This is a genomic window from Streptomyces sp. AC512_CC834 (assembly GCF_019049325.1).
GTDB lineage: Bacteria > Actinomycetota > Actinomycetes > Streptomycetales > Streptomycetaceae > Streptomyces.
Genome location: NZ_JAGMUO010000032.1, coordinates 1 through 96,777, shown reverse-complemented (window position 1 = coordinate 96,777; position 96,777 = coordinate 1). Strand labels below are relative to the sequence as shown.

The 96,777-nt window shown below is 71.6% G+C and carries 92 protein-coding genes and 2 pseudogenes; 33 read left to right on the top strand and 61 right to left on the bottom strand.

The annotated features are described in order from the left end of the window. Positions 1-130 precede the first annotated feature (130 nt). Positions 131-559: an IS200/IS605 family transposase gene (gene tnpA / locus KUM40_RS13080; protein WP_217165997.1), complete on the top strand. Its 429-nt coding sequence runs from the start codon at positions 131-133 to the stop codon at positions 557-559. A gap of 208 nt (positions 560-767) precedes the next feature. Here tnpA and KUM40_RS13075 read toward each other — a convergent pair whose 3' ends face one another. Next, a complete protein-coding gene (locus KUM40_RS13075) occupies positions 768-1,037 on the bottom strand; it encodes a DUF397 domain-containing protein (RefSeq protein ID WP_217165996.1) in 270 nt (89 codons plus the stop codon). Next, positions 997-1,845 carry a helix-turn-helix transcriptional regulator gene (locus tag KUM40_RS13070; RefSeq protein WP_217165995.1) on the bottom strand — a complete coding sequence of 283 codons (849 nt, stop codon included), beginning with the start codon at positions 1,843-1,845 and terminating at the stop codon, positions 997-999. The genes KUM40_RS13075 and KUM40_RS13070 overlap by 41 nt, the downstream gene beginning before the upstream one ends. A gap of 158 nt (positions 1,846-2,003) precedes the next feature. On the opposite strand from KUM40_RS13070, the pseudogene KUM40_RS13065 reads away from it, so the two are divergent. Further along, a pseudogene (locus KUM40_RS13065) lies at positions 2,004-2,348 on the top strand (ATP-binding protein); the annotation flags it as partial. A 41-nt stretch (positions 2,349-2,389) separates the two neighbouring features. Here the strand turns inward: KUM40_RS13065 and KUM40_RS13060 are convergent. Beyond that, on the bottom strand, positions 2,390-2,857 hold the full coding sequence (locus KUM40_RS13060) for a hypothetical protein (protein WP_217165994.1): 468 nt from the start codon (positions 2,855-2,857) through the stop codon (positions 2,390-2,392). A gap of 165 nt (positions 2,858-3,022) precedes the next feature. On the opposite strand from KUM40_RS13060, the gene KUM40_RS13055 reads away from it, so the two are divergent. Further along, positions 3,023-3,808 (top strand): methyltransferase domain-containing protein, encoded by a 786-nt coding sequence (locus tag KUM40_RS13055; RefSeq protein ID WP_217165993.1) that lies wholly within the window; start codon positions 3,023-3,025, stop codon positions 3,806-3,808. Between the two features lie 108 nt (positions 3,809-3,916). Here the strand turns inward: KUM40_RS13055 and KUM40_RS13050 are convergent, their stop codons facing one another. Further along, positions 3,917-5,527: an MDR family MFS transporter gene (locus KUM40_RS13050; RefSeq protein WP_217165992.1), complete on the bottom strand. Its 1,611-nt coding sequence runs from the start codon at positions 5,525-5,527 to the stop codon at positions 3,917-3,919. Between the two features lie 169 nt (positions 5,528-5,696). Between KUM40_RS13050 and KUM40_RS13045 the strand changes: the two genes are divergently transcribed. Continuing rightward, the gene (locus KUM40_RS13045) at positions 5,697-6,284 is read left to right on the top strand and encodes a TetR/AcrR family transcriptional regulator (RefSeq protein WP_374227377.1); all 588 of its coding nucleotides are present in this window, start codon (positions 5,697-5,699) and stop codon (positions 6,282-6,284) included. Between the two features lie 31 nt (positions 6,285-6,315). Here the strand turns inward: KUM40_RS13045 and KUM40_RS13040 are convergent, their stop codons facing one another. Further along, positions 6,316-7,002 carry a M23 family metallopeptidase gene (locus KUM40_RS13040; RefSeq protein WP_217165990.1) on the bottom strand — a complete coding sequence of 229 codons (687 nt, stop codon included), beginning with the start codon at positions 7,000-7,002 and terminating at the stop codon, positions 6,316-6,318. Positions 7,003-7,414: 412 nt separating this feature from the next. Between KUM40_RS13040 and KUM40_RS13035 the strand changes: the two genes are divergently transcribed. The 3 genes from KUM40_RS13035 to KUM40_RS13025 all read left to right on the top strand — a co-directional run bounded on the left by KUM40_RS13035 (position 7,415) and on the right by KUM40_RS13025 (position 13,460). After that, on the top strand, positions 7,415-10,030 hold the full coding sequence (locus KUM40_RS13035) for an NACHT domain-containing NTPase (protein ID WP_217165989.1): 2,616 nt from the start codon (positions 7,415-7,417) through the stop codon (positions 10,028-10,030). A 9-nt stretch (positions 10,031-10,039) separates the two neighbouring features. Continuing rightward, the gene (locus KUM40_RS13030; RefSeq protein ID WP_217165988.1) at positions 10,040-12,643 is read left to right on the top strand and encodes an NACHT domain-containing NTPase; all 2,604 of its coding nucleotides are present in this window, start codon (positions 10,040-10,042) and stop codon (positions 12,641-12,643) included. 136 nt (positions 12,644-12,779) lie between these two features. Continuing rightward, positions 12,780-13,460: an HAD family acid phosphatase gene (locus KUM40_RS13025; protein ID WP_217165987.1), complete on the top strand. Its 681-nt coding sequence runs from the start codon at positions 12,780-12,782 to the stop codon at positions 13,458-13,460. Positions 13,461-13,660: 200 nt separating this feature from the next. Here KUM40_RS13025 and KUM40_RS13020 read toward each other — a convergent pair whose 3' ends face one another. Further along, positions 13,661-16,186 (bottom strand): ATP-dependent Clp protease ATP-binding subunit, encoded by a 2,526-nt coding sequence (locus tag KUM40_RS13020; RefSeq protein WP_217165986.1) that lies wholly within the window; start codon positions 16,184-16,186, stop codon positions 13,661-13,663. A 431-nt stretch (positions 16,187-16,617) separates the two neighbouring features. Between KUM40_RS13020 and KUM40_RS13015 the strand changes: the two genes are divergently transcribed. Next, complete coding sequence (locus tag KUM40_RS13015) at positions 16,618-17,403, top strand: SCO3374 family protein (protein WP_217165985.1); 786 nt, start codon at positions 16,618-16,620, stop codon at positions 17,401-17,403. On the opposite strand, the gene KUM40_RS13010 is transcribed toward KUM40_RS13015, so the two are convergent. From KUM40_RS13010 to KUM40_RS12965, 10 genes and pseudogenes are all read right to left on the bottom strand, one after another. Further along, complete coding sequence (locus KUM40_RS13010; RefSeq protein WP_217165984.1) at positions 17,404-17,739, bottom strand: Lsr2 family protein; 336 nt, start codon at positions 17,737-17,739, stop codon at positions 17,404-17,406. A gap of 276 nt (positions 17,740-18,015) precedes the next feature. After that, positions 18,016-18,525, bottom strand: a complete 510-nt coding sequence (locus KUM40_RS13005; RefSeq protein WP_217165983.1) for an amino-acid N-acetyltransferase — start codon at positions 18,523-18,525, stop codon at positions 18,016-18,018. Positions 18,526-18,534: 9 nt separating this feature from the next. Continuing rightward, positions 18,535-18,933: a BlaI/MecI/CopY family transcriptional regulator gene (locus tag KUM40_RS13000; protein ID WP_217166005.1), complete on the bottom strand. Its 399-nt coding sequence runs from the start codon at positions 18,931-18,933 to the stop codon at positions 18,535-18,537. Positions 18,934-19,119: 186 nt separating this feature from the next. Continuing rightward, entirely contained in the window at positions 19,120-19,299 is a 180-nt protein-coding gene (locus KUM40_RS12995) for a hypothetical protein (RefSeq protein ID WP_217165982.1), read from the bottom strand. A gap of 23 nt (positions 19,300-19,322) precedes the next feature. Beyond that, a complete protein-coding gene (locus KUM40_RS12990) occupies positions 19,323-19,949 on the bottom strand; it encodes a hypothetical protein (protein WP_217165981.1) in 627 nt (208 codons plus the stop codon). Positions 19,950-20,130: 181 nt separating this feature from the next. Further along, a complete protein-coding gene (locus KUM40_RS12985; RefSeq protein ID WP_217165980.1) occupies positions 20,131-20,928 on the bottom strand; it encodes a type III pantothenate kinase in 798 nt (265 codons plus the stop codon). Positions 20,929-20,933: 5 nt separating this feature from the next. Then, positions 20,934-21,953, bottom strand: a complete 1,020-nt coding sequence (gene nadC / locus KUM40_RS12980; protein WP_217166004.1) for a carboxylating nicotinate-nucleotide diphosphorylase — start codon at positions 21,951-21,953, stop codon at positions 20,934-20,936. Positions 21,954-21,958: 5 nt separating this feature from the next. Continuing rightward, positions 21,959-23,713: an L-aspartate oxidase gene (locus KUM40_RS12975; RefSeq protein WP_217165979.1), complete on the bottom strand. Its 1,755-nt coding sequence runs from the start codon at positions 23,711-23,713 to the stop codon at positions 21,959-21,961. Next, positions 23,710-24,729 carry a pantoate--beta-alanine ligase gene (panC, locus tag KUM40_RS12970; RefSeq protein ID WP_217165978.1) on the bottom strand — a complete coding sequence of 340 codons (1,020 nt, stop codon included), beginning with the start codon at positions 24,727-24,729 and terminating at the stop codon, positions 23,710-23,712. Before panC ends, KUM40_RS12975 begins: the two co-directional genes overlap by 4 nt. A gap of 635 nt (positions 24,730-25,364) precedes the next feature. After that, positions 25,365-26,309 (bottom strand): annotated as a pseudogene (locus KUM40_RS12965) (Rossmann-like and DUF2520 domain-containing protein); the annotation flags it as partial. A 179-nt stretch (positions 26,310-26,488) separates the two neighbouring features. Here KUM40_RS12965 and KUM40_RS12960 point away from each other — a divergent pair. Next, positions 26,489-27,670: a low specificity L-threonine aldolase gene (locus KUM40_RS12960; RefSeq protein WP_217165977.1), complete on the top strand. Its 1,182-nt coding sequence runs from the start codon at positions 26,489-26,491 to the stop codon at positions 27,668-27,670. 25 nt (positions 27,671-27,695) lie between these two features. Here KUM40_RS12960 and KUM40_RS12955 read toward each other — a convergent pair whose 3' ends face one another. Continuing rightward, positions 27,696-27,911 carry a hypothetical protein gene (locus tag KUM40_RS12955; RefSeq protein ID WP_217165976.1) on the bottom strand — a complete coding sequence of 72 codons (216 nt, stop codon included), beginning with the start codon at positions 27,909-27,911 and terminating at the stop codon, positions 27,696-27,698. A 164-nt stretch (positions 27,912-28,075) separates the two neighbouring features. Between KUM40_RS12955 and KUM40_RS12950 the strand changes: the two genes are divergently transcribed. Then, complete coding sequence (locus tag KUM40_RS12950) at positions 28,076-29,182, top strand: DUF5937 family protein (protein WP_217165975.1); 1,107 nt, start codon at positions 28,076-28,078, stop codon at positions 29,180-29,182. A 64-nt stretch (positions 29,183-29,246) separates the two neighbouring features. Here the strand turns inward: KUM40_RS12950 and KUM40_RS12945 are convergent, their stop codons facing one another. Further along, entirely contained in the window at positions 29,247-29,921 is a 675-nt protein-coding gene (locus tag KUM40_RS12945; RefSeq protein WP_217165974.1) for a response regulator transcription factor, read from the bottom strand. 61 nt (positions 29,922-29,982) lie between these two features. Next, positions 29,983-31,188 (bottom strand): sensor histidine kinase, encoded by a 1,206-nt coding sequence (locus KUM40_RS12940; protein WP_217165973.1) that lies wholly within the window; start codon positions 31,186-31,188, stop codon positions 29,983-29,985. Between the two features lie 141 nt (positions 31,189-31,329). Between KUM40_RS12940 and KUM40_RS12935 the strand changes: the two genes are divergently transcribed. Continuing rightward, positions 31,330-32,463 (top strand): SAM-dependent methyltransferase, encoded by a 1,134-nt coding sequence (locus tag KUM40_RS12935; RefSeq protein ID WP_217165972.1) that lies wholly within the window; start codon positions 31,330-31,332, stop codon positions 32,461-32,463. Here KUM40_RS12935 and KUM40_RS12930 read toward each other — a convergent pair. Next, positions 32,428-33,579 (bottom strand): NADH-quinone oxidoreductase subunit D, encoded by a 1,152-nt coding sequence (locus KUM40_RS12930; RefSeq protein WP_217165971.1) that lies wholly within the window; start codon positions 33,577-33,579, stop codon positions 32,428-32,430. The genes KUM40_RS12935 and KUM40_RS12930 overlap by 36 nt on opposite strands. A 31-nt stretch (positions 33,580-33,610) precedes the next feature. Here KUM40_RS12930 and KUM40_RS12925 point away from each other — a divergent pair, with 31 nt between their 5' ends. Both KUM40_RS12925 and KUM40_RS12920 read left to right on the top strand, forming a co-directional pair. Continuing rightward, a complete protein-coding gene (locus KUM40_RS12925) occupies positions 33,611-34,132 on the top strand; it encodes a PH domain-containing protein (protein ID WP_217165970.1) in 522 nt (173 codons plus the stop codon). Positions 34,133-34,284: 152 nt separating this feature from the next. Then, the gene (locus KUM40_RS12920; RefSeq protein ID WP_217166003.1) at positions 34,285-35,559 is read left to right on the top strand and encodes a PH domain-containing protein; all 1,275 of its coding nucleotides are present in this window, start codon (positions 34,285-34,287) and stop codon (positions 35,557-35,559) included. 206 nt (positions 35,560-35,765) lie between these two features. On the opposite strand, the gene KUM40_RS12915 is transcribed toward KUM40_RS12920, so the two are convergent. Then, a complete protein-coding gene (locus tag KUM40_RS12915) occupies positions 35,766-37,055 on the bottom strand; it encodes a hypothetical protein (RefSeq protein WP_217165969.1) in 1,290 nt (429 codons plus the stop codon). 439 nt (positions 37,056-37,494) lie between these two features. Between KUM40_RS12915 and KUM40_RS12910 the strand changes: the two genes are divergently transcribed. The 6 genes from KUM40_RS12910 to KUM40_RS12885 all read left to right on the top strand — a co-directional run bounded on the left by KUM40_RS12910 (position 37,495) and on the right by KUM40_RS12885 (position 42,550). Further along, entirely contained in the window at positions 37,495-39,384 is a 1,890-nt protein-coding gene (locus KUM40_RS12910) for a phosphatidylglycerol lysyltransferase domain-containing protein (RefSeq protein ID WP_217165968.1), read from the top strand. Beyond that, positions 39,381-40,244 (top strand): dihydropteroate synthase, encoded by an 864-nt coding sequence (gene folP / locus KUM40_RS12905; protein ID WP_217165967.1) that lies wholly within the window; start codon positions 39,381-39,383, stop codon positions 40,242-40,244. The genes KUM40_RS12910 and folP overlap by 4 nt, the downstream gene beginning before the upstream one ends. Beyond that, a complete protein-coding gene (locus KUM40_RS12900) occupies positions 40,241-40,753 on the top strand; it encodes a nuclear transport factor 2 family protein (RefSeq protein WP_217165966.1) in 513 nt (170 codons plus the stop codon). Before folP ends, KUM40_RS12900 begins: the two co-directional genes overlap by 4 nt. A gap of 279 nt (positions 40,754-41,032) precedes the next feature. Then, a complete protein-coding gene (gene folB, locus KUM40_RS12895) occupies positions 41,033-41,392 on the top strand; it encodes a dihydroneopterin aldolase (RefSeq protein ID WP_217165965.1) in 360 nt (119 codons plus the stop codon). Next, on the top strand, positions 41,389-42,000 hold the full coding sequence (gene folK, locus KUM40_RS12890) for a 2-amino-4-hydroxy-6-hydroxymethyldihydropteridine diphosphokinase (protein ID WP_217165964.1): 612 nt from the start codon (positions 41,389-41,391) through the stop codon (positions 41,998-42,000). Before folB ends, folK begins: the two co-directional genes overlap by 4 nt. Before the next feature lie 61 nt (positions 42,001-42,061). After that, positions 42,062-42,550 carry a DUF3180 domain-containing protein gene (locus KUM40_RS12885; protein ID WP_217165963.1) on the top strand — a complete coding sequence of 163 codons (489 nt, stop codon included), beginning with the start codon at positions 42,062-42,064 and terminating at the stop codon, positions 42,548-42,550. Between the two features lie 10 nt (positions 42,551-42,560). On the opposite strand, the gene KUM40_RS41260 is transcribed toward KUM40_RS12885, so the two are convergent. The 7 genes from KUM40_RS41260 to dacB all read right to left on the bottom strand — a co-directional run bounded on the left by KUM40_RS41260 (position 42,561) and on the right by dacB (position 51,061). Next, positions 42,561-43,025 carry a hypothetical protein gene (locus tag KUM40_RS41260; protein WP_254395023.1) on the bottom strand — a complete coding sequence of 155 codons (465 nt, stop codon included), beginning with the start codon at positions 43,023-43,025 and terminating at the stop codon, positions 42,561-42,563. A gap of 595 nt (positions 43,026-43,620) precedes the next feature. Next, the gene (folE, locus tag KUM40_RS12875) at positions 43,621-44,226 is read right to left on the bottom strand and encodes a GTP cyclohydrolase I FolE (protein WP_217165962.1); all 606 of its coding nucleotides are present in this window, start codon (positions 44,224-44,226) and stop codon (positions 43,621-43,623) included. 72 nt (positions 44,227-44,298) lie between these two features. Continuing rightward, positions 44,299-46,338 (bottom strand): ATP-dependent zinc metalloprotease FtsH, encoded by a 2,040-nt coding sequence (ftsH, locus tag KUM40_RS12870; protein WP_217165961.1) that lies wholly within the window; start codon positions 46,336-46,338, stop codon positions 44,299-44,301. A 195-nt stretch (positions 46,339-46,533) separates the two neighbouring features. Then, the gene (hpt, locus tag KUM40_RS12865) at positions 46,534-47,073 is read right to left on the bottom strand and encodes a hypoxanthine phosphoribosyltransferase (RefSeq protein WP_254395035.1); all 540 of its coding nucleotides are present in this window, start codon (positions 47,071-47,073) and stop codon (positions 46,534-46,536) included. Between the two features lie 48 nt (positions 47,074-47,121). Further along, positions 47,122-48,228 (bottom strand): tRNA lysidine(34) synthetase TilS, encoded by a 1,107-nt coding sequence (tilS, locus tag KUM40_RS12860; RefSeq protein ID WP_217165960.1) that lies wholly within the window; start codon positions 48,226-48,228, stop codon positions 47,122-47,124. Between the two features lie 191 nt (positions 48,229-48,419). Further along, positions 48,420-49,547, bottom strand: coding sequence for a zinc-dependent metalloprotease (locus tag KUM40_RS12855; RefSeq protein WP_217165959.1), 1,128 nt, complete (start codon positions 49,545-49,547; stop codon positions 48,420-48,422). Between the two features lie 155 nt (positions 49,548-49,702). Further along, a complete protein-coding gene (dacB, locus tag KUM40_RS12850; protein ID WP_308401131.1) occupies positions 49,703-51,061 on the bottom strand; it encodes a D-alanyl-D-alanine carboxypeptidase/D-alanyl-D-alanine-endopeptidase in 1,359 nt (452 codons plus the stop codon). Positions 51,062-51,386: 325 nt separating this feature from the next. Between dacB and KUM40_RS12845 the strand changes: the two genes are divergently transcribed. Together KUM40_RS12845 and KUM40_RS12840 are read left to right on the top strand one after the other, a co-directional pair. Beyond that, positions 51,387-51,878, top strand: coding sequence for an inorganic diphosphatase (locus KUM40_RS12845; protein WP_007452023.1), 492 nt, complete (start codon positions 51,387-51,389; stop codon positions 51,876-51,878). A gap of 120 nt (positions 51,879-51,998) precedes the next feature. Beyond that, on the top strand, positions 51,999-53,708 hold the full coding sequence (locus tag KUM40_RS12840; protein WP_217165957.1) for a threonine/serine exporter ThrE family protein: 1,710 nt from the start codon (positions 51,999-52,001) through the stop codon (positions 53,706-53,708). A gap of 41 nt (positions 53,709-53,749) precedes the next feature. On the opposite strand, the gene KUM40_RS12835 is transcribed toward KUM40_RS12840, so the two are convergent. Further along, positions 53,750-54,643, bottom strand: coding sequence for a DedA family protein (locus tag KUM40_RS12835; protein ID WP_217165956.1), 894 nt, complete (start codon positions 54,641-54,643; stop codon positions 53,750-53,752). Between the two features lie 134 nt (positions 54,644-54,777). Between KUM40_RS12835 and KUM40_RS12830 the strand changes: the two genes are divergently transcribed. After that, on the top strand, positions 54,778-55,143 hold the full coding sequence (locus KUM40_RS12830) for a YbjQ family protein (protein WP_217165955.1): 366 nt from the start codon (positions 54,778-54,780) through the stop codon (positions 55,141-55,143). 46 nt (positions 55,144-55,189) lie between these two features. Here KUM40_RS12830 and KUM40_RS12825 read toward each other — a convergent pair whose 3' ends face one another. Next, on the bottom strand, positions 55,190-55,951 hold the full coding sequence (locus tag KUM40_RS12825; RefSeq protein ID WP_217165954.1) for a MerR family transcriptional regulator: 762 nt from the start codon (positions 55,949-55,951) through the stop codon (positions 55,190-55,192). A gap of 107 nt (positions 55,952-56,058) precedes the next feature. Further along, on the bottom strand, positions 56,059-56,505 hold the full coding sequence (locus tag KUM40_RS12820; RefSeq protein ID WP_217165953.1) for a MarR family winged helix-turn-helix transcriptional regulator: 447 nt from the start codon (positions 56,503-56,505) through the stop codon (positions 56,059-56,061). Positions 56,506-56,612: 107 nt separating this feature from the next. Here KUM40_RS12820 and KUM40_RS12815 point away from each other — a divergent pair, with 107 nt between their 5' ends. Both KUM40_RS12815 and KUM40_RS12810 read left to right on the top strand, forming a co-directional pair. Then, entirely contained in the window at positions 56,613-57,542 is a 930-nt protein-coding gene (locus tag KUM40_RS12815) for an alpha/beta hydrolase (protein ID WP_217165952.1), read from the top strand. A gap of 103 nt (positions 57,543-57,645) precedes the next feature. Then, the gene (locus tag KUM40_RS12810) at positions 57,646-59,073 is read left to right on the top strand and encodes a glutamate decarboxylase (protein ID WP_217165951.1); all 1,428 of its coding nucleotides are present in this window, start codon (positions 57,646-57,648) and stop codon (positions 59,071-59,073) included. Between the two features lie 16 nt (positions 59,074-59,089). On the opposite strand, the gene KUM40_RS12805 is transcribed toward KUM40_RS12810, so the two are convergent. Together KUM40_RS12805 and KUM40_RS12800 are read right to left on the bottom strand one after the other, a co-directional pair. Further along, positions 59,090-59,311, bottom strand: a complete 222-nt coding sequence (locus KUM40_RS12805; RefSeq protein ID WP_217165950.1) for a DUF397 domain-containing protein — start codon at positions 59,309-59,311, stop codon at positions 59,090-59,092. Beyond that, entirely contained in the window at positions 59,304-60,098 is a 795-nt protein-coding gene (locus KUM40_RS12800) for a helix-turn-helix transcriptional regulator (RefSeq protein WP_217165949.1), read from the bottom strand. Before KUM40_RS12800 ends, KUM40_RS12805 begins: the two co-directional genes overlap by 8 nt. Before the next feature lie 121 nt (positions 60,099-60,219). Between KUM40_RS12800 and KUM40_RS12795 the strand changes: the two genes are divergently transcribed. Together KUM40_RS12795 and KUM40_RS12790 are read left to right on the top strand one after the other, a co-directional pair. Then, the gene (locus KUM40_RS12795; RefSeq protein ID WP_217165948.1) at positions 60,220-60,537 is read left to right on the top strand and encodes a hypothetical protein; all 318 of its coding nucleotides are present in this window, start codon (positions 60,220-60,222) and stop codon (positions 60,535-60,537) included. Then, entirely contained in the window at positions 60,534-60,860 is a 327-nt protein-coding gene (locus KUM40_RS12790; RefSeq protein ID WP_217165947.1) for a hypothetical protein, read from the top strand. Before KUM40_RS12795 ends, KUM40_RS12790 begins: the two co-directional genes overlap by 4 nt. A gap of 4 nt (positions 60,861-60,864) precedes the next feature. Here the strand turns inward: KUM40_RS12790 and KUM40_RS12785 are convergent, their stop codons facing one another. After that, entirely contained in the window at positions 60,865-61,752 is an 888-nt protein-coding gene (locus KUM40_RS12785) for an alpha/beta fold hydrolase (protein ID WP_217165946.1), read from the bottom strand. Between the two features lie 81 nt (positions 61,753-61,833). Here KUM40_RS12785 and KUM40_RS12780 point away from each other — a divergent pair, with 81 nt between their 5' ends. After that, the gene (locus KUM40_RS12780; protein WP_217165945.1) at positions 61,834-62,307 is read left to right on the top strand and encodes a MarR family winged helix-turn-helix transcriptional regulator; all 474 of its coding nucleotides are present in this window, start codon (positions 61,834-61,836) and stop codon (positions 62,305-62,307) included. Between the two features lie 26 nt (positions 62,308-62,333). Here the strand turns inward: KUM40_RS12780 and KUM40_RS12775 are convergent, their stop codons facing one another. From KUM40_RS12775 to KUM40_RS12740, 8 genes are all read right to left on the bottom strand, one after another. After that, a complete protein-coding gene (locus KUM40_RS12775) occupies positions 62,334-63,302 on the bottom strand; it encodes a zinc-binding alcohol dehydrogenase family protein (protein ID WP_217165944.1) in 969 nt (322 codons plus the stop codon). 177 nt (positions 63,303-63,479) lie between these two features. Next, positions 63,480-63,938, bottom strand: coding sequence for a MarR family winged helix-turn-helix transcriptional regulator (locus KUM40_RS12770; protein ID WP_217165943.1), 459 nt, complete (start codon positions 63,936-63,938; stop codon positions 63,480-63,482). Positions 63,939-64,014: 76 nt separating this feature from the next. Next, on the bottom strand, positions 64,015-64,743 hold the full coding sequence (locus KUM40_RS12765) for an ABC transporter permease (RefSeq protein ID WP_217166001.1): 729 nt from the start codon (positions 64,741-64,743) through the stop codon (positions 64,015-64,017). Positions 64,744-64,817: 74 nt separating this feature from the next. Beyond that, on the bottom strand, positions 64,818-65,759 hold the full coding sequence (locus KUM40_RS12760; RefSeq protein WP_308401130.1) for an ATP-binding cassette domain-containing protein: 942 nt from the start codon (positions 65,757-65,759) through the stop codon (positions 64,818-64,820). Positions 65,760-65,852: 93 nt separating this feature from the next. After that, positions 65,853-66,494, bottom strand: a complete 642-nt coding sequence (locus KUM40_RS12755) for a PadR family transcriptional regulator (RefSeq protein ID WP_217165941.1) — start codon at positions 66,492-66,494, stop codon at positions 65,853-65,855. Between the two features lie 204 nt (positions 66,495-66,698). After that, positions 66,699-66,971 carry a type II toxin-antitoxin system prevent-host-death family antitoxin gene (locus tag KUM40_RS12750; RefSeq protein WP_217165940.1) on the bottom strand — a complete coding sequence of 91 codons (273 nt, stop codon included), beginning with the start codon at positions 66,969-66,971 and terminating at the stop codon, positions 66,699-66,701. Positions 66,972-67,016: 45 nt separating this feature from the next. Next, positions 67,017-68,477: an aldehyde dehydrogenase family protein gene (locus KUM40_RS12745; protein WP_217165939.1), complete on the bottom strand. Its 1,461-nt coding sequence runs from the start codon at positions 68,475-68,477 to the stop codon at positions 67,017-67,019. Between the two features lie 84 nt (positions 68,478-68,561). Then, positions 68,562-69,386: a helix-turn-helix transcriptional regulator gene (locus KUM40_RS12740; protein WP_217166000.1), complete on the bottom strand. Its 825-nt coding sequence runs from the start codon at positions 69,384-69,386 to the stop codon at positions 68,562-68,564. A gap of 357 nt (positions 69,387-69,743) precedes the next feature. Between KUM40_RS12740 and KUM40_RS12735 the strand changes: the two genes are divergently transcribed. Then, positions 69,744-70,244: an ATP-binding protein gene (locus KUM40_RS12735; RefSeq protein WP_217165938.1), complete on the top strand. Its 501-nt coding sequence runs from the start codon at positions 69,744-69,746 to the stop codon at positions 70,242-70,244. Positions 70,245-70,251: 7 nt separating this feature from the next. Here KUM40_RS12735 and KUM40_RS12730 read toward each other — a convergent pair whose 3' ends face one another. The 4 genes from KUM40_RS12730 to rpmG all read right to left on the bottom strand — a co-directional run bounded on the left by KUM40_RS12730 (position 70,252) and on the right by rpmG (position 72,485). Continuing rightward, a complete protein-coding gene (locus KUM40_RS12730) occupies positions 70,252-70,530 on the bottom strand; it encodes a DUF397 domain-containing protein (protein ID WP_374227376.1) in 279 nt (92 codons plus the stop codon). A 291-nt stretch (positions 70,531-70,821) separates the two neighbouring features. After that, complete coding sequence (locus KUM40_RS12725; RefSeq protein ID WP_217165937.1) at positions 70,822-72,063, bottom strand: GTP-binding protein; 1,242 nt, start codon at positions 72,061-72,063, stop codon at positions 70,822-70,824. Next, the gene (locus tag KUM40_RS12720; protein ID WP_217165936.1) at positions 72,060-72,314 is read right to left on the bottom strand and encodes a type B 50S ribosomal protein L31; all 255 of its coding nucleotides are present in this window, start codon (positions 72,312-72,314) and stop codon (positions 72,060-72,062) included. Before KUM40_RS12720 ends, KUM40_RS12725 begins: the two co-directional genes overlap by 4 nt. Positions 72,315-72,320: 6 nt before the next feature. Continuing rightward, on the bottom strand, positions 72,321-72,485 hold the full coding sequence (rpmG, locus tag KUM40_RS12715; RefSeq protein WP_217165935.1) for a 50S ribosomal protein L33: 165 nt from the start codon (positions 72,483-72,485) through the stop codon (positions 72,321-72,323). A 71-nt stretch (positions 72,486-72,556) separates the two neighbouring features. Between rpmG and rpmB the strand changes: the two genes are divergently transcribed. From rpmB to KUM40_RS12700, 3 genes are read left to right on the top strand one after another with little or no spacing between them, the layout of a single operon-like run. After that, positions 72,557-72,793: a 50S ribosomal protein L28 gene (gene rpmB / locus KUM40_RS12710; protein WP_217165934.1), complete on the top strand. Its 237-nt coding sequence runs from the start codon at positions 72,557-72,559 to the stop codon at positions 72,791-72,793. After that, positions 72,793-73,098 (top strand): 30S ribosomal protein S14, encoded by a 306-nt coding sequence (gene rpsN / locus KUM40_RS12705; protein ID WP_217165933.1) that lies wholly within the window; start codon positions 72,793-72,795, stop codon positions 73,096-73,098. The genes rpmB and rpsN overlap by 1 nt, the downstream gene beginning before the upstream one ends. Positions 73,099-73,151: 53 nt before the next feature. After that, positions 73,152-73,748 (top strand): hypothetical protein, encoded by a 597-nt coding sequence (locus KUM40_RS12700; protein WP_308401129.1) that lies wholly within the window; start codon positions 73,152-73,154, stop codon positions 73,746-73,748. Positions 73,749-73,897: 149 nt separating this feature from the next. Here KUM40_RS12700 and KUM40_RS12695 read toward each other — a convergent pair whose 3' ends face one another. Further along, on the bottom strand, positions 73,898-75,061 hold the full coding sequence (locus KUM40_RS12695; protein ID WP_308401128.1) for a DUF2786 domain-containing protein: 1,164 nt from the start codon (positions 75,059-75,061) through the stop codon (positions 73,898-73,900). Between the two features lie 99 nt (positions 75,062-75,160). Here KUM40_RS12695 and KUM40_RS12690 point away from each other — a divergent pair, with 99 nt between their 5' ends. Both KUM40_RS12690 and KUM40_RS12685 read left to right on the top strand, forming a co-directional pair. Continuing rightward, a complete protein-coding gene (locus KUM40_RS12690) occupies positions 75,161-75,958 on the top strand; it encodes a Clp protease N-terminal domain-containing protein (protein ID WP_217165931.1) in 798 nt (265 codons plus the stop codon). A 51-nt stretch (positions 75,959-76,009) separates the two neighbouring features. Beyond that, on the top strand, positions 76,010-77,719 hold the full coding sequence (locus tag KUM40_RS12685; protein WP_217165930.1) for a bifunctional 3'-5' exonuclease/DNA polymerase: 1,710 nt from the start codon (positions 76,010-76,012) through the stop codon (positions 77,717-77,719). A gap of 129 nt (positions 77,720-77,848) precedes the next feature. Here KUM40_RS12685 and KUM40_RS12680 read toward each other — a convergent pair whose 3' ends face one another. The 14 genes from KUM40_RS12680 to KUM40_RS12615 all read right to left on the bottom strand — a co-directional run. Beyond that, complete coding sequence (locus KUM40_RS12680) at positions 77,849-78,493, bottom strand: response regulator transcription factor (RefSeq protein ID WP_217165929.1); 645 nt, start codon at positions 78,491-78,493, stop codon at positions 77,849-77,851. After that, positions 78,457-79,776 (bottom strand): histidine kinase, encoded by a 1,320-nt coding sequence (locus KUM40_RS12675; RefSeq protein ID WP_217165928.1) that lies wholly within the window; start codon positions 79,774-79,776, stop codon positions 78,457-78,459. Before KUM40_RS12675 ends, KUM40_RS12680 begins: the two co-directional genes overlap by 37 nt. A 126-nt stretch (positions 79,777-79,902) precedes the next feature. After that, positions 79,903-80,382 (bottom strand): MaoC family dehydratase, encoded by a 480-nt coding sequence (locus KUM40_RS12670; RefSeq protein WP_217165927.1) that lies wholly within the window; start codon positions 80,380-80,382, stop codon positions 79,903-79,905. Between the two features lie 99 nt (positions 80,383-80,481). Continuing rightward, positions 80,482-81,513 (bottom strand): 2,3-diaminopropionate biosynthesis protein SbnB, encoded by a 1,032-nt coding sequence (gene sbnB, locus KUM40_RS12665; protein ID WP_217165926.1) that lies wholly within the window; start codon positions 81,511-81,513, stop codon positions 80,482-80,484. Between the two features lie 54 nt (positions 81,514-81,567). Continuing rightward, positions 81,568-83,295 carry an NAD(P)/FAD-dependent oxidoreductase gene (locus KUM40_RS12660; protein WP_217165925.1) on the bottom strand — a complete coding sequence of 576 codons (1,728 nt, stop codon included), beginning with the start codon at positions 83,293-83,295 and terminating at the stop codon, positions 81,568-81,570. Next, on the bottom strand, positions 83,295-84,023 hold the full coding sequence (gene fabG, locus KUM40_RS12655; RefSeq protein WP_217165924.1) for a 3-oxoacyl-ACP reductase FabG: 729 nt from the start codon (positions 84,021-84,023) through the stop codon (positions 83,295-83,297). Before fabG ends, KUM40_RS12660 begins: the two co-directional genes overlap by 1 nt. Next, on the bottom strand, positions 84,020-85,144 hold the full coding sequence (locus tag KUM40_RS12650) for a beta-ketoacyl synthase N-terminal-like domain-containing protein (RefSeq protein ID WP_217165923.1): 1,125 nt from the start codon (positions 85,142-85,144) through the stop codon (positions 84,020-84,022). The genes fabG and KUM40_RS12650 overlap by 4 nt, the downstream gene beginning before the upstream one ends. Positions 85,145-85,153: 9 nt before the next feature. Then, positions 85,154-86,383, bottom strand: coding sequence for a beta-ketoacyl synthase (locus tag KUM40_RS12645; protein ID WP_217165922.1), 1,230 nt, complete (start codon positions 86,381-86,383; stop codon positions 85,154-85,156). A 9-nt stretch (positions 86,384-86,392) separates the two neighbouring features. After that, a complete protein-coding gene (locus KUM40_RS12640; RefSeq protein WP_217165921.1) occupies positions 86,393-86,644 on the bottom strand; it encodes an acyl carrier protein in 252 nt (83 codons plus the stop codon). Between the two features lie 99 nt (positions 86,645-86,743). Beyond that, positions 86,744-87,583, bottom strand: coding sequence for an ABC transporter permease (locus KUM40_RS12635; RefSeq protein ID WP_217165920.1), 840 nt, complete (start codon positions 87,581-87,583; stop codon positions 86,744-86,746). Next, positions 87,583-88,548, bottom strand: a complete 966-nt coding sequence (locus KUM40_RS12630; protein WP_217165919.1) for an ATP-binding cassette domain-containing protein — start codon at positions 88,546-88,548, stop codon at positions 87,583-87,585. Before KUM40_RS12630 ends, KUM40_RS12635 begins: the two co-directional genes overlap by 1 nt. A 2-nt stretch (positions 88,549-88,550) precedes the next feature. Beyond that, on the bottom strand, positions 88,551-88,757 hold the full coding sequence (locus KUM40_RS12625; protein WP_217165918.1) for an MbtH family protein: 207 nt from the start codon (positions 88,755-88,757) through the stop codon (positions 88,551-88,553). A 65-nt stretch (positions 88,758-88,822) separates the two neighbouring features. Continuing rightward, entirely contained in the window at positions 88,823-96,103 is a 7,281-nt protein-coding gene (locus tag KUM40_RS12620) for a non-ribosomal peptide synthetase (RefSeq protein WP_217165917.1), read from the bottom strand. Next, the coding region (locus KUM40_RS12615) for a phosphopantetheine-binding protein (protein WP_254395019.1) at positions 96,100-96,777 on the bottom strand (678 nt) is incomplete at its 5' end. The genes KUM40_RS12615 and KUM40_RS12620, both read right to left, overlap by 4 nt.

Below are 96,777 nucleotides of genomic sequence, written 5' to 3'. Positions count from 1 at the left end.
CAGTGATCGGCCAGCATCGCGGCGAGCGCAGCGGCCTGGCCCACGGTGGGCCGCATGAGGAACTTGTACGCACGGATCATCCAGCCCACCCCCTTCCGATCGGGTCCGTCGATCATACTACGCTTGGTCTATGTCACCACGCTGGGAACCAAATACCAGTATCCGCCGGGGACGTCACGTCATCCACAACCTTCATGTCCACTTGGTTTTCGTGACCAAGTACCGGCGTGAGGTCTTCAACGACGAGATGCTGACGCGCTGCGAGGAGATCATGCGGAACGTGTGCACGGACTTCGGCGCGGACCTGACCGAGTTCAACGGGGAGGGCGACCATGTCCACCTGCTGGTGCACTACCCGCCCAAGGTCGCCCTCTCGAACCTGGTCAACTCGCTCAAGGGCGTGTCCTCGCGCTACCTCCGCCAGGAGTTCACCGGCCGCGTCAACCGCTTCATCATCCACGGCCGGTTCTGGTCCGGCTCCTACTTCGCCGGATCATGCGGCGGAGCTCCACTGTCGATCGTCCGTCAGTACATCGAGCAGCAAAAACATCCGTCGTAACCTGCGGGTCAGAACAGCCCTGAGATCGGATTCCCTCCCCGCCCAAAGGCGGGGATTCCCTCCGAAGAGAAGGATGGACCCGAAGCAGAAGGCGGCGTTCGAGGAGTTCCTCGCCCGGCAGGCAGACCGGGGTGGGCGGTAAGAAGCGTGAGCATGTTGGGGGTGGCTGTCATCGGGCTGCTCGCATGAGCGGCCCGATGACAGTTGGCTAGCGCATGTCCTCGATAAAGGACTGCCAGGCGGGGGCGCCGATGGTCACGACCGGACCGGCCGGGTTCTTGCTGTCCCGGACAGGAACGGAGCCGACGGGGCAGTTGTCGGCGACCTCGACGCAGTCGCCGCCGGTGTTTCCGCTGTACGAGGAGGTTCGCCAGGCGGCGCCGCCGGTGACGGTGCACTCCACACATTCGCCGCCGGTGTTTCCGCTGTAACTGGACTTACGCCACTGGCTGTTCCTCTGGCTGGGAGCCGTGTCCATAGCGTTCCTCCATCACCCGGATGATCAGTTCCGCCGAATCCTCCACGGAGAGGGCGGCGGCCTGCAAGCGAGCGTAACGGAGCGCGGCTTCCCTGATGGTCTCGGGATTGGCCGTCATGTGGCCGGAGATGATGTCCTCCGTGTAGACGATGTCCGGGTTGTCGTCGAAGCGGAGGAAGTTGAACGAACCAGCGAGGCTGGCGTGCGCCCCCACCTTGTTCGGCAGTACCTGCACATGCATCCAGCGGTGACCCGAGAACTCCAACAGCCGGGCCAGTTGCCGCCGCATGACCTCGGGGCCGCCGATCGGTCGGTGCAGTACGGCCTCGTCCAGTACCACCCAGGCCAGCGGCGGCTGCTCGTGCTCCAGAACGCGCTGGCGTTCCACCCTGGCGGCCACCAGTCCTTCCAGGTCGTCCGGCATGCCGGTGGCGAGCACCGCGCGTGCGTACTCCTCCGTCTGCAGCAGGCCGTACACCAACTGCGCCTGGTACGTGGAGATGTACGCCGCCTTCGCCTCCATCTCCGCGTACGGCTGGAACCACGTGGGGAGTTGGCTGCGCAGGACCAGGCCGATCAGGCGGGAGAACAGGCCGTCCGTGCCCAGCGCGGCGTCCACGCGCTCGGAGAAGTCCCGCGTGGGGACCTTCTTCGTGGTCTCGATCTGGCCGACCAGTGAGCCGGTGCAGAAGATGATGTCGCCGAGCTGGCCCTGCCTGAGGCCGTGCGCCTCGCGCTGGCGGCGCAGTTCCCAGCCGTAGTAGTCGAGGGGGGAAGCGGTCGGGTCGAGGGACTGGATGTTGGCCACTGCGGCACCTCACTCCGGGACTGCGGACGGCAACGCCTGACGGTGTTCACTTCTCTGCGTAGTCGAGCGTACGCAGTGCGTCGCAGTCTTGTGGCGTGAATCACGTAACCGGTCCGCAGGCGGCGGACGTCGAGAGCCAGTACCACGCCGAGTTCGCCATGGGCGCGCACTCGGCCCGCCATCTGCGCCGCGTTCTGCGGCTGTATCTCGTCCGCTCGGGGATGCCCGACGTGGCCGACGCCGCCGAGCTGGCGCTCACGGAGCTGGTCGCCAACGTCGTACGGCACGTGCCCGGCCGTCGCTGCCGCGTGTGCTTCCTGCTCCAGCCCGGCGGGGTGCGGGTGGAGGTCGCCGACGGCTGCCCGGAGTTGCCGGTTCCGGCGACGGTTGACGCGCTGGGCGAGGGCGGACGCGGGCTTGTGATCGTCGCGGCGGTGACAGACCGGTGGGGCGTCACGCCGTACGCGGACGGGCGGGGCAAGGTGGTTTGGTTCGAGTGCGTCGGCAAAACGGATCCGTCGTCGCCGCGTCCGCGATCGGCACCTCAGCCGGCCGCGTGCCGTGTGGCGGCGGCGCGTATCTCCTGGGCGGCGCCCGGTGGTTCCAGCAGCATGTTCCCGGCCTCGCGGCCTTCGTGGTGGACGCGTAGGCGCGGGCCGTCGACCAGAACGCGCAGCTCCGGCCATGGGTGACGCCACAGGAGTGCGGAGCGCTCCCACAGTTGCAGGCCGCGGCTGGTCACCACTAGCTGGTACTGCGGGCCCTCGTGCGCCGCGGGCGGCGTGTGTTCGCGGTACGGAGGCCGGACGGTGTAGGTGCCGAGGACCTTCTCCCCCGGCTCCAGGGCCTCGGCGCGCACGGAACGTCGTCGGCCGATCCGTACTCCCGCCCAACCGGCGAGGCCGGCGGTCAGCACGGCCGAACCGGCCACCGCCCACCAGGGCAACGAGGCTCTCACGCCCGCCAGGACGACCGCGGCGACCGGAAGGACCGCGGTCCCGGCGGCGCCCATCAGCTCCGCCCGTCGGAGAGGTCTTTCGCTGTCTCTTCCGCTGTTGCCATCCATGCCGCACCCCAGTTCCCGCCCGCCGCCCCGGCGATTCCGCATCCACCCTAGCCACCCGGGTCGGCGAAACCCGGTTGTGCCCGGCAGGGCGATCGGCTTGGGTTCGTGGGCGTGACCGACTTGAGTGATCTCGTACGTCCCGACCGCTATCCGCGCTCCTCCCGCTACGACCCCGCCTGGCTGCTCGACCTCGACATGGGGCCGAACCCGCTGTGGTTGCTGGAGGATCTCGCCCGGGACCTGGAGCTGCGGCCGGGGATGCGGATTCTCGACCTCGGCTCCGGGAAGGGCGCGACGTCGGTGTTCCTGGCCCGTGAGTACGGCGCCGAGGTCGTCGCGGCCGACTGGTGGATCGCGCCCGAGGAGGCGGCGGCCGTGTTCGCCGGGGCGGGGGTCGGTGACCGGGTGGCGGCCGTACGGGCCGAGGCGCACGCCCTGCCGTTCGAGGAGGCGAGCTTCGACGCCGTCGTCAGCGTCGACGCGTTCGAGTACTTCGGGACGGCGGACGGCTATCTGCCGTATCTCGTCCGGTTCCTGCGGCCCGGTGGGCAGTTGGGCGTGGCGACTCCCGCCATGACGCGGGAGGTGCGTGAGCTGGGGGCGATCCCGCCGCACATCAAGGACGTGGTCGGCTGGGAGGCGTTGGCCTGGCACACCGCCGAGTGGTGGCGCTTCCAGTGGGGGATCACCGAGCTGGTGGACGTCACCTCCGCGCGCCTGCAACCGGACGCCTGGCGGGACTGGCTGCTGTGGACCCGGGCGGGGGCCGCGTACCGGGCCGACGCCCGGAGCACGGACGGCACGAGCGCGGACGGCGATCAGGCCGTGATCGACATGCTCAACGCCGACCGCGGCGAGTACCTCTCCTTCGCCCTGCTCACCGCGCGCAGGCGGTGACACGGACCACGGCCACGGCCACGGCCACGGCCAACACGAAGACCTCCAGGTGGCCGAAGCCACCCGGAGGTCCGGTGAAGGGGAGCAGGCGGCGGGGCCGCCGCGAGGTCACGCCGGTTCTGTCACCGGTGCCTTCGCCGTAGCCGTGGCGTCGTCGCCGTCGACCGGGGTGTCGGCCGCCTTCGGGCCCGCGCCCTTCAGCGGGATCTCCTTGACGAAGACCGCCGCGACCAGTGCGAGGACGGCCACCGCGGAGCCGAGCAGGAACGCGCCGTGGGTGCCGGAGGAGACCGCGTGCTGGTAGGCCTCGCGGGTCATCGCCGGCAGCTTTTCCAGCGCCTCCTTGGTCAGCGTCGCCGTCTGCTCGGTCGCCTGGGAGCCCGACGCTCCACCCCGCTCGGACATGACGTCCTGGACCCGGTGGTTGAAGATCGCGCCCATGATCGCGACGCCGAAGGAGGAGCCCAGGGTGCGGAAGAGGGTGGTGGAGGAGGACGCGACGCCCATGTCCTTCATCTCCACGCTGTTCTGCGCCACCAGCATGGTGATCTGCATCAGGCAGCCCATGCCGAGACCGACCACGGCCATGTACAGGCCGGACGTGAAGCGGCTGGTGTCGGTGTCCATGGTGGACAGCAGGAACAGGCCGACCGCCATCAGCGCACCGCCCGCCACCGGGAAGATCTTGTAGCGTCCGGTGCTGGTGGTGACCCGCCCGGCCACCATCGACGTGACGAGCATCGCGCCCAGCATCGGCAGGAGCAGCAGCCCGGAGTTGGTGGCGGACGCGCCCTGCACGGCCTGCTGGTACAGCGGCAGGAAGAGGGTCGCGCCGAACATCACGAAGCCGACGATGAAGCCGATGATGGACATCAGCGTGAAGTTGCGGCTGCGGAAGACGTGCAGCGGCAGGATCGGCTCGGCGGCCCTGGTCTGCCAGAACACGAACCCGACCAGCGCGGCGACGCCGATGCCGATCAGCTCCATGATGCGCGCGGAGGTCCAGGCGTACTCGGTGCCGCCCCAGGTGGTGACGAGCACGATGGCGGTGATGCCGACGGTCAGCAGTGCGGCGCCCGGATAGTCGATCCGCGCCTTGCTGCGCTTCTTCGGCAGGTGCAGTACGGCGCTGATGGCGATCAGCGCGATCGCGCCGAGCGGGATGTTGATGTAGAAGGACCAGCGCCAGCCCCAGTTGTCGGTGATGGTGCCGCCGACCAGCGGTCCGCCGATCATCGCGAGCGCCATGACACCGGCGATCATGCCCTGGTACTTGCCGCGCTCCCTGGGCGGTATCAGGTCGCCGATGATCGCCATGACGCCGACCATCAGTCCGCCGGCGCCCAGGCCCTGGACGGCGCGGAAGCCGATGAGCTGGCCCATGTCCTGGGCCATGCCGCTGAGCGCCGAGCCGATCAGGAAGATCACGATGGACGTCATGAAGACGCCCTTGCGCCCGTACATGTCGCCGAGCTTGCCCCACAGCGGGGTGGAGGCCGCGGTGGCGAGGGTGTAGGCGGTGACGACCCAGGAGAGGTGCTCCAGGCCGCCCAATTCGCCCACGATCGTCGGCATCGCGGTACCGATGATCATGTTGTCGAGCATCGCGAGCATCATCGCGATCATGAGGGCGAGCAGGACGACCCGCACGCTCCTCGGCTGTTTACCGGCGCCGGCTTCGCCGGTCGCCGCCTCCGCCTTCTCCGTCGTCTCCGCCATTTCTCCTACTCCCCCAGCTACCGCTGTGCGACTTGCCACTCACTTGCGCTTACTTGCCGCCCGGCAAGTTGTCTACACTGGGGAAGGTAGTCGCGTAACTAGCCGGTCGTCAAGTAAGTTTTTCGGAAAGTGCGCGGGGCAGGAGGTGCGTAGGAGGATGGGCGGCACAATGAACGGCACCAAGCAGCAGCGACGCCGCGGGGACACCCGCCAGCGCATCCAGGACGTGGCCCTCGGGCTCTTCGCCGAGCAGGGGTACGAGAAGACCTCGCTGCGCGAGATCGCCGAGCGTCTGGACGTGACCAAGGCCGCGCTGTACTACCACTTCAAGACCAAGGAAGAGATCCTCGTAAGCATCTTCGAGGATCTGTCGCGACCGCTGGAGGACCTGATCGACTGGGGGCGGGAGCAGCCGCACACCCTGGAGACGAAGCAGGAGATCATCCGCCGCTACAGCGAGGCGCTGGCCGGTGCGAAGCCGCTGTTCCGCTTCATGCAGGAGAACCAGGCGACGGTGCGGGACCTGCGCATCGGCGAGTTGTTCAAGCACCGCATGTTCGGCCTGCGCGACATCCTCATGGACCCCGAAGCGGACCTGGTCGACCAGGTCCGCTGCATCAGCGCGCTGTTCACGCTGCACGCCGGGATGTTCGTGCTGCGGGACCTCGAAGGCGACCCCGAGGAACAGCGCGCTGCCGTTCTCGAGGTCGCCACCGATCTTGTGACCCAGGCCCACCGGGGAGCGGCGGGCTCGTAGTCCCGTCCGTTGGACGGTCCCAGGGCGGTCCTTAGACGGTCACGCCCTTGGACTTCAGGAAGGAGACCGGGTCGACGGCCGAGCCGTAGTTCGGGGTCGTGCGGATCTCGAAGTGCAGGTGCGGACCGCTGGAGTTGCCGGTGTTGCCGGACTTGGCGATCGACTGGCCGGTCTTCACGACCTGGCCGATCTTCACGTTGATCTTGGACAGGTGCGCGTACTGGGAGTACGTGCCGTTGCCGTGCTTGACGACGATCGCGTTGCCGTAGGCGGGGCCGTCACCGGCGCCGTTGCCGCCGGCCTTGACGACGGTGCCGCCGTGGGCGGCGACGACGTTGGTGCCGACCGGCACGGCGAAGTCCTGGCCGCTGTGCTTGTGCGCCCACATGCCGCCGCTCTGGGCGTAGCCGGCGCTCAGCTCGTACTTCTTGACCGGGTCCACCCAGGAGGCGGCCTTCTTCTTGGTGGCCGTCTTCTTGGCGGTGGTGCTCTTCTTGGCGCTCGCGGCGGCCTTCTCGGCCTTGGCCGCCTTGGCCTGGGCCGCGGCCTGGGCCTCTACGGCGCTCGCGGCGGCGTTGGTGCTGGAGGCCGCCGTGGTGCCGGTGGCGGCCGCGACCCCGGCTCCCAGTGCGACCGAGGCTCCGAGGCCTGCGGCCATCACCGCGGCGCGAGTGCGAAGGGTCGTACGGGAAGAACGGGACGTGACACGCGGGAACATTCGAACCTCATGGGGACGGGTGCAGAGGAATGCCCCTCCGGCGGGACGCACAAGACGTTCGTCCAAGGCGTTCGTCGGGCGGGCTCCACCTTGGTAACCCGGCGGGCCCGAACCGCACAAAGGTGTGACCTACGACCGTATTTAGTACTTCAGCGCGAAACTTCACGACTCTTGACAGAGCCGCCATTTAGGACAAAACCAGCTCAGAGCCCCGGAAGCCGACCTCCCCGACGTTCCGGTATGTCCGATTTGATGGTTCTTGCCGTTCCCACTATTCCCCGTAGTACAGGGCAAACGGCCTGTGCGGCACATCACCGGCGACCATGATCGAAGGGCGGGTGAATGTGACGGGGGCTACTCCCGTCCCGGCTAACCCGCCCCCCGCGCAAGGGGGTTCACCTAGGCTCGGAACATGGTCGACGTCACAGCACTGGGGGCACGTGTCGCGTCCAGCGCGGTCACGCCCCTCGTCCGCAGACTCTTCGTCCGGGACGGGCCGGGAGCGGGTCTCGTGGACCGGCCGGTGCGGATATCGGCACTGGTGTCGTTCCGGGGCGAGAAGCGGACCGTCACACCCAAGGACGTGGACAAGATCGCCGGGGAGCTGGTCCGCAGGGCGCTGGCGGCGGCCGGGCCCGGGGAGGAGCCCGTCGACGCCGCCGAGGCGACGGCCGTCAAGGACGCCCTGGCCCGCACCCTCGCCCGGCTCGGCGAGATCACCGCCGAGGACTACGAGGCCGTCGGTCTCGGCCCCGAGCGCTTCGCCCGCGAGCTGAGCGCGGGCGTGCCGCTGGCCCCGTACGGGCTCGGCGAGGGCGGCACGCTGCTGTACGAGCGGCTGCTGCACACCGCCTCGCTGCACATCCTGAACTTCCTCACCCAGCGCTCCACCTATGTGGCACGGCAGCAGACCGTGCAGACCCAGCAGCTCGCACGGCTCGTCCAGGCCGTCGACGTACTGCTGGAGCGGCTGCCGTCCCAGTCGGCCGAGGACGCCGGGTTCGAGGAGCGTTACGCGGACCACATCACCGCCCGGTACGGCACGCTCACCATCTACGGGCTGGACGCCGGGACGCGCGAGTGGCCGCTGGACACGGCGTATCTGAGCCTGGAGGCGACCCGGCCGCAGGCGGGGCGGGACGGCCGCCGGGAGGCGGAGTACCCGAGTGTGGCCGCCGAGCAGGTCCTCGCCGGGCACGACCAGGTGTTCCTGCGCGGCGCCGCCGGTTCCGGCAAGACGACCCTCGTGCAGTGGCTCGCGGTCACCGCGGCGAGCCGGGTGTACGACCACGGGCTGCCCCACCTCATCGGGCGGGTGCCGTTCGTGCTGCCGATGCGCCGGATCGTCCGGCCCGGGGCCGAGCTGCCCTTCCCCGGCGACTTCCTGCGCGCGGTCGGCTGTCCCGTCGCCGGGGAGCAGCCGCCGGGGTGGGTGGAGCGCGTCCTGCGCGCCCGGCGCGGGGTGCTGCTGGTCGACGGCATCGACGAGATCGCCGGGGACCGCCGCGGGGCCGCCCGGCGCTGGCTGCGGGAGCTGGTGCGGGCCTTCCCCGGGAACCTGTGGCTGGTCACCTCGCGCCCCTCGGCCGTACCGGAGGACTGGCTGGCCGCCGAGGGCTTCAGCGAACTCGTCCTCGCGCCGATGGGCCGCGACGGCGTCGCCACCTTCGTACGGCGCTGGCACCGCGCGGCCGGCGCGCCAAAGTCCGTCGGCGAGTCGCTGCTGGGGTCGGTGCGGACCACGTCCGAGCTCAACCGGCTGGCCACCAATCCGCTCATGTGCGGCATGCTCTGCGCCCTGCACCGCGACCGGCGCGGCTTCCTGCCGCAGGACCGCAGGTCCCTGTACGAGGCCGCGCTGACCATGCTCCTGGAGCGCCGGGACCGGGAGCGGGAGCTGCACGACGCCGACGGGACGCGGCTGCCGTACACGGTCCAGGTGCAACTGCTGCAGAAGCTGGCGTGGTGGCTGATCCGCAACGGCCGCCAGGAGATGGACCGGGCCGAGGCCCTGCAGATCATCGGCCGTGCGCTGCCCGCGCTGAACCTCGCGGCCGACGGCGAGGAGGACACCTACCGCGCCCTGCTGCTGCGCTCCGGACTGCTGCGCGAGCCCGCCGAGGAGCGGGTGGACTTCCTGCACCGCACCTTCCAGGACTATCTCGGTGCCCGGCTGGCCGTCCAGGAGATGGACTTCGACCTGCTGGTCGACCACGCGGAGAGGGACGACTGGGAGGACGTCATCCTGCTGGCCCTCGCGCACGCCCGGCCCAAGGAGGCGGAGTACATACTGCGTCGGCTGGCGGACTTCGACGACCCGCGCGGCACGCTGCTGGCGGCGGCCGGACTGCGGTACGCGGCGGAAGTCGCGCCCGAGGTGCGCAAGCGGGTGGAGGACGGGCTGGCGGCACACGTGCCGCCGGTGGACTTCGAGGCGGCACGGGAGGTGGCGCGCGCCGGGGGTGATCTGGTGCTGGGCCTGCTGCCGGGCCCTGACGAGGTCGATCACCGCACGGCGGCCCGGGTGGTGTCCACGGCGATCAGTGTGGGCAGCGAGGCGGCGCTGCAGTTCCTGCGCCGGTTCCGCGACCACCCCGGCTCCGGCGTGCAGCAGTCCCTCGCCGCCGCCTGGCACACCTTCGACCGGGACCAGTACGCCCGTGACGTCCTCGCCCACCTGCGCCGGCAGTGGGCCGTCGACGTGTCCACCGTCGACGACCTGCACACGCTGCGCTCACTCGGCGGCTGGGAGCACGTCCGCGTCCGGGGCGCGTACCGGATCGACGACCTGACCGGACTGCTCGTCGCGGAGCGCCTCGCCCATCTGACCCTGGAGGCCCCTCACCCGGTGGAGGGGCTGGCCTGGCTCTCGGCCTTCCCCGGCCTGCGGACCGTCACCGTGCTGACACAGACGGACGGGGCCGTGGCCCGGCAGGTGCCGGACGGAGTGCGGCTCAAGCTCCCCGACGGAGCGCGGCTCGAGCTCCACGACGCCGTTCCCGCTTCGCCCTCCCGACCCCAGGGGTAACCCACCTTCATGGATGCCGTCGTCCGCACGCCCTCCCGTCTCGCCGCCCCTCTCGTCCGCAGGCTCTTCCGCGATCCCGCCCGGCCACCCGTGTTCTCCGAGCCGGTGCCCGGCCTCGTCACCTGGCGGGGCATCAAGGCCACGGCCACCCCGGACGAGGTCCACCGCACCGCCGCCGACCTGGTGCACCTCGCCGCCGAGCGGCATGCCGCGCCCAACGCCGAACTGGCCCCGGTCGTCGACGTACTGGCCCGCACCCTGCTCGCGATCGCCGAGGTCGACGTCACCGACGCCGACGCCGTACGGCTCGGGCCGCAGGACTACGCGCGTCGGCTGCGGGGCGCGGTGCAGGGCGCGGACCGCGAACTGTCCCCGGACGCGGCCTGGTTCCACGACGCGCTGCTGGTCTCCGTGTGCCTGCACGTCGTACACCATCTGGTGCGGCGCTCCCCCTACCTCCAGCGGCAACTGCCGGGACGGGCCAGCCGGATCGCGCAGCTCGTCGACCTGGGCGACGCGGAGGTGGCGGCCCGGCAGTCCGAACGGTCCGAGGAGGACGTGGCGTTCGAGGCGGAGTACGCCCAGTGGGTGGCCCGGCGGCACGGCTGGCTGACCATCGTCGGCGTCGACTTCCCCAACGCGCCCGACCGTTGGCCGCTGGAGGAGACCTACCTGAGCCTGGAGGCGGAGGAGCGCAGCGGCGGCGTGGGCGGCGCGGACGACGAGCAGCGCACCGTGCTGCTCGCGGACCGTGCCCTGGAGGACCACGAACGGGTGCTGCTGCGCGGCGGCGCCGGCTCGGGCAAGACGACCCTCGTGCAGTGGCTGGCCGTGGCCGCCGCCCGCGAGGGATCCCGGGTCCCCTTCGTGCTGCCGGTACGCCGGTTCGCCCGCGAGGGCTTTCCGGCCCCGGACGACTTCCTGCACGCGGTCCGGCACCCGCTCGCCGACCGGGCGCCGGAGGGGTGGGTGGTGCGCACCCTGCTCGCGGGCCGGGCGCTGCTGCTGGTCGACGGCATCGACGAGGCGCCGGAGAAGACGCGCGGCGAGCTGCGCGACCGGCTGCGGCGCCTGCTCCGCGTCTTCTCCGGCAACGGCTGCCTGGTCACCTCCCGGCCCTCCGCCGTGTCGGACGGCTGGCTGTCCGGCGGTGGGCTGGCCGAGGAGGACTTCGTCGAGCTGTCCCTCGCGCCCATGTCACGCGACCAGGTGACGCGGTTCATCCGGGACTGGCACTCGGCGGCCCGCCTCGACGAGCAGAGCCGCTCCCCCGGGCCGCGTGACCGGGAGCGTGAGCGGGACCGGGAGCGGGAGCGCAGCACGCTCGACGCGTACGAGCAGCGGCTGCTGCACTCCGTACGGATCTACCGCGAGCTGCGCCAGCTCGCCACCAACCCCCTGATGTGCGGCCTGATATGCGCACTCAACCGGGACCGCGCCGGTACCCTCCCCAGCGGCCGCAAGGAGCTGTACGACGCCGCCCTGGAGATGCTGCTCCAGCGCCGCGACCCCGAACGGGACGTGCTGTACGCCGACGACGTGCGGCTCCAGCAGAGCACCCGGGAGCGGCTGTTGCAGAAGCTGGCCCACGCGATGCTGGAGGAGGACGCCTCCGAGCTGACCCGGGAACGGGCGGTCGGCATCCTCGACGCCGCGCTGCCCGCGATGCCCGCCGCCCGCGCGCAGGGGGACGGCGCGAAGATCTTCCGGCATCTGCTGCACCGCACCGGGCTGCTGCGCGAACGGTCGGGCGAGTCCGTCGACTTCGTCCACCGCACCTTCCAGGACTACCTGGCCGCGAAGGAGATCGTGGCGCGCGGCCGGTTCCCCACGCTGGTGGACCACGCCCACCAGTCCGAGTGGGAGGAGGTCATCCGCATGGCCGCCGCCCATGCCCGGCCCGAGGAGTGCGGCCAGTTCCTGGAACGGCTGCTCGCACCCGCCCCCGGACTGCGCCGCTCGCAGATCAACCACCGCCGGCTGATGGCCGCGGCCTGCCTGGACCACGTCACCGAGCTGGACCCGGCCGTCCAGCGTCTCGTCCACGACCGGACGAAGAACCTGGTGCGCCCGACGACGGAGCTGGCCGCCCGGGGGCTCGGCTGGGTCGGCCCCATCGTCCTGGAGCTGCTGCCCGACCCGGGCCAGGTCCCCGACGACCGGCAGGCGCTGCTGCTCGCGTACACCGCGACCCGCGTCCAGGACGACGCGGCCGTCGACTACCTGGTCCGGCTGCGGTCCCGCACCGCGCTGCCGGTGCGGGCCGAACTCGCGCGTGGCTGGCGGCACTTCGACACCGAGCGGTACGCCCTGGAGATCATCGCCCACCTGGACCCGGACGGCCTCTACTTCCCGGTCGCCGACACCGCCGAGCTGGCCGCGCTGCGCGAACTCGGCGGGCGCCCGCGCATCCAGGTGGCCGGTGTGATGCGGGCCGAGGAGCTGCTGGCGGGACTGCTCCCCGATCAGCTCACCCACCTCTGGCTCAACGCGGAGCTGCCCGACACGGACGTCTCCTGGCTGTCCGGTTTCCCCCGGCTGCGGGTGCTGCGGGTCAACCCGCGACTGCCTCGGGTGCGGAACGTACCGGACGGGGTGGAGATCACGGCGTAGCGCAGCCGCAGGTCAGACGGCTGACTACTACTCAGTAACCCAATCGTTGCCGTCCGGCCACTTGCTGGGGGAAGCATGCACGCGACAACTTTGTGCCGTCAGGCATCCGCGCAGGCATGAGAGGACCCCACCCCCCATGACCGACCAGAACGGACAGACCAGACAGGCCGGACGGACCCGGCGCCGCACGTGGACGCGTGTCGCCGCGGCGTCCGCCGTGACCGTGGCGGCGCTCACCGCGACGGTCACGCCGTCCGCCGCCGCCCCGGCGCAGCCGCAGCCCACGCCGGTGACGGCGGTGGCGTCGGTCGCCGCCGACGACGACGTCGACTACGACACCTGGCAGCGGGACTGCCGGGCCGTGATGGACCGGGCGCTGCCGTACCTGAAGGAGCGGATCGCCGGCTCCGCACCCGGCGAGAGGCAGGCGATCGTCCTCGACATCGACAACACCTCCCTGGAGACCGACTTCGGCTTCAGCTACCCGCAGCCCGCCAACCGGCCGGTCCTGGAGGCCGCCCAGTACGCCCAGGAGCACGGCGTCGCCCTGTTCTTCGTGACCGCCCGCCCCGGCATCATCGAGGCGCCCACCGAGTGGAACCTCGCCCACGCCGGCTACGAGTCCTCCGGGCTGTACGTGCGCGGGTTCCTCGACCTGTTCAAGGACGTCGCCGAGTACAAGACCGAGCAGCGCGCCGAGATCGAGTCGGACGGCTACACGATCATCGCGAACATCGGCAACAGCGCCACCGACCTGTCGGGCGGCCACGCCGAGCGGACCTTCAAGCTCCCGGACTACGACGGGCAGTTGTCCTGACGCGGGTGTCCTGACGCACGTGTCCTGACCCTCGACAGGCTCCTCCCCTCGTCGAACGACCACGGGGTGGCGCATGGAACCGGCGGTACTCGGCGACCAAGTGGGCCTGCCCGCACATCCTGACGCTGACGCGACACGGGTAAGGGGCTGCCCGGGACCGAAGTCCCGGACAGCCCCTTTATCGGCGCGCCCCCGGAGGGCTACGCCTCCTTGCTCAGGTTCGGACCCGCGCCGCCCGCCGCCTGCTCGATCGGCGGGACGTCGGGGAGGGCCGACTTCTCCTCACCCCGGAAGGTGAAGGTCTTGGCGTCGCCCTCGCCCTCGGTGTCCACGACCACGATGTGACCGGGGCGCAGCTCGCCGAAGAGGATCTTCTCCGACAGCGAGTCCTCGACCTCGCGCTGGATCGTGCGACGCAGCGGACGCGCGCCCAGAACCGGGTCGTAGCCCTTCTTGGACAGCAGCTCCTTGGCGGACTGGGAGAGCTCGATGCCCATGTCCCGGTCCTTGAGGCGCTCGTCGACCTTGTCGATCATCAGGTCGACGATCCGCAGGATGTCGTCCTGGCTGAGCTGCGGGAAGACGACCACGTCGTCGACGCGGTTGAGGAACTCGGGCCGGAAGTGCTGCTTCAGCTCGTCCTGGACCTTGTTCTTCATGCGCTCGTAGTTGGACTTCTTGTCGCCCGCGGCGGCGAAGCCGAGGTTGAAGCCCTTGGAGATGTCCCGGGTGCCGAGGTTGGTCGTCATGATGATGACCGTGTTCTTGAAGTCCACGACCCGGCCCTGGGAGTCGGTCAGGCGACCGTCCTCCAGGATCTGGAGAAGGCTGTTGAAGATGTCCGGGTGGGCCTTCTCGACCTCGTCGAAGAGGACGACCGAGAACGGCTTGCGGCGGACCTTCTCCGTGAGCTGACCGCCCTCCTCGTAGCCCACGTAGCCGGGGGGCGAACCGAAGAGACGGGAGACCGTGTGCTTCTCGCTGAACTCCGACATGTCGAGGGAGATCAGCGCGTCCTCGTCACCGAAGAGGAACTCCGCGAGCGCCTTGGACAGCTCGGTCTTACCGACACCGGACGGACCGGCGAAGATGAACGAGCCACCGGGACGCTTCGGGTCCTTCAGGCCGGCACGGGTACGGCGGATCGCCTTGGACAGCGCCTTGACGGCGTCGATCTGGCCGATGACCCGCTTGTGGAGCTCGTCCTCCATGCGCAGCAGGCGGGACGACTCCTCCTCCGTGAGCTTGAAGACCGGGATGCCGGTGGCCGTGGCGAGGACCTCGGCGATCAGCTCGCCGTCGACCTCGGCGACGACGTCCATGTCGCCGGCCTTCCACTCCTTCTCCCGCTTGGCCTTCGCGGCGAGGAGCTGCTTCTCCTTGTCGCGCAGGGAGGCGGCCTTCTCGAAGTCCTGCGAGTCGATCGCGGACTCCTTGTCGCGGCGGACGCCGGCGATCTTCTCGTCGAACTCGCGCAGGTCCGGCGGCGCGGTCATCCGGCGGATGCGCATCCTCGAGCCGGCCTCGTCGATCAGGTCGATCGCCTTGTCCGGCAGGAAGCGGTCCGAGATGTAGCGGTCGGCGAGCGTCGCCGCCTGGACCAGGGCCTCGTCCGTGATGGAGACGCGGTGGTGCGCCTCGTAGCGGTCGCGCAGGCCCTTGAGGATCTCGATCGTGTGCGGCAGCGACGGCTCCGCGACCTGGATCGGCTGGAAGCGGCGCTCGAGGGCCGCGTCCTTCTCCAGGTGCTTGCGGTACTCGTCCAGCGTGGTCGCACCGATGGTCTGCAGCTCACCGCGGGCCAGCATCGGCTTCAGGATCGACGCGGCGTCGATGGCGCCCTCGGCGGCACCCGCACCGACCAGCGTGTGCAGCTCGTCGATGAACAGGATGATGTCGCCGCGGGTGCGGATCTCCTTGAGCACCTTCTTCAGGCGCTCCTCGAAGTCACCGCGGTAGCGGGAGCCTGCGACCAGCGCGCCGAGGTCCAGGGTGTAGAGGTGCTTGTCCTTGAGGGTCTCGGGCACCTCGCCCTTGACGATGGCCTGCGCGAGGCCCTCGACGACGGCGGTCTTGCCGACGCCGGGCTCACCGATCAGCACCGGGTTGTTCTTGGTACGGCGGGACAGCACCTGCATGACCCGCTCGATCTCCTTCTCGCGCCCGATGACCGGGTCGAGCTTGGACTCACGAGCGGCCTGGGTGAGGTTCCGGCCGAACTGGTCGAGGACCAGGGACGTGGAGGGCGTGCCCTCCGCAGGACCGCCGGCGGTGGCGGTCTCCTTGCCCTGGTAGCCGGAGAGCAACTGGATGACCTGCTGCCGCACCCGGTTGAGATCGGCGCCCAGCTTGACCAGGACCTGGGCGGCGACGCCCTCGCCCTCACGGATCAGGCCGAGCAGGATGTGCTCCGTGCCGATGTAGTTGTGACCCAACTGGAGGGCCTCGCGGAGCGACAGCTCCAGGACCTTCTTGGCACGGGGGGTGAAGGGAATGTGACCCGACGGGGCCTGCTGGCCCTGCCCGATGATCTCCTCCACCTGCTGGCGGACCGCCTCGAGCGAAATCCCGAGGCTCTCAAGGGCCTTGGCGGCGACACCCTCACCCTCGTGGATCAGGCCCAGGAGGATGTGCTCGGTGCCGATGTAGTTGTGGTTGAGCATCCGGGCTTCTTCCTGAGCCAGGACGACAACCCGCCGCGCGCGGTCGGTGAACCTCTCGAACATCGTTAATCGCTCCTCAGAGCGGTCAGGCAGTAAGGGGAACTTCCCCTCCCTGTCCTTCCGCAGCTTAGTCCCGCAAGCGGGGACCGCTCATTCCAACTGCCGACACCGTCGATGGCCTCCTGACCCCTGACGCCGACATCTGCCACAACCCGATGGTGCGAGACGATGTTCCCGCAGGCCAGGCACTTACCCCACTCGCCAGTACGCCGATGGCGAACGCGAGACGGCCCGATCTGCGTGTCGCCCCCTCTCACTAGGGATGTCTTACCCGCGGACCCTGACACTCCATGCCGCGCGTATCGGTTCCCTCCGCTACGGGCGAACAACCTTGCGCCTCCCCGCACCCCCGCACGCCCCCTTTTTCCAGCACTCTGCGCATTCGTAACACCACCCAGCGTAACCCGAGGCCTCTTCGGGCTGTTGCACTTGGCATGGTTGGCGCCCTGCCCCCGGTCCCCGCCGCTCCCGCGGCTCCCGTCGCCGATGCGGTCCCCGCGGTCCCCGTCGTGCCGTCGCCCCGTCGGCCCGCTGAACTCGGCGGTCCGGTGTGGGGGCGGGTGCGGTGGTGGTACGAGAGCGTGCTCGGGTGGCCGACGATGCCCGGGGATGCGGTGGTTCCAGTGGATGCGGTGGCTCCGGTGGATGCGGTACGGCTGCGTACCGGGGTCCGCTTCGACGTCCTGGACGTCCCGGCCGAGGCCGGGCACGCGGCACTGGAGCGGCTCCGGCGGCCCGTGCCGTGGACCGGGCGGTGCGGAGCGGTCCCACCACCCCGGCCGGAGTTTCCGGTGGCCGTGCGCGGCGAGCGGATGCTGCTGCTCGTGGCGGCGGGCGGCGCGGAGGAGCTGCCCGGGCTGCTGGAGTGGCTGGAGTGGGGCTCGCTGGCGCTCGACCTGACGGCCGTCGGCGCGGGCGGCCTCATGGACGCGCCCCTCGCCCCGGGGCCCGGCCTTGGCCCGGCCGGCCTGCCGTCGCGTCCCCCGGACCGCGACGGCCTGCGGGGGGCCGCCGTCTGGCTGCGGCCCCCGGAGCCGGGAGGCGAGGTCGAGTCCTCGCTGCCGGCGCTGTCGGCCCTTGGGGGTGCCGGGACCGTTCTCGATCTCGCACGGCTGGTCCACACCCTGGCCACGCAGTGCCACCGGGTCCGGCTCACCACGACCGGCCCACCGCGGACTCGGCCCATGGCGCGGACTCGGCCCGTGGCGCGGGTCGGGTGATCAGCCGTTGGCCCGCTCGTACGCCTCGCGCACCTTCGCGGGAACACGGCCGCGGTCGTTGACCTCGTGGCCGTTCTCCTTCGCCCAGGCGCGGATCGCCGCGGTGTCCTGGCTGCCGCCGGAGGCGGCGCGTGCCTTGCCGCGCCCACCCGAGGCACGGCCCCCGGTACGACGGCCACCCTTCAGATACGGATCGAGAAGACCACGGAGCTTGTCCGCGTTGGCGGTGGTGAGGTCGATCTCGTAGGTCTTGCCGTCCAGTGCGAACGTCACGGTCTCGTCTGCCTCGCCACCGTCGAGGTCATCGACAAGAAGGACCTGAACCTTCTGTGCCACCGGATTTCCTTTCATCGATAACTTGAGGGCCGGAGGTCCGCCGGCATCCGCCGTATCGCCGTCCCTTGTTATATGCAGTACTGCACTACGCCGGAAAGCAAACCGCTTTTGCCGGAAAAACACAAACCCTCGGCGGAGACCGGTAGTCGGTCTCCGGTCCGTCTCCGGGCCGGAAACATGCGCGTTTCGGACATAGGGAACCCGCGCAGGGTCTGTCGGTGGAATAAACCTGGCGAAGGAGTGCGAGGTCCCGCGGATGCCACCGCTGGCGGCCGATCACAGGTGCAGAAGCATCCGACTGTTGCCCAAGGTGTTCGGTTTCACTCGTTCGAGACCCAGGAACTCCGCAACGCCCTCGTCATAGGAACGCAGCAGCTCCGCGTACACATCGGTGTCGACCGGCGTCTCCCCGATCTCCACGAAGCCGTGCTTGCTGAAGAAGTCCACTTCGAAGGTCAGACAGAAAACGCGGCGAACACCGAGCCAGCGGGCCGTGTCCAGCAACTTCTCCAGCAACTGATGTCCGACGCCCGCGCCCTTCAGGCCGGGCTTCACCCCGAGAGTCCGCACTTCCGCGAGGTCTTCCCACATCACGTGCAGGGCGCCGCAGCCGACCACCTCGGCGTTGTCGTCCCGTTCCGCGACCCAGAACTCCTGGATGCTCTCGTAAAGCGTCACCATCGCTTTGTCGAGCAGGATGCGGTCTCGGACGTACGTGTCGAGGAGCCGGCGCACGTCCGGGACATCCCTGGTGCGGGCCCGCCGGACGCTGATGGCATTTGACATGTGGGGACGCTATCGCTCGCCGCCGTCCGGTACGGCGTCGGGGCCCGGCGCGGGGGTTTCCGGCCCCTGCACGATGCGGATGGCGTCTCTGAGCGCCTGACGCTGTTCCTCGCTCATCATGCCGAAGAAGGCGATGAGGGCGGCGGCGGGGTTGTCGCTCTGGGACCAGGCGTCGTTCATGAGGGCGGCGGCGTAGGCGGCGCGAGTGGAGACCGCCTCATATCGATAGGCCCGGCCTTCCGACTCGCGGCGCACCCAGCCCTTCTGATGGAGATTGTCCAAAACGGTCATCACGGTGGTGTACGCGATGGACCGTTCCTGTTGCAGGTCTTCCAGGACTTCTCGAACGGTCACGGGGCGGTTCCACTTCCACACCCTCGTCATGACCGAGTCTTCGAGTTCTCCCAATGGGCGAGGCACGCTTCGAACGATAGTGGGAGATGGGGTCGATCGCGTGCCGGACGTGCGCTTTTGCTGGCAAACGGGCACAAAAGGGGCGCACGACTCCGCGCGGGATACGGATACGGGATGCGGGAGTCGTACGCGGGGTGTGCGCCGGGACGGACCCGGTCGGGCCGCCAGGCCGCCGGGCCGTCAGGCCTCGGGGCGCGCGGACGCCTGCCGGGCGCCCTCCGCCCGCGCGAGGGCGGCGTCGACGACCGCGTCCTCCTTGGCCTTGTTGGCGCCGCCCTGGGTCTTCACGATCACCCTGATCAGGCCGATGAAGAACACGGCCATGACGGCCGGGGGCACGAGCGCGGAGACGTAGTCCATGGAACCAGGGTAGCCAGGCGTCGTCAGCCGGCGGCGAGGTGGTGCCGGGAGCCGGGGGCGGGCGGGGCGGGCGGAGCGGGCGGGGCCGCCGGCTTGCGGCGCGGGAAGACCTCGCCCGGGGTGGGGACGGGGCGCTTGGGGGAGGCCGGTGCGGGGTGCGGGGCCGGCTTCTGGGCGGGTTTCTGCGCGGGATCCTTGTCGGACCGCCGGCCACCGGGGAGGGCGTGGAGGCGGGTGCGTGCGGCGGGGACGGTGACGGTGGCCGTGGTGGACGTCGTGGACGTTCCGGGGGCGCAGCGGGCCAGGAGGGCGGCTGCGGCGGGGTTGCCGCGCAGGGCGCCCAGGGCGGCGAGGTCGTCCGCGCCGGGGCGGTGGCCGGCGCCCAGTGCCTCTTCCAGGAGCGCGAGGTAGCCGGTGACGGTGCCGGGGAGGGCGGCGCGGTACCGGGCGAGGTCGGCAACCAGGAAGGCGCGCAGCCGGGCACTCTCCCGCATCGCCTCGTCGAGCGACTCTGCGAGGCGAAGGCAGTCCTGGGCCTCCTGGGCCGAGACGGGGCTGGGGTTCAGGGCGAGGGCGAGGGCTCGCCGGAGCACGCGCAGCTCCTGAGCACCGAACGCCATGCCGCCGCGGGGTCCGTAGGGCGTGGGCATGCGGCGACGATACGCGCTAATCAGACAAACTCGGCATAGGGGACGGGTGTGGCGTGGGGACTTTGCCGCTGGGGCGGCACGCGTCCCGAAGAGAGCGGCACCCCGTCACGCCGGGCCGCGTCTCCCACCTGCCCGCCCCCACGCCGGGCCACCCGGGAAACGCCGGTCCGGGGCGACCTCGCTACATGCGGGACACGTTGCGTTCGTAGACCAGGCGGAGTCCGATCAGCGTCAGCCACGGCTCGTGTTCGTCGATGACCGAGGACTCGCCCAGCACCATCGGCGCGAGCCCGCCCGTCGCGATGACCGTGACGTCGTCGGGGTCGGTGGCCAGTTCGCGGGCCATGCGGTTGACGACCCCGTCGACCTGGCCGGCGAAGCCGTACACGATGCCGGACTGCATCGCCTCGACCGTGTTCTTGCCGATCACGCTGCGCGGCCTGGCCACCTCGATCTTGCGGAGCTGGGCGCCCTTGACGCCGAGCGCCTCGACCGAGATCTCGATGCCGGGGGCGATGACGCCGCCGATGTACTCCCCGCGCGCGCTGACCGCGTCGAACGTCGTCGCCGTGCCGAAGTCCACGACGATCGCCGGACCGCCGTACAGCTCCACCGCGGCGACCGCGTTGATGATGCGGTCGGCGCCGACCTCCTTGGGGTGGTCGGTGAGGATCGGGACGCCCGTCTTGACGCCCGGTTCGACCAGGACCGCGGGGACGTCGCCGTAGTAGCGGCGGGTCACCTCGCGCAGCTCGTGCAGCACCGAGGGGACCGTCGCGCAGATGGCGATGCCGTCGATGCCGTCGCCCAGCTCGTCGCCGAGGAGCGGGTGCATGCCCATCAGGCCCTGGAGGAGGACCGCCAGCTCGTCGGCCGTACGGCGCGAGTCCGTGGAGATGCGCCAGTGCTCGACGATGTCCTCGCCGTCGAAGAGGCCCAGGACGGTGTGCGTGTTGCCTACGTCGATCGTCAGCAGCATGGGTTCTACTCCGCCGCTCGCAGGTCGAGCCCGATGTCCAGGATGGGGGAGCTGTGGGTGAGGGCCCCCACGGCCAGGTAGTCGACGCCCGTGTCGGCGTACGCCTTGGCGCTGACGAGGGTGAGGCGGCCCGAGGCCTCCAGCGCGGCGCGGCCCGCGACGAGGGCCACCGCCTCCTCGCACTCCTGGGGCGTGAAGTTGTCCACCAGGATCAGGTCGGCGCCCGCGTCCACCACCTCGCGAAGCTGGTGCAGGGTGTCGACCTCGACCTCGATGGGCACGTCGGGGAAGTGTTCGCGCACGGCCTGGAAGGCCGCTGCCACGCCGCCGGCGGCCACCACGTGGTTGTCCTTCACCAGCGCCGCGTCCGAGAGGGACATGCGGTGGTTGACGCCGCCGCCGCAGCGGACCGCGAACTTCTCCAGGCTGCGCAGGCCGGGCGTCGTCTTGCGGGTGTCGCGGACCTTGGCCTTCGTGCCGTCCAGGACGTCCGCCCACGCGCGCGTGGCCGTCGCGATGCCCGACATGCGGCACAGGAGGTTCAGCGCGCTGCGTTCGGCGGTGAGGATGTCGCGGGTGCGGGTGGTCACGGAGAGGAGCTTCTGGCCGGCCTCCACGCGGTCGCCGTCCTCGACGTGGCGCTCCACCTCGAACTCGTCCGTGCAGACGATCGACAGCACCGCCTCGGCGACCCTGAGACCGGCCACCGTGCCCGCCTCGCGTGCGGTGAAGTCGGCCGTGGCCACCGCGTCCTCGGGGATGGTCGCGACCGTCGTCACGTCCACGCCGCCCGCCAGGTCCTCCTGGATGGCGACGTTCGCGATGTCCTCGACCTCCACCGGGTCGAGCCCGGTGTCCAGGAGGAGTGCCGCGAGCGCGGGGTCGAGGCCGCACTCCATGTAGGTGTCTTCTTCGGTTTCCGCTTCGGTTTCCGCGCCGCAGGCGCAGCCGTCGCCGCAGCCTCCGCCGGAGGCGAGGGGAAGTTCGGAGCGGTCGGAGGGGTCCGAGGGGCCGGAGGGGTTCACTGCTGTCACTGCTCCTGGGGACGGTGCGTCGGCTGGGCGCCGTGGACGGTCGGGGGGAATTCTGGCGTGTCCGTGGTGTGCACGGCGAGGGTCCGGTCCGGGTTCAGCCGTACGACGATGTGGCGGCGCCACGTCGTGTCGTCGCGGTCCGCGCGGTCCTCGCGCCAGTGGCAGCCGCGGGTCTCCTCGCGCCGTGCCGCCGCGGCCACCAGGACGCGGGCCACGCACAGGAGGTTGGTGGCCTCCCAGGTGTCGACGCCCGGCTCGGACGTCTTGCCGTGCTCGTGCAGGGCCTCGCGGGCCTCGGTGTGCAGGCGGTGCAGTCGGTCGGCCGCCCGGGTGAGGGACTCGGCGGAGCGCAGGACGCCCGCGCCCTCGGTCATGATCCGCTGAATCGTTAGGCGGGCCTCGGGCGGGAGGAGCGGGTGCGCCGGATGGGCCGGGCGCGGGAGGGGGGCGGGCACGCGCGCGTGGAGGGTGTGGAGGGTGTCGTCCGCGTGGCCCGGCGCGACATCTGCGGCGACGTCTGCCGCGATGCGTTCGGCGTAGACCAGGCCCTCGAGGAGGGAGTTGGAGGCCAGGCGGTTGGCGCCGTGCACGCCCGTGCAGGCGACCTCGCCGCACGCGTACAGGCCGGGGACCGTCGTACGGCCGTGGGGGTCGGTGCGGACGCCCCCGGAGGCGTAGTGGGCGGCCGGGGCGACGGGGACCGGCTCGGTGACCGGGTCGATGCCGTGCGTGCGGCAGGCGGCGAGGATCGTGGGGAAGCGCCGCTCCCACATCGCCGCGCCGAAGTGGCGGGCGTCCAGGTACATGTGCTGGGCGCCCTTTTCCTGCATGCGGCGCGTGATGCCCTTGGCGACGATGTCGCGGGGGGCCAGTTCGGCCAGTTCGTGCTGTCCCAGCATGAAGCGCACGCCGTCCGCGTCCACCAGGTGGGCGCCCTCGCCGCGTACCGCCTCGGAGACCAGCGGCTGCTGGCCCTCGGCGTCCGGACCCAGGAACAGGACCGTGGGGTGGAACTGCACGAACTCGAGGTCGCTCACCTCGGCGCCCGCGCGCAGGGCGAGTGCGACGCCGTCGCCGGTCGAGACGGAGGGGTTCGTCGTCGCCGAGAAGACCTGGCCCATGCCGCCGGTCGCCAGGACCACCGCGGGGGCGTGTACGGCCCCTACGCCGTCGTGCTGGCCCTCGCCCATGACGTGCAGGGTGACGCCGGCGGTGCGGCCCTCGGCGTCCGTGAGGAGGTCGAGGACCAGGGCGTTCTCGACGGTGCGGACGCCACGCGCGCGTACCGCCTCCACCAGGGCGCGGGAGATCTCCGCGCCCGTGGCGTCGCCGCCCGCGTGGGCGATGCGGCGGCGGTGGTGGCCGCCCTCGCGGGTGAGGGCCAGGCCGCCCTCGGTGGACTCGTCGAAGTGCGCGCCGGTCGCGATGAGGCGGCGTACGGCGTCGGGGCCCTCGGTGACCAGGATGCGGACCGCTTCCTCGTCGCACAGGCCCGCGCCGGCGACCAGGGTGTCGTCCAGGTGCTGCTCGGGGGTGTCGCCCTCGCCGAGTGCCGCGGCGATGCCGCCCTGCGCCCAGCGGGTGGAGCCGTCGTCGAGGCGGGCCTTGGTGACGACGACCGTCCGCAGGCCCGCGGCCTCGCAGCGCAGGGCCGCGGTGAGGCCCGCGACGCCGGAGCCGACGACGACCACGTCCGCGGCGAGGGCCCAGCCGGGCGCGGGGGCGTGCAGTCGTATGCCTGTGCTGGTCACGAGGCGGCTCCGAGGGTTCCGAGGGTTCCGAAGGTCAGGGGGACGTTGTCGATCAGCCGGGTGGCGCCGACCCGGGCGGCGACGGCGAGGACGGCATCGCCGGTGTGGTCGTCGCCGATCTCGGTGAAGTCGGACGGGTCGACCAGGGCGAGGTAGTCCAGCTCCAGCGGCGGATCGGCGCGGGTGGCGTCGTCCAGCACCAGGCGGGCGGCGGCCCGGACGGCCGTGGCACTGCCCGGGACGGACGTGGCGACGGCGTGGGCGTCGGCCGCCGCGCGGGACTCGCCCAGGGCGCTGAGGGCCTCGGCGCGTGCCTGGGTGGCCGGCACTTCGCGGGCCCGCGCGCACAGCGCCTCCTGCGCCGCGTGCCGGTCCAGGCCGGCGAAGAGCGCCTGCGAGAGCGCGAGGGCGGTACGGCGTTCCCGCGTCGAGAGGTAGCGGTTGCGGCTGGACAGGGCCAGGCCGTCCTCCTCGCGCATGGTGGGGACGCCGATGATCTCCACGCCGAAGTTCAGGTCGCGGACCATGCGGCGGACCAGCGCGAGCTGCTGCGCGTCCTTCTGGCCGAAGAGGGCGAGGTCCGGGCGGGTGAGGTGGAGCATCTTGGCGACGACGACGAGCATGCCGTCGAAGTGGCCGGGGCGGGAGGCGCCCTCCAGGCGTGCGCCCATGGGGCCGGCCGTGATGCGCACCTGGGGCTCGCCGCCCGGGTAGACCTCGTCGGCGGAGGGCGCGAAGACGGCGTCGGCGCCCGCCTCGCCGGCGATCCCCAGGTCGGCGTCCAGGGTGCGCGGGTAGCGGTCGAGATCCTCGCCGGCGCCGAACTGCAGCGGGTTGACGAAGACGGTGACGACGACCTCGCCGCCCGGGCCCGCCAGAGCGCGCGCCGTGCGGATCAGGGTGGCGTGGCCCTCGTGCAGGGCGCCCATGGTCATCACGACGGCCCGACGACCGCGACGCACGCGCGCGTGCAGCTCGTCGGCGGTACGCAGGAGGACAGGCGTGGAGGTGGTCATCGAGCATCTCCCTCGGCTCCGTCGGTGCCCGGGTCCTCTTCGGTGCCGGCGTTGCCGGGGGTCCCCGTGCCGCCGGGGGTGCCGGTGCCGCCAGGGCTGTCCGCGCTGCCGGGGGTGCCGGTGCCGCCAGGGGGCCCCGCGCTGCCAGGCGTGCCTGTGTTGCCAGGCGTGCCCGTGCCGCCAGAGGTCCCCGCACTGCCGGGGGTCCCGGTGCTGCCGGGCGTGCCCGCGCCGCCAGGCGTGCCTGTGTTGCCGGGCGTGCCCGTGTTGCCGGGCGTGCCCGTGCCGCCAGAGGTCGCACTGCCGGGGGTCCCGGTGCTGCCGGGAGTCCCCGCGCCGCCAGGGCTGCCCGCGCCGCCGGAGCTGCCAGGGCTGCCAGGGGCCCCCGTGCCGCCAGGGGTACCAGTGCCGCCAGGGGTGCCCGGGCTGCCGGGGGTCCCCGCGCCGCCAGGGCTGCCCGCGCTGCCCGCGCTGCCGGTGCTGTCGGTGTTGCCGGTGTTGCCGGTGTTGCCGGGGGCCCCCGTGCCGCCAGAGGCGTCCGCGCCGCCAGGGGCCCCCGTGCCGCCAGGGCTGCCCGCGCCGCCGGGGTCCCCCGTGCCGTCGGGAGCGCCCGCGCTGCCAGAGCTCTCCGCACTGCCAGGGGTCCCCGTGCCGCCGGTCGTGTCGGGCGTGATCGCGGTTCCGTTGGCGAGTACCCCGAGCAGGTCCTCGGCGAGTTCGGCCTTCAGGAGCCCGTGGTCCAGTGCCCGGTCGGCGGTCGCGCGGGCCATCGCCAGGTAGCCGGCGACGGCCTGCGGGGCGTGTGCGCGCAGCTCCACGATGTGCGCGGCGACCGTGCCCGCGTCCCCGCGCGCGACGGGGCCGGTGAGGGCCGCGTCACCAGAGCGCAGGGCGTTGTCGAGGGAGGCGCCCAGCAGCGGGCCGAGCATCCGGTCGGGGGCCTCCACGCCGGCCGTGCGCAGCAGCTCCATGGACTGGGCGACCAGGGTGATCAGGTGGTTGGCCCCCAGGGCGAGCGCGGCGTGGTACAGCGGGCGCTTGTCCTCGGCGATCCACTCCGGCTCGCCGCCCATCTCGATGACCAGGGCCTCCGCCGCCATCCGCAGCTCTTCGGGCGCGGTGACGCCGAAGGAGCAGCCGGCCAGGCGCTGGACGTCCACCGGGGTGCCTGTGAAGGTCATCGCCGGGTGCAGGGCCAGCGGCAGGGCGCCGGCGCGCAGCGCGGGGTCCAGGACCCTCGCGCCGTACCGCCCGGAGGTGTGCGCCAGCAACTGGCCCGGACGCACCGCCCCGGTCTCGGCGAGCCCGGTCACCAGGCCGGGCAGGGCGTCGTCGGGAACGGTCAGCAGGACCAGCTCGGCATGGCGCAGGACCTCGGCGGGCGGCATGAGCGGCACGCCGGGGAGCAGGGCCGCGGCGCGGCGCCTGGAGGCGTCGGAGACCCCGGAGACGGCCACCGGGCGGTGCCCGGCGAGTTGCAGGGACGCGGCCAGCGCGGGGCCCACGCGCCCGGCGCCGACAACGCCTACGGTGAGCCGCGCGGGGCGGTCCTTGGGATCTGGCTGTGGGGTTGTGTTCACGCGACGGCGGCCTTCCCGTTCCAGTCCGCTCGGGGTACCGGACGATTTCTCGTCATGTTAACGCGATTGGTTCGGACGGCGTCCGGCTGTCCACAGGCTGTGGGTTTCCGTGCGACGGAGGTGCACACCAGTGGGAAACCCGGGTGCCCGGCGGGCGGTCCGCGCGGCATGATCCCGGCATGAGCGATACGGCGGCACAGGCGGAACAGCAGGCGGAGCAGCAGGTGGAGCAGCGGCACAAGCGGCAGCGTGAGCGACGCGTGGCCGTCCACCGCGACGCGCGGCGCGTGCTCGCCCGTCCGGGCTTCATCACGACCCTGCGGGAGCGCATCGCCCTGCTGGAGGGGGCCGACGAGCTGTACGACCTCGACGCGCCGTCCGACATGTACGGCAACGGCATCGTGGAGGCCCTGGAGGAGAGGACCGCCGCCCTGCTCGGCACTGAGGCCGCCGCCTTCTTCCCGACCGGCACCATGGCCCAGCAGGTGGCCCTGCGCTGCTGGGCGGGCCGCACCGGCAGCCCGGTCGTCGCACTGCACGGGCTCAGTCATCCCGAGATGCACGAGCGCGACGCCTTCAGCCTGGTCAGTGGGTTGCGCCCGGTACGGGTGACCAGTGAGCCCCGGTTGCCGACCGCCGACGAGGTGCGCGACTTCGAAGAGCCGTTCGGGGCGCTGATGCTGGAGCTGCCACTCAGGGAGGCCGGTTATCTGCTGCCCACCTGGGAGGAACTCACCGAGGTCGTCGAGGCCGCCCGGGAGCGCGACGCGGTGGTGCACTTGGACGGTGCCCGGCTGTGGGAGTGCACCGTCCACTTCGACCGCCCCCTGCCCGAGATCGCCGGCCTGGCGGACAGCGTGTACGTCTCGTTCTACAAGTCCCTCAAGGGCTACGGCGGCGCTGCCCTGGCGGGTCCCCGGACGCTGGTCGAGGAGGCGAAGGCCTGGCGGCACCGGTACGGCGGCCAGCTTTTCCAGCAGTTCCCCACGGTGCTGTCCGCGCTGGCCGGTCTGGAACGCGAACTGCCCCGGCTCCCGGAGTACGTGGCCCACGCGCGCGTGGTCGCCGCCGCGCTGCGCGAGGGCTTCGCGGAGGCCGGGCTGCCGTGGGCTCGGGTGCACCCGGAGGTGCCGCACACGCACGAGTTCCAGGTCTGGCTGCCCTGCGACCCCGACGCGGCGGGCGAGGCCGCGCTCCGGCAGGGCGAGGAGACCGGGACGTTGCTCTTCTCCCGCCCCTGGGACGAGGGCGGCCCGGGGATCGCCCTCACCGAGGTCGGTGTGGAGGCGGCGGGCCTGGAGTGGACGGCCGACGACGTGAGGGCGGCGGCCGTCGACTTCGCGGCCCGGCTGAAGGCCTGACCCGGACGCGCGCGGGGCGTCCGGGTCAGCCCAGGGCGCGCGGCCACCGGGACCACCACCGGCGCAGGGCCCGCCGCACGCGGCCGTGCGCGGGGCGGCCTGCGAGCACCGCCCGGAACCGGCGGCGGTCCTGCCACTCGCGCACGACCCGCCGGTCGTGGGTGCCGGGCGCCGGAGGCAGGGGCTCGCCGAGCTGCCGGGCACGGTAGGTGTCGAAGAGGTACTGCTGCGTGATGCTCATGGCGGATCGCCTCTCGTGGAGACAGGAAGGTCTGTGGCTGAGATCGGGCTCCGCGGCTGCCCGATGACCCCAGACTGCTCCGGTCCGCGCCGCGCGGTCGCGCCGATTGACGGCGGCGGTCAATCGGCGGCGGCGTTGTCGGTGGCGGCGTGCACCATGGGGACATGAGCGTGCGCATCGACATCGCGGGGCTGCGGCCGGAGAGGATCGCGGTCGTGCCCTCACCCCTGGCCGAGCTGGGCATGGCGCTGCACGCGCTGTCCGAGCCGGGGCACCACCCGGGCCTCCAGGGCTGGGCGACGGGCGTGACCGCCCGGCTCGACTCGCATCTGGCCGACCGGATGTGCGAGGCCGACTTCCTGTGGCGGACGACCTTCTCGGACCTGTTCATGCCGTTCGCCGGCGTGCCCGGCCGCAGCACCCTGCCCGGCGCCACCCTCGCCGACGACCTGGACCTGCTCGACAAGCTGTCCGACGAGCAGTTCGTCGACGCGGCCCTGGAGTTCACCTGCGCGCTGCCCTACAGCACCGGTGGGGTCTCGGCGCTCGACGACCCCGAGGTGCGCCGGCGCGCGCTGGACCTGGCCGCCGCGCGGGGGCCACAGCAACTGCGGTTCAGCGAGCGGCTGCTGGCCGACCCGCCGCGGATCCGGGACTGGCTGCGGCAGTTCGCGCGGGACTGCGACGAGGCGTTCTTCGCGGAGACCTGGTCCCGGCTGCGCCACCAGCTCGCGGCGGACGCCCGCCACAAGACGGACCTGCTGCGCCACAAGGGCCTCGCGGAGGCGCTGGCCGCCGTGTCCCCGGCGGTGACGCTGGACGAGGGCGCCGCGCGGCTCACGGTCGACAAGCTGGGCGCCGGCCGTTCGGCGACGGCGGACGGCGGCCTCCTGCTCGTCCCGACCAGCCTGGGCTGGCCGCACCTGATGGTCCTGCACCGGCACGGCTGGCAGCCGGTGCTGCACTACCCGGTCGGCTCCCCCGAGCTGGTGTCACCGCCCTCGGTCGAGCAGCTCACGATGCGGATGACCGCGCTGTCCCACCCGGTCCGGATGCGGATCTGCCGGTATCTGGCCCGCAGCGCGTACACCACGGGCGAGCTGGCGCAGGTGCACGGCATGACGGCCCCCGAGATATCCCGGCACCTGGGCGTACTGAAGAAGGCCGGGCTGATCACCACCCGCCGCCGCGGGCGGTACGTCCTGCACCAGTTGGACGTCACGGTGGTGGCCCGGCTGGGCAGCGACTTCCTGGAGGGGATCCTGCGCTAGCGGTATTGCCCTGCGCCACGGAGCCCCGTCAGCCCCATGCGTCCCGTCAGCCCCGTGCGTCTCGTCAGCCGGGTCCGCCGCCGGCCCGCACCAGCCCGGTCTCGTAGGCCAGGACCACCACCTGCACGCGGTCGCGCAGGCCCAGCTTGGTCAGGATGCGGCCCACGTGCGTCTTCACGGTCGCCTCGGACAGCACGAGCCGCGCCGCGATCTCCTTGTTGGACATGCCCTGCGCCACCAGCACCATCACCTCGCGCTCCCGCTCGGTGAGCCGCTGGAGCTCCTTGTGCCGGGGCTCCTGGCCGGTGGCCGGCAGCATCGGCGCGAAGCGGTCCAGGAGCCGGCGCGTGGTCGAGGGGGCGACCACCGCGTCGCCGCTGTGCACGGAGCGGATCGCGGCGAGCAGCTCGCCGGGCGGCACGTCCTTGAGCATGAAGCCGGAGGCGCCCGCCTTGAGTCCCGAGAAGGCGTACTCGTCGAGGTCGAAGGTGGTCAGGATCAGCACCTTCGGCGCGTTCGGGTCGACGCAGATCCGGCTGGTGGTCTCGACGCCGTCGAGCTTGGGCATGCGGACGTCCATGAGGACGACGTCCACGGTGGTCGAGCGCAGCACCTGGAGGGCCTCGACGCCGTCCCCCGCCTCCGCGACGACCTCCATGTCCGGCTGGGCCGCCAGCACCATCCGGAACCCGGTGCGCAGCAGCACCTGGTCGTCGACGAGCATCACGCGGATCGCCATCGGGCCTCTTCTTCCGTTGCCTTACAGGTGTCAATGCGGTACATGCGTACGGGCGCGGTGATCAGTGTGCGGGCTTCAGCGGCAGCAGCGCACTGATGCGGAATCCTCCGCCCGGACGCGGGCCCGCGTCCAGGGTTCCGCCGACCATGCCGATCCGCTCGCGCATGCCGATCAGGCCGTGACCCTGGCCGTCGAAGCCGCCCTCCTCGTACAGCTCGTGCGGGGCGCCCTTGCCGTCGTCCTCGATGAGCAGCCCGAGACCGTCGTCGAAGTAGACCAGGCGCACGCTCGCGCCCGCGTTCTCGCCGCCGTGCTTGCGGGTGTTGGTCAGCGCCTCCTGCACGATGCGGTACGCGGTCAGCTCCACGCCGCTGGGCAGTTGCCGTGGGGTGCCCTCGACCTTGAAGTCGACGGGCAGCCCGGAGGTGCGGCACTGCTCGACGAGGTCCTCGATCTGCTCGACGTCGGGCTGCGGGACGTACTCCCCGGCCTCCTTGTGCTCGCCGGTGCGCAGCACGCCGAGCAGGCGGCGCATCTCCGCGAGGGCCTGGCGGCCGGTGGAGGAGATGGTCTCCAGGGCCTTCTTCGCCTGGTCGGGGGCCGCGTCCAGGACATAGGCGGCGCCGTCGGCCTGCACCACCATGACGGAGACGTTGTGCGCGACGACGTCGTGCAGTTCGCGCGCGATCCGGGCGCGCTCGGCGGCGACCGCGACCTTGGCCTGCGCCTCGCGCTCCTTCTCCAGCCGGGCGGCCCGCTCCTCCAGTTGCGCGAAGTAGGCGCGGCGGGTGCGGATGGAGTCGCCGAGCACCCAGGCGAGGGCGAACGGCACGGTTTGGAAGACCGTCACGGCGACGGTGGTCCCTATGCCCAGCTCGCTGTCGGACCAGCGCAACGAGGCGAGGGGTGCCGCGCACAGGCCGGTGGCCAGCGCGGTCCGGGACGCCCAGCGGGCGCCGGTCGCGGCGACGGTGTAGATGATCACCAGGAAGGCGAAGTCGGCGGGCATCGTCGAGACGTCGAGCGCCAGTTGCCCCACGCCGAGCGCGACGGCGAGCAGCAGCATCCGCTCCGGCGTCCGCTGGCGCAGCGCGATCACGACACTGAGCAGCACCACGAAGGGCAGGATCAGCGCCAGGCTGTCCGTCCCGTCCGCTCGCGTCCCCGGGGTCGCGGCAGAGACCAGGGAAATTCCGAGCACGACGAGGGCCCAGAAGGAGTCGACCCCGGTCGGGTGTCTGCGGAGGAAATCGTAGAGGCGCTGCACGTAACCCAGCGTAGGGAAGCGGAATAGGTGCAGGGGTCAACCGGAGGGCCGATCCGTATCGCCCGCGCATACTCCGCAAGGTGGAGGCTCCGATCTTCTGTGCACATCCGTGCCCCCTGGGACCTGTCCTAGCCTGGGCCTGTGACACCAGGGACGGCAGGGCTCAGAGGGACTCCTGAGACGCATGGGGAATGGCGGGGCTGGCGGGAGGCCACGCGGGAGGCTCTCTACGGACCGGAGGGTTTCTACCGCGTGGGCTCCGCGGGGCCGGCCGGGCATTTCCGCACGTCCGTGCACGCCTCGCCGCTGTTCGCCGGGGCCGTGGCGCGGCTGCTGTGCCGGGTCGACCGGGCGCTGGGGCGGCCAGCGTCGCTGGACTTCGTGGACATGGCGGCCGGGCGGGGCGAGCTGGTCACCGGGGTGCTGGCCGCCCTGCCCGCCGACGTGGCCGCCCGCACGCGCGCATACGCCGTCGAGGTCGCCCGTCGCCCGGAGGGGCTGGACGGACGGATCCAGTGGCTCCGCGAGCCGCCGGACGGCGTCACCGGGCTGCTGTTCGCCAACGAGTGGCTGGACAACGTACCGGTGGAGGTGGCGGAGGTGGACTCCGCGGGCGTGGCACGGCGGGTGCTCGTCCGGGGCGACGGGGCCGAGCGGCTCGGGGAGCCGGTGGCCGGGGCGGAGGCCGGGTGGCTGGCCCGGTGGTGGCCGCTGCCCGGGGAGGAGGGGCTGCGGGCGGAGATCGGGCTGCCCCGCGACGAGGCCTGGGCGTCCGCCGTGGCGGCCCTGGACGGCGGTCTCGCGGTGGCGGCCGACTACGCGCACACCGTGGCCGCCCGCCCCCCGTTCGGGACGCTCACCGGCTTCCGGGAGGGGCGGGAGACCCCGCCGGTGCCGGACGGGTCGTGCGACCTCACCGCCCACGTCGCGCTGGACGCGTGCGCGGCGGCCCACGCATCGAGGTGCGCTCCGGAGTGCACGCCCCCCGATGCGCTCATGCGCTCCCAGCGCGAGGCCCTGCACGCCCTCGGCGTCACGGGCACACGCCCCCCGCTCGCGCTGGCCTCCAGCGACCCAGCGGCGTACGTGCGCGCCCTCGCGAGCGCCTCCGAGGCCGCCGAATTGACCGGCACCGGCGGTCTGGGCCGGCTCGGCGGTCTGGGAGGTCCAGGAGGTCTGGGCGGGCTGGGGGACTTCGTGTGGCTGCTCCAGCCGGTGGGGCCCCTCGACGCCGCCGCGCTACTTGTCGATGTCCCCGACCACGAAGAACAGTGACCCCAGGATCGCCACCATGTCCGCGACCAGCGTCCCGGGCAGCAGTACCGCCAGCGCCTGGATGTTGTTGTACGAGGCCGAGCGCAGCTTCAGCCGGTAGGGGGTCTTCTCGCCCTTGCTGACCAGGTAGTAGCCGTTGATGCCGAGCGGGTTCTCGGTCCAGGCGTACGTGTGGCCCTCGGGCGCCTTCAGCACCTTCGGGAGCCGCTGGTTGACCGGTCCGGTCTCCAGCCCGGCCAGGCGGTCCAGGCAGGCGTCGGCGAGGTCGAGGGCGTTGTGGGTCTGCTCCAGGAGAACCTCGAAGCGGGCCAGGCAGTCGCCCTCGGTCCGGGTGACGACCTTCAGGGTGTCCTGGAGTTCGCCGTAGGCGAGGTACGGCTCGTCGCGGCGCAGGTCGAAGTCGACGCCGGAGGCACGCGCGATCGGACCGCTGACGCCGTAGGCGTGCACGGCCTCCGGGGACAGGGCGCCCACGCCGCGCGTACGGCCCCGGAAGATCTCGTTGCCGAGCACCAGGTCGTCGAAGACGTCCATGCGCGGGCGCACGGCGGCGACGGCGGCACGCGCGCGGGTGGTCCAGCCCGCGGGCAGGTCCTCCTTGAGGCCGCCGACGCGGTTGAACATGTAGTGCATGCGCCCGCCGGAGACCTCCTCCATGACGTTCTGGAGGACCTCCCGCTCCCTGAAGGCGTAGAAGACCGGGGTGATGCCGCCCAGCTCCAGCGGGTACGAGCCCAGGAACATCAGGTGGTTGAGGACACGGTTCAGCTCCGCGAGGAGCGTGCGCGTCCACACCGCGCGCGTGGGCACCTCCATGCCGAGCATCCGCTCTACGGCGAGGACCACGCCCAGCTCGTTGGAGAACGCCGACAGCCAGTCGTGGCGGTTGGCGAGCACGATGATCTGACGGTAGTCACGGACCTCGAACAGCTTCTCCGCGCCGCGGTGCATGTAGCCGATCACGGGCTCCGCACTCGTGATGCGCTCGCCGTCCAGGACCAGCTTGAGGCGCAGCACGCCGTGTGTGGACGGGTGCTGGGGTCCGATGTTGAGCACCATGTCGGTGCTCTCCGCGGCACCGCCGATACCGACCGTGGTCTCCGTCGTGGGAGTCATGGACACAGTCTCCCCTACGTACGCTGGGCTCATGGAGACGGGGAGCCCGGACGACCCGGGCACGGCGGGGGCGACGAGGGCGGCACCGGACGAGCCGGTGTGGACCGGCCTGCCGCCGGGGCTGCTCCACCTGCGGCGACTGTTGCTGGTGGTGTGGCTGGGGCTGCTGACGCTCGCCGCGGGCCTGCTGCCCGGACTGTTCCTGGGCCCGTTCTGGGCCGCCCTGGCGGCGCTGCCGCTGGCCCTGACGGCCTGGGGCTGGGTGATGCTGGAGCGCAACTGGCGCTCCTGGCGGTACGCCGAGCGCGCCGACGACCTGCTGATCAGCCGGGGTGTGCTGTGGCGGGAGGAGACCGTCGTCCCGTACGGGCGCATGCAGTTGGTCGAGGTGACCTCCGGACCGGTCGAGCGGCACTTCGGCCTGGCCAGCGTGCAACTGCACACGGCCGCCGCCGCGACCGACGCGACCATCCCCGGCCTCGACCCGGCCGAGGCGGAACGCCTCCGCGACCGGCTCACCGAGCTGGGCGAGGCCCGATCGGCGGGGCTGTGACCGGGCCCGGGGCCGGGGCCGAGGCCGGGGCCGGAGCCGAGGCCGAGGGCGGGGCCGGAGCCGAGGCCGAGGCCGAGGGCGGGGCCGGGGGCGGTACGAGGGCGGCGAAGAACCGCACGCCCCCGCTCCCGGACGGTGTCGTCGAACGGCGGCTGCATCCCGTCACGCCGTTGCGGCGGGCGTGGGCGCCGGTCGCCGTCCTCGTCGGGTGGGCCGTGCACGATCCGGACCAGGCGCAGCGCCAGCTCACCCGGCTGACCACGACCCACCTGCTGATCGGCCTCGCCGTGCTGATCCCGGCCGCCGCCCTGTACGGCTTCTTGACCTGGTGGTTCACCCACTTCGCGGTGACCGACACCGAGCTGCGCATCCGTACCGGACTGCTCTTCCGGCGCACCGCGCACATCCGCCTCGAACGCATCCAGGCCATCGACGTCACCCAGCCCCTGCTGGCCCGCGTCGCGGGGGTCGCCAAACTCAAACTCGACGTCATAGGCACCGGCAAGAAGGACGAACTTGCCTTCCTGGGCGCCGACGAGGCGCGTGCGCTGCGGGCCGAGCTGCTCGCGCGGGCAGCCGGTTTCGCGCCCGAGACCGCGCAGGAGGTCGGCGAGGCCCCCGCCCGGCAGTTGCTGCGGGTGCCGCCCGGCGTCCTCGCCGTCTCGCTGGTGCTGACCGGCGCGACCTGGGGCACGCTGCTGGCCGCCGTCGTCGTACCGACGCTGCTGTGGCTGGCCACCCACAACCTGTGGACGGTGCTGGCGACCGCCGTACCGCTGGTGGGCGCGGCGGGGGCGAGCAGCGCGGGCCGGTTCGTCGGGGAGTACGACTGGACGGTCGCCGAGTCCCAGGACGGGCTCCGCATCGACCACGGGCTGCTGGACCGCACCCACGAGACGGTGCCGCCCGGCCGGGTGCAGACCGTGCGCATCGTGGAACCGCTGCTGTGGCGGCGCCGCGGCTGGGTGCGGGTGGAGCTGGACGTGGCCGGGTCGTCGAACTCCGTACTGCTGCCGGTCGCCCCGCGCGAGATCGCCGAGTCGGTCGTCGCGCGCGTGCTGCCCGGGGTGAGCGTGCCCGCGGGGCCCGTGCTGTCGCGCCCGCCCCGGCGGGCGGCGCGGTGCAGGCCGCTGTGGTGGCACGGCTACGGGCTCGCCGTCACCGACACGGTCTTCGCCGCCCGGTACGGACTGCTGCGCCGCAGCCTGGCACTCGTGCCGCACGCCAAGGTCCAGAGCGTCCGCCTGACCCAGGGCCCCTGGCAGCGGGCCCTGCGGCTGGCCGACGTACGGGTGGACACGGGGGCGAACAAGACGGTGACCGCGCGGCTGCGGGACGCCGACGAGGCGGCGAAGCTGCTGCGCGCCCAGGCGGAACGGTCCCGAACCGGCCGCCGGGACGCACTGCCGGACCGATGGATGTCCTGAGCCCAGCCCCCCGCCACCCGCACCGACCTTGCCGACCGCACCGACCGCGCTGGCTCTGCCGACCGCACCGGCCGCACCGACCTGCCACCCTCGCCAACCGCGCCGGCCACACCGACCCTACCGACCCTGCCGACCTGCCGACCTGCCGATCCTGTGCCACCCCGCCGACCGCGCCGCCCAGAGCGCCCCGACCGTGCCGACCGTGGTCAGGACACCGCGCTGCGGAGCCCCTGTACGTCGATCTGCTCGGTCTCGTCGTGGGCCGTCAGGTCGATCACCTGGCCCACACCCCGGGACTCCTCGCCGGCCGGCTTGAAGGAGGCCTCAGCCTCCGCCTTGTGCAGGGCGAGCGCCTCCTGGCCGACCACGTCGGCGAGGTCCTCGTTCTGGACGGTCTCCAGGGCGTCGGACGCGACCGCCCCGTCCGCCCCGGCCGTCGCGTCTCCGGGGACCTTCGTGCCGAAGAAGTCGAAGCCGCCCTCGGCCGGCGGACGCCGTGCCGGAGCCGCCGGTACGACGGCCACCGCGGTCGGCACCGTGAAGTGGCCGTCGGCCCGCCGGGTCGGCTGGTGGGTCTGGGTGGGCTGCGCGGGCCGCTCGCCGGACTGCGTCGTCGGGGAGGCGGCGGCGGTGCGCTCGTGTCCGTCGGCCGCCTCGGGCTTCCCCTGTGCCTCGTCCTCCTGCGCCGCCTCGGCCTCGGCCGCGCTCTCACCGCCGCCGCCCCTGCCGCCGCCGTCCCCGTCGTCGTCACCGTCGTCGTCGGAGGCGCCGCGGACGTCGTCCCGGTCGTCACCGTCCGGACGGGCCGGCGCGTCCTCGTCGAAGCGCCCCAGTGCCGCCTTCGCGCGCAGGAACAGCCGGGACCCCTCGGGCGAGAAGACCGCGGGAGCCTCTTCGGCGTCCCCGCTCTCCTCGCCCGTCACCTCGCTCGTCTCGTCGCTGGTGTCGTCGTTGGTGTCCTCGGCGGCCGGGATGCCATCCTCGGCCTCCGACTCCCGCGCCGGGGCCGGTCGTGCCGCCGGCAGCGCGGGCGCCTGCGGCGCGGCCTCTATCTCGAGCAGGCGGCGGCCCTCCAGCGCACTGGCGCGCTCGGTCTCCGCCGTGGCGTAGCGCCGCAGCAGCGAGGCGTGCTCGTTGCGCAGCCCCGCCAGCTCGGTGCGCTTGGCCCGCAGCCGGTGCTCCAGCTTCTGCCGCAGCTCGCGCGACTCCTCCAGGTCGGACTCCAGTTCGGCGACCCGTTCCTCGAAACGCCACTCGTCACTGGCCCGCACGCGCGTGAGGTCGGCGACGCGCCTGCCCGCCTGCGCGTCCCAGTGCCGCATGACGACCGCGCCGACGACGGCCGTCACCGCGGCGGCCGAGGCCAGCACGCGAAGGATCGTGGTCTCGCTGAACACCCAGGGGCCGAGGGCGCAGACGACGGAGACGCCTGCGATCGCCGACGGAGGAAGCAGCCTGTGCAGAGGCGGGGAATGGCGGTGACGTCCACGTGGCATGGCCAGAAACTTACCGCGCGTAGGCGAATCTTGGCGCCCCGCCCCGTAAAAACACCGCCATATCCGATGCGTTCACACGGGACCAGGAATCCACATGGCCGACGCCGGGTGAATTAATCCATGATCGTTTCTGTCACCCGCCCACCTCGGCGCCGTGGGAACCCATCGCCTGCCGGCTATTGAGGTGGTGCCCGCCGCTTTCCAGAATGATCGACGCGATCCGTGTCGGCTTCTTGTCCGCCACCAGCTCAATGAAGTCTCAACGCTCGGCTTCCGAACTTTTGGATCAAGGGGAGTGAACCTGTCCCCCCAAGACACCGTCCTAGAGGGCGCAATGTCGGCGGATGCCCGAAACGGGCCCGGATCCACGATCTCCCGCAGAACCACTCGCTGAACCAGCAGGACTACAGGTGCGATGTCTGTCAGGACAGATGATGAAATGTCGGGTGCGGTTCCGGCGAGGCACACCCGCGTGCGTCGCGTACTGCGCGGCCCCCGCCCGGCGAACGTGCCGCTCCTCGTCGGCCGCGCCTGCGCGCTCGTCGGCCTGCTGGACATCGCCGCCGGCGTCTTCCCGCGCTTCAGACACAGCCGTATGCACGCCCTCGCCGAGGTCCTGCCGGGCGCGTTCGGCCCGTTCGCCGCGGCCCTCTCGCTCAGCGCCGGCGTCCTGCTCCTGCTGCTCGCACACGGGCTCAGGCGCCGCAAACGCCGGGCCTGGCGGGCGGCGGTGGCCCTCCTCCCGCTGGGCGCCGTCGCGCAGTTCGGCTACCGCCACTCACTCCTCGGCGTACTGCTCTCCCTCCTCCTGCTCGCGCCCCTGCTGCGCCACCGCGACCAGTTCGCGGCCCTGCCCGACCCGCGCAGCCGCTGGCGGGCGCTGGCCAACCTCGTCCTCATGAGCGCCGGTTCCCTGCTGCTCGGACTGCTCGTCGTCAACGCCCACCCGCACCGGATGCTCGGCGACCCGAGCCTGGCCGACCGCATCACCCACGTCCTCTACGGCCTGTTCGGCGTCGAGGGCCCGGTCGACTACCGGGGCAACACCACCTGGACGGTCGCCTTCTCCCTGGGCGCGCTCGGCCTGCTGACCGCCATCACCACCATCTACCTGGCCTTCCGCCCCGAACACCCGGCCGCGCGCCTCACCGAGGACGACGAGACGCGGCTGCGCGCCCTGCTGGCCAGGCACGGCGGCCGGGACTCCCTCGGCCACTTCGCGCTGCGCCGCGACAAGGGCGTCGTCTTCTCCCCCAGCGGCAAGGCGGCGGTCACCTACCGCGTGGTCTCCGGTGTGATGCTGGCCGGCGGCGACCCCATAGGCGACGTCGAGGCCTGGCCGGGCGCCATCGAACGCTTCATGGACGAGGCCCAAGCCCACTCCTGGACCCCGGCCGTCATGGGCTGTTCCGAGACCGGCGGCGAGGTGTGGACCCGCGAGACCGGGCTCGACGCGCTCGAACTCGGCGACGAGGCGGTGGTGGACGTCGCGGATTTCTCCCTGGCCGGCCGCCCGATGCGCAACGTGCGCCAGATGGTCAAGCGCATCGAGCGCGCCGGTTACGAGACCCGGGTACGGCGCGTGGCTGACCTCTCCGACGCCGAACTGGACCGCGTCCGCCGCGCCGCCGACGCGTGGCGCGGCACCGACACCGAGCGGGGCTTCTCCATGGCCCTGGGCCGCGTCGGCGACCCCGCCGACGGGGACTGCCTGATCGCGACGGCACACAAGCAGGACGACGAACCGGGCAACGCGCCGGGCAACGGGCCGGGCAACGCGCCAGGCGACGCGCCGGGCAACGCGCCGGGCGAGTACGGCGACCTCAAGGCGGTCCTGCACTTCGTGCCGTGGGGCAGGGACGGGGTGTCCCTGGACCTCATGCGCCGCGACCGCGCGGCCGACCCCGGCATGAACGAACTCCTGATCGTGGCCGCGCTCCGGGCCGCCCCGAAGCTGGGCATCGCGCGGGTATCGCTGAACTTCGCGATGTTCCGCGCGGCGCTCGCGCGCGGCGAGAAGATCGGCGCGGGGCCGGTCCTGCGGGCGTGGCGCGGTCTGCTGGTGTTCCTGTCCCGGTGGTTTCAGATCGAGTCCCTGTACAAGTTCAACGCCAAGTTCCGCCCCCGGTGGGAGCCGCGCTTCGTCGTCTACCGCGCCTCGGCCGACCTCCCCCGCATCGGCCTCGCCGCGATGCAGGCCGAGGGGTTCGTCACCCTCGCGGTGCCGCTGCCACGGTTCCTGCGCCGCCGGACGCCCGTACGGCGCCCCTGCGGGCACGTTTCCCGCCACGGACACCTCCCCACGCGACCGCCTACGCTGAACACATGAGCAAGCAGACCGGCCGCCGCCGCCACCTCGCGGGACTGACCGCATGGGACCGCTGCGCGGTCATGGGGGTGGTCAACGTGACCCCCGACTCGTTCTCCGACGGCGGCCGCTTCTTCGACACCACGGCCGCCATCAAGCACGGCCTCGACCTGGTCGCCGAGGGCGCCGACCTGGTGGACGTCGGCGGCGAGTCCACCCGCCCGGGCGCCACCCGCGTCGACGAGGACGAGGAACTCAGGCGCGTGGTCCCGGTCGTGCGCGGCCTGGCCTCCGAGGGCGTCCCGGTCTCCGTCGACACCATGCGCGCCTCCGTCGCCGAGCAGGCCCTCGCCGCCGGCGCCGCCCTCGTCAACGACGTCAGCGGCGGCCTCGCCGACCCCCGGATGATCCCGGTCGTCGCCGGCACCGGCGCCCCCTTCGTCGTCATGCACTGGCGCGGCCTCCTGGAGGGCGGCAACGTCAGGGGCGTCTACGACGACGTCGTCACCGAGGTGATCGACGAACTGCACGCGCGCGTGGAGACGGTCCTGGAGGGCGGCATCGCACCCGACCGCGTGGTCGTCGACCCCGGCCTCGGCTTCTCCAAGGACGCCGGGCACGACCTCGTCCTCCTCGCCCACCTCGACCGCCTGCTGGGCCTCGGCCACCCCCTCCTGGTCGCCGCCTCCCGCAAGCGGTTCCTGGGCCGGGTCCTGGCCGGCCCGGAGGCGTCCCCGCCCCCCGCGCGCGAGCGCGACGCGGCCACCGCCGCGGTCTCCGCCCTCGCGGCGCACGCCGGCGCGTGGGCCGTGCGCGTCCACGAGGTCCGCGCCACGGCCGACGCCGTACGGGTCGCCCGCGCCGTCGAAGGAGCCCGGTGAACGCGCCGCACCTCGACGTCGAACAGGTCGAGGCCGCCAACACCGCCTTCTACGAGGCGCTGGAGGAGGGCGATTTCGAGAAGGTCTCCGAGTTCTGGCTCACCCCGTCCGACCTGGGCGTCGACGAGACCTACCACGACCCGGCCGACGCCGGTGTGGTCTCCTGCGTGCACCCCGGCTGGCCGGTCCTCACCGGTCGCGGCGAGGTCCTGCGGTCCTACGCGCTGATCATGGCGAACACCGACTACATCCAGTTCTTCCTCACCGACGTGCACGTCTCCGTCACCGGCGACACCGCCGTGGTCACCTGCACCGAGAACATCCTCAGCGGCGGCCCCGCCCCCGACGGCGACGAGGAGCTGGGCCCGCTCGTCGGCCAGCTCGTGGTCGCCACCAACACGTTCCGGCGCACACCCGCCGGCTGGAAGCTCTGGTCCCACCACGCCTCCCCCGTGCTGGCGGAGACCGACGACACCGACGACGGGGACGGCGAGGACACCCCTCCCTGACCGGACCCGACCGGACCTGACCTGACCTGACCTGACCCGATCCGACCCGGGGTGCCGAGAAGTGGTTGGAATCACGGACGGCGGGTAAATGCGGCTACCAACCCGTGATCCACCGGGGCCGCCAGGGAAAACGCACGGTGAAACCTGCCGCTCCCCGCCCGCCCCCACACCCCCCGTGGCCCGGCACTGTCGGTGCCCGCGGGTAGATTCGACTGGGGCCGCCGTACCGCCCGCACGTGGTACGACCGGCCGAGACCGACGACTGCAGGAGTGATTCGCGTGGATCGTGTCGCGCTGCGCGGCCTGAAGGCCCGCGGGCACCACGGTGTGTTCCCCAGGGAACGCGAGGACGGCCAGACCTTCCTCGTGGACATAGTCCTTGGCCTGGACACCCGCCCGGCCGCGGCCGACGACGACCTGGCGAAGACCGTGCACTACGGCATCGTCGCCGAGGAGGTCGTGGCCGTCGTGGAGGGCGAGCCGGTGAACCTCGTCGAGACGCTCGCCGAGCACATCGCCCAGGTCTGTCTGAAGCACGAAGGGGTCGAGGAGGTCGAGGTCTGCGTCCACAAGCCGGACGCGCCGATCACCGTGCCCTTCGACGACGTGACCGTCACCATCATCCGGAGCCGTGTATGAGCGCCCCCTTCGCCCACGGTCCGAGCGACCCGACCGTCCAGCCCGTGCCCGCCTCCGTCATCGAGCAGGTCGACGCCGCGGACACCACCCTGTCCAACCCCAAACGCGCCGTGATCGCCCTCGGCGCCAACCTCGGCAACCGCCTGGAGACCCTGCAGGGCGCGATCGACGCCCTGGAGGACACCCCGGGCGTACGCGTCAAAGGGGTCTCTCCGGTGTACGAGACGGAGCCGTGGGGTGTCGACCCCGGCAGTCAGCCGGCGTACTTCAACGCGGTCGTGGTCGTGAAGACCACCCTGCCCCCGTCCTCCCTCCTGGAGCGCGCGCACGCGGTCGAGGAGGCCTTCCACCGCGTCCGTGACGAGCACTGGGGCCCGCGCACCCTGGACGTCGACATCGTCGCCTACGCCGAGGTCGTCTCCGACGATCCGCAGCTCACCCTCCCCCACCCGCGCGCCCACGAACGCGCCTTCGTGCTCGCCCCCTGGCTCGACGTGGACCCCGAGGCCCGGCTGCCCGGACAGGGCACGGTCGCCGACCTCCTGGACTCCGTCACCCGCGAAGGCGTCGCGGCCCGCGCCGACCTGGAACTCCACCTGCCCGAGTAGTCGTTAAGGTCGACGAGGTCAGGACGACCACGCAGGGGAACCGAAGGGACACCGGGACACCGTGAAAGAGCTGCGCATCAGGGTGCTGGCCGGCGTGTTCGTCGTCGCCGGGATTCTGTCCTGGGCCGGCGCCCGCCTGTGGAACTCGCTCGGGAGCCTCCCGAGCGTCCCCCTGGCCGCGCCCGTCGTCCTCGCCCTGATCGCCGTGATCCTGCTGGCCACGGCCCTGTCGATCCGCGCCCGCCTCAAGGCCCAGCGGGAGCGCGTCCAGGGCGCCAAGGGCGTCGACCCGATGATGGCGGCCCGCGCGGTCGTCTTCGGCCAGGCCAGCGCCCTGGTGGCCGCCCTCGTCGCCGGTATGTACGGCGGCACCGGCGTCTTCCTGCTGGAGTACCTCGACATCCCGGCCCGCCGCGACCAGGCCATCTACGCCGGCCTCTCGGTCGTGGCGGGCATCGCCGTCATAGCGGCCGCGGTCTTCATGGAGCGGGTCTGCAAGCTCCCGGAGGACGAGGACGACGACCACCCGGGCACGGCGTCAGCGGCGTGACATACCCGGCTCACCAGGGCTGGCGGACCAGATGTCCGTTGACCAGGAAGCCGGGGTGTGGTTCGAGTCGGTAGTTGTAGAGGGTGAATGGCTTGTTCGCGGTGGTCCGCAGCCGCACCTCGTGGACCTGAGTCCAGCAGGACTCCCGGAGTTGCAAAGGGTGCCGCTCGGCCTTGAAAGCACCGCGCGAGGACCAACCGTCGACCACGACCAGATGCGACGCCAGGCCATTGGTCCGCGGAGTGAACCGCGCGCCCAGCACCTGTGCCAGGTCCGAAAGGAACGCCACGTTCCCGCTAACGAGCACTCGACCCGACCACCTCTTGGAACGGAAGCCGTCGCCGTCCGTGTAGCCGTCCAGGAAGCCCTCGAAGGTTTCCCTGTCCCGGAGGACCACCCTGGGGAACCGCTGCCGCATGTGGTGCGCATCGCCACCCACGTACTGCCTCATCAGATCGGCCAGGTAGGACGACACGACACGGACGCGAAAGCCCGGAACGTCCCGCTGAAGGTAACCAGAAGGTCGCGTCACCGCCTCCAGACGGGCGGGCAGTCCGGTCACGGCCGTGAGGCACGCCGCATAGTGCCGAGGCGAAGGCCTCGTCATTGACCACCAACGAGACGTAGTTCCTGCCGACGGTCCCGTCCGCGCAGTTGGCTCCGATCAGATAGCCCAGCTCATAACCCGGCTTGACGGTGAACCGGGTGCGACACAACTTCCGTGCCTGCGTCCAGGCGAGCACGGTTCCCGTGGCGTCCCGCGCGTGAACCCACCCGTCGGGCGTACCCAGCAACTGGTCGGGCGCCACGGTGAACGTCAGATGATCGGTCACGGCGTCCACCACTGCGCGAGCGCGGGTGGTGGTGACCGCCGCGACCGTGGTCGGAACCGTACGCGCCCCGTCCAACATCCACAGGCGGCACCCCACCCGTACACTCCGCGCCTGCGAGCGTCCCTCGACGGTGTTCACCGTCTGTTTGCTGGGCAGGCCGTACGCCACCGCGATCCCCCCTTGATCAGCGATCGACTCACTGACCAAGGACGATATCGGGCACCACTGACAATCAGGTCAGCGTGCCAGTATCAGGCTCATTGCCTCGGCCCGGGTCGTCGCGTCCCGCAGCTGCCCGCGCACCGCCGACGTCGTGGTCTTGGCCCCCGGCTTGCGAACCCCGCGTACCGACATGCACATGTGCTCGGCCTCGACGACGACGATCACGCCTCGGGCCTCCAGGATCCGCATGAGAGAGTCGGCGACCTGCGTGGTGAGACGTTCCTGCACCTGCAGGCGACGCGCGAAGACCTCGACCAGCCGCGCGAGTTTCGACAGGCCGGTGATCTTGCCGCTCGCTGCCGGGATGTACCCGATGTGCGCCACACCGTGGAACGGCAGCATGTGATGCTCGCACAGACTGACGATTTCGATGTCCTTCACCAGGACCATCTCGTCATGCCCGATGTCGAACGTCGTCGTCAGCACGTCCTCGGGCTCCTGCGTGTGTCCCGCGAGGAGTTCCCGATACGCCCGCGCCACACGCGCCGGAGTCTCCCGCAGGCCCTCGCGGTCCGGGTCCTCGCCGACCGCGATGAGCAGCTCGCGTACGGCGTCCTCGGCCCGCTTCTCGTCGAACTCGCCGATCTGGCCCTCGCCGTCCAACGTCACGGGGTCGGTCATCTGGTGCCTCGTTCCTGATCCGTCCTGCGGTCGGCATACATTCCGGGCCCGGTGGGGCCGCCGGGGTGCCTGTCAGCTCTCCGGGCGGTCCTCCGGAGCTCGTTCCGGTGCCGGGGCGGGCTCCACCGTGGTGCTCTTGGCGGTGGAGATCGCCGCCGTCGCGCCGTTCGCTCCGTTCGTCAGTGCGAGCTCCTTGGGGGAGAGCACCGGCGGCCGGGTCGAGGGCGTACGGCGGGAGGAGCCGGTCCAGGCGGGCCGGGCCGGGCGCTTGACGATCTGGGCGAAGACCTCGGCGATCTCCTCCTTGCCCAGCGTCTCCTTCTCCAGCAGCGCGAGGACGAGGTTGTCGAGGACGTCGCGGTTCTCGACCAGGATCTCCCAGGCCTCGTTGTGCGCCGTCTCGATGAGCCTCTTGACCTCCTCGTCGACCAGCGCGGCGACCTCTTCCGAGTAGTCGCGCTGGTGACCCATCTCACGCCCGAGGAAGGGCTCGGAGTTGTCGCCGCCGAACTTGATCGCGCCGAGCCGCTCGGTCATGCCGTACTGCGTGACCATCGCACGAGCCAGACCGGTGGCCTTCTCGATGTCGTTGGCGGCACCCGTCGTCGGGTCGTGGAAGACCAGTTCCTCGGCCGCGCGGCCGCCCATCATGTAGGCGAGCTGGTCGAGCATCTCGTTGCGCGTGGTCGAGTACTTGTCCTCGTCCGGGAGCACCATCGTGTAACCGAGGGCCCGGCCTCTCGACAGGATGGTGATCTTGTGGACCGGGTCGGAGTTCGGTGAGGCCGCCGCGACCAGGGCGTGGCCGCCCTCGTGGTACGCGGTGATCTTCTTCTCCTTGTCCGACATGATCCGGGTCCGCTTCTGCGGGCCCGCGACCACACGGTCGATCGCCTCGTCCAGCATGTGGTTGTCGACCAGCTTCTGGTTGCTGCGGGCCGTCAGCAGGGCGGCCTCGTTCAGCACGTTGGCCAGGTCGGCGCCGGTCATGCCGGGCGTACGGCGGGCGACGGCCGACAGGTCGACGTCGGGGGCGACCGGCTTGCCCTTCTGGTGGACCTTGAGGATCTCCAGACGGCCCTGCATGTCCGGACGGTCGACGGCGATCTGCCGGTCGAAGCGGCCGGGGCGCAGCAGCGCCGGGTCGAGGATGTCGGGCCGGTTCGTCGCGGCGATGAGGATCACGCCGCCCTTGACGTCGAAGCCGTCCATCTCGACGAGGAGCTGGTTCAGGGTCTGCTCGCGCTCGTCGTGACCGCCGCCGAGGCCGGCGCCGCGATGGCGGCCGACCGCGTCGATCTCGTCGACGAAGACGATGGCCGGGGCGTTCGCCTTGGCCTGCTCGAACAGGTCTCGCACTCGGGAGGCACCGACACCGACGAACATCTCGACGAAGTCGGAACCCGAGATCGAGTAGAACGGCACGCCCGCCTCACCCGCGACAGCACGCGCGAGCAGGGTCTTGCCGGTGCCGGGCGGGCCGTACAGCAGCACGCCCTTGGGAATCTTGGCGCCGACGGCCTGGAACTTGGCCGGCTCCTGGAGGAACTCCTTGATCTCGTGGAGCTCCTCGACGGCCTCGTCGGAACCGGCGACGTCGGAGAACGTCGTCTTGGGGGTGTCCTTGGTGATGAGCTTGGCCTTGGACTTGCCGAACTGCATCACGCGGCTGCCGCCGCCCTGCATCTGATTCATCAGGAACAGGAAGACGACGACGATCAGGACGAACGGGAGCAGGGAGAGCAGGATGCCCACGAAGGGGTTCTGCTTCGACGGCGACACGGTGTAGCCGTCGGGGATCTGCTTGTCCTGGTACTTGTTCTGCAGGGTGTTGGCGATGTCGACGCCCTGGTCGCCGATGTAGCTCGCCTGGATCTTCGAGCTGTCCTCGACCTTTGTGCCGTCCTTGAGCTGAACCTTGATGGTCTGCTCGTCGCCGGTGGTCAGCTTGGCCGACTCGACCTTGTTGTCGTTGATCGCCTGGACGACCTGGCCGGTGTCCACCGTCTTGTAGCCGCCGGACGAGCCAACGACCTGCATCAACACGACCACGGCAAGGACGGCCAGCACGATCCACATGATTGGCCCACGGAAGTATCGCTTCACGTCCATCCACACGGAGCGGTGTCGCCCCGTCCCTCCTGCCATAGTGAGTTTGAAAAGACAGTTCTTCTGACGGTACCCCAGCGCGGCGGCTCTCAGCCGCACGGGAGGGTTGACGTCCCGTCTGCATGCTTCAACGGCGCGAGGGCCTCCGGGGTTCCCGGTCCGCCCGGCGAAACGCCGTGAAACGCGTTACAGGCCGCGTCAGCCGCCGTACACGTGGGGCGCGAGCGTACCGACGAACGGAAGGTTGCGGTATTTCTCGGCGTAGTCGAGGCCGTAGCCGACGACGAACTCGTTGGGGATGTCGAAGCCGACCCACTCCACCTCGATGGCGACCTTCGCGGCGTCGGGCTTGCGCAGCAGCGTGCACACCTTGAGGGAGGCGGGCTCGCGCGAGCCGAGGTTGGAGATCAGCCAGGACAGGGTCAGTCCGGAGTCGATGATGTCCTCGACGATCAGGACGTGCCTGCCCTTGATGTCGGTGTCGAGGTCCTTGAGGATCCGCACCACGCCGGAGGACTGGGTGCCCGCGCCGTACGAGGACACCGCCATCCAGTCCATCGTGACGGGGGTGGACAACGACCGGGCGAGGTCGGCCATGACCATCACCGCGCCCTTGAGCACACCGACGATGAGCAGGTCCTTGCCCGCGTACTCCGCGTCGATCTTCGCGGCCAGCTCGACCAGCTTCGCGTCGATCTCTTCCTTGGTGATGAGTACCTTCTCGAGGTCGGCACCCATGTCGTTCGCGTCCACCCGCATCACTTTCGGTCGTCCCACCGGCCGGATTCAGCCTTGCCGAATCACCAGTCTGCCACCCTGCCGCCGGGCGACGACTTTGCCGGGGAGGTTGATGGCCCCCTGGCCGCGCCAGCCGGTGATCAGCCGGTCGACTTCCTCGAGGTGACGGGCGAACAGCGCGCCGGCGGGGGCACCGGCCTCGATGGCGGCGCGGCGCAGGATCCGACGGCGTACGGCGGGCGGCAGGGCGTAGAGCCCCGCGCACTCCAGGACGCCGGTGGCGTCGCGGACGCCGGCCTCGGCCTGGCGGGCCCAGGTGTCGAGGGCGTCGGCGTCGTCCCGGGAGAGTTGGGCCGTACGGGCGAGGGCCTCGACGACGCCCTTGCCGAGGGCCTTCTCCAGGGCGGGCAGGCCCTCGTGGCGCAGCCGGGAACGGGTGTACGCGGGGTCGGCGTTGTGCGGGTCGTCCCAGACGGGGAGGGACTGGACCATGCAGGCCTTGCGGGCGGTCTGCCGGTCGACCTGGAGGAAGGGGCGCCGGTAACGGCCGTCGGCCCCCGAGACCGCGGCCATGCCCGACAGGGAGCGGATGCCGGAGCCGCGGGCGAGGCCCAGCAGGACGGTCTCGGCCTGGTCGTCGCGGGTGTGGCCGAGCAGGACGGCGGCGGCCCGGTGGCGGGCGGCGGCGGCGTCCAGGGCGGCGTAGCGGGCGTCGCGGGCGGCGGCTTCGGGCCCGCCCGCGCGGCCGACGCTCACGGCGGTGGCCTCCACGGGGTCGAGGCCGAGTTCGCGCAGGCGCAGGACGACCTCTTCGGCGCGCAGGTCGGAGCCGTTCTGCAGGCCGTGGTCGACGGTGACGCCGCCGGCCCGGATGCCGAGCCGGGGGGCCTCGAAGGCGAGGGCGGAGGCGAGCGCCATCGAGTCGGCGCCACCGGAGCACGCCACGAGCACGAGCGGCGCCGTCGGGAGCGCGGGCGCGCGCCCGGGAGTACGTTCGGGTGCGCGCTCGGGGATGCGTTCTGGCGTTCGTTCGGCGGCCGTCGCGGCGGGGACGCCGGCCGTGGTGTTCGGTTCGGTGAGGATTTCGGAGAGGACGTCGTGGAGGACGCGGCGGACCGCCAGGCGTATCGCCGCGACCGCAGGATGGGGACCCATGTCCGGTGCCCTTCATGAAATTTTCGGGGATGAGCCCGAGGCTCGGTCACGCAGAGTGTGTAGATGGTGACAGAAACAGGCCGTTCCCCGAGCATCGCACGCCTGCCGAAGGCTCACGGTCCCTCGGACGGGTGATTGGAGGGGCGTTCGCCTGCCGTCGGCCGGAATCGTTCACGCCCCGCCCGCGGGGCTCACGACTCCGGCTTGCGGTGCACCCGCGCGATCCAGTCCGCCGGTTTGGCGATCTCCGACTTGGTGGGGAGGGTGTTGGGCGAGGTCCAGACACGGTTGAAACCGTCCATGCCGCACTCGTCGACGACGGCCCGCACGAAGCGTTCGCCGTCCCGGTACTGGCGGAGCTTGGCGTCCAGGCCGAGCAGCTTGCGCAGCGCCATGTCGAGGCGGGAGGCGCCCTTGGCGCGGCGCTGCTGGAACTTCTCGCGGATCTCCCCGACGCTCGGCACGACCTCCGGGCCCACCCCGTCCATCACGAAGTCGGCGTGGCCCTCCAGGAGGGACATCACGGCGGTGAGACGGCCCAGGACCTCCCGTTGGGCCGGGGTCTGCACCAGCTCCACCAGCGACCGGCCACCGTCGTCCTCCTCCGCCTCGGGGCGGCCCCCGGCGAGGGTCTGGGCGGCCTCGCGGACCCGCTCGAGGACGGTCATGGGGTCGACGTCGGTCTCCGCGAGGAACGACTGGATTTCGCCCTCGAGGTGGTCGCGCAGCCAGGGCACGGCGGTGAACTGCGTGCGGTGGGTCTCCTCGTGCAGGGTCACCCACAGGCGGAAGTCGTGGGGTTCGACGTCGAGTTCACGCTCGACGTGCACGATGTTCGGCGCGACCAGCAGCAGCCGGCCGCCGCCGTTCGCGCCCGCGGGCAGTTCGCGGGTGGCCGGGGCGAACGTCTCGTACTGGCCGAGGACGCGGGAGGACAGGAACGACAGCAGCATGCCCAGCTCCACGCCGGTGACCTTGCCGCCGACGGCGCCGAGGACCGCGTTGCCCGCGCCGTCGCCGCGCCGCTCCTGCATCTTCTCCAGCAGGGGTTTGAGGATCTCCCGGAACCCGGCGACGTTCGCCCGGACCCACCCCGGGCGGTCGACGACGAGGACGGGGGTGTCGTGGATCTCGTCGGTGGCCATACGGGTGAAGCCCCGGACGTGTTCCTCCGAGACCTTGGCATGGCGGCGGAGTTCCGCGACGACGGCTCTGGCCTCGTCACGGCTCACCTCGGGGCCCGGCCGTACGAGCCGGGTCGCGGTCGCCACCGCGAGGTTCCAGTCGACCATGCCGGAATGTGCGCCGATGCTCGTCATGCGTCAACGGTACGGGAGCGCTGCCGCTGGGGGCAGGCTGTGCGGTGCCCGGGGGTGCGTACGAGGTCGGCGGGGGCGAGGTCCGTGCCTGGGCACCCCGCGTTGCGGTGCCGCCGCGCCCACCCGTGCCGCCCCAGCGGCACGACTGCCCGCGGCTACGGCGACGCCAGCGCCGTCGCCGCTCTGTCCAGAGCCGACTGGGCCGCCCAGGGGTCCCTCGTGTCGTTGGCCAGGAAGGCGAAGGCCAGGAGGCGGCCGTCGGGGGTGGTCACCGTGCCGGCGAGGGTGTTCACGCCCGTCAGGGTGCCTGTCTTGGCGCGGACGAGGCCCGCTGCGCCGTCCGTGTAACGGCCGGCCAGTGTGCCGGTGAAGTGGGCGACGGGGAGGCCCGTGAGGACCGGGCGCAGCCGGGGGCGGGCCGGGTCGGCCGCCTCGGCCAGCAGGGCGGTGAGCAGCTCGGCGGAGACCCGGTCGGCGCGGTCCAGGCCGCTTCCGTCGTGGAACCGCGCGCCGCGCACCGGAAGGCCGAGCTGCTTCAGCCGGACCGCGATCGCGGCGCCCGCCCCGTCGAAGTCGGCGGGCTTGCCGGTCGCCACGGCGGTGTGGCGGGCCAGGGCCTCGGCGAGGTCGTTGTCGCTGTTGGTCAGCATCCGCTCGACCAGGGCCGACAGCGGGGGCGAGGAGACCTTGGCGAGGGTGTCGGCGCGGTTCGTGGCCTTGGAGGGGCCGGGGGCCGAGGCGGTGATGCCGTGCTGCTTCAGGAAGCCGGCGAAGGTGCGGGCGGCGTCGGCGGCCGGGTCGGGCACCCGGGGGGCGGGGCCGCTGGTGGAGTCGTCGGTGCGGGCCTCGTCGGCCATCAGCGCGGTGACCTGGGCGAGGTTCTCGTTGACCCCGATCGGGTGCGTTTCCGTACCGGCGTAGAGCGTCGTGTCGTAGGACAGCGTCACCTTGCGCACGTCGCGCTTCTTCAGGGCGGCGGCTGTCTTCTCGGCGAGGGTGCGCAGGCTCGCGAGGCCCCGGGCGTCCTTGCGCGCGGTGAGGGTGGGGTCGCCGCCGCCGACCAGGACGAGTTCGCCGGTGTCGGCCTCCAGGGCGGTGCGGGTGGTGAGGCGGTGGTCGGGGCCGAGGGCGGTGAGGGCGGCGACGGCGGTGGCGATCTTCGTGGTGGAGGCGGGGGTGAGGGGGACGTCGGCGCCGAGGCCGTAGAGGCGCTTGCCGGTGGTGAGGTCGACGACGGCCGCCGAGCGGTGCTCGCCGAGCGCGGGGTCGTCCTTCAGCAGGGGGTCGAGGAGGTCCGCGAGGGCCGTGCCGCGGGGCGCCGCCTTGACGCCGCCCGGCGCGGAGCCGTCGCCGAGGCCGGCCAGTACGGCTCCGGCGCTGGGCGCGGGGCGGGGCCCAGAAGCCCCGGGTCCGCGACCGTGATCTGTGCCACGCGTGCGCTCGAGGGCGACGGCCCGGTCCCGCTCGGCCGTACGCTGACCCGTGGAGTCCCAGGGGCCGGCGGCGGTCACCACACCGGCGGCGAGTGCCAGCCCGGCGGTGGCGGCACCGGCGGTGTACTGCCAGGTCTTCGGCCTCGTGATCCGGGCAAGCCGCGGCATCGTGGCCCGTGCGAACCGCGGCGCCGTGGCCCGTGCGAACCGCGCGACCCGCGGTCCGGCGGCCCGGGCGACGCGTGCCACACGGGGACGTACGACGCCCGCGGCCCGCACCACATGCGGTCTCGCGGTCCGCCAAGGCCTCAGCTCTGGCACGATCACCAGCCCCTTTCGCGATCACACACCTGCGTGAGGGACACTTAACCACCAGAACTATGTGCTGATCATGGAGGAGCGTCCGGTGGAGTTCGACGTCACGATCGAGATCCCGAAGGGTTCGCGGAACAAGTACGAGGTGGACCACGAGACCGGTCGTATCCGCCTGGACCGCCGCCTTTTCACCTCGACCGCCTACCCGACCGACTACGGCTTCGTCGAGAACACCCTCGGCGAGGACGGTGACCCGCTGGACGCGCTGGTCATCCTGGACGAGCCGACCTTCCCGGGCTGCCTCATCCGCTGCCGCGCGATCGGCATGTTCCGGATGACGGACGAGGCCGGCGGCGACGACAAGCTGCTGTGCGTGCCGTCGACCGACCCGCGCGTGGAGCACCTGCGGGACATCCACCACGTGTCGGAGTTCGACCGCCTGGAGATCCAGCACTTCTTCGAGGTCTACAAGGACCTGGAGCCCGGCAAGTCCGTCGAGGGCGCCGACTGGGTGGGCCGCACCGACGCCGAGGCCGAGATCGAGCGGTCGTACAAGCGATTCAAGGACCAGGGCGGCCACTGAACAGGCGCCCCTCCCGTAACGGGCCGCACGCACACGCGTGCGGCCCGTTCGCGTTTGGTTGCGCATACTGAGGGCTACAGGAGGGTGTGTTCGAACCGGGTATCCAGGGAGAGTCGTGAGGTGACGGAGGCGGAGGACCGCAAGCCGCAGACGGACGAGGCCCGCAGCGCCTTCCAGCAGCCCAGTGGGGTCGCGGCGTCGCTCGACGGGGAGTCGTCGACGACGTCCGAGTTCGAGATCCCGCAGGGGCTGGCCTTCTCGCGGCACGCGGACACGGAGTCCGAGACGACCTCGGAGTTCTCGCTGCCCGACGGGCTGGAGGCGCCGCCGGGCGCGCCCGCGGACGCCGAGGGCTCGGCCTTCACCCTGCCGAGCACGCACAGCGCCTGGACCGCCCCGACCGCCTTCACCCCGGCGAGCGGCTTCCCGGCGATCAACCTGACGGACGTGCCCTGGCAGGACCGGATGCGCGCCATGCTGCGGATGCCGGTGGCCGAGCGGCCCGCGCCCGAGCCCTCGCAGAAGCACGACGACGAGACCGGCCCCGCGGTGCCGCGCGTGCTCGACCTGACCCTGCGTATCGGGGAGCTGCTGCTGGCGGGCGGTGAGGGCGCCGAGGACGTGGAGGCGGCGATGTTCGCCGTCTGCCGGTCCTACGGCCTGGACCGCTGCGAGCCGAACGTCACGTTCACCCTGCTGGCGATCTCCTACCAGCCGTCGCTGGTGGACGACCCGGTGACGGCGTCGCGCACGGTACGCCGGCGGGGCACCGACTACACGCGGCTCGCGGCCGTCTTCCATCTGGTGGACGACCTCTCGGACCCGGAGACCAACATCTCCCTGGAGGAGGCCTACCGGCGCCTCGCGGAGATCCGCCGCAACCGGCACCCGTACCCCACATGGGTGCTGACCGTGGCGAGCGGTCTGCTCGCGGGCGGCGCCTCGCTGCTGGTCGGTGGCGGACTGACCGTGTTCTTCGCGGCGATGTTCGGCTCGATGCTCGGCGACCGGCTGGCGTGGCTGTGTGCCGGGCGCGGGCTGCCGGAGTTCTACCAGTTCGCGGTGGCGGCGATGCCGCCCGCCGCGATGGGCGTCGCGCTGACGGTGACGCACGTCGACGTGAAGGCGTCCGCGGTCATCACCGGTGGGCTGTTCGCGCTGCTGCCGGGGCGGGCGCTGGTCGCGGGGGTGCAGGACGGTCTGACCGGCTTCTACATCACCGCCGCGGCGCGTCTGCTGGAGGTCATGTACTTCTTCGTCAGCATCGTCGCCGGGGTGCTGGTGGTGCTGTACTTCGGCGTCCAGTTGGGCGCCGAGCTCAACCCGGACGCCAAGCTGGGCTCGGGCGACGAACCGTTCGTGCAGATCTTCGGCGCGATGCTCCTGTCGCTGGCCTTCGCGATCCTGCTCCAGCAGGAACGATCCACCGTGCTGGCGGTGACCCTGAACGGCGGCATCGCCTGGTGCGTGTTCGGTGCCATGCACCACGCGGGCGACATCTCGCCGGTGGCCTCCACGGCCGCCGCGGCGGGTCTCGTCGGCCTGTTCGGGCAGCTCATGTCCCGGTACCGGTTCGCGTCGGCGCTGCCGTACACGACCGCGGCGATCGGGCCGCTGCTGCCCGGTTCGGCGACGTACTTCGGTCTGCTGGGGATCGCGCAGAGCGAGGTCGACCAGGGGCTGCTGTCGCTGTCCAGCGCGGTGGCGCTGGCGATGGCCATCGCGATCGGGGTGAACCTGGGCGGGGAGATCTCGCGGCTGTTCCTGAAGGTGCCGGGTGCGGCGAGTGCCGCGGGCAGGCGGGCGGCCAAACGGACCCGGGGGTTCTAGCGCCGGGTCCGGTGGGGCGCCGCACAGCTCGGGGAGTGCTGTCAGTACTCCCCGTTGTACGGGTACTGCCCGCCCTGCTGGTCTCCGTAGGGCTGCTGGCCGTATCCCTGCGGGTACTGCTGGGCGTACGGCTGCTGCGGGGGCTGCTGGTACTGCTGCGGCTGCTGGTATTGCTGAGGCTGCTGGGGCTGCTGCGGCTGGTCGTACGGGTCCACGCGGCGGAGCTGGGTCGTGGCGTCGTCCATGACCGGGTACTGATGCTGGTGCTGGTGCTGCTGCTGGGGCGCCGGAGAGGTCGGTTCCGCCGCCGCGGCGCGCTGCTTCTTCTTGCGTTCCCGCAGGTACTCGATGGCGATCGGGACGACCGAGACCAGGATGATCAGGACGAGGATGCCCTCGACGTGGGCCCGGATGAACTCGATCTGGCCGAGCCAGTAGCCCGCGAGGGTGACGCCGGTGCCCCAGGCGACGCCGCCGATGACGTTGTACGTGAGGAAGGTGCGGTACTTCATGCGGCCGGCGCCCGCCACGATGGGCGCGAAGGTGCGCACGATCGGGACGAAGCGCGCCAGGACGATCGCCTTGGGACCGTACTTGTCCATGAACTCGTGTGCCTTCTCCAGATTCTCCTGTTTGAAGAGCTTGGAGTTGGGACGGCTGAAAAGCCTGGGACCGAAGAACTTGCCGATCATGTAACCGACTTGGTCGCCGAGGACGGCGGCGGCCACGATCAGCGTGCACACCAGCCACAGCGGCTGGCTGATGTACTGGCCCTGGGCGACGAAGAGGCCCGCGGTGAACAGCAGCGAGTCGCCGGGCAGGAAGGCGAAGAGTCCGGACTCGGCGAAGACGATGAGCAGGATGCCCGGCAGACTGAACGTCTCGATCAGATAGTCCGGGCTGATCCACTCGGGACCGAGCGCAAGGGTGGTCACGGGATTGTGGCTCCTGCTGCTGGGGGAGGCGGGCTGGACCTGGCTGCCCAAACGTACAACGCAGCCGTGGCACCCCAGGTTCCACCGGGCTCCTCGGGGTGCGCTGTGACGTTCCCGGGGGAAGCCTGTGAACCATGGGTATTGAAGAATACGGCGGCGGCCAGGGTCCGCAGCCCGAAGTGCTCGTCGTGACCACGAACGAACTGCCGGGCCACCGCGTGCAGGAGGTGCTCGGGGAGGTCTTCGGACTGACCGTGCGCTCCCGGCACCTGGGGAGCCAGATCGGCGCCGGGCTGAAGTCGCTGGTCGGCGGTGAGCTGCGCGGACTCACCAAGACGCTGGTCGAGACCCGCAACGAGGCGATGGAGCGGCTCGTCGAGCAGGCACGCGCGCGTGGGGCCAACGCGGTGCTGGCGTTCCGCTTCGACGTGACGGAGGCGGCGGACGTGGGCACCGAGGTGTGCGCGTACGGGACGGCGGTGGTCGTGGCCCGGGAATGAGACCCGGGGTGGGACCCGGGGGTGAGACCCGGGCCACGGCCACCGTTCAGGGGGTATGCCGGACGGCGTTCGCGAGGATCGCGTCGCGCATGTAGGCGGCGAGGCCCGGCTTGGCGGCGTCGATGTTTCGCGTGAAACGCTCGTCCGAGACGTACATGTCGCCCAGGCAGGTGTGCATCTCGTACCCGCAGTCGTAGTGGTTGCGGGCGATGCCCTGCCGGTGGTCCTCGGCGGCGTCCATGGCCGCCTCGGAGTCGGCGGGCTCGGCGGCGTCCATCAGGGCGACGAAGCGCCGGGTGAGCTCGTCGGCCTCGTCCTGGATACGCTGCCAGTCCTCCTTGGTGTACGAGGCGGCCTTCTGCTGCGACTGGCGGTAGGCGTCGGTGCCGCCCCAGCGTTCCTGGACCTCCTCCTCGTACTGGTCGGGGTCGAAGTCGCCGAAGACCTCGAACTTCTCCTCGGGCGTGAGGTTGATGCCCATGCTGCGTGCCTCCATGGCGTGCTCCACGGCCGCCGCCATCTTCTGCAGTTTCCCGATCCGGGCGGTCAGCAGCTCGTGCTGGCGGCGCAGGTGCGCGCGCGGGTCCGCGGCCGGATCGTCGAGCAGTGCGGCGACCTCGTCGAGCGGGAAGCCCAGCTCCCGGTAGAACAGGATCTGCTGCAGCCGGTCGAGGTCGGCGTCGCTGTAGCGCCGGTGGCCTGCGTGGCTGCGCTCGCTCGGTACGAGCAGGCCGATGTCGTCGTAGTGGTGCAGGGTGCGCACCGTCACTCCGGCGAAGCCGGCCACCTGTCCCACGGAGTAGCTCACTTCCGCTCCTTTCTCTGACGCCCTCCACGCTGCCGCCTCACGTGACGTGAGGTGCAAGCCCGTGCGTTCCCGATTGCGCCGAGTCGGCCGTCGCCGTCCCGCCCCCCTCAGCCCGGGCGGCCGTGGGAGCCCGCTTCGAGGGACGCGCGCAGGGTGGCCAGGGCCGAGGCGATGCGGCTCAGATCGTCGGGAGTAACCGCCGCGGTCAGCGAGGCGAGGGCGCTCTCGACCACCGGGCGGGAAGCCGCCAGCCGCCGATCGCCCTCGGGGGTCAGGCGGAGCACGGACGAGCGGCGGTCCTGGGGGTGCGCGACCCGCAGACACCAGCCCGCGGCCACCAGCCGGTCGACCGCCTTGCTGACGGCCCCGACGGTGATCGCGAGTTCGCCGGCGATGTCGAGCACGCGACACCCCGGCACGCGGTCGATGATCTCCAGAAGTTCGAACTGTCCGAAACCCAGCTCTTGTTCGGCGCGCAGCCGGGCGCTCACCGCGTTGTAGAGCCGGGTCTCGACGCGGACCAGGTCGACGAAGGCCGGGGTGACGTGGCTCACGAAAACTCCAGTAGATTCCCAGGAATCATCTTCCCTGGAATGCGGTTGGCCCGAACAGATGAATTCCCAGGAATCCATTCTCGCACGCCGACCCATGGAGGCCCCGCATGTCCCGACAGCAGCGCGACGCCCTGGACGCCCTGCTCCGTTCCGCCCCTCGCACCGAGACGCGGCCCACTCCCGAAGAGCAGCGCGAGGGTTTCGCCGCGGCCCTCACCCGCCCCGCCCCGGAAGGGGTGGTCACCCGCGGGACCGTCCTGGGCGGGCGGCCGGCCCTGGAGCTGGAGCCGGACACGGCCTCCGGCCCCGGCCGGCTGCTCTACCTGCACGGCGGCGGCTACGTCGTCGGCTCACCCGACACCCACGCGGGACTGGTCGGCGAACTGGCCCGCCGCGGCGGGCTGCGCGCGGTGTCGGTGGACTACCGGCTGGCGCCCGAGCACCCCTTCCCCGCGGCCGTCGACGACGGGCTCGCCGCCTATCGCGAACTGCTGTCGACGGGTACTGACCCACGGGACCTCGTGATGGCCGGTGACTCCGCCGGTGGCGGGCTGAGCGTCGCCACGCTGCTCGCGGCCAGGGAGGCCGGGCTTCCACAGCCGGCCGCCCTGGTCCTCTTCTCCCCCTGGACCGATCTCACCCTCACCGGAGGGAGCATCCGTTCCAAGGAAGGCGCCGACCCCATATTCACCCAGGCCGACCTGCGCGCCTACGCCGATCTCTACGTCGGCGCGGGCGACCGGACGGTCCCCCCGGCCAGCCCGGTCTTCGCCGGCCTCACCGGGCTGCCCCCGCTCCTCGTGCAGGCCGGTGCGAACGAGGTGCTGCTCGACGACGCGGTCCGGCTGGCCGGCCGCGCGGGCGCCGACGACGTCGAGGTCACGCTCGAAGTCGGGCCCGGCCTCCCCCACGTCTACCAGCTCCACTACGGCCGTCTCGACGAGGCGGACGCCGCACTCGACCGCGCCGCCCGTTTCCTCACCGCCCACCTCGGCGCCGGGCACCCCGGCACCGGCCGTCTCGCACCGGTCCACTGACGCCGACGGGAGACCACCGCCTCACGCGACGTGAGGTGCAAGCCCGTGCCCGCCGGTACGTCCCCGGGTGCGGGGTCCGGGGCCCGGACCTACCGTCGGTTGCATGTCACTGCACCAGGGGCCCCGCCCGTCCCACGACAACGATCGTGACCGGCGCCGGCTCGCCGTGAACCCCTTCCACGCGGCGGCGAACCCGCTCGGCGGCATGACCGAGGCCCCGCCCTCCCACCGGCTGCCCGACTCCCCGCTGCCGCCGGAGAGCGCGTACCGGCTGGTCCACGACGAGCTGATGCTGGACGGCAACGCCCGGCTGAACCTGGCCACCTTCGTCACCACCTGGATGGAGCCGCAGGCCGGGGTGCTGATGAGTGAGTGCCGCGACAAGAACATGATCGACAAGGACGAGTACCCGCGCACCGCCGAGCTGGAGCGGCGATGCGTGGCGATGCTCGCCGACCTGTGGCACGCGCCCGACCCGTCGGCGGTCGTCGGCTGCTCGACGACCGGGTCGAGCGAGGCGTGCATGCTGGCCGGGATGGCGCTGAAGCGGCGCTGGGCGCTGCGCAACGCCGACCGCTATCCCGCGAAGGACGTGCGGCCCAATCTCGTCATGGGCGTGAACGTCCAGGTCTGCTGGGACAAGTTCTGCAACTTCTGGGAGGTGGAGACCCGGCAGGTCCCGATGGAGGGCGACCGCTTCCACCTGGACCCGCAGGCCGCCGCCGAGCTGTGCGACGAGAACACGATCGGGGTCGTCGGCATCCTGGGCTCCACCTTCGACGGCTCCTACGAGCCCATCGCCGAGCTGTGCGGCGCCCTGGACGCCCTCCAGGAGCGCACCGGCCTCGACATCCCGGTGCACGTCGACGGGGCCTCCGGCGGCATGGTCGCGCCCTTCCTCGACGAGGACCTGGCCTGGGACTTCCGGCTGCCCCGCGTCGCCTCGATCAACACCTCGGGGCACAAGTACGGGCTGGTCTACCCGGGCGTGGGCTGGGCCCTGTGGCGGAACTCGGACGCGCTGCCCGAGGAGCTGGTCTTCCGGGTCAACTATCTGGGCGGCGACATGCCGACCTTCGCGCTGAACTTCTCCCGGCCCGGCGCGCAGGTGGTCGCGCAGTACTACACGTTCCTGCGGCTGGGCCGCGAGGGCTACCGGGCCGTGCAGCAGTCCGCGCGGGACATCGCGGGCTCGCTCGCCGGGCGGGTGGCGGCGCTCGGCGACTTCCGGCTGCTGACGCGCGGCGACCAGTTGCCGGTGTTCGCCTTCACAACGGCCGACGACGTGACGGCGTACGACGTCTTCGACGTGTCCCGGCGGCTGCGGGAGGGCGGCTGGCTGGTGCCGGCGTACACCTTCCCGCCGCACCGCGAGGACCTGTCGGTACTCCGGGTGGTGTGCCGCAACGGCTTCTCGACCGACATGGCCGACCTGCTCCTGGCCGACCTGGAGCGCCTGCTCCCGGAGCTGCGCCGCCAGTCGGGCCCGCTGACCCGGGACAAGGGCGCGGCGACAGGGTTCCACCACTGATGGCTCCGCCGGTGGGTCAGGAGGGGAACTCGCCGCTCCTGACCGCCGTGACGAACGCCGACCAGGCCGGGGCAGGGACGATCACTGCGGGGCCGTGGGGGTTCTTCGAGTCGCGAAGGGGGACGCCCTGGCGGTGGCCGTCGAGCACTTCGAGGCAGCTACCGCCCTCACTGTTGCTGTAGGAGGACCTTCTCCAGCCCGCTGCTATCGCTGCATTGATCATGACGCGATCAGTCATGGTGTTCATAGTCCTTCGCTGTAGCCCTGAGCAGGGCCAGGGACTCCTTGAGCGGCAGTGCATCGCCTAGCGCCAGAGCGTAACGCCCCTCCAACGTCCGAACCACAGACGGGGAGTCGTGGAGCTTGCCCATGTGCGAACCCTCGCCATACGCCACTGGTGGCTGATCCTCGAAGTCCATCAGCGTGAGCATGCTCTCCATGAGCGGATGGAAACCGACGTCGAACGGCAGCACCTGGACTCGCACCCGGCCGCTCTCCACCAGCCGGACCATGTGCATGAGCTGCTCCGCCATGACCTCCCGGCCACCGACAACCCGCCGCAGCACCGCCTCGTCCAGCAGCGCCCACACTACGGGCGTCACCGGATCGTCCAGGACCTTCGCCCGCTCCAGGCGTGTGACAACGAGCCTGTCACGTTCCTCTTCACTCACCGGAGGGAACGACGTGCTCAGAACCGCACGCGCGTACCTTTCCGTCTGCAGGATGCCCGGCACGAACGACAGCGCGAACTCCCGGATCATCAACGCCTGTTGTTCGAGCAGCCGGGCCGCCTCGAAGTAGTCCGCGACGGCCGCTTCCTCCTGCGGCAGAAACCGGCTCAGCACGTTCCCCGTGTTCAGGGCGTTGTCCAGGCGCCGCGCGTCCTCCTTCGACGGCACCCGGCGCCCCGCCTCGATGTGCGCGATGTGCGTTCGAGTCATCACCGCCGCCTCGGCCAACTGCTGCTGCGTCAGCCCCGCCCCCTCGCGCTGCTCCTTGAGCCAGTCGCCGTAGTTGGTGCCCACGAGATCAACTCCCCTGTGCCAAATGCCCTGTCACCTCGAACCCCCTGGCGAGCCTAATACGGGCCGTTTCACTCTGTATGTCGATCGCTACAGAACGCGACATCGATCACGGAGTCACGCCATGCTCGGTCTCATCGCCCGCCTCTTCGAACCGCTGCTCAGCCTCGTCGCCCCCGGTACGGGACGACGTCGCCTCGACGCACGGGACGGATACGACCCTCCACTCCCGCCCACCGAGGGCCCGGCCCCGCGCCAGTTCGGCGCACGCCCCCTTCGCGGCGAGGACCACAACCTCGTACGCCCCTACCTCATCGCGCACGAGCGCCGAGAACAGGAACGGCATCGACAAGCACGGCGCCGTTCCCTGCTGATCGCTCCACGGGGCATCCACCTGCCCCCGCACCCGCACCCGACGCACTGCCTGGGACTGACCGCATGACACACCACGCCCTCACCCCCGCCCGACTCCTGCCCTGGGCAGGACCCGAGGGGAAGCCCTGCTATCTCCTGACCGACGGCAGCGGACGCCTCTCCCGGGCCGCCGACACCGTCGAGAGCGTCCAACTCGGCATGGCCGGCGACCTCCTCGACCACGTGGCCGACATGCTGGACGACCCGGATGTGACGTCCGGCCAGCTCCGCTACGTCCTTGCCCGCATGAGCGAGGCCCTGACCGACGTGATCCGGATCGCGGAGAGCAGAGGTGGCCGTCTCCTCGGGCATGCGGACGTCAAGGCCGGTACCGGGCAGGACGGGAGCTGACTGTTCAGTCGCGGACCCCGGCAGCGTCGACGTCTCCGACGAAATCGAGGATGGCCGTCGCCAGTTCCGTGGGAGCCTCCATCGCGGCGTAGTGCCCCACACCGTCGAGTGACACCGACCTCACGTCGGTTGCCGCGGCGGCCTGGGACATGGTGTTGGCCGTGAAGGGGCCTCCGCCCGCACCGACCGCGAGTACGGGCACCTTCAGGGCGTGCGTGCCGGCGAGAGCCTTGATCTCGGAGCCCTCCCGCAGCATCGACCGATAGAGGCCGATCGCGCCGCGCCAGCCGTCGGGACGGGCATAGGTGCGGGCGAATTCCTCGATGTCGGCGTCGCTGACGGCTCCTGGCGTCGCGCTCATGGCGCGGAACGCGGCCTCCCCCAGAAACTCCCGCTCACGTCCGGTCAGGAGCATGTCGGGGATGCCGGGTGCGGCGAGCAGACCGATGTACCAGGTGCCGCCGCGGGTGACGTCGGCCAGCGCTTCGAGGCCGAATCCGGGCAGGCCCATCTCGATCGCGGTGAGGCTGAGCACGTCCTGCGGGTGGGTGGCCGCCAGCCGGAAGACGGTCGCCCCGCTGATGTCCTGACCGGTCAGGTGGACCGGGCCGACGTCGAGCTGTTCGATGAGCAGGTGCAGGTCCTCGGCCGAGGTCCCGCTGTCGTACTCGCCCGGTCCGTTGCCGGAGTCCCCGAAACCGCGCAGGTCGACGGCGAAGACCCGGTGGGACGCCGCGAGGAGCGGGATCAGCTTGTGAAAGGTCCACCAGGTCTCCGGGAAACCGTGGACCAGGAGGACCGGCGATCCGCCGGTTCCCGCCGCCGCGTAGTGCAGCCGGGTCCCGTTGACCTCAGCGCGGTGGTGCGTGACACCCGGGAGCGTGGCGTTCATTCTTCTCCTCAGCTCGACAACCTTGTTGTCCAATACGATAGACAACAAGGTTGTCCTTGTCCATGGTCGTAGGCTTCCCCCATGTCACGATCCGGCGCTGATCTCGCCCTGCTGCTGCTCGGAGGGTTCCGCTCGCTGGCGGACGCCGCGACCGCCGAGCTGGCCCGCCGCGGCTACGAGGACGTACGTCCCGTCCATGACTTCGCGATGCGAGCGATCACCGCCGGCGCGGACAACGCCTCCGAGCTCGGGCGGCGCCTGTCGGTCTCCAAGCAGGCGGCGGCGAAGACCATCACGGTGCTGCAGGAGCGCGGATACGTGACACAGGGCACCGACCCGCTCGACCGCCGCCGCAAGCGCCTGAGCGTCACCCCGCGCGGCCACGAGCTGCTGCGACAAGGAGAAGCGATCTTCGACGAGCTGCGCGAGCAGTGGAAGGCACGCATCGGTTCCGACGAGCTGGCGGCCCTTGAGGCGCACCTGAGGACGCTGGTCGGCGCCCGGCCCGTACGCCTTGACGCACCGGGCTGGGTCCCGAAGGAGGGCCTGCCGTAGTCGTACTTCAGGGCGGCGTGTCCCCCTCAGTCGTTGGTCAGGACGATGCGCTGACTCGGCGAGACGTGCATGCCCCAGGCTTCGTCGACCTGCCGCAGCGGCACGGCCACCGACTCACCGGTCAGCGCGCCGGTACTGATCTCGTGGGCGAGCGCGGGCAGTTCGGCCAGGATGGCGTGGGTGCCGACGGAACCCTGGCCGCTCCCGAGAAGGTTGAGATTGCCTGCGCGCAGGAAGGCGGAGGGCAGGTTGATCTCCTGACCGGCCATGGAGCCGATCTGGACCCAGTGCAGTGCCTTTGATCGGTCCGTGCGGGCCTTGAGGAGCGCAGGGACGGCCTGTTCGGTGGGCCGGCCCCAGAGGTAGTCGATGACGACGTCGATGTCTCCGGCTTCGCGGCCGAGCGCGGTCGCGGTCTCGTCGCCGTCGCTGTCGCTGTTGAGCGGGACGACCGCGTCGGCGCCGAGGTCCTTGAGGAGTTGCAGGCGCTCGTGGGAGCGGCCCGCTCCCACGACACGGTCGGCGCCGAGGAGTTTGGCGATCTGCACGGCGAGGCGACCGGCGTTGCCGGTGGCGCCCATCACCAGCACGCCGACGCCGGGTTGGAGGTTCAGCCGACTGCGCAGGGCCACCCAGGAAGACATGCCGGGGTTCATCGCCGCCGCGACCGCGAGGGGATCGGTGTCCGCGGGCAGCGTGATGGCGCGCCGCCGGTCGACGACGGCCTTCTCGGCCATGGTGCCCACGGCGCCGTCGGGGGCGACGAAGTACAGCAGCTCCCCGTCGCCGGTGCGGCCCACGGCATCGATGCCCGGGACCATCGGCAGCGCGCCGTCGGAGGTGTAGTGGGAGCCGTCGGCGGAGGACCGCACACGCGGGTGCAGCCCGGCGGCCACGACATCGACGAGGATCTCGTGCTCGCCCTGCGGGGAGGGGGTCTGGAACGTCTCGAAGCGGGGCGGAGCATCGAAGGATCGGACAACGGCCGCATACATACGCGTCTCCCGTCTGAGGGCCGGTGTGGTGAGCCGGCAACGGGTCCGGCACCCTCTTTTAGTTTGCGCCACGTACTAAAATCGAAGATAGTACGTGGCACGCACTAAGTCAAATGGGTGTTATGTCTGACCGGCGCCGCTCGTCGCTCGCCGCGCGTCGCGCGTCGCGCGCCCGAGTCAGGAAGCGTCGTGGGAGGTGAGGATCTCGGAGATGCCGCTCACGAGCTGCTGGCGGGCGCGGTCCGACAGGGGGGCGACGAGCCCGTTGATCTCCCGCTCGACGTCGCGCGCGCAGATGTTGACGACGGCCCGGCCGTGGGCGGTGAGGCTGACGGTGACGGACCGCCCGTCGCGGAGGCCCCTGGCCCGCCGGACAAGGTCGCGCTTTTCCGCGCGGGAGACGAGCCCGGTGGTGGAGGACTTGTCCAGCCCGAGGTGGCCGGCCAGGGCGAGCATGCTCGGCTCGCGGTCGCGCAGCACGCCCAGCATCCGGATCTGCACCACGGACAGGTCGTGCTCCGCGCCGATTCTGCCGAGGATGTGGTGCACACGGAAGGAGAGCTGAACGAGCGCGTCGACTGTGGCGTCCGCGGGGATGACCTCGGTCTCGTGCGCCACCGGTTGTGTGCTGTTCATGCGGTCACTGTACCGAGTAGTGCGTGACACAAACTACTTCGCGCCGAGCCCATCAGCAACCTCCACGGCAGAACAGTCAGCCGCTGAGCCGCGCGAACCTCCGCACCGCCAGGGGGAAGAACACCGCGAGCAGCGCCAGCGGCCAGGCGATCGCCGCCCAGACGTGGCCGGACTCGCCGCCGGGGCCGCCGAAGAGGTCGCGTACGGCCGTGGCGGTCTGGGACATCGGGTTCCACTCGACGACCGTGCCCAGCCAGCCCGGCATGGAGTCGGGCGTGGCGAAGGCGTTGGAGAGGAAGCCGACCGGCCAGACCAGGATCTGCACCGCCTGCACCAGCTCCGGTTTGCCCGCCACCATGGCCAGGTAGATGCCGACCCACAGCATGGCGAACCGGAAGAGCAGGAGCAGGCCCACCGCGCCCAGGAAGGCACCCGGGCCGCCGTGGGCCCGCCAGCCGAGCGCGTACCCGACCGCGATCAGTACCGTCAGGCCGAGCGCCGACTGGAGCATGTCGGCGGCGGAACGGCCCACCAGGACCGCGCCGTTGGCCATCGGCAGGGAGCGGAAGCGGTCGACGACGCCCTTGTCGAGGTCCCGGGTGACGGCGATCATGGTGCCCTCCAGGCCGAAGGCCATGGTGAGGGCCAGCATGCCGGGGACCAGGTAGTCGACGTAGTCGCCGTTCACGCCCCGGCCGCCGCCGACGAGGTAGCCGAACATCAGCAGCAGCATGACCGGGAAGACCAGGCCGACGACGACCGCGACCGGTTGCCGCGCCCAACGGGCCAGTTCCCGGCGGGTCATGGTCCACGAGTCGGTCAGGGCGTACGCCGCCGGGTTCGTGCTGCCCGTGCTCACGCCGTTACTCACGCCGGTACTCACACGGCCTCCTTGGTGCGGTCGGTGAGGTGCAGGAACACCTCGTCCAGGGTCGGGCGGCGCAGGGCCACGTCCTCCGCCTCGAGGCCGGCCTCCGCCAGCGCCCGTACGACGCCGGAGAGGGCCGCCATGCGGTCGGTGACCGGGGCGCTGAGGAGGCGGCGGTCGGGGTCGACGCGGACGCCGGTGAGGGGCAGCAGGGCGACGGCGGCGCCCAGTTGGCCCGCGTCGCGCAGGACGATGTCGACGCGGTCGCCGCCGATGGCCGCCTTCAGCTCGTCCGCCGTGCCGTCGGCGACGACTTGGCCGGCGTCGACGACCGAGATGCGGTCGGCGAGCTGGTCGGCCTCCTCCAGGTACTGGGTGGTGAGCAGCACCGTCGTACCGGCGCCGACCAGGGAGCGGACCGAGTCCCACACCTCGGCGCGGCCGCGCGGGTCGAGGCCCGTGGTCGGTTCGTCCAGGAAGAGGACCTCCGGTTCGGTGATGAGGGACGCGGCCAGGTCGAGGCGGCGCCGCATGCCTCCGCTGTAGGCGCTGACCGGCTTGCGTCCGGTGTCGGTGAGGTCGAAGCGCGCGAGCAGTTCGTCGGCACGCGCGCGTGCCCGCCGGGCGCCCAGGTGGTGCAGGCGGCCGAACATCTCCAGGTTCTGCCGGCCGCCCAGTTCCTCGTCGAGTGCCGCGTGCTGGCCGAGCAGGCCGATGCGCAGCCGTACGGCGTAGGCGTCGGCGACGACGTCGTGTCCGGCCACCTCGACGCGGCCCGCGTCGGGCCGCAGCAGGGTGGACAGGATCCGGACCAGGGTCGTCTTGCCCGCGCCGTTCGGGCCCAGCACGCCGTGCACCGTGCCGCGCGCGACCGTGAGGTCGAGTCCGTCGAGCGCGTTCTTGCCGCCGTACTTCTTGCGTGCACCTTCGACGGTGATCGCCGCGTCGGCCACTGTCACTCACTCCCCCTTCGTTGAACAAACTTCGCTAAGCAAATTTGACTACCCGGCGAAGGTAACGCGCCTTCCTCGATTGGTCAAACTTGATTAGCGGGCGTCCCCGTAGTGCGGCCGGCCCGCCGCGAACGGGTTCTCCTTGCCCTCGGCCAGCACGCCGACGAACGGCTCGCCCTCGCCGGCGAACGTGTACGCGCCGCCCCGGACGCGTTCGATGAGGCCGCGGGTCCACTCGGCGCCGGAGTCGGCCGAGTGGACCCAGTAGTTCATGATCTCGCCGATGTGCCCGTACTGGCCGGGCCCCTCGGCCGGCATGTAGTACTCGGTGACGGAGGCGCGCCACTCCCCGATCTTCCGCACCCGCTCCTCGAGGAGCGCGAGGGCCTCCTCACGCGGGAGGTCGACCATGAAGCCGAGCGCCGCGGTGAGCACGTCCGGCCGCTGGTCGTAGGCGGTGAGATAGGCGCGCAGCAGGGTGAGGTACTCCTCGGTGCCCCGCTCGGTGATCTCGTACTCGATGCGCGGCGGCCCGCCCGCCGTGGACGGCGCGATCTCGTGCGCGAGCAGCAGTCCCTGCTTCGCCATCTGCTTGAGGGCGTGGTAGATCGAGCCGGGCTTGGCGTTGGACCACTCGTGCGCGCCCCAGTACTCCAGGTCGTTGCGCACCTGGTAGCCGTGGGCCCGCCCGTGCTGGCGGACCGCGCCGAGCACGAGGAGACGGATCGCTGACATGGGGTCCAGGTTAGGCGGGGGCGCCCTCGTCCCTCGCCACCAGGTCCGGGGGCGAGGCGCCGTCCAGCGACTCGTGCCCGCTCAGGTCTCCTTGCGGCCGACGTGCTCGATGTACAGCGTGCGGGCCTCCGCGTCGAGACGGTAGAGGATGCGCCATCGGCCGTGGTGGAGCCGCCGGTGGTCGACTATCCAGGCACGGGAGCCCTACAGCCGTGGGTCCCGCCGCCCGGCCGCCTCCAGCAAGACGCGGCGCGCCTCGGCGTGCGGGACGGGAGCCTCCTTGCGCCCGAGCGCGCGGTCACGCTCCGAGCGGGCCAGCGCCAGTGCGTCCTCGATGTCCTCCAACTCTGCCGGCGACACAAGGACAGCGGCTGGTACACCCCGGTCGGTCAGCGTGATGCGTTCGTGCTGCGCGGCTCGCCGGGCCGGCTCACCGAGCTGGCCCCTGGCTTCGGCAATGGGGTACATGGCAGACATGCATCTACTGTGCACCGAGATGCACGTCTGCCGAGGCTGTGCGGCTCAGAACGGGAATCCGCTGCGCCCGTGCTGTACCGAGATCCACTTCTGCGTGGTGAAGGAGTCCAGCATGGTGTCGCCGTTGAGGCGGCCGAGGCCGGAGTGCTTCTCGCCGCCGAAGGGCACGATCGGCTCGTCGTGCACGGTGCCGTCGTTGACGTGGAACATGCCGGTGTCGATCTGTTTGGCGAAGTTGACCCCGCGCTCGATGTTCCCGGTGTGCACGGCGCCGCTCAGCCCGTACGGGGTGTCGTTGACGAGGCGTACGGCCTCCTCCTCGCCGTCGAAGGGGACGAGGAAGGCGACCGGGCCGAAGACCTCCTGGCGCAGCAGCGCGGAGTCGGCGGGCAGGCCGGTCAGGACCGACGGCTCGACCAGGTTGTCGGTGACCGAGCCGCGCACCAGGGCACTGGCGCCCTCGGCGAGTGCCTGCTCGACGACGCCGGAGACCGCGTCGGCCTGCGAGGAGTTGATCACCGGGCCGATGACGGTCGACGGGTCGCGCGGGTCGCCCACCTTGAGGGTCTTCACCTTGGCGACGAACTTCTCGGTGAACTCGTCGGCGACCGAGCGGTCCACCAGCACGCGGTTGGCGGCCATGCAGACCTGGCCCTGGTGGACGTACCGGCTGAAGACGGCGGCGTCGACCGCGTAGTCGACGTCGGCGTCGTCCAGGACGACCAGGGCGCTGTTGCCGCCCAGTTCGAGGATCGAGCGCTTGAAGTTCGCGGCGCACACCGTGGCCACGTGGCGGCCGACCTTGTCGGAGCCGGTGAAGGAGATCACCTTGGGGACCGGGTGCTCGATGAAGGCGTCGCCTATCTCCGCGATGTCGGTGACCACGACGTTGAGCAGCCCGCCCGGCAGCCCGGCGTCCTCGAGGATCTTCGCGACCAGGGTGCCGCCGACGATCGGCGTGTTCTGGTGCGGCTTGAGGACGACGCCGTTGCCCAGGGCGAGGGCCGGGGCGACCGACTTCAGGGAGAGGAGGAAGGGGAAGTTGAAGGGGCTGATGACGCCCACGACACCGACCGGCACCCGGTAGACGCGGTTCTCCTTGCCGTCGACCGGGGAGGGGATGATCCGGCCCTCGGGGCGCAGCGCCAGGTGGACCGCCTCGCGCAGGAACTCCTTGGCGAGGTGCAGTTCGAAGGCGGCCTTGAGGCGGGTGCCGCCCAGTTCGGCGACGATCGCCTCGCTGATCTCGTCCTCGCGCTCCTCCACCAGCCGCAGCGCCTTCTCGAAGACCCCGCGGCGCGCGTACGGGTTCGTCGCGGCCCACTGCTTCTGCGCCCGCTCGGTGGCCCGGTAGGCGGCGTCGACCTCGTCGGCCGTGGCTATGGTGATCGAGGCCAGCTTCTCGTTGTCGTACGGGTTGAAGTCGATGATGTCCCAGGAGCCGGTGCCCGGGCGCCACTCGCCGTCGATGTACTGCTGAGCGAGGTCGGTGAAGTACGACGACATGAGATCCCTCAATCCCCTTAGCTGCCGCAGCCGCCGCGAGCGAGCCGAGCGAGCCGCCTGAATGAGCGTCATCGTACTTATGTTTTATGAGAGTTGAAGGAGTCCCCGCAGAAGGTCCCGGCTCTCGTCCGGGCCCGGACTGTCCTGCTGGAGTTCCTTCAGCGCCGTCTCGTACTGGGTGACGTCCTCGTGCTTGTCCAGGTACAGCGCGCTGGAGAGCTGCTCCAGGTAGACGACGTCCGAGAGGTCGGACTCGGGGAAGCTGAGGAGCGTGAACGCGCCACTCTCGCCGGAGTGCCCGCCGAAGCCGAACGGCATGATCTGGAGGCGCACATTGGGGCGTTCGGACATCTCGATGAGGTGCTGGAGCTGGCCCCGCATCACCTCGCGGTCGCCGTACGGGCGACGCAGGGCGGCCTCGTCGAGCACGATGTGGAACTCGGGCGCGCTCTCCGAGACGAGGTGCTTCTGCCGTTCCAGACGCAGCGCCACCCGCCGCTCGACGTCCGCCTCGCCGGCGCCCTTCATGCCGCGCCGGACGACCGCGCGGGCGTATTCCTCGGTCTGGAGCAGGCCGTGCACGAACTGCACCTCGTAGACCCGGATCAGCGAGGCGGCGCCCTCCAGGCCCACATAGGTGGGGAACCAACTGGGCAGCACATCGGAGTAACTGTGCCACCAGCCCGCGACATTGGCCTCCTTGGCCAGGGAGAGCAGGGAGGCGCGCTCCTGCTCGTCCGTGATGCCGTACAGCGTCAGCAGGTCCTCGACATCCCGAGTCTTGAAGCTCACCCGGCCCAACTCCATCCGGCTGATCTTCGATTCGGAGGCGCGGATCGAGTAACCCGCCGCCTCTCGCGTGATCCCTCGCGTCTCACGCAGCCGCCTGAGTTGTGATCCGAGCAGCATGCGCCGCACCACCGATCCGGGCTCTCCCGCGCTCACGTTCGCCAGCCTCCCCAACCGTCTTCAGAGGCCGAAGTCTGCCACTAAAACACTCCGAGCAGTACTCGTCCGGTTACGGAAACGGAATCGAGCCAAAGGAAACGCGCAGGATCATGCACGGACGGGGTCAGAACCGGACGTCGAGAGAGATGAAGGGGTGGCGAAGATGACGGAAAAATTGCCCAACAAGCGGTACGGGCAGGTCCATTTCGGTCACGTGCACGTGCATCTGCCCTTGCATCTGCGGTACGCATCCGAAACCATGGTCCCCGCACCACCGCGCCGCATCGCTACGACCGCGAACTCCCGGGAGTGCCTCGCATGGGGACGAATGGATCGACCATGCTCGAGCCGTTAAGGCAGGGCCTTCCGCCACTCGACCCCGCAGCCGTGTCGAACGCCGCCTCCTGCGCCCTGCCGGCACGGTACGAAGCGGTGCGCGACGCCCGGAAGTTCACTCGCAGAACCCTCGACGGCTGGGACATGGACGACCGCCTCGACGACGTCTGCCTGGTGGTCTCCGAACTCGTCACCAACGCCCTGCGGCACGCGCTGCCTGCGGACACCCCGCGAAACGAGGATCGCAACGGTCCCGTCCGTCTGCATCTGATGCGCTGGACCGAGCGGCTGGTGTGCGCGGTGCGCGATCCCAGTCACGACAGCCCGGTGGCCAGGGAGACGGACGACTTCTCGGCGGAGTCGGGCCGGGGCCTGTTCCTCGTCGACTCCTTCAGCGACAGTTGGGGCTGGCACCCGCTCGCCGGGACGCTCGACGGCAAGGTCGTCTGGGCCCTGTTCCGGCTCCGGCAGCACGGCGAGTGACCCGCGCTCAGCTCGCGATCAGGTGGTCGAACTCCCCGTCCTTGACGCCCAGCAGCATGGCCTCGATCTCGGCACGCGTGTAGACGAGCGCGGGGCCGTCGGGGAAGCGGGAATTGCGCACCGCCACCGCGCCGTCGGGCAGCCGCGCGAACTCCACGCAGGAGCCCTGCGAGTTGCTGTGCCGGCTCTTCTGCCAGGCCGCGTCGTGCAACTGCGTGGCGGCCATGCCGTTGTACACGTCGTCGTACACGTCGTCGTACACGTCGTCGTACACGTCGTGGTCCACAGGTCGCTCCCCGGTGGTGCACTGGCTGATGTGGCCATTGATGCAGTGGTCAACTGATCCGGATCATAACCCCGTTCACGTGCAGATGCATGAGCAAATGCACGTGCACGCGCGGTGTTCCCGCGGTTACAGCTTTGACGACCGCTTTACCGAGCCGCTTTACGAGCCGCTTTACGAGCCCTGCTCTCTTTGACGCCCGCTCACGGGAAGTCGTTCCCGCATGTGCCCCCGAAGTCGAAGAATATGCAACAAGATGCGACACCACCGAGAGGCCCGCTCACGGGAGCGGGCTCAGACCTCCAGGAGGCTGTCGAAGGCGGGCGGCAGCCGCTCCCAGGCGGCCTGCCCGGCGGCGTACTCGGCGTCGGTCAGCAGGCAGGACTCCAGGAGCCGTTCCAGGCCGTCGCGGTCGAGGCCGGGCGACGTGAAGACCAGGTGCTGGCAGCGGTCGCCGTGCTCGGGGTGCCAGTCCAGCGCGGCGGCGGCCCTGCGCACGGGCGGCACCAGCTCCCAGGCGGCGTCGGGGAGCGAGGCGAGCCACGGACCCGCGCTCTCCACGCACAGGGCCCCGCCCGCGGCGTCCCAGTGCAGCAGCGTGTCCCCCTTGCCCGCGAGCCAGAACCGGCCCCGGCTGCGGACCGCGGCGCAGGTCAGGTCCTCGAGGGCCGCGTACAGCCGCTCCGGATGGAAGGGGCGGCGGCGGTGCCAGACCAGGGTGGCGACGCCGTGCGCGTCGGCCTCGGCGGGCAGCAGGGCGCAGGCCGGGTGCTGGGCGGCGGCCGCGGCCTCGACGTCGAACCCGGCGAGGGCGGCCCGCGCCAGCTCGGAGGGCGAGGACACAGCGGGGGACACAGAAGTGGACACGGAGGGGGACGGGGCCGGCGCGCCCGCCGGGTTCCCGTGACCGATCGGGACCCGGCGGGCTGTCGGATGCAACTGCACGAGCAGCTCGCGGTCCTCGTCGTCGGCCTCCGGGGAGCCTGGGAGGGAGCCCGGGAGGGAGTCGGCGAGGGCCAGGACGGGGGCGTACTCGAGCTGGCGCGCGAAGGTGTCGGCGACGGTGCGCAGGTCGGTGGCCGCGGCGGCGAGGCCGCCCTCGGCGAGGTCGTCGCCGTTGGCGAGGTACGGCAGTACGAGTGCCGGGTCGACGGCGGTGATCACGCCGGTGACGGTGAAGCCGCCGGCGGTCACCACCTCCGCCATCGCCTTGGGCTCGACGGAGTCCCACAGCTCGACGACCGCCAGCGGGGTGCCTCCGGCCTCCGCGAGCCGGACCAGCTCGGGGACGAGGTCCTCGCGCAGGGCGCAGCACGCGCAGTCGTTGACGAGGGGTGCCTCGCCGGCGGAGAGGATGCCGGTGGCGTCCCGCACGGTGCGTACGACCGTGCCCGCGGTGGCCGTCGCCAGGTCGTGGTGGAGGACGACGCTGCCGGGCACGTCGGTCAGCAGCCGCGCCACGGCCGCCCTGCGGGCCTCGGCGTGCAGCCCGCCGACGATCACCACCGGCGGTCCGGGGCGGTCCGGGTGACTCATGCCCCGTCCTGCTTCCCGTACCGGCGCTCGAAGCGCTCGACGCGTCCGGCGGTGTCCAGGACGCGGGCGGTGCCGGTGTAGAAGGGGTGGCTGACGTCGGAGATCTCGACGTCGACGACCGGATAGGTGTTGCCGTCCGCCCAGTCGACCGTGCGCTCGCTCGTCATGGTCGAGCGGGTGAGGAAGGCGTGGTTCGCGGCGCGGTCTCGGAAGACGACCGGGCGGTACTCGGGGTGGATTCCCTTGCGCATGGCGTCTCAGCGCTCCTCTCGGAAGTCGACGTGCCGGCCGGCCTTCGGGTCGTACTTGCGCAGGGTCAGCCGGTCCGGGTCGTTGCGGCGGTTCTTGCGGGTGACGTAGGTGAAGCCGGTCCCTGCGGTGGACCGGAGTCTGATGACCGGGCGGAGTTCGTTGCGTGCCATGCTGCTATCTTACTGAAAATGAATGCCATTACCAACTGGCCCGTCCGGCCTGAAGGAGAGGTACGTCACCCGTGTCCGCCCACTGCATGCTGACCGGCGCCCAGCCGGGCTTCGGCAACCGCATCTCCCACTCCCACCGGCGCACCTCCCGCCGCTTCGACCCCAACATCCAGACCAAGCGCTACTGGCTGCCGAGCGAGAGTCGGCACGTCCGGCTGCGGCTGTCCACGAAGGCGATCAGGACGGTCGACGCGATCGGCGTCGAGGCCGCAGTGGCGCGTATGCGTGCCCGTGGAGTGAGGATCTGATGGCGAAGAAGAGCAAGATCGCGAAGAACGAGCAGCGGCGGACGATCGTCGCGCGGTACGCGGCGCGCCGGGCCGAACTCAAGGAGATCGTCCGCCGGCCCTCCTCCACGGAGGCCGAACGGCTCGCCGCCCAACGGGAACTGCGCAGGCAGCCGCGCGACGCGAGCCCCGTGCGGGTACGCAACCGCGATCAGGTCGACGGGCGCCCGCGCGGCTACTTCCGCGTCTTCGGGCTGTCCCGGGTGAATCTGCGTGAGCAGGCACACGCCGGGCATCTGCCGGGGGTCCGAAAGTCGTCCTGGTAGCTTGCGGCTGTTCGGGGCCGAACCGGCCGTCCGGCTACAGCTTGGAGCTTCCGGTGACGTGGGTGACTGCGGAGAGTACGGCGAGCACGGCGAACGCGACGAGTACGGCGGGCTCGAACGGGCAGGTACCGCGACGGGCGCGGCGGTCCGTACGGGCCGCCGCCGTGACCCTCGGGCTGATGGGCGCGCTGGCCCTGACCGCGTGTACCGACGACGGCGGTGACTCCGACGACGGCGACGGCGGCTCGGGCGGGGGCTCGGCGGGCGGCGACAAGTCCTCGGCGGCGCCGAGCGCGTCCGCGAGCACGGATCCCGGCGGATCGCCGTCCGCCGCGAGCGAACTCGAGGGAAGCTGGCTGGCCACCACGGACGGCCATGCCGTCGCGCTGATGGTCACCGGGGACAAGGCCGCCCTCTTCGCCACCGGCGGGACCGTGTGCAGCGGCACCGCCGGCGAGGACTCCGGCACCCGGACGATCCGCCTGAAGTGCACCGACGGCAGCGACGACCGGGCCGTGGGCACCGTCGAGTCGGTCGACGGGACATCGCTCAAGGTGACGTGGCAGGGCGGTCTGGGCGCGGAGACGTACACCAGGTCCGAGGGCGGCTCGCTGCCGCCCGGCCTGCCGACGGCCGGCATCGGTTCCTGAACGGCGTCCGCCGCCCCGGCCGCCCTGGCCACCCCGACGCCCCGACAGGTCTACGTCAGCGGCCGACGGGCAGCCGGTCCCGGTTCCTGAACGGCGTCCGCCGCCCTGGCCACCCCGGCCGTCGGGCCGCCCCGGCCTCACCGACGGGTCTACGTCAGCGGCCGACGGCGGCCGACCCGGGCTCGGTCGGCCGCGCGGGTGCCCTCCGTCCACCCGGCCTCGTCACCGGCGCCGCGCAGCCGGGTCGTGGTCGTCTGCGGGAACATGCGCTCCACACGGTCGGTGACCGCGACCTCGCGGGAGGCGAGGACCGGCAGGAGATCCACGTCCGTCGCCGTGCCGGTCCCGGCGGTGGCCTGCTCGGCGGCGGCCCGCAGCCGGGTGCCCGCGCGGTGGGCGTAGGCGGCGAGGAAGGACTGGCGGAAGGTCTTGGTGCGCCCCCGTCCACCGGCCCGCTGAGTGGCCTCCGCCTTCGTCATCGCGGCCTCGGCCTGCACCAGCAGCGAGGTGTAGAGGAGTTCGACCGCCTCCAGGTCGGTCTCGAAGCCGACGACGGTGGAGAAGCCGAGGGGCTCGTTCCACACGGCCCGGCAGTGGTTGGCGTCGGCCACCGCGTCCAGCAGCACCGCCTTGGCCTGCTCGTAGGGCGGTTCCACCCCGATCCGGCAGGCGCCCGGCGCATCGGGGGAGGGCGCGTGCGCGGCCAGCAGTGCCTCGTCGACGCTGTGCCGGGCCATCAGCTCCTGCGCCTTGGCGCTCAGCGCCTCCGCCTCCTCGGGATACCCGGTCGCCTCCGCCTTGGCGAGCAGCGCGCGAATGCGGGCGAGGGCGCGGGACTCCGGCCGGTTCGCCCGGCCCCGCTGCGGCGTCGTCGCCGCCGCGTCGAAGGGCTCCAGGGGCTCCAGCGTGGGCAGCCGCAGCAGCAAGCGGTACAGCTCGACCACGGCGGTGGCGTGCGAGAAGCGGTCGGTGCGGGGCGGCGCCGTCCCGTCCGCGTCCCGTACGTCGTCGAGCTGCGCGGCCCAGCGAGGCCCGCGTGCACGGTCGTGCGGCGCCTGGGCGCGGATCAGCGCGGCCACCAGCCCGACGTGCACGGCGTCCAGTTCGCGCCGCACGATCCGTACGAGGTCGGCGGGCTGCCAGCCGCGCCGCCACGCCGTGGCCACGAACTCCTCGCCACGCCTGGCCAGTTCCGCGTCCGCCGCCGGGTCGGCCGCGAGCAGCGAGGCGGCGGTGTCGAGGGCGTCGTCGGCGGTGTCGTACAGAGCGGCCTCGAAGGCGCGTTCGACGGTCGGGGTCGGGGGCGTACTCACCCGGCGATGGTGCCACGACTTCCACCGGCCGGTAGTGGAGTGCCATGGAGTGTCAACCATCGGTTGACACTCCAGTAGAGCGCAACCTACGGTTGACACATGACGACGAACCCGAGCATCACGTCATCCGTACGACTCGACGACCTCATCACCGCGATCAAGAAGGTGCATCCGGAGCCCCTGGAACAGCTCCAGGACGCCGTCATCGCCGGGGAGCACCTCGGTGAGGTGGCCGACCACCTCATCGGCCACTTCGTGGACCAGGCCCGGCGTTCGGGCGCGTCCTGGACGGACATCGGCAAGAGCATGGGTGTCACCCGGCAGGCGGCGCAGAAGCGCTTCGTGCCCAAGGAGTCGGCCGACCTGGACGCGAGCCAGGGATTCAGCCGCTACACACCCCGCGCGCGCAACGCCGTGATGGCCGCCCACAACGCGGCCAAGACCGCCGGCAACGCGGAGGGCCTGCCCGAGCACCTCGTCCTCGGCCTGGTCACCGAACGCGAGAGCCTCTCCGCGAAGGCGATCGGCGCGCAGGGCGTGACCCTCGACGCGATCCGCGAGGCGGCGACCGGGGCCCTCCCGCCGGCCGCCGCGGAGGTCCCGGAGCTGGTGCCCTACGGCCCCGCGGCCAAGAAGGTCCTCGAACTCACCTTCCGCGAGGCCCTGCGCCTCGGCCACAACTACATCGGCACCGAGCACATCCTGCTCGCCCTGCTGGAGCACGAGCACGGCGACGGCGTACTCAGCGGCCTCGGCCTCGGCAAGGAGGCCGCCGAGCGGTACATCACCGAGGCGTTGGCGGAGTTCATCAAGGTCACGGAGAAGGCTGGGGAGGCTGAGGAGGCTGAGGAGGCTGAGGAGTCCGGGGAGTCCGGGCCCCTGCACGAAGAGGGCTGAGGGCCGGTCGCCGCGAGAGTCGTTGTCAGACCCTGGTGCGACACTCGCGACATGGCCGAAAGATGGGCGCTCGCGGTGGCCGAGGACGGTGGCGTGGACGTCGCCCCCCTCGGCCCCGACGGGCTGCCCGCCGGTCCGGTGCGGCGGGAGCCCGGCCTCGCCGAGGCCGTGCGGAGCCGGCCGGACGTCGCGCGCTGGGTGTGGCGGTCCACCGCCGAGACCGGCCCGCGCCTGCTCGCCGCGGGGGTGCGAGTGGAGCGGTGCTACGACGTGGAGGCCGCCGAGACCCTCCTGCTCGGCCACGAGGGGCGGTACGGGGAGCCGCACTCGGCCGCCGCCGCCCTGGCCCGGCTGCGCGGCGGGCCCGTACCGCCCGATCCGCCGCAGCGCTCCGCCGAGCCCGGCGCGCAGTCCTCGCTCTTCGAGCCCCAGGCCGTCCATCTCGTCCATCTCCCGCTGTCCGACCTGCTCGCCGTCTACGCGGAGCAGCAGCGCCGCCACGAACGGGCCGCGTATCCCGACCGGATGCGGCTGCTGACCGCGGCCGAGTCGGCGGGGATGCTCGTGGCCGCCGAGATGAACCACGCGGGGCTCCCCTGGCGGGCCGACGTGCACCGCGAGGTCCTGCACGACCTGCTGGGCGAGCGGTATGCGGGCGGGGGCGAGCCGCGCCGCCTGACCGAGCTGGCGGAGGAGGTGTCGGCGGCGTTCGGCCGCCGGGTGCGGCCCGACCTGCCCGCGGACGTGGTCAAGGCGTTCGGGCAGGCGGGCGTCAAGGTCGGCTCCACCCGCCGGTGGGAGCTGGAGTCGCTGGACCACCCGGCCGTGAAACCGCTGATCGAGTACAAGAAGCTGTACCGGATCTGGGTCGCCCACGGCTGGTCCTGGCTCCAGGACTGGGTGCGGGACGGACGGTTCCGGCCCGAGTTCCTGGCCGGCGGCACCGTCACCGGACGCTGGGTGACCAACGGCGGGGGCGGGCTGCAGATCCCCAAGGTGATCCGGCGGGCCGTGGTCGCCGACCCGGGCTGGCGGCTGGTCGTCGCCGACGCCGACCAGATGGAGCCGCGCGTGCTGGCAGCGATCTCCCGCGACCCCGGTCTGATGGAGGTGGCCGGCCGGGAGAGCGACCTCTACCAGTCGGTCTCCGACCGCGCCTTCTCCGGCGACCGCGCCCAGGCCAAGCTCGCCGTGCTCGGCGCGGTGTACGGCCAGACCTCCGGCGACGGCCTGAAGAACCTCGCCGCGCTCAGACGCCGCTTCCCCGGCGCGGTGGCGTACGTCGACGACGCGGCCCGCGCGGGCGAGGAGGGCCGGCTGGTGCGGACCTGGCTGGGCCGCACCTGCCCGCCCGCGGCCGGCGCGGCCGACGGCGCCGAGGAGGCGGGCCTGCCGCAGGACGACCCCTCCGGCCTCTCCGACTCCGTGGACCACCCGCAGGAGTGGGTGCCGGGCTACGCGTCCACCAACGCCCGCGCCCGGGGCCGCTTCGCCCGCAACTTCGTCGTCCAGGGCAGCGCCGCCGACTGGGCCCTGCTGCTGCTCGCCGGGCTGCGGCAGACCTGCGCGGACATGACGGCCGAGCTGGTCTTCTTCCAGCACGACGAGGTGATCGTGCACTGTCCCGAAGAGGAGGCCGCCACCGTCGTCGCGGCGATCCGGGACGCGGCCGAGCTGGCGGGACGGCTGACGTTCGGACCGACGCCGGTGCGGTTCCCGTTCACGACGGCGGTGGTGGAGTGCTATGCGGACGCGAAGTGACCAGGCCGGACGACACCCGGCCCGGTCTTCTTCCGAGCCGCCCTCGTCACTCACTCACACATGCCCCCCACTTGCCCACATGACCTCCGGAAGCGTTACCGCCTCCGGCGCCGCGGGCAGACCAGCGCCTCACTGGTCCAGATAGGTCAGCACCGCCAGCACCCGGCGGTTGTCCCTGTCCGTCGGCAGCAGACCGAGCTTGGTGAAGATGTTGCTGATGTGCTTGGCGACAGCCTTCTCCGAGATGAACAGGCCTTGTGCGATCCCCGCGTTGGAGTTGCCCCGCGCCAACCACTCCAGGACCTCGCGCTCGCGTTCGGAGAGGCTGCCGACGGCCTCGTCGCGCTCCTTGCGGACCAGGAGCTTGGAGATCACCTCGGGGTCCATCGCGGTGCCGCCCGCGGCCACACGGTGGATGGAGTCCAGGAACTGGGCCCCGTTGGTCACACGGTCCTTCAGCATGTAGCCGACGCCCCGGCCCCCGCTGGAGAGCAACTCCCTCGCATAGAGCGGCTCCACATACTGCGAGAGCAGCAGGACCGGCAGGTCCGGCATCTGCTCACGGGCCGTCAGCACCGCACGCAGCCCCTCGTCGGTGAACGTCGGCGGCAGCCGGACGTCGACGACAGCGACGTCCGGCCGCTCGCTGATGAGCGCGTCCAGCAGCTCCGTACCGTTGTCGACGGCGGCAACGACCTCGTGGCCGTGGGCGCCGAGCAGTCGGACAAGGCCGTCCCTCAGGAGGAAGTGGTCTTCGGCGAGGGCAATACGCACGGAAGCTCCATCGTCACCATCGTCGGTCCGTTCACGGGGCTGCTCACGGCCAGCACCCCGTCGAAGGTCGCGAGCCGGCGTTCGATGCCCCGCAGACCGGTGCCGCGTGAGACATCGGCGCCGCCGTGACCGTCGTCGGTGACGGTGATGCGCAGCATTCCGCGATCGTAACGGATGTCGATCCACGCCCGGTCGGCACCGGAGTGCTTGGCGACATTGGTGAGGATCTCCGAGATCGCGAAGTACGCGGCGGACTCCACCGGCATCTCGGGCCGGCCCGGCAGGTCGACCTGGACCTCGGTGCGGACCGGGCAGACCATGGCCGCCGCCCGTACGGCGTCGGCGAGTCCACGGTCGGCGAGGACCGGCGGGTGGATGCCGCGGACCAGGTCGCGCAGCTCCTGCAGCGCCTTGGAGGAGGACTCGCGCGCCTCGATGAGGAGGGCCCGGACGGCCTCGGGGTTGGTCTCCACGAGGTGCTCGGCGGCGTCCAGGGTCATGCCCATCGCCACCAGGCGTGCCTGGGCCCCGTCGTGCAGGTCGCGCTCGATACGGCGAATCTCGACCATCTGTGTGTCGACGGCGTCGGAACGGGTGGTGGCCAGGTGCTCGATGCGGCTGGCCATCAGCTCGCTCTCGCTCGGAGCGAGCATCGCGCGGGTGTACAGCGCGTGCCGGCGCACGGCGCGCGGCGCCGACCACAGTGCCAGCGGCAGTTGGAGAACGCCGAGCGCACCGGCGAGTACGGCGGTGGCCTGGCCCTCGATCGGGATGAACTGGTACCACAGGCCGTTCCACTCCGCGGACAGCGGCACCCCGAAGAAGGCGAGGAAGATGCCCCACACCCCACTGAGGATCAGGGCGATCGGGAAGAAGGCAAGGAACGCGCCGGCCAGCGGGTCGGCCAGCACCCAGACGTACTCGCGCCGCGTCTGCGGGTCACTCATGATCCACCGGTAGCGGGCGACCGCCCCGGAGGCGCCCGTGGGTGCGGGCGGCAGCGGCCCGGGCGGGCCCGGGATCTCCACACCCGACCAGCGCAGCGCCAGTTCGCGCTGCCGAGCGGCCAGACTGCGCAGGCCCTCCATGGCGCGCGGCACCATCCCGAGGCCGGGTCCCACCAAACTGATCGCTCCCGAGACCGCCAGGGAACGGCCGAAGGCCGCCGACGCCATCCAGCACAGGGACAGCGACCGCCGCAGCCCCACCAGTCCTGCGGCGACGGAGAATCCCCTGATCTCCTCCGGTGTGCGGTTCCCCCCGAGCTGCAACGTACGGTCCATGCCACTCGCTCCTCTCTGCTGTCTGTTCGGTACGTGGGCCGAAGCGCCCATGCCCTCATTCTCGCGACGGTCGAGGTGGGACGCGGTGGGAAAAACTCCCCTCTTGGGCGGCCGGAAAGGGGTGGTTCATCTACTCGGCGCGGTTTCGGAGCCGATGAACAGCGACAGAGTGTCCGCCACGCAGGCCGACTGCGGCTGTCCCTCTGCCTCCACCTGGACGGTCATGCGTACGGCGGCGAGGTGGCCGGCGGGCGTCTCACGCACGCCGGTCAGCTTGGCACCACCGCGGACGCGGGCGCCCACCAGGACCGGGCGGGGAAAACGCACCTTGTCCAGACCGAAGTTGACGCCCATCTCGATCTTCTCGATGTCGAAGATCGCGCGCATCATCTCGGGGAGCAGCGCCAGGGTCATGTAGCCATGGAGGATGGTTCCGCCGAACGGGCCGCTCGCCGCCCGCTCGGGGTCCACATGGATCCACTGCAAGTCGCCGGTGGCCTGGGCGAACTGATCCACCTTGTCCTGGGTGACCTCAAGCCAATCGCTGTAGCCCAGGTGTTCACCGGTGGCGGCGGAGAAATCGGCCAGACTGGCGAAAGATCTCATGATTCCGATTCTGTTGGGCGGTCCGGGGAAAGGACAAGGCGCGCCTCGGCCGGGGAGCCCGGCCGTCAGCGCGCCGTCAGTCGTTCGTCAGCGACGGTGTCAGCCGTACCTCTTCAGCTCGTGGAAGAAGCCGGGCACGGTGTGCAGTTCACCCGCCCCCTCGACCCGGTCGTACACGTACTTCGCGACGGCCAGGTCGAGCACGCCGAGGCCGAACGGCGAGAAGATCACCGGGCGGTCGGACGGCGGGGTGATGGACCCGGTGAGCACGTCGTACAGCGTGCCGGCGACGAAGTCCCGATGGCCGGCGCGCTGTTCGGCCAGGTGCGGGGAGGTGTTGGCCTTCATGCAGTGCTCGATGTCGTCGACGGCGTTCCACGACTCGAGGACGATCTCGGGCGACAGGTCGCGCAACGAGACGTGCAGCACCAGCGGGTGGTGCGTGAACCACTGCGGGTCCGTGACATGCGGTTCGCCCGCGACGGTGGCGAACACCACCAGGTCGCTGGAGCGGATCAGGTCCTCGGCCTTGTCGTGGACGGTGATCTCGACGCCGTCGCCCGCGCTGCGCCGCAGGTAGCCCGTGAAGCCCTGGGCGTGCTCGGCGGACAGGTCGTGCACGCCGATCGCGTCGAAGGCGAAGCCGGCGGCGGCGAGGTAGGTGTGCAGATGGCGGGCGATCAGGCCGACGCCGATGAAGCCGACCCGGGTGGGGCGCGAGCCGCGAGCCGCGCTGATCCGGTCGGCCGCGAGCGCCGCCGAGGCCGCGGTGCGGGCGGCGCTGATGATGGAGCTCTCCAGACAGGCGAACGGGTAGCCGGTCTCGGCGTCGTTGAGGATCTGCACGGCCGAGGCACGCGGGATGCCCGCCGCCACGTTCTCCGGGAAGCTGGAAATCCACTTGATGCCGTGCACGCCCACCTCGCCCTTGACCGAGGCGGGCAGGGCGATGATCCGGGACGAGGGGCGGTTCGGAAAGCGCAGGAAGTACGAGTCCGGGTTGACCGTCTGTCCCTCGCCGTGCAGCCGGTAGGCGGTCTCCACCGCCGCGACGACCTCGGTCTCGTGCCCGTCGAGCGCCTGGTGCACCTGGGCGCCGGAGACCACGGCGAAAGGGGGGACCTGGTTCATGGGAATGCTGCTCCTGAGAAGAGAGGGAAGGTCGTACGGGGTCGGGAGCCGGGGTCAGCCGATGCGCGCGAGCCCCTTCGCGCCCTGCCGTGCCCGGCCCCGGGACACCAGCAGCGGGTCCCAGTCCGGGCCCCGTCCGGGCAGCCGGGACGCATCGCCCAGCACGGTGCCGGCGTAGACCTCGGCCAGCAGGGGACGGCCCAGGATCTGGGACGCCACGGCCATGCCGCCGGTGGCGACGCCGCCGACCCCGCTGCCGTAGCGGACGTTCTGGCCGACGACGTACAGCCCGTCGACGTCGGTGCGCACATCCGGCCGCCGGCCGTCCGAGCCCCAGGTGGCCATGCCGTACGGAGTGCCGCCGCTGGCGCGGATGTAGCGCTCGTTGGTGAGCGGGGTCGCAGTCTCCACATGGGTGATGCGGTCCCGGAACGGGCCGAGCACCTTCTCGGCGGCGTCCAGGATCAGCTCGGTCAGCTCCCGCTTGCGTGCCGCATAAGCCGGTTTGCGGCGATAGGGCTCGCCGTCCACCGGTCCGCCGGGCACGCCCCAGAAGTCGTAGCCGGGCGGGCAGCCGGTCATGAGCTGGAAATTGCTGTGGCCCGGTGGGCACACGGCCGCCGACCCGGCGTCCTTCAGGGAGGCGAAGGAGAAGGCGAGCTGGGGGATCCGGTCGTAGACACCGTCGTGCTCGTAGCGCGCGAGCACGTCCGCTTGGGCGGCCTCCATGGCGTCGCTGTCGTGCCACCAGATGTTGGCGTTGGGCAGTCCGTCCAGCTCGGTGTCCAGGGCGACGTACACGGCGACGACCCCGCTGCGCATGGTCGCCTCCCGGGTGCGGGTGACGAGGTCGGCGGGGAAGGCCGCCTCTCCCCCGCACAGGTCCAGGACGGTGTGCCGGTAGTCGGCGTTGGAGATGACCAGAGGCGCGAACACCTTTTGTCCGTCGGCGAGTTCGACGCCGGTGGCGCGTCCGCCGTCGATCAGGATGCGGCGGACGTCGCAGCGGGTGCGCAGTTCGCCGCCGTAGGACTCCAGGGCCTCGACGAACGCGGCGACGAGCATCTGGCCGCCGCCCTCGGGGTAGTAGGCACCCCGCAGGTAGTGGTCCATGATGTTGACGTGCTCGGCGAAGCCGATCCCGTCGGGCATGGCGCCGTAGTTGCCGGCCTGGGCGGCCAGCAGGGTGCGGCCCTTCTCGGACAGTTCGCAGTGGTCGAGGGCCCGGCCGAGGGTGCGGCGGGTCCAGCGCATGGTCTGCGGGGACCGGCGGAACAGGTCGACCATCGACTCGCCCATAAGCCCGGCGCGGCTGGCGCCGGCCACCGCCGTGGCCAGGTCGATGAACCGGTCGATCCGGTCGGCCTCGGCGGGCAGGGCCCGCTTGAGGCGGTCACGGTACGGCTGCCAGCCGGCGGGGACGTCCACGGTGGCCGTGGGCGTCATGATGCGGTCGAAGCCGCCCTCGTTGTCCATGGGCCTGAAGCACACCCGGTCGCGTACGCCGAGCCCGGACAGGACCGCGGGGAGCAGCCCGTCCTCGCCGCAGTCACCGAGGTAGTGGGTGCCGACGTCGAACTCGTACTTGCGACGGCGACGGAAGACGTGCGCGTTGCCGCCGGCCACGTCGTGCTGCTCCAGGACGAGGACCCGGCGGCCGTCGGCGGCCAGGTATCCGGCGCCGACCAGCCCGCCGACCCCGCTGCCGACGACGATCGCGTCGAAGTGCCGGCCGTCGAGGTCCTGGGCGCCGCGCTGCTGTGATCGCGTTCTGCCGCTCATCAGAAGGTGCCGCCGCCGTGGATCTCGAAGACCGAGCCGGTGATGTACTCGGCTCGTTCGGAGACCAGGAAGGAGACCAGGTCGGCCACCTCCCCGGGGCGGCCGAGGCGGCCCAGCGCCACGTTCCCGAGCTGCTTGTGGAGCGCCCCCTCGGGCATGTCGCCGACCATGTCCGTCTCGATGAGGCCCGGCGCGACGACGTTGGCTCGGATGCCGCGCGGCCCGCACTCCTTGGCGAGGGACTTGGTGAAGCCGATGATCCCGGCCTTGGAGGCGGCGTAGTTGGCCTGCCCCGTGTTGCCGTAGACCCCGGCGACCGAGGACAGGTTGACGATGGTGCCCGACCTGCGCTTGCTCATGGAGAACGCGGCGGCCCGGCATACGTGGTAGACGCCGTCGAGGTTGGTGCGCAGCACTTGGTTCCAGTCGTCCTCGGGCATCAGCACCAGCGGCCGGTCCCGGGTGATGCCGGCCGAGGTGACGGCCGCGTCGACCGGACCGAGTTCGCGCTCGGCGCGGGCGTACCAGTCGCCTACGGCGGCCGGGTCGGCCACGTCGCAGCGGGTGGCGGTGACGCGAGTGCCGGACTCGGCGGCCTCCTTGACGAGCCGATCCGCGGCGTCCTCGTTGGAGCGGTAGCAGAAGGCGACGTCGTATCCGTCCTGGGCCAGGCGCAGCACGATGGCTCGGCCGATGCCCCGGGATCCCCCGCTGACCAGCGCGATCACTGTTCCTCCCCCATCAGTCGCAGGACCGCCGCGGCCACGCCGCCGTCCCGGTCGACCGCGCAGACGAGGGCGACGCGGCCCCGGGAGTCCGGGTTGGCCTCGGCCACGGCGAGGACCGCTCCGATCTGGAAGGACGCGGAGGCGGCGCTGGTGTCGCCGAGCAGTTCCATGGACGGCACCCGGGAGAGCGCGGCGGCAGGGACCAGGGCGGCGAGGGCCTCGTGCTCGGCTCGTCCGGCGGCGGTGGGCGCCGCGCAGGGCACGGCCGCCCACACCTGTGCGGCGTCGACGCCGGCCCGCTGAAGGGCACGCCGGGCGCAGGCGGTGACGGCCGCGTGCGGGTCGTCGTCGATGTCGACGCGGGTCTCGACGCTCAGCACCGCGGCCAGCGGCGGGCGCTGGGCACGGCCCGCGTGTTCCACGAGGAAGAGTCCGCAGCCCTCGCCGAGCAGCTCCGCGGAGTCGCCGGACGCGGCGGCGGTGTGTTCGAACCAGGCATGCGCGGCGGAGAACTCCTCGGCGGAGCCCACCAGGTACTTCGTCGCCCGGCCCTGACCCATCAGACGGCGCGCGTAGTTCAGCGCGAGCAGCCCGCTGATCCGGCCGCCCGCGACCGTGGTGTTGGGGCCCTTGAGGTCGTGCCGGATGGCGGTGGCGCCGGCGGCGTGGTTGAGGCTGCCGAAGGGGATACGGCCCGCGTCGACGTAGAAGGGGCGCTGATTGGTGTAGGACTGGCGCAGGAAGTCGGTGACGTTCTCCAGGCTGCCCATGGTGATGCCGAGGACGACACCGGTCAGGTCGTCGGTCTCCACGGCACGGTTGCCGTCGGCGTCCAGCAGCAGCCCGTCGGAGGCGACCAGGGTCAGCGCGGTGAGCCGGTCCATCTTGGCTGTGCCGCGCGGGCCGAGCGCCTCCTGGATGTCGAACCCGGGCACCGTGCACACGTCGGACAACGGCAGCGACCCCAGGCTCGCATCCGCCTTCACCGCCGTCTTCGCGCCGCCGCGTACCCCGGCGGCGAACCGGTCACGGCCGATGCCGTACGGCGAGACCGCCGACCAGCCGGTGATGACGGGTGTGTCGGGCGGCAGCGAGGCCGCTCTGGCTGTTGCGGTGCTCATGGTCGTCACTCACTCCCCGTACGTGCCGAGTATCAGGACGGCGTTGTTGCCGGCGAAGGCGCTGGAGTTGTTCTGCACGATCCGGACCTCCGCCTCGACGGCCTCGTTCGGCACGACGTCGAGCGGGCAGTCCGGGTCGGTCTCGCGGTGGTTGATGGTGGGTGGGATGAACCCGTGCTCGATGGCGAGCCCGCAGGCGATCGCGCCGAGGGCGCTGGCCGCGCCCATCGAGTGGCCGAGCATCGACTTCACGGCGACGGTGCGGGGCGGGGCATCGCCGTACACGTCGACGATGGCGGCCGACTCGGTCTTGTCGTTGGCTCTGGTGCCGGTGCCGTGCGCGGAGATGAAGTCGACCTCCTCCTCCTTGACGCCGGCGTCGTCCAGGGCCAGCCGGATGCCGCGGGCGATGCCCTCCCGGTTGGGTGCGGTCGGGTGCGCGGCGTCGCAGCTCAGGCCGTAGCCGAGGACCTCGGCGTAGATGCGGGCGCCGCGGGCCAGGGCCGACTCCAGGCTCTCCAGGACGAGGATGCCGGCGCCCTCCCCGGTGAGGATGCCCTGCCGGTCCTTGTCGAAGGGCCGCACCACGTCCGGGGTGAGCGCGCCGAACCGCTTGAACAGGGCGAACGCCTTGCGGCACACGGCGTCGGCGCCGCCGCACAGCGCGAGGTCGACCTCGCCGGAGCGGATGGCGTCGAGGCCGTAGCCGATGGAGTAGTTGCCGGCCGCGCAGGCCGTGGTGACGGTGGTGGCCTCCACGTTCGGCATCCGCAGTTCGCGGGCGATGACGGTGGACAGTCGGCCCGCGTTGATACGGCGGGACAGCACCGGGTCCATCGCCTCCGGGTCCCCGGCGGCCAGTTCCTGCTCCAGCAGCAGGGCGATGTCGTGCGACTCCCCGTCGGTGGTGCCGACGGTGACGACGGCCTGCCGGTCGTCGAGGTGGGTCTCGGTGAGCCCGGCGTCCGCCACGGCCATCCGCGCCGCGGCGACCGCGTACTGACCGGCGCGGCCCATCTCGTCCAGGGGGACGTTGCGGATCCAGCGCTCCGGTTCGAAATCGGGGACCTCACAGGCGGTGTTCTGCCCGAAGCCCTCGGTGTCGAACCGGGTGATGGGCCGTGCGCCGGAGCGGCCGGCCCGCAGCCCCGCCGTGTACGCGTCGACACCTGTGCCGATACTGGAGATCACCCCGAAACCGGTGAGGACGACCCGGCGGCGTGCGGTTGCGGTGGACATGTGGGCTCCTCACCAGCCGGCGGCCGCGGCGGCCACCTGGCAGGTGGCCTCCACGTTGGTCATCTTGGGCAGTTCGTTCATGTCGATGACGATGGAGTACTCCATCTCCAGAGCGCTGAGGACATCGATCAGCTTCAGCGAGTCGGCGCCGAGTTCGTCGATGAACAGGGCCGTGTCGGTGAGGCGCCCGGGGTCGACGTCGATGTTCTCGGCGATGATTTCCCGGATACGGGTGAGGCGCTCGGGAGCGACCGTGGTCATGTGTTTTCCTCCGTTTGCGTTTCCGCTCTCGCACGAAATTAGTCAGTGCCGGTGACTGTCCGCTGACGTCCAACTGATGGACCGCTGACGGTGTTGCCGTCAGCGGCCGACGGCCCGCCGGAAGCCCCGTACGCTGCCCAGAACCGCCACGACCAGCATCACGGACAGCGTGATGGCGGTGACGAGGCCGGGATGCTGGGCCGGGAATCCGCTGCCCGCGGCGCCCGCCGGATCATTGCCCCACAGCCGGCGGCAGGTGGTGATGACGGATGTCACCGGATTCCATTCGGCGACCGGGCGCAGCCAGTCGGGCAGCCCGCTCACCGAGACGTACGCGTTGGAAAGGAAACTGAACACGACGAGTACGAGCGCGCCGGTGCCGTCGATGGCCTCGACGTTCTTCTGGCTGGTGCCGAGCAGGATTCCGACCCAGAGCATCACGTACACGAAGGCGAGCAGGACGCCGAATCCGGCGGCGGTGCGCCAGACGCCCTCGTGCGGACGCCAGCCGACGCCGAGGCCGGCCAGGGACACCACGGTCAGGCTGACCGCGCCGACGAACAGGTCGGACAGGGTGCGTCCGACGAGCACCGAGGCCGGTGAGATGGGCAGCGAGCGGAACCGGTCCACCAGGCCGTGCCGCAGGTCGAGGGCGACGCCGATCGCCGTGGGGCCGACGCTGGCCAGGCCGACCTGGATGGCGATGCCGGCCATGATGAAGTCCTCGTAGGCGACATTGCCGGGCACCTGCATGGAGTTGCGGAAGAGGTAGCCGACGGCGATCAGCATCACCAGCGGGTTCATGGTGACGAGGATCAGCCGGCCGGGCGAGCGGCGCAGATGTGTCAGGTGCCGGCCGGCCAGGGCGAGGGTGTCACCGAGGTGCCCGGCCAGCGCGCCGCCCGACTGGGCGGGGCGCGTCGTCGTTGCCGTGGCCATTACTGGTTCTCCTCTTTCCGGCCCGTGCCCGTGAGGTCGAAGAAGACGTCGTCGAGGGTGGGCCTGCGCAGTTCGAAGTCGGCGGTGGGCACGCCCTTCTCACGCAGGGCGAGGGCGGCACGGGCCACCTCGTCCAGGCCGTCGGGGCCGAGCTGGACCGACACCCGGCGGGCGGCCTCGTCGACGGCAGGGGGCCGGCCGCCGAGCCCGGACAGGGCGGCCACCGCGTCGCCCAGGTTCTCCGGGCGGGCCACGGTGACCTCCAGGAACTCGCTGCCGACCTGGCGCTTGAGGGACTGGGGAGTGCCCTCGGCGATGACGCGGCCGGCGTCGATCACGGCGATGCGGTCGGCAAGTTCGTCGGCCTCCTCCAGGTACTGGGTGGTGAGCAGGATGGTCACCCCGTCGGCGACCAGGTCGCGCACCACGTCCCACAGAACGACCCGGCTGGTGGGGTCGAGTCCGGTGGTGGGCTCGTCGAGGAACAGCACCTCCGGCTCCCCGATGACACAGGTGGCCAGGTCGAGCCGGCGGCGCATACCACCGGAGTAGGTGCCGACGGGCCGGTCCGCGGCCTCGGTGAGCTCGAAGCGCTCGAGCAGCTCGGTGGCGCGCCGGGCGGCGCCCCGCCGCCCGAACCGCAAGAGCCTGGCGAGCAGCGCGATGTTCTCGCGCCCGGTGAGCAGCTCGTCGACGGCCGCGTACTGCCCGGCCAGTCCGATGCGCCGGCGCACCTCGCGGCTCTCCCCCACCACGTCGTGACCGGCGACGGTGGCCCGCCCCGCGGACGGCTTGACGAGGGTGGCCAGGATCCGGACGGTGGTCGTCTTGCCCGCGCCGTTGGGCCCGAGCACACCGAGGACGGTGCCGGCCGGCACCGACAGGTCGATGCCGTGCAGTGCCGTGTGCGAGCGGTAGGACTTGCCCAGCCCCTCGGCGAGGATGGCGATGTCGGACGAAGACACGCTCAGCCCGCCTGCCGCTGCAGGCTCAACGGACGCATGTCGGTCCAGTTGCTCTCCACGTACGCGACGGCGGTGGCCTTCTCGCTCGCGTCGAGCACCACCCGCCAGCCCTCGGGCACGGCGGCGAAGGACGGCCACAGGGAGTGCTGGCCCTCGTCGTTGACGAGGACGAGGAAGGTGCCGTCTTCGTTGTCGAAGGGGTTGGCCATGTCGGTTCTCCAGATCTCTGGTGACGGTCGGAAGTCGGGAACTCGGAGGTCCCGGGTACGGCGGCTCACTCGGCGGCCGCCGCCAGTGCGGCGAGGTGGCGCTCGACGGTGCGGCCGATGACCGCCGCCGGGGCCGGTCCGAGCATCTGCTGGTGGCCGCAGTCGACGTCGTAGGTGTCGGGGGCCGCCGTCAGATGCGGCTCCCAGCTCTTGGTCCGCAGCGCGCGCTCGTCCTGTGGGAGGCCGTCGCCGGTCGCCAGGAACAACGTCATGGCACAGCCGTCGAACCGTCCGGGTGTGAACCGCTTGAACAGTTCGAGGTTGTTGCGCATGACGCCCAGCAACCGCTCCAGGGTGGCCTCGCCCAGGTCGGCGAGCGGGCCGCCGAGGCGGGCGAGGTGCGCGGCGACACCGGACGGGGTGAGCCGGTCCAGACCGTCCGTCCCGACGCCGGCCTCGGTCAGGAAGTCGGCGAGGAACTCCTCGTCGGTGGGCGCCGCGCCCACCGCGTCGTCGGGGAAGGCGTCCAGGTTGGCCAGATAGGCCACCTCCTCGCCGGCCGCGTGCAGCCGGACCGCCATCTCGTGGGCGACGACGCCCCCGTAGGACCAGCCGAGCAGGTGGTACGGCCCGCCGGGCCGGACGGCCCGGATCCGGGCCACGTACTCGTCGGCGACCTCGGCGAGATCCCCCGGCAGCGTCTCGGCGGCTGCGAGGCCACGGGCCTGGAGGGCGTACACGGGCTGTTCGGCGTCGAGGTGCTCGGCGAGCACCGCGAAGGGGATGCCGAAGCCGAGCCCGCCGTGCACACAGAACAGCGGCGGACGGGTGCCGGTGGCGCGGATCGGCAGCATCGGGCCGAGTGGGTCGACGCCGTCGCCCGGCCCGGCCGCGCTCGCCGCGAGCGCCTCCAGCGTGCGGTGCTCGAAGACCGCGGCGAGACTGATCCGCACTCCGGCCCGGGCTGCGGCGTTGACCAGCCGAATAGCCTTGAGGCTGTCCCCGCCGAGGGCGAAGAACCCGTCGTCCGGGCCGACCGGTCCGGTGCCGAGGACGTCCGCGACGGCCGCGCACAGCGCGCGTTCCGCGTCGGTGCGCGGCGGGCGTACGGTGCGGTCGGCCGAGGCGGCGTCGGTCGGGCCGGGCGGCAGGGAGCGCACGTCCAGCTTGCCGTTCGGGGTCAGGGGCAGCTCGGGCAGGGGCACGTACGCACCGGGCACCATGTAGCCGGGCAGGCTACGCGCCATGTGGCCGTGCAGCTCTGCCGGTTCGGGTTCCGAATGGTCCGGTGCGGTGACGAAGTAGGCGACGAGATGACGCTGTCCGCCGTGTCCGGCGGGGGCGAGGACGGCGGCGCGGGCGACGGCGGGGTGGGCCGTCAAGAGGCGGTCGACCTCGCCGAGTTCGATACGGTACCCGCGGACCTTCACCTGCTGGTCGGCGCGGGCCACGTAGTCGACCCGGCCCCGTGCGTCCCAGCGGACCAGGTCACCCGTGCGGTACATGCGCTCGCCGGGCTCTCCGTACGGGCAGGCCACGAACCGCTCCGCGCTGGCGCCCGGGCGCCCCAGATACCCGCGTGCCAGTCCGGGGCCCGCCAGGTACAGCTCGCCGACGACTCCGCGCGGCACCGGCCGCAGCGCCTCGTCCAGGACGTAGGCGCAGGTGTCGCCGACGGGCAGCCCGATGGGGACGGTGGCCGGGGCGTCCGGCGCCTCGGCGCAGTCCTGGAGGGTGGCGAAGGTGGTGGTCTCCGTCGGGCCGTACACGTTGAACACCCGGGTGTCCGGCAGAGCGGCGCGCAGCCGTGCGAGGTGATCCGGTGAGTGTGCCTCGCCCCCGGTGAGCAGCACCCGCAACGGGGCCAGAGCACGCGGCCGGGTGTCGGCGATCGCGTTGACGAACTGGGTCGTGAGGAAGGCGACGGTGACCCCCGCGCGAGCGCAGAACTCCTCCAGCGCCCGCGGATCGGCGGGCCCCGGCGGGCAGATCGCGAGCCGGGCGCCCCGGCTGAGCGGCCCCCAGATCTCGAAGGTGGAGGCGTCGAAGGCCACCGGCGCGAAGTACAGGAAGGTGTCGTCCCGGGTGAACTCCAGCTCGGGCAGACCCTGGACGAGACGTACGGCGGCGCGGTGCGAGACGGCGACGCCCTTGGGACGGCCGGTGGAGCCGGAGGTGTAGATGACGTAGAGCAGGTCGTCGGGGTCCGGCGGGGTGACAAAGGGCGCGGTGGCGGGGAGGCGGACCAGGATGTCCCGGACACAGGGGTCGTCGAGGACCACGGCTTCGGCTTCCGGAACCTCCTCGAACCGTTGCGCCAGGGATTCCTGGGTCAGCAGCAGGCGGGCTCCGCTGTCGGCGAGCATGCCGCGCATCCGCTGCGCCGGGTAGGCGGCGTCGAGCGGCAGATAGGCAGCGCCCGTCTTGGCGATCGCCAGCATCGCAGTCACCGCGGCCGGGCCGCGATCCAGGCACAGGGCCACCAGGTCGCCGCGGCCGACACCGCGACCGGTGAGGAGGTGCGCGAGCCGATTGGCTGCGGCGTCCAGGTCGGCGTACGTGGTGGAAACGAGTCGCCCGTCCCGGTCGGCGTGGACGAGGGCCACCTCGTCCGGGCCGGCGGCGGCCCGGCGGGCCACGAGTTCGGTGACGGTGGACCGGTCGGTGCCGGTGCGGCGGGTGCCCCGGTCCAGCAGCTCCGCGCGCTCCGCCGGGTCGAGGACGTCCAGGCGGGACAGCGGCAGGCCGGGCTCGGCGAGGGCGGCGCCCAGCAGTCGCAGGCAGGCCTCGGCGATACGGCGGGCGGTGGCGGGCTCGAAGAGGTCGGTGCGGTACTCCAGTGCGAGCGAGAGGCCGTCGCTGCCCTCCTCGGTGAACTGGAAGAACAGGTCCCACTTGGCCGTGGCCCCGGCAACCTCCTCCGGCCGGAGCGACAGGCCGCCGCTCGTGGCGCCGCGTGGTACGTCCGCCTCCTGCTGGTGGCCGAGCATCACCTGGAAGAGGGGGTGCCGGGACATCGACCGCTCGGGGTTGAGCACCTCGACGAGCTTCTCGAAGGGCACGTCCTGGTGACGGTAGGCGGCCAGGTCGAACACCCGGACGCGTTCCACTAGTTGACGGAAGTCCGGATCGCCGGCGGTATCGGTACGCAGTACCAAGGTGTTGACGAACATGCCGACCAGGTCGTGGAGGTGTTCGTCGGCACGGCCGGCCACGGGGGCGCCGAGCGGGACGTCGGTGCCCGCCCCGAGTCGGGTGAGCAGGGCTGCGAGCGCGGCCTGGAGCACCATGAACACGCTGACGCCCGACTCGGCCGCGTGCCGTCGCAGCTCGTGGACCAGTGCTTGCGGCGCGTTGGCCCGTACGAGGCCGCCGTTGTGGCCGGAGCGGGTGCCGCGTGGGAAGTCCAAGGGCAGCCGGAGTTCCTCGGGCAGGCCGTCCAGGGTCTTCGTCCAGTGCGCGAGCTGGCGGGCGAGTTCGCTGCCGGGGTCGCTCTCGTCGCCCAGCAGCTCCCGTTGCCACAGGGTGTAGTCGGCGTACTGCACGGGAAGCGAGGGCAGTCGGGGTGCCCGGCCGGTGCGGTGTGCCTCGTAGGAGACGGTCAGATCACGGGTCAGCGGGGCGAGGGACCAGCGGTCGCCGGCGATGTGGTGCAGGACCAGCAGCAGGACGTGTTCGTCGGGGCCGAGCTCGTACAGCCGTGCCCGTACCGGAATCTCGGTCTCGAGGTCGAAGCCGCGGCCCGCTTCGGCGGCCAGCGCACCGGCCAGGCCCGACTCCGCGACGACACTCACCGGCAGGGGCACCGGGGCGTCGTCCGGCGCGAGCACCCGCTGCTCGGCCGGACCGACGGCACCGGGGGGACCGGCGCCGGGGCTGGGGGAAGCCCCGGCGCCGGTGGCTCGTGAAGCGGACCGGGTGGCAGCGGCCATGTCCTGCGCCCGTGCCGGAAATACTGTCCGCAGCGCCTCGTGGCGCGCCACGACATCCCCCAGGGCCGCCTCCAGGGCAGGCACGTCGAGGGCGCCCGAGAGGCGTACCGCCAGCGGGATGTTGTAGAGGCCGTCGGGGACGCCGAGGTGTTCGATGAACCACAGGCGCTGCTGGGCGTACGACAGCGGCACGAGGTCGGGGCGCTGTCGTACGGTGAGCGCCGCCCTGCCGGTTTCGGCGGCCGGCAGGCGGGCGGCGAGCGCGGCCGCCGACGGGGCCTCGAACAGATCGCGCACCCCCAGTTCGGCACCGAGTTCGGCGCGGACCCGGTTGACGATGCGGGTCGCCAGCAGCGAGTGCCCGCCCAGGGCGAAGAAGTCGTCGTCGACGCCGACGCGTTCGAGCCCGAGCGCATCGGCGAAGACCGCGCACAGGGCCTTTTCCTCGGCGGTGCGCGGACCGCGGTCCGAGGTGGCGTATTCGGGGGCCGGCAGGGCGCGTCGGTCGAGCTTTCCGTTTGCGGTGAGCGGGAGCGCGGCCAGCCGTACGACGGCTGCGGGGACCATGTAGTCGGGCAGCCGGGCGCCGGCGAACCCCCTGAGCTCGGCCGCCGTTTCGAGGCCGTCGCCCGCCTCGTCGAGGTCGCGGATCACGACGTACGCCACCAGCCGCTGGTCCCCCGGCCGGTCCTCCCGTGCGACGACCGCCGCCTCGGCGACGCGTGGGTGCCGGCCGAGGACGGTCGCGATCTCGCCCAGTTCCACGCGAAAGCCCCGGAGCTGGACCTGCTGATCGGCGCGTCCCAGGTAGTCGAGAGTGCCGTCGGCCCGCCACCGGCCCAGGTCTCCGGTGCGGTACATGCGCGCGCCTGCCGGCCCGAAGGGGCAGGCGACGAAGCGGTCGGCGGTCAGGTCGGGACGCCCCAGGTAGCCGCGCGCCAGTCCGGGCCCGGCGACGTACAACTCACCGGGCACGCCGTCCGGAACGGGGCGCAGCGCACCGTCGAGGACGTACACGCGGAGATCGGGGATGCCGCGCCCGATCGCACCGCCACCGCCGGCAACCGCCATGGCCGCGTCCAGCTCCTGGTGGGTGACGTGGACCGTCGTCTCGGTGATGCCGTACATGTTGACCAGGCGCGGGGCGTCGTCGGCGTGCCGCTCGTACCAGTCGGCGAGACGGCCCACGTCGAGCGCCTCGCCGCCGAACACGACGTGACGCAGACTCAGTTCGCTGCGCGCTCTGGCGTCCGCGCGCATCAGTTGGTAGAAGGCGGACGGCGTCTGGTTGAGGACGGTCACGCGTTCGCGGGCGAGCAGCTCCCGGAAGTCGTCGGGGGAACGGGAGACGTCGTGGGGCACGACGACCAGACGGCCGCCGTACAGCAGGGCGCCCCACAGCTCCCACACGGTGAAGTCGAAGGCGATGGAGTGGAACAGCGTCCACACGTCGTCCGTCCCGAAGCCGAACCACGCGTCGGTGGTGTCGAGAAGGCGCACGACGTTCTGGTGCGGCACCACCACGCCCTTGGGCCGGCCGGTGGAGCCGGAGGTGTAGATGACGTACGCCGCGTGGTCCGGGGTCACGGCCGCCCGGGGGTCGGTGGTCGGGCAGGCGGCGAGCGCGGCCCGGGTCTCCTCGGCGTCGAGGTCGACACGGGCCACGTCGGGCAGCCTGGGCAGACCCGCGTCCGCGCCGGTCAGCAGGAGTACGGGGCGGGCGTCGCGCAGCGTGTGGGCGATGCGGTCGGCGGGATGGCCGGGTTCGAGGGGCAGATAGGCGGCGCCCGCCTTGAGGGTGGCGAGGACCGCGACGATCAGCTCCGCGCCGCGCGGCAGCGCGACGGCCACGAACGCCCCGGGTCCGGCGCCCCGTGCGGCCAGGAGGTGCGCCAGTCGGTTGGCGCGTTCGTCCAGCTCCCGGTAGGTGAGACTGTCGGTGCCGGCGGTCACGGCGACGGCGTCGGGGGTGCGCGCGGCCTGGGCGGCGAAGACTTCCGGGACGGTCGTGCGGCGGGAAGGGACCGGTTCGGCCTCCGGGGAGCCGCTCCACTCCGCGAGGATCCGCCGCTCCTCGTCGGGCCCGAGGCCGCCGAGGCGGGCGAGGAGGACGTCCGGGTCGTCGGCGACCTCACGCAGGACGCGCGCCAGTCGCCCGAGAACACGCTCGGCACCCGCGACGCCTTCCACCGCTGTTGTCCTGTAGGACAGTTGCAGCTCCAGCCGATCCCCCGGCAACACCGTGAGATGGAGCGGGTAGTGCGTGGCCGAGTACACGCGTGCCGTGCTCACCGCGCCACCGGTCTCCCGCCGCAGGCCCTCCTCGTCCAGCGGGTAGCTCTGGAAGGCGAGCACGGTGTCGAAGAGTTCGCCCTGGACGCCGCAGGCGGCCTGTACCTCGGCGAGCGGCAGATGTTCGTGCGGCATCATCGCGAGCTGTTGCCGGGCCAGCTCCTCGATCAGGTCGCTCGCCCGCCGGCCGGGGCGCACGTCGGCCCGCACCGGCAGGGTGTTGGCGAACAGCCCGATCATCGACTCGATCCCGGGCACCTCGGCGGGCCGGCCGGAGGTGACGGCACCGAAGACGACGTCCTCGCGTCCGGTGAGCCGGCCCAGCAGCACCGCCCAGCACGCCTGCACCACGGAGTTGAGGGTCAGCCCTCGGCCGCGCGCCCACGCCGTGAGAGCGGCCGTCTGCCGCTCCGGCAGGAAATCCCGGACGGACTCCGGAAGTTCGCCGTCCGCGGCAGCGTCCGACGCCACCCGCACGGGCCCGGCAAGGCCGTCCAGGAGACCCGCCCAGGCCGCGCGGGCGGCATCCTGGTCACGGGTGTTCAGCCAGGTCAGGAAGGACCGGTAGGCAGCGGGCGCGGGCAGTTCGGCAGCGCCCCGCTCGTCCGCGAGGAGCGTCAGATCGCGCACGGCGAGCGGCAGGGACCAGCCGTCGACCAGGATGTGGTGCACGGACCACACCAGCCGGCAGCGGCGCTCGCCGAGCCGCAGCAGCGTGAACCGCATCAGCGGCGGGCGTGCCGGATCGATCCGCCGCAACCGGTCCTCCCGCGCGATCCGCCGCGCCTCGGACTCCCGCCGCGCCTCGGGCAGCCGCGTGAGGTCGTGGACCGTCCAGAGCGGCCGCACTTCGTCCTCGTGCAGGACGACCTGCACGGGCTCGCCGCTCTTGCGGCTGCGGAAGCAGGCCCGCAGGTTGGGGTGGCGGCGCAGCAGCGCGGCGGAGGCCGTGCGCAGTCGCCGTTCCACGTCGGCGCCGTCACCGTCGATGTCCGCGACGAACTGCAGCGTGTACAGGTCGGGGGCGGTCCGGTCGTACGAGGACAGGAAGAGCAGACCCTGCTGGAGCGGGGAGAGCGGCAGTACTTCGCTGATCCTGGACCTGGTTCTCGGTTCGGTCACGACAGATCCTCACTCAACTCGTTCTCAAGATCGGCGAGTTCCTCGTCCGACAGGGAGACCAGCCCGTCCTCGGGCTCCGTGGCGGCGGGCTCGGCCCCGACCTCGCCCGCGGCCCGGGCGAGGGCGGCGGCCGTACGGTGCGTGAAGACGTCCCGCGTGGTCAGGGCGAGGCCGGCCGCACGGGCGCGGCTGACGACCTGGATGGAGCGGATGCTGTCGCCGCCGAGCGCGAAGAAGTCCTCCTCGATGCCGACGGCCGGCATGCCGAGCACCTCGGCGAGGACCCCGCAGACGATCTCCTCCCGCTCGTCCCGCGGGCCACGCGCGCTCCGTGTCTCCTGCGTGCGCTCCGGCCGGGGCAGGGCCTTGCGGTCGAGCTTGCCGTTCGCGGTGAGCGGCAGGGCGTCCAGGACCAGCCATGTCACCGGGATCATGTAGGCGGGCAGCAACTGGGCCAGCTCGTCACGCACGTGCCCGGCGTCCACGCGAGGACCGGTCAGGTAGCCGACCAGGCGCGGACTGCCGGAGGCGTCGGGCAGCACGGCGACCGCGGCGTCGACCACGCTCTCCAGGGAGCGGACGGCAGCCTCGATCTCGCCGAGTTCGACGCGTCGTCCGCGGATCTTGACCTGATGGTCGCGCCGCTCGAGGAACTCCAACTGCCCGTCGGGACG

Bases quoted from the DNA above. Each gene is read 5' to 3' on its own strand.
- KUM40_RS13075 (WP_217165996.1), bottom strand. From the start codon at position 1,037: ATGGACACGGCTCCCAGCCAGAGGAACAGCCAGTGGCGTAAGTCCAGT.
- KUM40_RS12930 (WP_217165971.1), bottom strand. From the start codon at position 33,579: ATGACTCCCACGACGGAGACCACGGTCGGTATCGGCGGTGCCGCGGAG.
- ftsH (WP_217165961.1), bottom strand. From the start codon at position 46,338: ATGGACGTGAAGCGATACTTCCGTGGGCCAATCATGTGGATCGTGCTG.
- KUM40_RS12855 (WP_217165959.1), bottom strand. From the start codon at position 49,547: ATGACGAGCATCGGCGCACATTCCGGCATGGTCGACTGGAACCTCGCG.
- KUM40_RS12770 (WP_217165943.1), bottom strand. From the start codon at position 63,938: ATGAACAGCACACAACCGGTGGCGCACGAGACCGAGGTCATCCCCGCG.
- KUM40_RS12635 (WP_217165920.1), bottom strand. From the start codon at position 87,583: ATGGCCACGGCAACGACGACGCGCCCCGCCCAGTCGGGCGGCGCGCTG.
- KUM40_RS12950 (WP_217165975.1), top strand. From the start codon at position 28,076: ATGAGCGTGCGCATCGACATCGCGGGGCTGCGGCCGGAGAGGATCGCG.
- KUM40_RS12740 (WP_217166000.1), bottom strand. From the start codon at position 69,386: ATGCTGCTCGGATCACAACTCAGGCGGCTGCGTGAGACGCGAGGGATC.
- KUM40_RS12790 (WP_217165947.1), top strand. From the start codon at position 60,534: ATGACACACCACGCCCTCACCCCCGCCCGACTCCTGCCCTGGGCAGGA.
- KUM40_RS12955 (WP_217165976.1), bottom strand. From the start codon at position 27,911: ATGAGCATCACGCAGCAGTACCTCTTCGACACCTACCGTGCCCGGCAG.
- KUM40_RS12780 (WP_217165945.1), top strand. From the start codon at position 61,834: ATGTCACGATCCGGCGCTGATCTCGCCCTGCTGCTGCTCGGAGGGTTC.
- KUM40_RS12960 (WP_217165977.1), top strand. From the start codon at position 26,489: ATGAGCGATACGGCGGCACAGGCGGAACAGCAGGCGGAGCAGCAGGTG.
- KUM40_RS12660 (WP_217165925.1), bottom strand. From the start codon at position 83,295: ATGAGCGGCAGAACGCGATCACAGCAGCGCGGCGCCCAGGACCTCGAC.
- KUM40_RS13015 (WP_217165985.1), top strand. From the start codon at position 16,618: ATGGTTGGCGCCCTGCCCCCGGTCCCCGCCGCTCCCGCGGCTCCCGTC.
- KUM40_RS12670 (WP_217165927.1), bottom strand. From the start codon at position 80,382: ATGAGATCTTTCGCCAGTCTGGCCGATTTCTCCGCCGCCACCGGTGAA.
- KUM40_RS12650 (WP_217165923.1), bottom strand. From the start codon at position 85,144: ATGAGCACCGCAACAGCCAGAGCGGCCTCGCTGCCGCCCGACACACCC.
- KUM40_RS13045 (WP_374227377.1), top strand. From the start codon at position 5,697: ATGAACGGCACCAAGCAGCAGCGACGCCGCGGGGACACCCGCCAGCGC.
- KUM40_RS12755 (WP_217165941.1), bottom strand. From the start codon at position 66,494: ATGTCAGCGATCCGTCTCCTCGTGCTCGGCGCGGTCCGCCAGCACGGG.
- KUM40_RS12925 (WP_217165970.1), top strand. From the start codon at position 33,611: ATGGAGACGGGGAGCCCGGACGACCCGGGCACGGCGGGGGCGACGAGG.
- KUM40_RS12750 (WP_217165940.1), bottom strand. From the start codon at position 66,971: ATGTCTGCCATGTACCCCATTGCCGAAGCCAGGGGCCAGCTCGGTGAG.
- KUM40_RS12915 (WP_217165969.1), bottom strand. From the start codon at position 37,055: ATGCCACGTGGACGTCACCGCCATTCCCCGCCTCTGCACAGGCTGCTT.
- tilS (WP_217165960.1), bottom strand. From the start codon at position 48,228: ATGGGTCCCCATCCTGCGGTCGCGGCGATACGCCTGGCGGTCCGCCGC.
- folP (WP_217165967.1), top strand. From the start codon at position 39,381: ATGAGCAAGCAGACCGGCCGCCGCCGCCACCTCGCGGGACTGACCGCA.
- KUM40_RS12945 (WP_217165974.1), bottom strand. From the start codon at position 29,921: ATGGCGATCCGCGTGATGCTCGTCGACGACCAGGTGCTGCTGCGCACC.
- KUM40_RS13030 (WP_217165988.1), top strand. From the start codon at position 10,040: ATGGATGCCGTCGTCCGCACGCCCTCCCGTCTCGCCGCCCCTCTCGTC.
- KUM40_RS12805 (WP_217165950.1), bottom strand. From the start codon at position 59,311: ATGACTGATCGCGTCATGATCAATGCAGCGATAGCAGCGGGCTGGAGA.
- KUM40_RS12775 (WP_217165944.1), bottom strand. From the start codon at position 63,302: ATGTATGCGGCCGTTGTCCGATCCTTCGATGCTCCGCCCCGCTTCGAG.
- sbnB (WP_217165926.1), bottom strand. From the start codon at position 81,513: ATGAACCAGGTCCCCCCTTTCGCCGTGGTCTCCGGCGCCCAGGTGCAC.
- KUM40_RS12830 (WP_217165955.1), top strand. From the start codon at position 54,778: ATGGGTATTGAAGAATACGGCGGCGGCCAGGGTCCGCAGCCCGAAGTG.
- KUM40_RS12910 (WP_217165968.1), top strand. From the start codon at position 37,495: ATGTCGGGTGCGGTTCCGGCGAGGCACACCCGCGTGCGTCGCGTACTG.
- KUM40_RS12685 (WP_217165930.1), top strand. From the start codon at position 76,010: ATGGCCGAAAGATGGGCGCTCGCGGTGGCCGAGGACGGTGGCGTGGAC.
- KUM40_RS13040 (WP_217165990.1), bottom strand. From the start codon at position 7,002: ATGTTCCCGCGTGTCACGTCCCGTTCTTCCCGTACGACCCTTCGCACT.
- KUM40_RS12810 (WP_217165951.1), top strand. From the start codon at position 57,646: ATGTCACTGCACCAGGGGCCCCGCCCGTCCCACGACAACGATCGTGAC.
- tnpA (WP_217165997.1), top strand. From the start codon at position 131: ATGTCACCACGCTGGGAACCAAATACCAGTATCCGCCGGGGACGTCAC.
- KUM40_RS12795 (WP_217165948.1), top strand. From the start codon at position 60,220: ATGCTCGGTCTCATCGCCCGCCTCTTCGAACCGCTGCTCAGCCTCGTC.
- KUM40_RS12645 (WP_217165922.1), bottom strand. From the start codon at position 86,383: ATGTCCACCGCAACCGCACGCCGCCGGGTCGTCCTCACCGGTTTCGGG.
- hpt (WP_254395035.1), bottom strand. From the start codon at position 47,073: ATGGGTGCCGACCTCGAGAAGGTACTCATCACCAAGGAAGAGATCGAC.
- KUM40_RS12675 (WP_217165928.1), bottom strand. From the start codon at position 79,776: ATGGACCGTACGTTGCAGCTCGGGGGGAACCGCACACCGGAGGAGATC.
- folK (WP_217165964.1), top strand. From the start codon at position 41,389: ATGAGCGCCCCCTTCGCCCACGGTCCGAGCGACCCGACCGTCCAGCCC.
- KUM40_RS12720 (WP_217165936.1), bottom strand. From the start codon at position 72,314: ATGCGCAAGGGAATCCACCCCGAGTACCGCCCGGTCGTCTTCCGAGAC.
- KUM40_RS12725 (WP_217165937.1), bottom strand. From the start codon at position 72,063: ATGAGTCACCCGGACCGCCCCGGACCGCCGGTGGTGATCGTCGGCGGG.
- KUM40_RS13020 (WP_217165986.1), bottom strand. From the start codon at position 16,186: ATGTTCGAGAGGTTCACCGACCGCGCGCGGCGGGTTGTCGTCCTGGCT.
- KUM40_RS12735 (WP_217165938.1), top strand. From the start codon at position 69,744: ATGGGGACGAATGGATCGACCATGCTCGAGCCGTTAAGGCAGGGCCTT.
- KUM40_RS12785 (WP_217165946.1), bottom strand. From the start codon at position 61,752: ATGAACGCCACGCTCCCGGGTGTCACGCACCACCGCGCTGAGGTCAAC.
- KUM40_RS12995 (WP_217165982.1), bottom strand. From the start codon at position 19,299: ATGGACTACGTCTCCGCGCTCGTGCCCCCGGCCGTCATGGCCGTGTTC.
- KUM40_RS13060 (WP_217165994.1), bottom strand. From the start codon at position 2,857: ATGGGCGCCGCCGGGACCGCGGTCCTTCCGGTCGCCGCGGTCGTCCTG.
- KUM40_RS12745 (WP_217165939.1), bottom strand. From the start codon at position 68,477: ATGTCGTCGTACTTCACCGACCTCGCTCAGCAGTACATCGACGGCGAG.
- rpsN (WP_217165933.1), top strand. From the start codon at position 72,793: ATGGCGAAGAAGAGCAAGATCGCGAAGAACGAGCAGCGGCGGACGATC.
- KUM40_RS12690 (WP_217165931.1), top strand. From the start codon at position 75,161: ATGACGACGAACCCGAGCATCACGTCATCCGTACGACTCGACGACCTC.
- panC (WP_217165978.1), bottom strand. From the start codon at position 24,729: ATGACCACCTCCACGCCTGTCCTCCTGCGTACCGCCGACGAGCTGCAC.
- KUM40_RS12625 (WP_217165918.1), bottom strand. From the start codon at position 88,757: ATGGCCAACCCCTTCGACAACGAAGACGGCACCTTCCTCGTCCTCGTC.
- KUM40_RS13035 (WP_217165989.1), top strand. From the start codon at position 7,415: ATGGTCGACGTCACAGCACTGGGGGCACGTGTCGCGTCCAGCGCGGTC.
- folE (WP_217165962.1), bottom strand. From the start codon at position 44,226: ATGACCGACCCCGTGACGTTGGACGGCGAGGGCCAGATCGGCGAGTTC.
- KUM40_RS13050 (WP_217165992.1), bottom strand. From the start codon at position 5,527: ATGGCGGAGACGACGGAGAAGGCGGAGGCGGCGACCGGCGAAGCCGGC.
- KUM40_RS12990 (WP_217165981.1), bottom strand. From the start codon at position 19,949: ATGCCCACGCCCTACGGACCCCGCGGCGGCATGGCGTTCGGTGCTCAG.
- KUM40_RS13005 (WP_217165983.1), bottom strand. From the start codon at position 18,525: ATGTCAAATGCCATCAGCGTCCGGCGGGCCCGCACCAGGGATGTCCCG.
- rpmG (WP_217165935.1), bottom strand. From the start codon at position 72,485: ATGGCACGCAACGAACTCCGCCCGGTCATCAGACTCCGGTCCACCGCA.
- KUM40_RS12765 (WP_217166001.1), bottom strand. From the start codon at position 64,743: ATGACCCGCCGGGAACTGGCCCGTTGGGCGCGGCAACCGGTCGCGGTC.
- KUM40_RS12985 (WP_217165980.1), bottom strand. From the start codon at position 20,928: ATGCTGCTGACGATCGACGTAGGCAACACGCACACCGTCCTGGGCCTC.
- KUM40_RS13025 (WP_217165987.1), top strand. From the start codon at position 12,780: ATGACCGACCAGAACGGACAGACCAGACAGGCCGGACGGACCCGGCGC.
- KUM40_RS12815 (WP_217165952.1), top strand. From the start codon at position 56,613: ATGTCCCGACAGCAGCGCGACGCCCTGGACGCCCTGCTCCGTTCCGCC.
- KUM40_RS12640 (WP_217165921.1), bottom strand. From the start codon at position 86,644: ATGACCACGGTCGCTCCCGAGCGCCTCACCCGTATCCGGGAAATCATC.